This is a genomic window from Pseudomonas sp. PDM28, from assembly GCF_019219115.1.
Taxonomy (GTDB): domain Bacteria; phylum Pseudomonadota; class Gammaproteobacteria; order Pseudomonadales; family Pseudomonadaceae; genus Aquipseudomonas; species Aquipseudomonas laurylsulfatiphila.
In genome coordinates this window covers 572,083-687,425 of the sequence record NZ_JAHUWG010000001.1, presented here as the reverse complement: position 1 = coordinate 687,425, position 115,343 = coordinate 572,083, and the positions used below count along the sequence as shown (strand labels likewise).

General features: G+C 60.1%; 96 protein-coding genes, 1 tRNA gene and 1 pseudogene (1 of these 98 running past the window's edge). 53 read left to right on the top strand and 45 right to left on the bottom strand.

Going from position 1 to position 115,343, the window contains the following annotated elements; genetic code table 11:
* From rpsU to KW841_RS03125, 5 genes are all read left to right on the top strand, one after another.
* Window positions 1-215, top strand: the 3' portion of a protein-coding gene (rpsU, locus tag KW841_RS03145; protein ID WP_002551877.1) for a 30S ribosomal protein S21. It extends 1 nt beyond the left edge of the window; only the last 215 of its 216 coding nucleotides appear in the window; its start codon straddles the left edge of the window (only 2 of its three bases are visible, at window positions 1-2); its stop codon occupies window positions 213-215.
* A 480-nt stretch (window positions 216-695) separates the two neighbouring features.
* Complete coding sequence (gene dnaG / locus KW841_RS03140) at window positions 696-2,663, top strand: DNA primase (RefSeq protein WP_007980233.1); 1,968 nt, start codon at window positions 696-698, stop codon at window positions 2,661-2,663.
* Window positions 2,664-2,730: 67 nt separating this feature from the next.
* A complete protein-coding gene (gene rpoD / locus KW841_RS03135) occupies window positions 2,731-4,578 on the top strand; it encodes an RNA polymerase sigma factor RpoD (protein WP_007980239.1) in 1,848 nt (615 codons plus the stop codon).
* Between the two features lie 123 nt (window positions 4,579-4,701).
* Window positions 4,702-8,448 (top strand): bifunctional diguanylate cyclase/phosphodiesterase, encoded by a 3,747-nt coding sequence (locus KW841_RS03130; protein ID WP_218473445.1) that lies wholly within the window; start codon window positions 4,702-4,704, stop codon window positions 8,446-8,448.
* Window positions 8,449-8,463: 15 nt separating this feature from the next.
* Window positions 8,464-8,540, top strand: a tRNA-Ile gene (locus KW841_RS03125).
* Between the two features lie 72 nt (window positions 8,541-8,612).
* Here KW841_RS03125 and KW841_RS03120 read toward each other — a convergent pair.
* Both KW841_RS03120 and KW841_RS03115 read right to left on the bottom strand, forming a co-directional pair.
* Complete coding sequence (locus KW841_RS03120; RefSeq protein ID WP_116582255.1) at window positions 8,613-8,918, bottom strand: XRE family transcriptional regulator; 306 nt, start codon at window positions 8,916-8,918, stop codon at window positions 8,613-8,615.
* Window positions 8,911-9,276: a type II toxin-antitoxin system RelE/ParE family toxin gene (locus KW841_RS03115; RefSeq protein ID WP_116582256.1), complete on the bottom strand. Its 366-nt coding sequence runs from the start codon at window positions 9,274-9,276 to the stop codon at window positions 8,911-8,913. The genes KW841_RS03120 and KW841_RS03115 overlap by 8 nt, the downstream gene beginning before the upstream one ends.
* Window positions 9,277-9,738: 462 nt before the next feature.
* Here KW841_RS03115 and KW841_RS03110 point away from each other — a divergent pair, with 462 nt between their 5' ends.
* Window positions 9,739-10,038, top strand: a complete 300-nt coding sequence (locus KW841_RS03110; RefSeq protein ID WP_218473443.1) for a DUF3077 domain-containing protein — start codon at window positions 9,739-9,741, stop codon at window positions 10,036-10,038.
* A gap of 86 nt (window positions 10,039-10,124) precedes the next feature.
* Here KW841_RS03110 and KW841_RS03105 read toward each other — a convergent pair whose 3' ends face one another.
* Together KW841_RS03105 and KW841_RS03100 are read right to left on the bottom strand one after the other, a co-directional pair.
* On the bottom strand, window positions 10,125-10,757 hold the full coding sequence (locus tag KW841_RS03105) for a peptidase M41 (RefSeq protein ID WP_218473508.1): 633 nt from the start codon (window positions 10,755-10,757) through the stop codon (window positions 10,125-10,127).
* A gap of 184 nt (window positions 10,758-10,941) precedes the next feature.
* The gene (locus KW841_RS03100) at window positions 10,942-13,296 is read right to left on the bottom strand and encodes a glucose/quinate/shikimate family membrane-bound PQQ-dependent dehydrogenase (RefSeq protein WP_218473440.1); all 2,355 of its coding nucleotides are present in this window, start codon (window positions 13,294-13,296) and stop codon (window positions 10,942-10,944) included.
* A 185-nt stretch (window positions 13,297-13,481) separates the two neighbouring features.
* Between KW841_RS03100 and KW841_RS03095 the strand changes: the two genes are divergently transcribed.
* From KW841_RS03095 to KW841_RS03050, 10 genes are all read left to right on the top strand, one after another.
* Entirely contained in the window at window positions 13,482-13,943 is a 462-nt protein-coding gene (locus tag KW841_RS03095; protein ID WP_007980298.1) for an Lrp/AsnC family transcriptional regulator, read from the top strand.
* A gap of 221 nt (window positions 13,944-14,164) precedes the next feature.
* Window positions 14,165-15,847, top strand: a complete 1,683-nt coding sequence (locus KW841_RS03090; RefSeq protein ID WP_007980300.1) for an NAD(P)/FAD-dependent oxidoreductase — start codon at window positions 14,165-14,167, stop codon at window positions 15,845-15,847.
* Between the two features lie 12 nt (window positions 15,848-15,859).
* On the top strand, window positions 15,860-16,654 hold the full coding sequence (locus KW841_RS03085; RefSeq protein ID WP_217836530.1) for a carbon-nitrogen hydrolase family protein: 795 nt from the start codon (window positions 15,860-15,862) through the stop codon (window positions 16,652-16,654).
* A 38-nt stretch (window positions 16,655-16,692) separates the two neighbouring features.
* Complete coding sequence (gene pqqF / locus KW841_RS03080; protein WP_218473438.1) at window positions 16,693-19,122, top strand: pyrroloquinoline quinone biosynthesis protein PqqF; 2,430 nt, start codon at window positions 16,693-16,695, stop codon at window positions 19,120-19,122.
* A 157-nt stretch (window positions 19,123-19,279) separates the two neighbouring features.
* Window positions 19,280-19,354: a pyrroloquinoline quinone precursor peptide PqqA gene (pqqA, locus tag KW841_RS03075; protein ID WP_003444522.1), complete on the top strand. Its 75-nt coding sequence runs from the start codon at window positions 19,280-19,282 to the stop codon at window positions 19,352-19,354.
* A gap of 81 nt (window positions 19,355-19,435) precedes the next feature.
* Window positions 19,436-20,347 (top strand): pyrroloquinoline quinone biosynthesis protein PqqB, encoded by a 912-nt coding sequence (pqqB, locus tag KW841_RS03070; RefSeq protein WP_104450014.1) that lies wholly within the window; start codon window positions 19,436-19,438, stop codon window positions 20,345-20,347.
* Between the two features lie 136 nt (window positions 20,348-20,483).
* Window positions 20,484-21,236: a pyrroloquinoline-quinone synthase PqqC gene (pqqC, locus tag KW841_RS03065; protein WP_218473436.1), complete on the top strand. Its 753-nt coding sequence runs from the start codon at window positions 20,484-20,486 to the stop codon at window positions 21,234-21,236.
* A complete protein-coding gene (gene pqqD, locus KW841_RS03060; RefSeq protein ID WP_008051583.1) occupies window positions 21,233-21,508 on the top strand; it encodes a pyrroloquinoline quinone biosynthesis peptide chaperone PqqD in 276 nt (91 codons plus the stop codon). Before pqqC ends, pqqD begins: the two co-directional genes overlap by 4 nt.
* A complete protein-coding gene (gene pqqE, locus KW841_RS03055; protein WP_218473434.1) occupies window positions 21,480-22,652 on the top strand; it encodes a pyrroloquinoline quinone biosynthesis protein PqqE in 1,173 nt (390 codons plus the stop codon). Before pqqD ends, pqqE begins: the two co-directional genes overlap by 29 nt.
* On the top strand, window positions 22,618-24,444 hold the full coding sequence (locus KW841_RS03050) for a S9 family peptidase (protein ID WP_218473432.1): 1,827 nt from the start codon (window positions 22,618-22,620) through the stop codon (window positions 24,442-24,444). Before pqqE ends, KW841_RS03050 begins: the two co-directional genes overlap by 35 nt.
* Before the next feature lie 128 nt (window positions 24,445-24,572).
* On the opposite strand, the gene KW841_RS03045 is transcribed toward KW841_RS03050, so the two are convergent.
* From KW841_RS03045 to KW841_RS03030, 4 genes are all read right to left on the bottom strand, one after another.
* Window positions 24,573-24,731 carry a YqaE/Pmp3 family membrane protein gene (locus tag KW841_RS03045; protein ID WP_003228885.1) on the bottom strand — a complete coding sequence of 53 codons (159 nt, stop codon included), beginning with the start codon at window positions 24,729-24,731 and terminating at the stop codon, window positions 24,573-24,575.
* Window positions 24,732-24,815: 84 nt separating this feature from the next.
* Window positions 24,816-25,136 (bottom strand): DNA-binding transcriptional regulator, encoded by a 321-nt coding sequence (locus KW841_RS03040; RefSeq protein WP_218473429.1) that lies wholly within the window; start codon window positions 25,134-25,136, stop codon window positions 24,816-24,818.
* A complete protein-coding gene (locus KW841_RS03035) occupies window positions 25,129-25,485 on the bottom strand; it encodes a type II toxin-antitoxin system RelE/ParE family toxin (RefSeq protein ID WP_218473506.1) in 357 nt (118 codons plus the stop codon). The genes KW841_RS03040 and KW841_RS03035 overlap by 8 nt, the downstream gene beginning before the upstream one ends.
* 252 nt (window positions 25,486-25,737) lie before the next feature.
* Window positions 25,738-27,021 carry an aspartate aminotransferase family protein gene (locus KW841_RS03030; RefSeq protein ID WP_218473427.1) on the bottom strand — a complete coding sequence of 428 codons (1,284 nt, stop codon included), beginning with the start codon at window positions 27,019-27,021 and terminating at the stop codon, window positions 25,738-25,740.
* 169 nt (window positions 27,022-27,190) lie between these two features.
* Between KW841_RS03030 and KW841_RS03025 the strand changes: the two genes are divergently transcribed.
* On the top strand, window positions 27,191-28,120 hold the full coding sequence (locus KW841_RS03025) for a LysR family transcriptional regulator (RefSeq protein WP_218473426.1): 930 nt from the start codon (window positions 27,191-27,193) through the stop codon (window positions 28,118-28,120).
* Between the two features lie 228 nt (window positions 28,121-28,348).
* Here KW841_RS03025 and KW841_RS03020 read toward each other — a convergent pair whose 3' ends face one another.
* The 10 genes from KW841_RS03020 to bioB all read right to left on the bottom strand — a co-directional run bounded on the left by KW841_RS03020 (window position 28,349) and on the right by bioB (window position 40,791).
* Window positions 28,349-30,127 (bottom strand): acyl-CoA dehydrogenase C-terminal domain-containing protein, encoded by a 1,779-nt coding sequence (locus tag KW841_RS03020; RefSeq protein WP_218473425.1) that lies wholly within the window; start codon window positions 30,125-30,127, stop codon window positions 28,349-28,351.
* A gap of 175 nt (window positions 30,128-30,302) precedes the next feature.
* Entirely contained in the window at window positions 30,303-32,099 is a 1,797-nt protein-coding gene (locus KW841_RS03015) for an acyl-CoA dehydrogenase C-terminal domain-containing protein (protein WP_218473424.1), read from the bottom strand.
* Between the two features lie 85 nt (window positions 32,100-32,184).
* Window positions 32,185-33,477 (bottom strand): GGDEF domain-containing protein, encoded by a 1,293-nt coding sequence (locus KW841_RS03010; RefSeq protein WP_218473423.1) that lies wholly within the window; start codon window positions 33,475-33,477, stop codon window positions 32,185-32,187.
* 198 nt (window positions 33,478-33,675) lie between these two features.
* Window positions 33,676-35,481: a phenylacyl-CoA dehydrogenase gene (locus tag KW841_RS03005; RefSeq protein WP_007980335.1), complete on the bottom strand. Its 1,806-nt coding sequence runs from the start codon at window positions 35,479-35,481 to the stop codon at window positions 33,676-33,678.
* Window positions 35,482-35,758: 277 nt separating this feature from the next.
* Window positions 35,759-36,055, bottom strand: a complete 297-nt coding sequence (locus KW841_RS03000; RefSeq protein ID WP_218473422.1) for a pyrroloquinoline quinone biosynthesis protein PqqE — start codon at window positions 36,053-36,055, stop codon at window positions 35,759-35,761.
* Between the two features lie 122 nt (window positions 36,056-36,177).
* Window positions 36,178-36,858 (bottom strand): dethiobiotin synthase, encoded by a 681-nt coding sequence (bioD, locus tag KW841_RS02995; RefSeq protein WP_218473421.1) that lies wholly within the window; start codon window positions 36,856-36,858, stop codon window positions 36,178-36,180.
* Complete coding sequence (gene bioC, locus KW841_RS02990; RefSeq protein ID WP_218473420.1) at window positions 36,855-37,667, bottom strand: malonyl-ACP O-methyltransferase BioC; 813 nt, start codon at window positions 37,665-37,667, stop codon at window positions 36,855-36,857. The genes bioD and bioC overlap by 4 nt, the downstream gene beginning before the upstream one ends.
* Complete coding sequence (locus KW841_RS02985) at window positions 37,660-38,391, bottom strand: alpha/beta fold hydrolase (protein ID WP_218473419.1); 732 nt, start codon at window positions 38,389-38,391, stop codon at window positions 37,660-37,662. The genes bioC and KW841_RS02985 overlap by 8 nt, the downstream gene beginning before the upstream one ends.
* On the bottom strand, window positions 38,384-39,562 hold the full coding sequence (gene bioF / locus KW841_RS02980; protein ID WP_218473418.1) for an 8-amino-7-oxononanoate synthase: 1,179 nt from the start codon (window positions 39,560-39,562) through the stop codon (window positions 38,384-38,386). The genes KW841_RS02985 and bioF overlap by 8 nt, the downstream gene beginning before the upstream one ends.
* Window positions 39,563-39,735: 173 nt before the next feature.
* A complete protein-coding gene (gene bioB / locus KW841_RS02975) occupies window positions 39,736-40,791 on the bottom strand; it encodes a biotin synthase BioB (RefSeq protein ID WP_217836544.1) in 1,056 nt (351 codons plus the stop codon).
* A gap of 93 nt (window positions 40,792-40,884) precedes the next feature.
* On the opposite strand from bioB, the gene KW841_RS02970 reads away from it, so the two are divergent.
* The 5 genes from KW841_RS02970 to rarD all read left to right on the top strand — a co-directional run bounded on the left by KW841_RS02970 (window position 40,885) and on the right by rarD (window position 46,707).
* Entirely contained in the window at window positions 40,885-41,625 is a 741-nt protein-coding gene (locus KW841_RS02970) for a ComF family protein (protein ID WP_218473417.1), read from the top strand.
* Between the two features lie 62 nt (window positions 41,626-41,687).
* Entirely contained in the window at window positions 41,688-42,452 is a 765-nt protein-coding gene (locus tag KW841_RS02965) for a TOBE domain-containing protein (RefSeq protein WP_218473416.1), read from the top strand.
* Window positions 42,453-42,517: 65 nt separating this feature from the next.
* Complete coding sequence (locus KW841_RS02960; protein ID WP_218473415.1) at window positions 42,518-44,419, top strand: PhoX family phosphatase; 1,902 nt, start codon at window positions 42,518-42,520, stop codon at window positions 44,417-44,419.
* Window positions 44,420-44,628: 209 nt separating this feature from the next.
* The gene (locus KW841_RS02955) at window positions 44,629-45,603 is read left to right on the top strand and encodes a serine/threonine protein kinase (RefSeq protein WP_102670838.1); all 975 of its coding nucleotides are present in this window, start codon (window positions 44,629-44,631) and stop codon (window positions 45,601-45,603) included.
* A gap of 216 nt (window positions 45,604-45,819) precedes the next feature.
* Window positions 45,820-46,707: an EamA family transporter RarD gene (gene rarD, locus KW841_RS02950; protein WP_095964118.1), complete on the top strand. Its 888-nt coding sequence runs from the start codon at window positions 45,820-45,822 to the stop codon at window positions 46,705-46,707.
* A gap of 215 nt (window positions 46,708-46,922) precedes the next feature.
* On the opposite strand, the gene KW841_RS02945 is transcribed toward rarD, so the two are convergent.
* Complete coding sequence (locus KW841_RS02945; RefSeq protein ID WP_102700735.1) at window positions 46,923-47,441, bottom strand: glycine cleavage system protein R; 519 nt, start codon at window positions 47,439-47,441, stop codon at window positions 46,923-46,925.
* 545 nt (window positions 47,442-47,986) lie between these two features.
* On the opposite strand from KW841_RS02945, the gene KW841_RS02940 reads away from it, so the two are divergent.
* Window positions 47,987-50,164 carry a malate synthase G gene (locus tag KW841_RS02940; RefSeq protein WP_218473413.1) on the top strand — a complete coding sequence of 726 codons (2,178 nt, stop codon included), beginning with the start codon at window positions 47,987-47,989 and terminating at the stop codon, window positions 50,162-50,164.
* Between the two features lie 95 nt (window positions 50,165-50,259).
* Here the strand turns inward: KW841_RS02940 and KW841_RS02935 are convergent, their stop codons facing one another.
* On the bottom strand, window positions 50,260-50,706 hold the full coding sequence (locus KW841_RS02935) for a response regulator (RefSeq protein WP_218473412.1): 447 nt from the start codon (window positions 50,704-50,706) through the stop codon (window positions 50,260-50,262).
* Between the two features lie 253 nt (window positions 50,707-50,959).
* Here KW841_RS02935 and KW841_RS02930 point away from each other — a divergent pair, with 253 nt between their 5' ends.
* The 8 genes from KW841_RS02930 (at window position 50,960) to KW841_RS02895 (ending at window position 60,198) form a co-directional block, all read left to right on the top strand.
* A complete protein-coding gene (locus KW841_RS02930) occupies window positions 50,960-52,900 on the top strand; it encodes a putative nucleotidyltransferase substrate binding domain-containing protein (protein WP_218473411.1) in 1,941 nt (646 codons plus the stop codon).
* Window positions 52,897-53,604 carry a PolC-type DNA polymerase III gene (locus KW841_RS02925; protein ID WP_007980367.1) on the top strand — a complete coding sequence of 236 codons (708 nt, stop codon included), beginning with the start codon at window positions 52,897-52,899 and terminating at the stop codon, window positions 53,602-53,604. The genes KW841_RS02930 and KW841_RS02925 overlap by 4 nt, the downstream gene beginning before the upstream one ends.
* Window positions 53,605-53,798: 194 nt before the next feature.
* Entirely contained in the window at window positions 53,799-54,317 is a 519-nt protein-coding gene (locus KW841_RS02920; RefSeq protein WP_218473410.1) for an RNA polymerase sigma factor, read from the top strand.
* Complete coding sequence (locus tag KW841_RS02915) at window positions 54,314-55,288, top strand: FecR domain-containing protein (RefSeq protein WP_218473409.1); 975 nt, start codon at window positions 54,314-54,316, stop codon at window positions 55,286-55,288. Before KW841_RS02920 ends, KW841_RS02915 begins: the two co-directional genes overlap by 4 nt.
* A 286-nt stretch (window positions 55,289-55,574) precedes the next feature.
* Complete coding sequence (locus KW841_RS02910; protein WP_218473408.1) at window positions 55,575-58,010, top strand: TonB-dependent siderophore receptor; 2,436 nt, start codon at window positions 55,575-55,577, stop codon at window positions 58,008-58,010.
* Window positions 58,011-58,082: 72 nt separating this feature from the next.
* Entirely contained in the window at window positions 58,083-59,213 is a 1,131-nt protein-coding gene (locus KW841_RS02905) for a PepSY domain-containing protein (RefSeq protein ID WP_218473406.1), read from the top strand.
* Window positions 59,210-59,389: a hypothetical protein gene (locus tag KW841_RS02900; protein ID WP_218473404.1), complete on the top strand. Its 180-nt coding sequence runs from the start codon at window positions 59,210-59,212 to the stop codon at window positions 59,387-59,389. Before KW841_RS02905 ends, KW841_RS02900 begins: the two co-directional genes overlap by 4 nt.
* A 179-nt stretch (window positions 59,390-59,568) precedes the next feature.
* The gene (locus KW841_RS02895) at window positions 59,569-60,198 is read left to right on the top strand and encodes a glutathione S-transferase (protein ID WP_218473402.1); all 630 of its coding nucleotides are present in this window, start codon (window positions 59,569-59,571) and stop codon (window positions 60,196-60,198) included.
* Between the two features lie 100 nt (window positions 60,199-60,298).
* Here KW841_RS02895 and KW841_RS02890 read toward each other — a convergent pair whose 3' ends face one another.
* Window positions 60,299-63,091, bottom strand: coding sequence for an RHS repeat-associated core domain-containing protein (locus KW841_RS02890; RefSeq protein WP_218473400.1), 2,793 nt, complete (start codon window positions 63,089-63,091; stop codon window positions 60,299-60,301).
* Between the two features lie 118 nt (window positions 63,092-63,209).
* Window positions 63,210-63,716, bottom strand: a complete 507-nt coding sequence (locus KW841_RS02885; protein WP_218473399.1) for an ATP-dependent zinc protease — start codon at window positions 63,714-63,716, stop codon at window positions 63,210-63,212.
* 164 nt (window positions 63,717-63,880) lie between these two features.
* On the opposite strand from KW841_RS02885, the gene KW841_RS02880 reads away from it, so the two are divergent.
* A complete protein-coding gene (locus tag KW841_RS02880; protein WP_218473398.1) occupies window positions 63,881-64,768 on the top strand; it encodes an acyltransferase in 888 nt (295 codons plus the stop codon).
* Window position 64,769: 1 nt separating this feature from the next.
* Here KW841_RS02880 and KW841_RS02875 read toward each other — a convergent pair whose 3' ends face one another.
* A complete protein-coding gene (locus KW841_RS02875; RefSeq protein WP_218473397.1) occupies window positions 64,770-65,330 on the bottom strand; it encodes a DUF2780 domain-containing protein in 561 nt (186 codons plus the stop codon).
* 403 nt (window positions 65,331-65,733) lie between these two features.
* On the opposite strand from KW841_RS02875, the gene KW841_RS02870 reads away from it, so the two are divergent.
* Entirely contained in the window at window positions 65,734-66,222 is a 489-nt protein-coding gene (locus tag KW841_RS02870) for a hypothetical protein (RefSeq protein ID WP_218473396.1), read from the top strand.
* A 43-nt stretch (window positions 66,223-66,265) separates the two neighbouring features.
* Here the strand turns inward: KW841_RS02870 and fdhA are convergent, their stop codons facing one another.
* The 8 genes from fdhA to KW841_RS02830 form a co-directional block, all read right to left on the bottom strand.
* Window positions 66,266-67,465: a formaldehyde dehydrogenase, glutathione-independent gene (gene fdhA / locus KW841_RS02865; protein WP_218473394.1), complete on the bottom strand. Its 1,200-nt coding sequence runs from the start codon at window positions 67,463-67,465 to the stop codon at window positions 66,266-66,268.
* A 199-nt stretch (window positions 67,466-67,664) separates the two neighbouring features.
* Window positions 67,665-68,522 (bottom strand): formyltetrahydrofolate deformylase, encoded by an 858-nt coding sequence (purU, locus tag KW841_RS02860; protein WP_116582294.1) that lies wholly within the window; start codon window positions 68,520-68,522, stop codon window positions 67,665-67,667.
* Between the two features lie 156 nt (window positions 68,523-68,678).
* Window positions 68,679-69,311 (bottom strand): sarcosine oxidase subunit gamma, encoded by a 633-nt coding sequence (locus KW841_RS02855; RefSeq protein ID WP_102674521.1) that lies wholly within the window; start codon window positions 69,309-69,311, stop codon window positions 68,679-68,681.
* Window positions 69,312-69,441: 130 nt separating this feature from the next.
* Window positions 69,442-72,459 (bottom strand): sarcosine oxidase subunit alpha, encoded by a 3,018-nt coding sequence (locus tag KW841_RS02850; RefSeq protein ID WP_218473392.1) that lies wholly within the window; start codon window positions 72,457-72,459, stop codon window positions 69,442-69,444.
* The gene (locus tag KW841_RS02845) at window positions 72,456-72,785 is read right to left on the bottom strand and encodes a sarcosine oxidase subunit delta (protein ID WP_007980417.1); all 330 of its coding nucleotides are present in this window, start codon (window positions 72,783-72,785) and stop codon (window positions 72,456-72,458) included. Before KW841_RS02845 ends, KW841_RS02850 begins: the two co-directional genes overlap by 4 nt.
* Before the next feature lie 15 nt (window positions 72,786-72,800).
* A complete protein-coding gene (locus KW841_RS02840; RefSeq protein ID WP_007980419.1) occupies window positions 72,801-74,051 on the bottom strand; it encodes a sarcosine oxidase subunit beta in 1,251 nt (416 codons plus the stop codon).
* 23 nt (window positions 74,052-74,074) lie between these two features.
* Window positions 74,075-75,328: a serine hydroxymethyltransferase gene (glyA, locus tag KW841_RS02835; protein ID WP_007980421.1), complete on the bottom strand. Its 1,254-nt coding sequence runs from the start codon at window positions 75,326-75,328 to the stop codon at window positions 74,075-74,077.
* 283 nt (window positions 75,329-75,611) lie between these two features.
* Window positions 75,612-76,364, bottom strand: a complete 753-nt coding sequence (locus KW841_RS02830) for a TraX family protein (protein WP_218473390.1) — start codon at window positions 76,362-76,364, stop codon at window positions 75,612-75,614.
* A 132-nt stretch (window positions 76,365-76,496) separates the two neighbouring features.
* On the opposite strand from KW841_RS02830, the gene KW841_RS02825 reads away from it, so the two are divergent.
* Window positions 76,497-77,537 (top strand): low specificity L-threonine aldolase, encoded by a 1,041-nt coding sequence (locus KW841_RS02825; protein WP_218473389.1) that lies wholly within the window; start codon window positions 76,497-76,499, stop codon window positions 77,535-77,537.
* Between the two features lie 625 nt (window positions 77,538-78,162).
* Window positions 78,163-78,987, top strand: a complete 825-nt coding sequence (locus tag KW841_RS02820) for an NAD(P)-dependent oxidoreductase (protein WP_218473387.1) — start codon at window positions 78,163-78,165, stop codon at window positions 78,985-78,987.
* A gap of 125 nt (window positions 78,988-79,112) precedes the next feature.
* Here KW841_RS02820 and gbcB read toward each other — a convergent pair whose 3' ends face one another.
* A complete protein-coding gene (gene gbcB / locus KW841_RS02815) occupies window positions 79,113-80,213 on the bottom strand; it encodes a glycine-betaine demethylase subunit GbcB (protein ID WP_007975515.1) in 1,101 nt (366 codons plus the stop codon).
* 283 nt (window positions 80,214-80,496) lie between these two features.
* On the opposite strand from gbcB, the gene gbcA reads away from it, so the two are divergent.
* A complete protein-coding gene (gbcA, locus tag KW841_RS02810; protein WP_007975514.1) occupies window positions 80,497-81,792 on the top strand; it encodes a glycine-betaine demethylase subunit GbcA in 1,296 nt (431 codons plus the stop codon).
* Between the two features lie 10 nt (window positions 81,793-81,802).
* On the opposite strand, the pseudogene KW841_RS29970 reads toward gbcA, so the two are convergent.
* Window positions 81,803-81,919, bottom strand: a pseudogene (locus KW841_RS29970) (outer membrane lipoprotein carrier protein LolA); the annotation flags it as partial.
* Between the two features lie 119 nt (window positions 81,920-82,038).
* On the opposite strand from KW841_RS29970, the gene KW841_RS02805 reads away from it, so the two are divergent.
* Window positions 82,039-82,239 carry a hypothetical protein gene (locus KW841_RS02805; protein WP_218473385.1) on the top strand — a complete coding sequence of 67 codons (201 nt, stop codon included), beginning with the start codon at window positions 82,039-82,041 and terminating at the stop codon, window positions 82,237-82,239.
* Between the two features lie 326 nt (window positions 82,240-82,565).
* Here KW841_RS02805 and KW841_RS02800 read toward each other — a convergent pair whose 3' ends face one another.
* The 8 genes from KW841_RS02800 to KW841_RS02765 form a co-directional block, all read right to left on the bottom strand.
* Window positions 82,566-83,732 carry a retropepsin-like aspartic protease gene (locus KW841_RS02800; protein WP_218473504.1) on the bottom strand — a complete coding sequence of 389 codons (1,167 nt, stop codon included), beginning with the start codon at window positions 83,730-83,732 and terminating at the stop codon, window positions 82,566-82,568.
* Window positions 83,733-83,958: 226 nt separating this feature from the next.
* Window positions 83,959-84,525 carry a GNAT family N-acetyltransferase gene (locus tag KW841_RS02795; protein WP_218473383.1) on the bottom strand — a complete coding sequence of 189 codons (567 nt, stop codon included), beginning with the start codon at window positions 84,523-84,525 and terminating at the stop codon, window positions 83,959-83,961.
* Window positions 84,526-84,673: 148 nt separating this feature from the next.
* Window positions 84,674-85,444: an electron transfer flavoprotein subunit beta gene (locus KW841_RS02790; protein WP_218473380.1), complete on the bottom strand. Its 771-nt coding sequence runs from the start codon at window positions 85,442-85,444 to the stop codon at window positions 84,674-84,676.
* 15 nt (window positions 85,445-85,459) lie between these two features.
* Window positions 85,460-86,680: an electron transfer flavoprotein subunit alpha/FixB family protein gene (locus KW841_RS02785; RefSeq protein WP_095964139.1), complete on the bottom strand. Its 1,221-nt coding sequence runs from the start codon at window positions 86,678-86,680 to the stop codon at window positions 85,460-85,462.
* On the bottom strand, window positions 86,680-88,623 hold the full coding sequence (gene dgcB / locus KW841_RS02780; RefSeq protein WP_104450070.1) for a dimethylglycine demethylation protein DgcB: 1,944 nt from the start codon (window positions 88,621-88,623) through the stop codon (window positions 86,680-86,682). Before dgcB ends, KW841_RS02785 begins: the two co-directional genes overlap by 1 nt.
* Window positions 88,624-88,777: 154 nt before the next feature.
* Complete coding sequence (gene dgcA / locus KW841_RS02775; protein ID WP_218473376.1) at window positions 88,778-90,838, bottom strand: dimethylglycine demethylation protein DgcA; 2,061 nt, start codon at window positions 90,836-90,838, stop codon at window positions 88,778-88,780.
* A gap of 15 nt (window positions 90,839-90,853) precedes the next feature.
* Complete coding sequence (locus KW841_RS02770) at window positions 90,854-91,384, bottom strand: DUF5943 domain-containing protein (protein WP_007975505.1); 531 nt, start codon at window positions 91,382-91,384, stop codon at window positions 90,854-90,856.
* A gap of 78 nt (window positions 91,385-91,462) precedes the next feature.
* Window positions 91,463-92,440: a dipeptidase gene (locus tag KW841_RS02765; RefSeq protein ID WP_007975504.1), complete on the bottom strand. Its 978-nt coding sequence runs from the start codon at window positions 92,438-92,440 to the stop codon at window positions 91,463-91,465.
* A gap of 224 nt (window positions 92,441-92,664) precedes the next feature.
* Between KW841_RS02765 and KW841_RS02760 the strand changes: the two genes are divergently transcribed.
* The 5 genes from KW841_RS02760 to KW841_RS02740 all read left to right on the top strand — a co-directional run bounded on the left by KW841_RS02760 (window position 92,665) and on the right by KW841_RS02740 (window position 97,195).
* A complete protein-coding gene (locus KW841_RS02760) occupies window positions 92,665-93,066 on the top strand; it encodes a lysozyme inhibitor LprI family protein (protein WP_218473374.1) in 402 nt (133 codons plus the stop codon).
* Window positions 93,067-93,278: 212 nt separating this feature from the next.
* Window positions 93,279-93,533 carry a type II toxin-antitoxin system RelE/ParE family toxin gene (locus KW841_RS02755; protein ID WP_218473372.1) on the top strand — a complete coding sequence of 85 codons (255 nt, stop codon included), beginning with the start codon at window positions 93,279-93,281 and terminating at the stop codon, window positions 93,531-93,533.
* Window positions 93,517-93,840: a helix-turn-helix domain-containing protein gene (locus tag KW841_RS02750; protein ID WP_007975501.1), complete on the top strand. Its 324-nt coding sequence runs from the start codon at window positions 93,517-93,519 to the stop codon at window positions 93,838-93,840. Before KW841_RS02755 ends, KW841_RS02750 begins: the two co-directional genes overlap by 17 nt.
* A gap of 32 nt (window positions 93,841-93,872) precedes the next feature.
* A complete protein-coding gene (locus KW841_RS02745; protein WP_218473371.1) occupies window positions 93,873-94,289 on the top strand; it encodes a DUF3010 family protein in 417 nt (138 codons plus the stop codon).
* A gap of 161 nt (window positions 94,290-94,450) precedes the next feature.
* Window positions 94,451-97,195 carry an RHS repeat domain-containing protein gene (locus tag KW841_RS02740; protein WP_218473370.1) on the top strand — a complete coding sequence of 915 codons (2,745 nt, stop codon included), beginning with the start codon at window positions 94,451-94,453 and terminating at the stop codon, window positions 97,193-97,195.
* Here KW841_RS02740 and KW841_RS02735 read toward each other — a convergent pair.
* On the bottom strand, window positions 97,192-98,187 hold the full coding sequence (locus tag KW841_RS02735; RefSeq protein WP_218473369.1) for a GlxA family transcriptional regulator: 996 nt from the start codon (window positions 98,185-98,187) through the stop codon (window positions 97,192-97,194). The two genes, KW841_RS02740 and KW841_RS02735, sit on opposite strands and share 4 nt — an antisense overlap.
* A gap of 225 nt (window positions 98,188-98,412) precedes the next feature.
* Here KW841_RS02735 and KW841_RS02730 point away from each other — a divergent pair, with 225 nt between their 5' ends.
* The 6 genes from KW841_RS02730 to KW841_RS02705 all read left to right on the top strand — a co-directional run bounded on the left by KW841_RS02730 (window position 98,413) and on the right by KW841_RS02705 (window position 103,925).
* Window positions 98,413-99,357 carry a choline ABC transporter substrate-binding protein gene (locus KW841_RS02730; RefSeq protein WP_218473368.1) on the top strand — a complete coding sequence of 315 codons (945 nt, stop codon included), beginning with the start codon at window positions 98,413-98,415 and terminating at the stop codon, window positions 99,355-99,357.
* 95 nt (window positions 99,358-99,452) lie between these two features.
* Window positions 99,453-100,340: a 3-keto-5-aminohexanoate cleavage protein gene (locus KW841_RS02725; protein ID WP_218473367.1), complete on the top strand. Its 888-nt coding sequence runs from the start codon at window positions 99,453-99,455 to the stop codon at window positions 100,338-100,340.
* Window positions 100,341-100,480: 140 nt separating this feature from the next.
* Window positions 100,481-101,446 (top strand): L-carnitine dehydrogenase, encoded by a 966-nt coding sequence (locus tag KW841_RS02720; RefSeq protein WP_007975496.1) that lies wholly within the window; start codon window positions 100,481-100,483, stop codon window positions 101,444-101,446.
* Between the two features lie 164 nt (window positions 101,447-101,610).
* Window positions 101,611-102,087, top strand: coding sequence for a thioesterase family protein (locus KW841_RS02715; RefSeq protein WP_007975495.1), 477 nt, complete (start codon window positions 101,611-101,613; stop codon window positions 102,085-102,087).
* A gap of 13 nt (window positions 102,088-102,100) precedes the next feature.
* Window positions 102,101-103,264, top strand: a complete 1,164-nt coding sequence (locus KW841_RS02710) for a gamma-butyrobetaine dioxygenase (protein WP_218473366.1) — start codon at window positions 102,101-102,103, stop codon at window positions 103,262-103,264.
* Window positions 103,265-103,658: 394 nt separating this feature from the next.
* Window positions 103,659-103,925 carry a hypothetical protein gene (locus tag KW841_RS02705; protein ID WP_007995656.1) on the top strand — a complete coding sequence of 89 codons (267 nt, stop codon included), beginning with the start codon at window positions 103,659-103,661 and terminating at the stop codon, window positions 103,923-103,925.
* A 112-nt stretch (window positions 103,926-104,037) separates the two neighbouring features.
* Here the strand turns inward: KW841_RS02705 and KW841_RS02700 are convergent, their stop codons facing one another.
* Both KW841_RS02700 and KW841_RS02695 read right to left on the bottom strand, forming a co-directional pair.
* The gene (locus KW841_RS02700) at window positions 104,038-105,141 is read right to left on the bottom strand and encodes a GlxA family transcriptional regulator (RefSeq protein WP_007975492.1); all 1,104 of its coding nucleotides are present in this window, start codon (window positions 105,139-105,141) and stop codon (window positions 104,038-104,040) included.
* Window positions 105,142-105,681: 540 nt separating this feature from the next.
* Window positions 105,682-107,058, bottom strand: coding sequence for an L-serine ammonia-lyase (locus tag KW841_RS02695; RefSeq protein ID WP_007995657.1), 1,377 nt, complete (start codon window positions 107,056-107,058; stop codon window positions 105,682-105,684).
* A gap of 435 nt (window positions 107,059-107,493) precedes the next feature.
* Between KW841_RS02695 and KW841_RS02690 the strand changes: the two genes are divergently transcribed.
* From KW841_RS02690 to choV, 3 genes are all read left to right on the top strand, one after another.
* The gene (locus tag KW841_RS02690) at window positions 107,494-108,444 is read left to right on the top strand and encodes a choline ABC transporter substrate-binding protein (protein ID WP_102700685.1); all 951 of its coding nucleotides are present in this window, start codon (window positions 107,494-107,496) and stop codon (window positions 108,442-108,444) included.
* Between the two features lie 77 nt (window positions 108,445-108,521).
* A complete protein-coding gene (gene choW, locus KW841_RS02685) occupies window positions 108,522-109,367 on the top strand; it encodes a choline ABC transporter permease subunit (protein ID WP_007975489.1) in 846 nt (281 codons plus the stop codon).
* Window positions 109,364-110,542 carry a choline ABC transporter ATP-binding protein gene (choV, locus tag KW841_RS02680; protein WP_218473364.1) on the top strand — a complete coding sequence of 393 codons (1,179 nt, stop codon included), beginning with the start codon at window positions 109,364-109,366 and terminating at the stop codon, window positions 110,540-110,542. The genes choW and choV overlap by 4 nt, the downstream gene beginning before the upstream one ends.
* 255 nt (window positions 110,543-110,797) lie before the next feature.
* Here choV and KW841_RS02675 read toward each other — a convergent pair whose 3' ends face one another.
* The gene (locus tag KW841_RS02675) at window positions 110,798-112,738 is read right to left on the bottom strand and encodes a BCCT family transporter (protein ID WP_240629017.1); all 1,941 of its coding nucleotides are present in this window, start codon (window positions 112,736-112,738) and stop codon (window positions 110,798-110,800) included.
* 381 nt (window positions 112,739-113,119) lie between these two features.
* Here KW841_RS02675 and betI point away from each other — a divergent pair, with 381 nt between their 5' ends.
* Window positions 113,120-113,713, top strand: a complete 594-nt coding sequence (gene betI, locus KW841_RS02670; protein WP_007975486.1) for a transcriptional regulator BetI — start codon at window positions 113,120-113,122, stop codon at window positions 113,711-113,713.
* 60 nt (window positions 113,714-113,773) lie between these two features.
* Window positions 113,774-115,246, top strand: coding sequence for a betaine-aldehyde dehydrogenase (betB, locus tag KW841_RS02665; protein ID WP_218473362.1), 1,473 nt, complete (start codon window positions 113,774-113,776; stop codon window positions 115,244-115,246).
* Window positions 115,247-115,343 lie beyond the last annotated feature (97 nt).

Sequence of the window (115,343 nt, the reverse complement as noted above, 5' to 3'; positions counted from 1 at the left end):
TGCCAGCCGTCAAAGTAAAAGAGAACGAACCCTTCGACGTAGCTCTGCGTCGTTTCAAGCGCTCCTGCGAAAAAGCCGGTGTACTGGCTGAAGTTCGTAGCCGCGAATTTTACGAGAAGCCAACTTCTGAGCGTAAGCGCAAAGCAGCTGCTGCTGTTAAGCGTCACGCCAAGAAAGTTCAGCGCGAACAGCGCCGCGCCGTTCGTCTGTACTAATACACAGACGACCGTAGCAAGCTTCTGCCAAGCCCGGCCCTCAGCCGGGCTTATGGCATTTGCGTAAAACGCTTGATGCTTCACTGTCGAAGCCGCAGACGCGACCGAGACAAATCTGCTTCACCGCGTCAGACCTGGCTCTTTTGCCAGCGGTGCACGTCTTTTCTGACGAGCCTTTCAAGGCTACTGACGAGCACACCCACTGATTCCTCTCACGACGATCAGCCCAAGGCACCTGCTTGCGTGCCGAATGATGAGCTATCCGAGGCCTGTGATTGGCCGCAGCGGATTCAGCGCAACACATTCAAACAGTCGAATACTGATTGGCATTAACGTCAGTGGATTTTCGGCAGATACACTTCCCGACAGCGATTACGCAGACGACACTGGTCGAGCCGCACACTTTGCGCGCTTCAATCAATGCCCGCGTTCGGTCGCCGTACGTTTCGGGCTCCTTTCAGCGCAGATGACGAGAACGCCATGGCCGGGCTAATTCCCCAGAGCTTCATTGACGACCTTCTGAACCGCACCGACATCGTCGATGTGGTCAGCTCGCGCCTGCAATTGAAAAAGGCCGGCAAGAACCACACCGCCTGCTGCCCGTTCCACAAGGAAAAGACTCCGTCGTTCAGCGTCAGCCCCGACAAGCAGTTCTACTACTGCTTCGGCTGCGGCGCTGGCGGCAACGCCCTCGGCTTCATCATGGACCACGACAACCTGGATTTCGTCCAGGCGGTCGAAGAACTGGCCAAAGCCGCCGGCATGGAAATCCCCCGCGAAGAAAGCGGCCGCCCGCACAAACCGCGGCAGCCGACCGATTCGCCGCTGTATCCGCTGCTCAGCGCCGCTGCCGACTTTTATCGCCAGGCCTTGAAGAGCCATCCATCGCGCAAGGCCGCCGTGGATTACCTGAAAGGTCGCGGACTGACCGGCGAAATCGCCCGGGACTTCGGTCTGGGCTTTGCACCGCCTGGCTGGGACAACCTGTTCAAGCACTTGAGCAGCGATACCCTGCAACAAAAAGCCATGATCGATGCCGGCCTGCTGATCGAAAACGCCGAAAGCGGCAAACGTTACGACCGTTTCCGCGACCGAGTGATGTTCCCGATCCGCGACAGCCGCGGTCGCGTCATCGCCTTTGGCGGCCGGGTATTGGGCGACGACAAGCCGAAGTACCTCAACTCCCCGGAAACCCCGGTATTCCACAAGGGCCAGGAACTCTACGGCCTGTACGAAGCGCGCAAGACCAACCGCAACCTCGACGAGATCATCGTCGTCGAGGGCTACATGGACGTCATCGCCCTGGCCCAGCAAGGCCTGCGCAATGCCGTCGCGACCCTGGGTACCGCCACCAGCGAAGAGCACCTCAAGCGGCTGTTTCGCGTCGTGCCCAGCGTGCTGTTCTGCTTCGACGGCGATCAGGCCGGTCGCAATGCGGCATGGCGGGCACTGGAGGCGACACTTTCGAGCCTGCAGGACGGTCGTCGTGCACGTTTTCTGTTCCTGCCCGAGGGCGAAGATCCGGACACCCTGGTCCGCTCCGAAGGCACCGACGCCTTCCGCGCACGGATCAACCAGCATGCACAACCTCTGGCCGATTACTTTTTCCAGCAATTGACGGAAGAAGCCGACCCGCGCTCGCTCGAGGGCAAGGCCCACATGGCCACCCTCGCCGCACCGCTGATCGACAAAGTCCCTGGCGCCAACCTGCGCACCCTGATGCGTCAGCGTCTGAGCGAAATCACCGGCCTGAGCGGCGAAGCGGTGAGCCAACTGGCACAAAGCGCCCCGCAGGAAGCACCGCCGGCCTACGATCCGGGCATCGATTACGACGCGATGCCCGACTACAGCGACTATCATCAGCCGCAGGCACAGGACATGTATGTGCCGCAGCAGGAATGGACGCCAAAGAAACCCGGTGCAGGAGGCAAGAAATGGGACAAGAAACCGTGGGACAAGAATGGCAAACGGGGCGGTGATCGCGATCAACCCCGCGCGCCACGGGTGCCCGCCGCCGTAGAACCGCCGACCCTCGCCGCCTTGCGCACGCTGCTGCATCACCCGCAACTGGCCGAGAAAGTCGAGGATGCCGGGCACTTCGCCGCCGAGGATCACACCAACACACAATTGCTGGTGGCGCTGCTCGAGGCCGTGCAGAAGAATCCCAAGCTAAACTCAATTCAGCTGATTGCCCGCTGGCACGGCACAGAGCAGGGCCGCTTGCTCAAGGCCCTGGCGGAAAAGGAATGGCTGATTGATGGAGACAACCTTGAACAACAGTTTTTCGACACCATTACTAGCTTGTCAGCCCGCCAACGCGAGCGAAACCTGGAACAACTTCTTCGAAAAGCACGTCAAAGTGAATTGAGCACCGAAGAGAAAAACCAACTGCGCGACCTTTTAAGTCGCAATGTTTCCGCATCAAACCCGACCTCAACTGGCGCGTGAGGTCATAGCTCAGGTATAATCCTCGGCTTGTTTTTTGCCCGCCAAGACCTTCAGTGGATAGGGTGTTATGTCCGGAAAAGCGCAACAGCAGTCTCGTATCAAAGAGTTGATCACACTTGGTCGTGAGCAGGGCTACCTGACTTACGCGGAGGTCAACGACCACCTGCCGGAGGATATTTCAGATCCGGAACAGGTGGAAGACATCATCCGCATGATCAATGACATGGGGATCAACGTATTCGAGGTTGCGCCAGATAAGGATTCCCTTATGCTGGCCGACGCCGATACCGACGAAGCCGCAGCCGAAGAGGCCGCTGCAGCGTTGGCTGCGGTCGAGACCGACATTGGTCGCACTACCGACCCGGTGCGCATGTACATGCGCGAAATGGGTACGGTGGAGCTCCTCACGCGTGAAGGCGAAATTGAAATCGCCAAGCGTATTGAAGAGGGCATCCGTGAGGTGATGAGCGCCATCGCGCACTTCCCTGGCACGGTTGATCATATTCTCTCCGAGTACACCCGCGTCACCACCGAAGGTGGCCGCCTGTCCGACGTCCTGAGCGGTTATATCGACCCGGACGACGGCATCGCGCCGCCTGCGGCAGAAGTGCCGCCACCGATTGACGCGAAAGCCGTCAAGGCGGATGACGACACCGACGACGAAGACGGTGAAGCCTCGGATGACGAGGAAGAAGCCGAAAGCGGTCCGGATCCGATCATCGCCGCCCAGCGTTTTGGCGCTGTGGCCGATCAGATGGAAATCACCCGCAAGGCACTGAAAAAGCACGGTCGTCACAACAAGGCAGCGATTGCCGAGTTGCTGGCCCTGGCCGACCTGTTCATGCCGATCAAACTGGTACCGAAGCAATTCGAAGCCCTGGTCGAGCGTGTTCGCAGTGCCCTGGATCGCCTGCGTCAGCAAGAGCGTGCAATCATGCAGCTCTGCGTTCGTGATGCGCGCATGCCGCGTGCAGACTTCCTGCGCCAGTTCCCGGGCAACGAAGTCGACGAAAGCTGGAGTGATGCCCTGGCCAAAGGCAAAAGCAAATACGCTGAAGCCATTGGTCGTCTGCAGCCGGACATCGTCCGTTGCCAGCAGAAGCTGACCGCGCTGGAAACCGAAACCGGTTTGACCATCGCCGAGATCAAGGACATCAACCGTCGCATGTCGATCGGTGAGGCCAAGGCCCGCCGCGCGAAGAAAGAGATGGTTGAAGCCAACTTGCGTCTGGTGATCTCGATCGCCAAGAAGTACACCAACCGTGGCCTGCAATTCCTCGATCTGATCCAGGAAGGCAACATCGGCTTGATGAAAGCGGTAGACAAGTTCGAATACCGCCGCGGCTACAAGTTCTCGACTTATGCCACCTGGTGGATCCGTCAGGCGATCACTCGCTCGATCGCCGACCAGGCCCGCACCATCCGTATTCCGGTGCACATGATCGAGACGATCAACAAGCTCAACCGCATTTCCCGGCAGATGTTGCAGGAAATGGGTCGCGAACCGACCCCGGAAGAGCTGGGCGAACGCATGGAAATGCCTGAGGACAAGATCCGCAAGGTATTGAAGATCGCTAAAGAGCCGATCTCCATGGAAACGCCGATCGGTGATGACGAAGACTCCCATCTGGGTGACTTCATCGAAGACTCGACCATGCAGTCGCCAATCGATGTTGCAACCGTTGAGAGCCTGAAAGAAGCGACTCGCGAAGTGCTGTCCGGCCTCACTGCCCGTGAAGCCAAGGTACTGCGCATGCGCTTCGGTATCGACATGAATACCGACCACACCCTCGAAGAGGTTGGTAAGCAGTTTGACGTGACCCGTGAGCGGATTCGTCAGATCGAAGCCAAGGCGTTGCGCAAGCTGCGCCACCCGACGAGAAGCGAGCATCTACGCTCCTTCCTCGACGAGTAATCACAAAACCCCCGGCCCAGGCCGGGGGTTTTGTTTTATGGCAGATTAATATCTCCACACCCCCCCTGCGCCCTGTAGCCCGTCTACACTCGAAACATTCCCCAGAGCCATAACGAGACCGTTATGCCCAGACTGCCGACCGTGCTTTTTTTGCTGTCGCTGATGACCTGGACCGCAACGGCTGGCGCGCTGACTCTAACTGAGGATGAACGTAGCTGGCTGGCGGCTCACCCGGACTTGCGCCTGGGTGTCGATGCATCGTGGCCGCCCTTCGAGTTTCGCGACGATGAGGGCCGCTACCAGGGCCTTGCCGCGGATTACATCGAGGTCATTCGCCAAAGGCTGAAAACCCGACTCACGCCCATTGAGCCGGTGAGCTGGACCGCCGTCCTGGAACAAGCCAAAAAGGGCAAAATCGATCTGCTGCCGGGCATCATGTCGACCCCGGAACGCCAGAAATACCTGTCGTTCACCCGCCCCTATCTGGATTTTCCGATCGTCATCCTGGCCCATGTCAGGGGCGCCCAACCACACAACCTGCAAGACCTGTATGGCCTGAAAATCGCCGTGGTGGAAAACTATGCCCCCCACGAACTGCTGCGCACCCACAATCCCGACCTGAACCTGGTGGCGATGCCGAACGTCAGCTCGGCGTTACAGGCGCTGGCCACGGGTGCAGTGGATGCGGTGGTGGGCGATCTGGCGTCCAGCGTCTGGAGCCTGCGCCAACTCAAGCTCGATGGGCTGTATGTCAGCGGTGAAACCCCCTATCGCTATCAACTGGCCATGGCCGTACCCCGCAACAACGCAATTCTCGTCGGCATTCTCGACAAAGTCCTGGCGGACATGAGCCCCGCCGAAATCAGCGCCATTCAGGAGCATTGGGTCGGTAACGTCATTGATCATCGAACGTTCTGGAATGACCTGCTGGTGTATGGCCTGCCCGGATTGCTGCTGTTGACCCTGGTGCTGGCCGCGGTTATCCGCATCAACCGCCGCTTGAGTTCGGAAATCGCCCGCCGGGTCGATCTTGAACAGGAACTGCGCAGCAGCGAGTACCACTATCGCGGCCTGGTAGAGAGCCTGTCGGCCATCGCCTGGGAGGCAAGGGTCACCGACTACACCTACAGCTATGTATCGCCCCACGCCGAAGATCTTCTTGGCTATCCCCTCTCCCATTGGCTGATTCCGGGTTTCTGGCGCAACATCATTCACCCCGCCGACCTGATTCGTGCCCAGACTTTCTGCGATCACGAAGTGCTGGCCGGGCGCGATCACCGCCTCGATTACCGGGTGATCACCGCCGACGGGCGCTGCCTGTGGGTGCGCGACATCGTCAGCCTGATCGAGCATGGGCATGAGCCGGTGATGCGCGGATTGATGATCGACATCACCGACGCCAAGCGCACCGAAGAAGCGCTGCGCCTGTCGGAACAGAAATTCGCCTCCGTGTTCCAGCAATGCCCTGACATTCTGGTGATCGCACGCCTGAGCGACGGTTGCCTGCTGGAGGTCAACGAAGCGTTCGAAGAACAGATCGGCCTCAAGGCCGAGGACGTCATTGGACTGACCGCCACCGACCTGAACATCTGGGGGATTCCCGGCGTTGGGCCGGGTCTGTTGCAACGCTTGCAGGCCGGCAGTATCCGCAACCTGGAGATGCCCTTTCGTCGCAGCAACGGCCAGGTGTTCACCGGGCTGATCTCCGCCGAACCGTTCGACCTCGACATGACACCGGCGCTGGTGGTCGTGGTGCGGGACATCACCCAGCTCAAGGAAACCCAGCAACAACTGCAAACGTCCGAAGAGAAGTTCGCCAAGGCCTTCCATGCGTCCCCCGACGGCCTGCTGCTGTCGCGGCAAAGTGACGGCTTGCTGATGGAGGTCAACGAGGGTTTCAGTCGCATCACCGGATTCAACAGCGCCATGTCGGTGGATCGCTCGGTGCTGGACCTGGGGATCTGGGTCAATCTCAATGAACGCAAACAAATGCTCGACCTGCTACATCGGGACGGTTTTGTCCGCGACTTCAGTTGCCATATCCGCCGCAGCGACGGACAGATCCGCCTTTGTGAAGTGTCCAGCCGTCCGCTGCCGATCGGCGATGACGACTGCATGCTGACCATCGCCCGGGACATCACCGAGCGGCACCTGATGCAGGAAAAACTGCAACAAGCCGCGACCGTGTTCGAAAGCACCGCCGAAGGCGTGTTGATCACCGATACCCAACAGCACATCAGTGCGGTCAACCGTGCCTTCACCGAAATCACCGGTTACAGCGAAAGCGAAGCGCTGGGCCACACGCCACGACTGCTCGCTTCGGGCTTGCATGACAGCGCGTTCTACGCGGCCATGTGGCATCAATTGACTGCCGAAGGTCATTGGCAGGGCGAGATTTCCAATCGGCGCAAAAATGGCGAGCTGTACCCGAGCTGGCTGACCATCAGCGCCGTGCGCAACCGTGACAAGTTCATCACCCACTTTGTCGCGGTATTCGCCGACATCTCCAGCCTCAAGCATGCCCAGGCCAAGCTCGACTACCAGGCGCACCACGACCCTCTGACCGGCCTGCCGAACCGCACGCTGTTCGAAAGCCGCTTGCTGACGGCACTCAACAACCAGCAGGAAAACGGCGGCCAGGGCGCCGTGCTGTTCCTCGACCTTGACCGCTTCAAGCACATCAACGACAGCCTCGGCCACCCGGTGGGCGACCTGCTGCTCAAGGGTATTGCCGCACGCCTCAAGGAGCAGTTGCGTGACATCGACACCGTGGCACGCCTGGGCGGTGACGAGTTCATTATCCTGCTGCCGGGCCTGCAACAATCCAGTGATGCCGACAACATCGCCACCAAGCTGCTCAATTGTTTCGCCGCGCCGTTCCAGGCCGGCGAACACGAGTTTTTCATCAGCTCCAGCATCGGCACCAGCCTCTATCCCAAGGATGGCTGCGACGTTGCCACGCTGATCAAGAACGCCGACGCGGCGATGTACCGCTCCAAGGCCAAGGGCCGCAACCGCGTCGAAAGCTACACCCGCGACCTCACCGCCCAGGCCAGCGAACGCGTGGCGCTGGAACACGAACTGCGCCGCGCCATCGAGCGCAACGAATTGCATCTGTGCTACCAACCGAAAATCAGCCTCGACGACTACAGCCTGGTCGGCGCCGAAGCCCTGATCCGCTGGCGCCACCCGACCTTTGGCGACGTGCCGCGAGAACACTTCATCCCGCTGGCTGAAGAAAACGGCATGATCCTGCAAATCGGCGACTGGGTCCTGGAAACCGCCTGCCGGCAGATGGCCGAATGGCACCGCCTGTACGAAAGCCCCGGCCCGCTGTCGGTCAACCTTGCCGGCGCCCAATTGCGCCAACCCAACCTGCTGGGTCGTATCGAGCAGTTACTCAAGGACAACGGCCTCAACCCCGGATTCCTGCAACTGGAAATCACCGAAAACTTCATCATGAGCCAGGCCGAAGAAGCGCTGGCGGTGCTGCATCAACTCAAACATCTGGGCGTGCAACTGGCCATCGATGACTTCGGCACCGGCTACTCGTCCCTGAGCTACCTCAAGCGCCTGCCGCTGGACATCCTCAAGATCGACCAGTCCTTCGTCCGCGGCCTGCCGGACGATCCCCACGATGCGGCGATCGTACGCGCCATCATCGCCCTCGGACGCAGCATGCAATTCACCGTGATTGCCGAAGGCGTCGAGACCCAGGCGCAACAGCAATTCCTCGCCGCCGAGGGTTGCGAACAGATCCAGGGCTACATCGTCAGCCTGCCCTTGCCCGCCGAAGAATTCGCCGCGACATTTCTTCGTACAACCGTAATGGCTTTTTCGGATAGCACAGCCGCGAAACCGTCGCTATAATCCGCGACCTACTGAGGGCCTATAGCTCAGTTGGTTAGAGCAGAGGACTCATAATCCTTTGGTCCACGGTTCAAGTCCGTGTGGGCCCACCAAACAAGAAAGCCGCGCATTGCGCGGCTTTTTCGTGTCTGACAGATCGGTTTTTGCAGAGACGTTTTATCGCCTCAATGGGCAAAGTTCTCGATCTTTACCTGTCCGTCGGGAAAGGTTGCGATGATTTCCAGCTCGCCGCCCATGGCGCGGATGTAATTGCGCAACGTGCTGATGTACATGTCGGTTCGTCGCTCCATCCTGGAAATTGCCGCCTGATTGACATGTAGCGCCTTGGCCAAGGTCTCCTGGCTCAGCTCCTGGGCCTTACGCAACTCGTGCAGAGGCATTTCTTTAAGATGCTGTTGGAACTGCCGCTCTGCGTCAGCGCGAGATTCCGGCGTCATTCGAGCTTGGAGCTCAGCAAATTTCTTAGCCATCGTTGCGGCCCTCATTACGCAGTGTTTCCAAATGTTCGTCATACAAGTTATCCGCCAGCGGGACATGCTCGTCGTACCAGCGGTCTTGACCGGTTTTGTCCCCGCCGATCAACAGTAGAGCGCATCGACGAGGATCAAACGCATACAACACACGATAAGGCCTTCCCGCGTGCTGGACCCGCAGTTCTCGCAGATTGCCATGTCGCGAGCCTTTGATGTCGCTGCTATGGGGAAAACGCAGGCCTGGCCCAAAGAGCTCCAGCAGATCGACGCTGGCCGAGACAGAAGCCTGTTCCTTTGCATCCAGCCCCTCCCACCAGCCTCCAAATTGATCGGTGTACTCAACATCCCAGCCCATACAATATGCCACCCAAGGAATATGACCTCAAGGGAATAACTCTATGGGTTTGAGCGGCCGTCCGACCACCCCCTGTTTCTTGCTGAATTGTTAATGACAGTTTCCAGCCACGCCTGAACGTTGAGTCCTGGACACACTTGCTTGATCAAAATATCGGATGACGCCTTAGGACCTTGTAGGCAAACTCCGAATCTTGCTTTTGGGCACTTTGCCGCCTTGTTGCGCTTTTCTTTGACGGGATAGTCTCCGGACGTCGCTGAGCATTCAGCGATCGGGCTTGGAAACCCGACGAAATTAGACGCAACAGATTGCCCACCTCAATTTCGAGTTATGGCGGCTGTGCGTGGGACGTCCCTGGGCGTGCCGGTTTCCTAGTTTCCCGGTTTTCCAACCTGCGCACAGCTGCCACCCATTCGCTTGGAAACGAATGTGACAGTTCCTTAAAAAATTAGGAGTTTGAACATGAGCATATCCGCACCTTCAGAACTAAAAACCGTCGGCTTAACCCCCTTCCTGTATCTCTCGGATCAACCACTGTTCCACGTCTGTCGCAACGTTCCCATCGCCGACGCCCTGGCCCAAGCCTCCGACCTGCTCTACCTCGCCAAGTCCCTGACCGTGGACGCTGCCTACACCCAAGGCTCCGACCGCCACGCCTGGGCCGCGCACTACCTGACAACGATGAGCAAAGCAGTGATTGATGATGTGGTGAAGGTGCTGACGCGCAGACCTGCTCAAACGAGAGCGCAAGCAGATCAATAGAATAAACAGAGCCTGAAAATTCCCAAAAAGGGACCGAGCGTTCCCTTTTTGGGACTGATAGGACCGGGCTCTTCAGTCCAAACACATCACGAAGGTATGGCCTTCACCTCCCGCAGCCGCTCCAGCATCGGCCCGGTGAACACCACCTCATACGTATCCGCCGCCCGCCCCCATTGCTCCACAAGAGCCATCCCGTCCACCAGCGCCGCAGCCAATTCGGCAATCGTCTCGGCCTGATCCTCGATGATTTTTTGCGTCCGACCCCACACCCGATCCGTCATCGCTTTAAGCTCCGCCGTTATTCGCTTACCCGATGCTGGATCGGTATCCGGGTAGACGATGTTACGCAGCAGATGCTGAAGCTCCCTGATTTTTGCGTAGTCCTGCTCCGCCCCCTGCTCGCCTTTGAGGATGGCGGTGGCTTTGGGCTTATCGACGCGTTTTGCGGCTGACGGTTTTGAAGGGAGTGTCTGCGCCATGGCGCCAGCCAGGAGCACCATCATCCGGGCTTCCAGATGTTCCTTCATGGCTTCTATCGACAAAATGGGGCGCACCAGCGTAATGGAGGCCCCACCCTGGTGGCGCAAATCCCTGGTCACGGTCAGGGTCACGCCACCCGTTTCAAAGCCCAGGGCCCGGGCCACCACGTAGTGCCCCATTTCGTGATGGGCGATCTGCAATGCGCGGTCGCGTACAGCGGCAGGCAGGTTCGTCGTCATGTCCATTGCCTCGGATCCTTCGTTCTCGCATTCGACTACGAGTGACGGTCGCTGTCCATCCTGTTGCCCCGCACAATCATGTAGGAGCGAGCTTGCTCGCGATGAACTTGAACGCGCCGCGGCCATTCAGACAGCACGCGTTATCGTTAACGTCCATCGCGAGCAGGCTCGCTCCTACATCACCTTATTTGGGCAAAGCGTAGGCAATCACATAATCCCCACGATCCGTCGACTGACGCGCACCGCCCACCGTCAGCAGGATGTACTGCCTGCCGGTTTTTGGTGATACGTAGGTCATCGGCCCGGACTGGCTGCCCACCGGCAAGCGCGACTTCCAGATTTCATTGCCGTTGCCGGTGTCGAAGGCGCGCAGGTAGAAGTCCTGGGTGCCGGCGAAGAACAGCAGGCCCGACTGGGTGGCGAGCGATGCGCCGAGGGTCGGCATGCCGATCGGGATCGGCAGGTGCATGCGGATGCCCAGCGGGCCGGTGTCCTGTACGGTGCCGACCGGGACTTGCCACATCAGTTTGTGGGTCTTGAGGTCGATGGCGGACATGGTGCCGAACGGAGGTTTCTGGCACGGAATGCCAACCGCCGAGAGGAAACGTTCGCGCATGGCGCCGAACGGTGTGCCTTCCTGCGGCACCACGCCCATTTCGATGCCGCTGGCTCCGGCTTTGATCTTGTCGCGCGGGATCATGTAGTTGGCCAGGCCCAGGCGCATGTCGTTGACGAACATGTAGCTGGTGTTCGGATCGACCGAGACGCTGCCCCAGTTCATGCCGCCCAACGAGCCCGGGAATTGCAGGGCGCGGTCCATGCCCGGTGGGGTGTAGACGCCTTCGTGGCGCATGCCTTTGAACTGGATGCGGCACATCAACTGGTCAAACGGCGTGGCGCCCCACATGTCGGATTCGGTCAGGGTCTTGTTGCCGATTGAAGGCATGTCGACCGAGAACGGTTGGGTTGGCGAATAGCGTTCGCCGGGAACCTTGCCTTGTGGCACCGGGCGTTCTTCGACGCGGGCAATCGGTACGCCGGTTTCGCGGTTGAGCAGGAAAATCTCGCCCTGTTTGGTGACTTGCGCCAGGGCTGGCTGGGTGCCGCCCTTGTCGTCCGGCACGTCGTACAGCAGCGGTTGTGCCGGCAGGTCGAAGTCCCACAGGTCGTGGTGAGTGGTCTGGAAGTGCCAGCGCACCTGACCGGTTTTCACGTCGATGGCGACGATGGACGAGCTCCACTTGTCGTCGAACTCGGTGCGTTGACCGCCAAAGAAGTCTGGCGTTGCGTTGCCGGTCGGCAGGTAGACCAGACCGAGTTTGGCGTCGTAGGACATGGCCGACCACACGTTCGGCGTGCCACGGGTGTAAGTCTCACCGGCCGGCGGACGTTTAGTGGTGTTCGGATTGCCCGGATCCCACGCCCACACCAGTTCACCGCTACGCACGTCGTAGGCACGCACCACGCCCGGCGGTTCGCCGGTGGAGTAGTTGTCGGCCACGCGGCCACCGACGATCACCACGTCCCCTGCGACCAATGGGGTCGAGGTTTGCTGGTAGTAACCGGGCTTCACTTCGCCCATGTCGGTGGTCAGGTCGACGGTGCCTTTGTAGCCGAACTCTTCGCAGGGCTTGCCGGTGTCGGCATTGATGGCAATCAGACGGGCATCGCCGGTCGGCAGAAACAGACGTTTCGTACAGGCGGTCGGCTGATTGTCCGAAGACGCCGGGGTTTCGGAGTAGCCCAGGCCACGGCATCGCTGCCAGTTGGGTGCGGTGCCTTGCGGGTCGAACTTCCAGCGCTGGGCGCCGGTGTCGGCATCCAGGGCGAAGACTTTGCCGTAGGCGGTGCAGGTGTAGACCGTGTCACCGATCTGCAGCGGGGTGTTCTGGTCTTCGGCACCGGCACCGGTGCTTTGCGGGATGTCGCCGGTGCGGAAGGTCCAGGCGACCTGCAACTTGTCGATATTGCCCTTGTTGATCTGGTCCAGCGCGGCAAAGCGGTTGCCGGCGGTGGTGTTGCCCCAGTGCGCCCAGTCTTTCTGCTCAGTGCCTGGCGCGACCGGCGTGACCGCAGGTTCAACGGAGGCCTTGACCACGTGGGTCGGCACGAACATGTAGGCCATCGTCGCTACAACGCCCACACCCAGAATGCCGGCCAGACCGTAGGCGCCACGCCCGCCGGTCGCGCCCGAAGCGCGGACCAGGGTCGGATAGATCAGCGCGACGACCAGCCCGATCACGGCGAAGGTCAGCACCCGCGAGACCAGCGGCCAGTATTCAAGACCGGCATCCCATACCGCCCAGATCGCGGTGAGGACCAGCGCCACACCATACAGCCAGGCGCCCAGCGGCTTGCGACGGGCAATCAACAGGCCGGACACCAGCATCGCCAGGCCCATCAGCAGGAAATACCAGCTGCCACCCAGCGCAATCAGATAGCCGCCGCCACCCGCCAGACCGAGCCCGATCAGTGCAATCAGCACACCCAGCCCCGCCAGCAACCATTTGCTGCCGGCGGCAGCCCCAGAATTGTTCATGTCGGACATTTTCCCCATTTGTGACAAGGGCGGAATAATGTACTAACTGGTTACTTATGGCAATTTGTCGCAGGCAGAAATGTCATGAACGGTACGGAGGCCAGATCAGGGATCCGTCGCGAGCGTCGTACAGAATCTGCCTGTAACATGCTTGCGCACTGATCCATGCCGCTGGAGATAAGCCTTTGCCTGACACTCGCCCGCCCGTTCTCGACGAAATCGACCGCCAGTTGATTGCAGCCCTGCAGATCAACGCCCGTGAGAGCGTGGCCATGCTCGCCCGGCAACTGGGCATCGCCCGCACCACTGTCACCTCGCGCCTGGCGCGGCTGGAAAAGGCCAAAGTGATCACTGGCTACGGCGTGCGCCTCGGGCAGCGGGTGGTGGATGGCGGGTTGCAGGCGTATGTCGGGATCACGGTGCAACCGCGTTCCGGCAAGGAGGTGTTGCGCCGCCTGAGCGCGATGGCGCAGGTACAGCAGTTGTGTGCGGTGAGTGGCGAATTTGATTATGTGGCGTGGTTGCGCACTGATTCGCCGGAGCAGTTGGATCAGTTGCTGGATCAGATTGGCAGTGTGGATGGGGTGGAGAAGACCACGACGTCGATCATCTTGAGCAGCAAGATTGATCGGGGGCAGCCGGTTTGAGTTTGTGCCGATGGTTTGGTGGTGTCTGGTCGGGCCTCTTCGCGGGCAAGCCCGCTCCCACAATGGGCAGTGTGTACATCGATATCGTCATATCGACCAATAAAATAGCAAAACGACGACACTTTGCGTCTTATTAACGTGTTCTGTGCTCTCTAGAATGGCTGGCATCTTTTCCTATACTCAGATGCGCATTCCGCGTCGGGTCGCCAGCAAGGTCAGCCATGAACAAGAACAATCGCCATCCTGCAGACGGTAAAAAACCAATCACCATTTTCGGCCCGGACTTTCCCTTCGCCTTCGACGACTGGATCGAACACCCGGCTGGCCTGGGCAGTATTCCCGAGCACAATCACGGTGCTGAAGTGGCGATTGTCGGCGGCGGGATTGCCGGTCTGGTGGCCGCGTATGAGCTGATGAAGCTGGGGCTGAAGCCGGTCGTCTATGAAGCCTCGAAAATGGGTGGCCGTCTGCGTTCCCAGGCGTTCAACGGCGCCGAAGGCATCGTGGCCGAGCTGGGTGGCATGCGCTTCCCGGTGTCGTCCACCGCGTTCTATCACTACGTCGACAAGCTCGGCCTGGAAACCAAACCGTTCCCCAACCCGCTGACGCCTGCGTCGGGCAGCACGGTCATCGACCTCGAAGGCCAGACCCATTACGCACAGAAGCTGTCGGACCTTCCTGCGCTGTTCCAGGAAGTGGCTGACGCCTGGGCCGATGCCCTGGAAGCCGGTTCGCAGTTCTCCGATATCCAGCAAGCCATTCGCGACCGTGACGTGCCACGCCTCAAGGAGCTGTGGAACACCCTGGTGCCGCTGTGGGACGACCGCACCTTCTATGACTTCGTCGCCACGTCCAAAGCCTTTGCCAAGCTGTCGTTCCATCACCGCGAAGTGTTCGGCCAGGTCGGTTTCGGCACCGGCGGCTGGGACTCTGACTTCCCGAATTCGATGCTGGAAATCTTCCGCGTGGTGATGACCAACTGCGACGATCACCAGCACCTGGTGGTCGGCGGCGTGGAACAGGTGCCACAAGGCATCTGGCGCCATGTGCCGGAGCGTTGCGCGCACTGGCCGGCCGGTACCAGTCTCAGCTCCCTGCACAGCGGCGCGCCGCGCACCGGCGTGAAGAAGATTGCCCACGCACCGGGCGGCCGTTTCGCCGTCACCGACAACTGGGGCGACACCCGCGAATACGCCGCCGTGTTGACCACGTGCCAGAGCTGGCTGCTGACCACCCAGATCGAATGCGACGAAACCCTGTTCTCGCAAAAGATGTGGATGGCCCTGGACCGCACCCGCTACATGCAATCGTCGAAAACCTTCGTGATGGTCGACCGCCCGTTCTGGAAGGACAAGGATCCGGAAACCGGCCGCGACCTGATGAGCATGACCCTCACCGATCGCCTGACCCGTGGCACCTACCTTTTCGACAACGGCGACGACAAGCCAGGGGTGATTTGCCTGTCGTACTCGTGGATGAGCGACGCGCTGAAAATGCTCCCGCACCCGGTGGAAAAACGCGTGAAACTGGCGCTGGATGCACTGAAGAAGATCTACCCGAAAGTCGACATTGCCGCACGGATCATCGGCGACCCGATCACAGTGTCCTGGGAAGCCGACCCGCATTTCCTCGGTGCGTTCAAAGGCGCACTGCCCGGTCACTACCGCTACAACCAGCGCATGTACGCGCACTTCATGCAGGACGACATGCCGGCAGAACAGCGCGGGATATTCATCGCTGGCGACGACGTCTCGTGGACGCCAGCCTGGGTTGAAGGCGCAGTACAGACCTCGCTCAACGCGGTGTGGGGCATCATGAAACACTTTGGCGGTGCAACTCACGCCGAGAATCCGGGTCCAGGAGATGTATTCAACGAGATCGGACCGATCGCCCTGCCCGAGTAAGAGGAATCCGAAATGCGCGTAGCCCTTTACCAATGTCCACCGTTGCCGCTGGATGTCGCCGGCAACCTGCAACGCCTGCAACAACTGGCGCTGGAGGCAAAAGGCGCGGACCTGCTGGTGCTGCCGGAGATGTTCCTGACCGGCTACAACATCGGCGTCGATGCCGTCAGCGTGTTGGCGGAGGTGTACAACGGTGAGTCGGCTCAGCAGATCGCACGCATTGCCAAGGCAACCGGGATTGCCATCTTGTATGGCTATCCCGAGCGCACCGAGGATGGGCAGATCTACAACGCCGTGCAGTTGATCGATGCCAATGGCGAGCGCGTGTGCAACTACCGCAAGACGCACTTGTTCGGCGACCTCGATCACTCGATGTTCAGTGCAGGTTCCGATGAGTTTCCCATCGTTGAGCTCAACGGCTGGAAGCTCGGTTTCCTGATCTGCTACGACCTGGAGTTTCCGGAAAATGCCCGACGCCTGGCCCTGGGCGGCGCCGAGCTGATTCTGGTGCCGACCGCGAACATGATTCCGTTCGATTTCGTCGCCGATGTCACCGTGCGTTCCCGCGCCTTCGAAAACCAATGCTATGTGGCTTACGCCAACTACTGTGGCCATGAAGGCGACATCCACTATTGCGGCCAGAGCAGCATTGCTGCGCCGGATGGCAGCCGTATCGCTCAGGCGGGACTGGATGAATCGCTGATTGTCGGTGAGCTGGATCGACAGTTGATGGTCGATTCCCGTGCCGCCAATCGCTACCTGATCGATCGCCGTCCCGAGCTTTACGGCGAGCTGAACAAGTCCTAATCCGCTAGCATTGGCACTTCACTGTTCTGGAAGTGCCCATGCCCGCGCTGAATCACCCTCGCCCCCACACTGAAACCCTGGCCAACGGCTTGCGGGTGACGCTGCGTCATGCCCCGAATCTGAAGCGTTGCGCAGCAGCGTTGCGGGTCGCCGCGGGCAGCCATGATGTGCCGCTGGCGTGGCCCGGCCTGGCGCACTTTCTTGAGCATCTGCTGTTTCTGGGCACTGAGCGTTTTCCTGCCGGGCAAGGGTTGATGGCCTACGTCCAGAGTCATGGCGGCCAGATAAACGCGCGAACCAGCGAGCGCACCACGGACTACTTTTTCGAACTGTCACCCCAGGCATTTGCCGGTGGACTAGAGCGTCTGTCAGACATGCTCGCCCATCCGCGTATGAATCCGGACGATCAGCAGCGGGAACGGGAAGTACTACAGGCGGAATTTGTCGCCTGGTCGCAGGATGCGGCGGCGCAGCAGCAATTTGCGCTGTTCGACGGACTGTCAGAAGCACATCCGCTTCGCGGTTTTCATGCCGGCAATCGCGCCACCCTGGCTGTAGAGCAGCCCGAGTTTCAGCAGGCCCTGCAGGATTTTTATCAGCGGTTTTACCAGACCGGGCAGATGACGTTGAGCCTGGCCGGCCCGCAAAGCCTCGAAGAGCTTAGGACGCTGGCAGAAGCCTTTGATAACGTCATCGCCAAGGGAGAAAGCATTGAGCAACAGGCTCCTGTGCCACTGATGTCGAGCTCAGAAAGAAGTTATCAACAGGCAGAAGAACGGCGACTGGATTGGCTGTTCGCCCTCGAATCGCTGCCCGAGTCTTGCGCCGAGGCGCTGGCATTCTTGTGCTACTGGCTGAATTCGGCAAAACCCGGTGGCTTGTTGGCGGACCTGCGCGAGCGCGGGCTGGCCGATCACCTGAAAGCCGAGCCGTTGTACCAATTCGCAGGACAAGCCTTGCTGCATATCGAGTTCACTTTGCCGGCCAATGGGTTGCCGACAGGGATTCACGAACGCCTTATGGACTGGCTGAGCTTTTTTGCCCAGCAAGACTGGACCCCGTTGCGCGAAGAATACGCAACCCTGCACCAGCGCCAGCAACAGGTCAGCAGTGCCTTGCAATTGGCCCGGCTGGACAGCGAACAACGCGAAGTCGGGTTATCCGGTCAAGGTGTTACAGCGCTCAAGCAAATCCTCAATCAAATCGGCGCTGTGGATAACTTCAGCGGCCCATGGCAGTTGCCCGCACCCAACCCGTTCCTGCGCACCGAAACACCCGCGTCCAACGCCGGACTGATTCGTGGCCAGACCAGCGCCCACCGCGGCCTGCGTACCTTTGCCCAGGATCGCTCGCGCAGCCGTCGTGAACGGTCGCCGATGCAATTCAGCCAGGCCTTGCCGGACAACAGCGCGGAGGGTGCGATTTATCTGCGCTGGCGTCTGGACTCAAGTCCCGCCAGCGCCCTTCAATCACGCCTGGAAAATAACCTGCAAGCGCTGTGCGAAGACGCGCGTCAGGCCGGTGTGGATGTTTCCTTCAGTGCCTCGGGCAACGAATGGCTGCTGAGAATGACCGGACTGCAGGAGCCGATGCCCACCGTTCTGGAGCATGCGCTGAAAGAGCTGACACAACCTGACGCTGCAGTCTCACAAGCCGCGCCGGAGAGCGTCGCGCTGATGCCCATTCGACAGCTGCTCAAGGTATTGCCCGATCACTGCCTTGCGCACACCGCGAACACGGACGATGCGCAGCAACTCTGGTCGAGTGCACGCTGGGATGGCCTGGCGATTGGCCTGTCCGCCCAGACTCAAGCGGCCATGGGCCTGGCCTTGAGCCGTATACCTGGCACACCGGACAATCAACTGACCCCGCCGCCAACCCTCCCGTCACAACGTCTGTGGAGCGCCATCGACAGCGATTCCAGCGAGCACGCACTGCTGCTGTTTTGCCCTGTCGCGACCGGGGAATTGGCCGACGAAGCCGCGTGGCGTCTGCTTGCGCACTTCTGTCAGACACCGTTCTACCAGCGCCTGCGAGTGGAGTTGCAACTGGGCTATGCGGTGTTCAGCGCCCTGCGCCAGATTCACGGGACAACCGGATTACTGTTCGGTGTGCAATCACCGAACGTAGCGCCGGCAGATCTGCTGCAACACATCGAGCAGTTCCTCAGCGGTTTGCCAATGTTGATCAATGCCCTCGATGACAACGGGTTCATCGCCGGGCGCCAGACCTTGGCCGAGCAATTTTCCCAGGCTGCCTTGCCCACTGCCCAGGCTGCGGAATTGCTTTGGCAGGGCAAGCTGGGCGGCCGCTCGTCGGATTATCTGACGCAATTGCCCGAAGCCATTTTGCAAATTGACCGGGTCGCTCTACTGGCGGCGGCCCGACGCCTGAATCAGGCCGAGGGCGGCTGGCGCTGCCTGGCCAGTTCCACCAGCCCAGGTACGCCATGGCAAGCGGCAAAATGATCATTACCGGGGCGGTAAGGAGCTTTCTCAAAGTTTCACGGGCAATTTCTTTGAAATTTTGAGTAACATAGCAACCTAACTATTTGGAACATCTCTGACCTGAGGTGGACTAAACCTATAGATAGCGCTGTCCCACCTACCTGAAGGAGTTCAATTGATGGCCTGGACCAAACCTGCCTACACCGACCTGCGTATTGGCTTTGAAGTCACCATGTACTTCGCAAGCCGCTAATCTCTGCTTTGGCAGATGTGCAGCACAACGCCTCGGTTATCCGAGGCGTTTTATTTTCAGCGTTGAAATGATGGAGCGTCCATGTTTGTCCAGATTCTAGGTTCCGCCGCCGGCGGCGGCTTCCCCCAGTGGAACTGCAACTGCGTGAACTGCGCAGGCTTTCGCGACGGCAGCCTGCGGGCCAAGGCGCGGACGCAGTCGTCCATCGCGATTTCCGATGACGGCGTGAACTGGGTGCTGTGCAACACCTCCCCGGACATCCGCGCCCAACTCCAGGGTTTCGCCCCGATGCAGCCGGGCCGCGCCCTGCGTGATACCGGCATCGGCGCGATCATCCTGATGGACAGCCAGATCGACCACACCACCGGCCTGCTTATGCTGCGTGAGGGTTGCCCGCATCAGGTCTGGTGCACCGACATGGTTCACGAAGACCTGAGCAGCGGATTTCCGCTGTTCAACATGCTGACACACTGGAACGGCGGGCTGAACTGGAACCGCATCGAACTCGATCAAAGCTTCACCATTCCCGCCTGCCCGAACCTGCGCTTCACCCCGTTGCCGCTGCGCAGTGCCGCACCGCCCTACTCGCCGCACCGCTTCGACCCGCATCCGGGCGACAACATCGGCCTGATCGTCGAGGACCTCAACACTGGCGGCAAACTGTTCTACGCACCGGGTCTGGGCAAGGTGGACGCCGCGCTGCTGGAGATCATGGCCGGCAGCGATTGTTTGCTGGTCGACGGCACGCTGTGGGATGACGATGAAATGCAGCGTCGTGGCGTAGGCACCCGCACCGGTCGGGAGATGGGCCACCTGGCGCAAAACGGCCCCGGCGGCATGCTCGAAGTGCTGGAGCAACTGCCCACCCAGCGCAAGGTGCTTATCCACATCAACAACACCAATCCGATTCTCGATGAAGATTCGCCCGAGCGCGCGGAGCTGGATCGGCGCCAGGTTGAAGTGGCGTATGACGGCATGAGTATTGTGCTGTAGCTGAGGGCCCCTTCGCTGGCAAGCCAGCTCCCACAATGTTCTGTGGCGCACATAAAACCTGTGGGAGCTGGCTTGCCAGCGATGATGTCCGACCAGACACCAAAGATTTCAACGGTTGTTCCCCCGGAGAACCCCGATGACCGACACCCCGATGTCCCCCGCCGAATTCGAAGCGGCCCTGCGCGCCAAGGGCGCCTACTACCACATCCATCACCCCTACCACGTGGCGATGTACGAAGGTCGGGCGACCCGCGAGCAGATCCAGGGCTGGGTCGCCAACCGTTTCTACTATCAGGTGAACATTCCCCTGAAAGACGCGGCCATTCTGGCGAATTGCCCTGACCGCGAGATCCGCCGCGAGTGGATTCAGCGCCTGCTCGACCACGACGGCGCGCCCGGTGAGGACGGCGGCATCGAAGCCTGGCTGCGACTGGGCCAGGCCGTCGGCCTCGACCCGGACCAGTTGCGTTCCCAGGAGCTGGTACTGCCCGGCGTGCGCTTCGCCGTGGACGCCTACGTCAACTTCGCCCGCCGCGCCAGCTGGCAGGAGGCAGCCAGCAGCTCGCTGACCGAACTGTTCGCCCCGCAAATCCACCAATCGCGCCTGGACAGCTGGCCGCAGCATTACCCATGGATCGACCCGGCCGGATACGAGTATTTCCGCACACGCCTGGGTCAGGCACGGCGTGATGTCGAGCACGGTCTGGCAATCACGCTGCAGCACTACACCACCAGTGAAGGCCAGGAGCGCATGCTGGAAATTCTCCAGTTCAAACTGGACATTCTTTGGAGCATGCTCGATGCCATGAGCATGGCCTACGAACTGAAACGCCCGCCGTATCACAGCGTGACCGGAGAACGGGTCTGGCACAAAGGAATCACCTTATGAGTTTCGATCGCAGCAAGACCCCGACCTGGCGTCCCGGCTACCGTTTCCAGTACGAACCGGCGCAGAAAGGCCACGTGCTGCTGTACCCGGAAGGCATGATCAAGCTCAACGAAAGTGCCGCACTGATCGGTGGCTTGATTGACGGTGAACGGGATGTCGCGGCGATCATCGCCGAACTCGACCAACAGTTCCCCGGGGTACCCGAACTCGGTGACGACATCGAGCAATTCATGGAGGTAGCCCGTGCGCAGCACTGGATCGAACTTGCCTGATTCATCAGTGCAAGTGCCGCCCAAACCTGAAGTCGGCCTGCCGCTGTGGCTGCTCGCCGAGCTGACCTATCGCTGCCCGCTGCAATGCCCTTACTGCTCCAATCCGCTGGATTTCGCCGAACAGGGCAAAGAGCTCAGCACCGAACAGTGGATCAAGGTATTCCGTGAAGCGCGGGAAATGGGCGCCGCGCAACTGGGCTTTTCCGGTGGTGAGCCGCTGGTGCGCCAGGATCTCGCCGAGCTGATTACCGAAGCCCGCCAATTGGGTTACTACACCAACCTGATCACCTCCGGCATCGGCCTCACCGAGCAGAAAATCAGCGATTTCAAGAAGGCCGGCCTCGATCACATCCAGATCAGTTTCCAGGCCAGCGACGAGCAGGTGAACAATCTGCTGGCCGGCTCGAAAAAGGCCTTTGCACAAAAACTGGAAATGGCCCGGGCGGTGAAGGCCCATGGTTATCCGATGGTGCTGAACTTCGTCACCCATCGGCACAACATCGACCAGATCGACCGCATCATCGAGCTGTGCATCGCACTGGAAGCGGACTTCGTCGAGCTCGCCACGTGCCAGTTCTACGGTTGGGCGCAACTCAATCGCGTCGGGCTATTGCCGACCCGGGAGCAACTGGTGCGCGCCGAACGCATCACCAATGAATACCGCGCCAAACTGGAAGCCGAAGGGCATCCGTGCAAGCTGATTTTCGTCACCCCGGACTATTACGAAGAACGCCCGAAAGCCTGCATGAACGGCTGGGGCAGTATTTTTCTGACAGTCACGCCGGACGGAACCGCCCTGCCCTGTCACGGCGCCCGACAGCTGCCGGTGCAGTTTCCCAACGTACGCGACCACAGCATGCAGCACATCTGGTACGACTCGTTCGGCTTCAATCGCTTTCGCGGCTACGACTGGATGCCCGAGCCGTGCCGCTCCTGTGACGAGAAAGAAAAAGACTTCGGCGGCTGCCGCTGCCAGGCGTTCATGCTCACCGGTGATGCCAGCAACGCCGACCCGGTGTGCAGCAAGTCGCCACAACACGGCGTGATCCTCAAGGCTCGCGAAGAAGCCGAACACGCGACCCAGACCATCGACCAACTGGCCTTTCGCAATGAACGAAACTCACGCCTCATCGCCAAAAGCTGAACCGTTCAGCGCGGCCAAAGCCGTGGCTGCCGGTATCGATTTTGCCGAACTGCAGGTCGGGCCAAACGGCCTGTTCTGGAACGAGTACCGCCCCGAAGACGCGGCGTGCCGGATCTGGCATTGGCGTGAAGGCACAGCGAAATGCCTGACGCCGCCGGGGTTCAGCGTGCGCAGTCGGGTGTACGAATATGGCGGTGGAGCCTTTTGTCTGACGGGCGACGGCATCGTTTTCGTTAACGAAGCCGACCAGCAGTTGTATCGGCAATCACTGCAAGACGAAGCACCCGAAAAACTGACGTCCGGTGCGTGCCGCTTTGGCGACCTGCAGTTCGCCAACGGGCAGCTGCTGGCGGTCGAGGAGCATCGCGACCAACACCGACTGGTGGCGATCGATCTGGTGGATGGCGCACGCCACCTGCTGGCCGAAGGTACTGATTTCTACGCGGCACCGACGCTGAGCCCCGATGCCCGGCGCCTGGCCTGGATCGAATGGAGTCGCCCGGATCAGCCATGGACAGCGACCCGCTTGATGGTTGCCGAACGCCTCGCCCATGGCGGGTTTGCCGAGGCGCGTTGTGTGGCGGGCGACGGTGCTCAAGAGTCTGTGCAACAGCCACGGTTTGATGCCGATGGTCGCTTGTACTGCCTGACGGATCGAGGTGGTTACTGGCAGCCATGGGTGGAATCCGGGAAAGGCCTGAGCCCATTGCCAAGTACCAACGCCGACCATGGCCCGGCACCCTGGCAACTCGGCGGCAGTACCTGGTTGCCGCTGGGCAACGACAGTTATCTGGCCAGTTGGACCGAAGGCGGGTTTGGCCGTTTAGGCATAGGCGGCAACTCCTGCGCCGACTTCACCGGCGACTACAGCCGCTTCCGCCATCTCGCGATGGATGGGCAGTTCATTTATTGCATTGCAGCGTCGCCCGTCAGTTCGACCGCCGTCATCGCCATAGACCGTCAGAGCCGGCAAGTGAAGGTGCTGGCTGGCGGCATCGCACCACTTCCTCCCGAACGGATCAGCCGCCCGCAGACCTTGCGCTACCCCAGTGGCTCAGGCGAAGCCCACGGTTTCTTCTACCCGGCAATGACCGGCGCGGCGAAACCGCCACTGGTGGTGTTCATCCATGGCGGCCCGACGTCGGCCTGCTACCCGATGCTCGATCCGCGCATCCAGTTCTGGACACAGCGGGGCTTCGCCGTGGCCGACCTCAACTATCGCGGCAGCAGCGGTTATGGCCGGGCCTATCGTCAGGCGCTTCATTTGAGCTGGGGTGATGTGGATGTCGAAGACGCTTGCGCGGTGGTCAGTTACCTCAACGAACGCAGCCTGATCGCCGGCGACAAGGCCTTCATTCGCGGCGGCAGCGCCGGTGGCTACACAACGCTTTGCGCCCTGGCGTTTCACAATGTGTTCTGTGCCGGAGCCAGTCTGTATGGCGTCAGTGACCCGGTAGCGCTGGGGCGCGCGACCCATAAATTCGAAAGCGACTATCTGGACTGGTTGATCGGCGATCCTCTGCTGGACGCCGAACGCTACGCCGCCCGCACTCCGCTGCTGCATGCCAGCAACATCCGCGTGCCGATGATCTTCTTTCAGGGAGAACTGGATGCCGTGGTCGTCCCGCAACAGACCCGCGACATGGTCGCGGCGCTGCGGGACAACGGCATTGCGGTCGAAGCGCATTACTACGCGGAAGAACGCCATGGCTTTCGCAAGGCCGGCAATCAAGCCCATGCGCTGGAGCAGGAGTGGTTGTTTTATCGGCGGGTGATGGATTCAGTGGACTGAAGGCGTGCTCATTGCCGAAACCGTGGCGCCCCTTCGCGGGCAAGCCCGCTCCCACAGGATTTGTGCACGCCACAGAACCTGTGGGAGCGGGCTTGCCCGCGAAAGCGGTCGACCTGCCGCCGCGAAATTCAGCGCTTGGCGATGATGTACACCGCATGCACGATCCCCGGAATGTAACCGCACAACGTCAGCAGAATGTTCAGCCAGAACGCTCCGCCGAATCCTACTTGCAAAAAAACACCAAGCGGCGGCAACAGGATGGCGATGATGATGCGAATAAAGTCCATGGGGGCAGCTCCTGATTGGGGTGGCCTCGTTCGAGCCCTACAGCTAATCGACCTGTGCCGTTTGTCAGGGTTCAGCCCGATTCCTCAGGCCAGTATTTCCAGACCGTGTTTCTGCACGATACTCAGCAACTTCAACGCCATGCCACTGGGGTGCTTATCCCCTGCTTCCCATTGCTTGACCGTGGAAGCGCTGGTGTTCAGGTAGCGCGCAAACACCGGTTGGCTGACATTGTTGCGTTCGCGCAATGCCTTGATCTCCTCAGCGGGAATCGCATTCGGCACCGTTGCAAGACAAGACTCATCGAATTCACGCATGGTCGCCTTGCTGATTGCACCGATGGCGTACAAGGCACTGGCAGACTCATGTATCGACTCAAACGCTTCACTTTTGAATTTCTTACTCATCAGGTATCTCCACAAACTCCTTCGTATCCAGCAAATACTGGACTTGCCTCTCTGTCAGGCTTTCGTAGGTCTTTGCCATTCTCCGAAATCCGATCAGTTCGGCCTGATTGATATTGCTCTGATCTTTCTTCGCATACAGGAACTGATAGATCCAATAAGCACCTCCCTTGGCCAGGATAATCGAGCGATGACGGTTGGCATTCAAACGCTTCTTCCAGACCCCGTCACCCAGATTGTCAGCCTGGCCATTGAGCATTTCGGTGAATGCCTCCCGGAGTTCGTCATCACCGATCCAGGCCTTGGCGGCCTGCATCGCAAAACGTTTGGTCTTGAACAGCCTCGGAGACATAGGTATCCCTTCCGCAAAAACATACCACTCAGTGGTATGGAATTCAAAGCCAACGCCAAAACAAAGTTCAATCGCTGGCACCGGCACTCCCTGCCGATGCACGCTAGAAAGCCATTGATGAGCTAACCGCTCAAGCCGAAATTGCCTTTGGCAAAAACCAGCCACAAAAAAACGCCCCACACCAAAAATGTCAGGCGTGGGGCGTGCGTATTACCGCGAGACGGTTCGGGAATGTGTGCAGGGCGCGTCTGATCAGACGGCAATCCCTTTGCGGCACTGCAATTGCGCGGTGCGTACTCGGGAGAAGGCGCGCGCCAGGCGCAGGAGCATTTCATCGATGTTGGCGTTGCTGACATTCAGCGCAGGGGTAAAGCGCAGGCAGTCGGGTTGCGGGGCGTTGAGCAACAGGCCTTCGTAGAGCGCGGCCTTGACTACCGCGTCAGCGGAATCGTCCGACAGCGTCAGCCCCCACAGCAGCCCTTGTCCGCGCAACTCGCCGTGATCATATCGATGGGCCAAACGCCCCAAGCCTTCACGCAGGTGCTGACCGGTTTCTGCGACGTGCTTGAGGAAAGCCTTGTCCTGCACCGTATCGAGCACCGAAAGTCCCGCCGCGGTCATCAGTGCATTGCCATGATGGGTACCGGTCATCTCGCCGGGTTCGAAGCAGCAGGCCTTGCCCCGCGCCAGCAGCGCGGCCAATGGCACGCCGCCGCCCAGGCCCTTGCCGAGCACGACGATATCCGCCGTTACCCCGCAGGACTGTTCCGCGAGCAAGGTGCCACAACGGCCGATGCCGGTTTGCACTTCGTCGAAGATCAGCAAAATGCCGAGTTCACGGCACAGGCGTTCGACGCCCTTGAGGTAATGCGCAGTGGCCGGGATCACACCGGCTTCGCTCTGGATCGGTTCGAGCATGATCGCAACGGTCCGTTCATCCACGGCCGCATGCAATGCCGGAAGGTCATTGAACGGGACATGGCTGAAGCCCGGCAGTTGCGGCTCGAATCGGTTGGCTAATGTCGAACTGTCCGACGCCGACATCGTCGCCAGGCTACGGCCATGGTTACCGTTGTTGGCCACAATGATTCGCGACGCACCGCCGCGATGCTGTTGACCCCATTTGCGCGCCAGTTTTATCGCCGCCTCACAGGCTTCGCTGCCGGTATTGAGCAGGTAGGCCTGATCACTGCCCGTGCTGGCACACAGATGCTCGGCAAGTCTGAGCATGCCGCGGTTATGCAGGCCGAAACCCGGATTGATCAGCGCTTGAGCCTGGGCAGCGATGGCGTTGACCAGTACCGAAGGACTGTGGCCAAGGCTATTGGCCCCGCCGCCCTGGGAAAAATCCAGGTACGCACGGTCATCGCTGTCCCACAACCATGAACCCTGGCCACGCACAAACACCTGTTTCGGCCGCTCGACACCGGGCATCAAGTACTCGCTGGAAAGACTGTTGTCTTTGGAAGGCAGGGAGGCGTCCATGACCAGATCATCAAGACTGGGAGGACTCCGGCGCAAACTGAACAGATTCATGCGAAAAAACCTCTTTTGAGGTTTTTTGCCTTACCTATGTAAACACCATCGAAGCAAAGGGTATTCATCGCGCTCTGTGGCCCTGTAAGCCCTGTGAATGCGGTTAGACTAGGCTCAGGCAAGGCATTCAGCCATTTCGATTTCCCAGCATTTTCGATAAGTAATACTTATGGATTTCAAGCAACTGCGTTATTTCGTCGCGGTCTATGAAGAAGGCCATGTGGGCCGGGCCGCCGAGCGCCTGTCGATCTCCCAGCCGGCGCTGTCCCAGCAAATCCGCCACCTCGAGCAAAACCTCGATGTGAGCCTGTTCGAACGTAACAGCAAACGCCTGTTGCCGACCCTCGCGGCCCACACGCTGTACAACCACGCCCTGCCTTTGCTCGATGGCCTGCAACGGGCACGCGAAGCGCTCGGCAACTTCAAGGGGCAGGCGCTGCGCACCCTGGCCATCGGTGTATTGCAGACGGTGCATACCAGCCTCGTTCCACAGATGCTCGAACGCGTGCGCAAGGCGCAGCCGCATCTTGTCGTGCAGATCTACGAACTGACCGGACTGGAAATCGAGCGGCGACTGCTCAACGGTTCTCTGGATATCGGTATCGGCTATCTGCCGCCCCGCCAGCCTGGTCTGCATGGCGTGATGCTGTACGAAGATGAACTGACCCTGGTCATCCCGGCAGAGCACCCGCTGCGTGAATTCAAGAAAGTGTCCATGAGCCAGGCCGCCGAGCTGCCGATGTTGCTGCTGGGCGAGGAGTTTCAAATCCGGCAGATCTGGCAAACCCAACTGGCGAACCTCGGACGTCGCCCACAGGTGCAAGCCGAACTGAACAACATGGCCGGCATCCTCGACAGCCTGCCGCACACACGCCTGGCGACGGTGCTGCCCGGACGCTCGCAAAAGACCCATGGCAACCACGAATTGCTGTGGAAACCCCTGAGCGAACCACGAGTACCCCTGAAAGTCGGGTTGGTGTGTCGGGATGTGCAACGGCAGCAGGCCTCGCTGGCCTTGCTGCGGACATTGCTGGAAGAAGTAATCAATGGCCCCGCTGAACGCTTGAACAGCGCGCAGGCTCTGGACGGGCTGAGCTAGGAAACTTTTCTTCGGGCAAAAGAAAACCCCGCCGAAGCGGGGCTTTGCAGACTGTTTCCCTGACATCCATTTCACTCCGCCATCCTGGCAGAATCCTACGTGTCCCTGTTGTTGCTTTGCGCTTCCTGCGCTACGTCCATGAGAAGTAGATTAGCTGTGGATCCAATTTGCATCTATGGGAGAACAGCAGCACGTTATGTAAGAGAATGCTTACAAACCATTACGTCATCAGAATTGTCCTGCATCCAGCAGGAACAACGATTCGCTACCGGCCTTGACCGACGCACTCAACGAGTGAATCCGCGGCAACAGACGGGCGAAATAGAACCGTGCGGTGCCCAGTTTGCTGGCGTAGAAATCGTCTTGCGCCTCCTTGCCCAAAGCGGCCTTGGCCATCAGGGCCCACATGTAGGCATACGCCACGTAGCCGAAAACCTGCAGATACTCGACCGATGCCGCGCCGATTTCGTTCGGATTGCTCTTCGCCCGATCCAGCAACCACGCGGTCAGTTCGTCGAGGGTGGTGACGGCGTCGTTGAGCGGCTTGGTGAACTCCGCCAGGTCAGCGCTGGCCGTTGCGGTGAAGTGACGAATCTCGTCGGCGAACAGGTTGTAGAACGCCCCACCGCTGCCGACGATCTTGCGCCCCACCAGGTCCAGCGCCTGAATGCCGTTGGTGCCTTCATAGATCTGGGTGATGCGCACGTCACGCACCAGTTGCTCCTGGCCCCACTCACGGATGTAACCGTGGCCGCCGAACACCTGCTGGCCGTGAACGGTGGTTTCCAGACCGAGATCGGTCAGGAACGCCTTCGCCACCGGGGTCAGCAAGGCCACCAGGTCTTCCGCACGCTTGCGGGTGGCGGCATCTTCGCTGAACTTGGCGGTGTCCAGTTGCATGGCCACGTAAGTAGAGAACGCACGGCCACCCTCGTTCGAGGCTTTCATGGTCAGCAGCATGCGACGCACGTCCGGGTGGACGATGATCGGGTCAGCCACTTTGTCCTTGTTCTGCGCGCCCGTCGGCGAACGGCTTTGCAGACGGTCACGGGCGTATTCCACGGCGTTCTGGTACGAGCGCTCGCCCGTGGCCAGGCCCTGGATACCGACACCCAGGCGCTCGTAGTTCATCATGGTGAACATCGCCGCCAGGCCTTTGTTCGGTTCGCCGACCAGGTAACCCACGGCCTCATCGAAGTTCATCACGCAGGTCGCGGACGCCTGGATGCCCATCTTGTGTTCGATCGACCCGCAGTTCGCCGGGTTGCGCGCGCCCAGGCTGCCATCGGCATTGACCATGAACTTCGGCACCAGGAACAGCGAAATGCCTTTCGGCCCCGCCGGTGCATCCGGCAACTTGGCCAGCACCAGGTGGATGATGTTTTCGGTGAGGTCGTGTTCGCCACCGGTGATGAAGATCTTGGTGCCGCTGACCTTGTAGGAACCGTCGGCCTGAGGCTCGGCCTTGGTGCGAATGATCCCCAGGTCAGTACCGGCGTGTGGCTCGGTCAGGCACATGGAACCGGCCCAGATGCCAGCGTACATGTTCGGCAGGTACGCGGCTTTCAGCTCTTCGCTGGCGTGGGCGTTGATCGACAGGCAGGCACCGGCGGTCAGCATCGGATACAGGCCGAACGACAGGCTGGCGGAGTTGACCATTTCTTCGACCTGGGCCGAAACGGCTTTGGGCATGCCCATGCCGCCGTAGGTCGGATCACCACCGACACCGACCCAACCGCCTTCCGCGTAGGTCTGATAGGCCTGCGGGAAGCCCGCCGGCGTGGTGACGGCACCGTCTGCCCAGTGGCAACCTTCCTCGTCCGCGGCACGGCTCAGCGGTGCAATGCTTTTGCTGGTGACTTTGCCGGCTTCTTCCAGGATGGCTTCGACCGTTTCCGCATCGACGGTCTCGGCCAGCGCAGGCAGTTCGGCCCAGAGTTTGGCGACCTCGAAAACTTCATTGAGGACGAAGCGCATATCGCGCAGGGGCGCTTTGTAGTCAGCCATGGCAAACCTCGCAAGATCTATACAGGTGATTCACAGGAAGAGTGGTTTCGTTGGGTCGGAGTGTACCCCAACAACTTTTAAGACACATAGGGTCAGCTCATGACTGTTTTGTTATTTTTGGTCATCAACAAAAAAGCCCGCACAAGGCGAGCTTCTTTGTAACGGAATTACATGACTAAAGCGCAAACATCTCGGCCGGCAGTTGCATCAGACATTCGCTCCCCGCTTCGATGGCCGCCCGATGAGCGGTGGTGCGTGGCAACAGACGCTTGAAGTAAAACTCGCTGGTCGCCAGCTTGCCCCTGCAGAAGCCGGCATCACCGCTGCCAGCCTCGAGCTGCGCCTGAGCCACCAGCGCCATGCGCAACCACAGGTAGCCAAGGATGATGTAACCGCTGTACATCAGGTAATCCACCGATGCGGCACCGACTTCGTCCGGGTTTTTCATCGCCGCCATGCCGACCCTGGTGGTCAACTCACCCCACTGTTGGTTCAGTTGATTGAGCTGCGCCACATACCCGGCCAGTTGTGGATGTTCGGCGTTCGCCGCGCAGAACTTGTGGACGATTTTGGTGAACCCGCGCAACAGCTTGCCCTGGCTGCCGAGTACCTTGCGCCCGAGCAAGTCCAGCGCCTGAATGCCGTTGGTGCCCTCATAGATCGGTGCGATCCGGCAGTCGCGTACCAGTTGCTCCATACCCCATTCACGAATGAACCCGTGGCCGCCAAACACTTGCATGCCATGGTTGGTCACTTCCAGGCCGGTGTCGGTCATGAAGGCTTTGCATATTGGCGTGAGGAACGCCAGCAGGTCTTCGGCATCCTGGCGCGCCGTTTCGTCCGGGCTCAGGTGTGCAATGTCCAGTAACTGTGCGGTGAAGTAGGTCAGCGCGCGGTTGCCTTCGTTGAAGGCTTTCATCGTCAGTAACATCCGCCGCACATCAGGGTGCACGATGATGGGGTCGGCGGCTTTTTCCGGTGCTTTCGGACCAGTCAGCGAGCGCATCTGCAATCGGTCGTTGGCGTATTTGATCGCGCCCTGAAAGCTCGCCTCGCCCAGACACAGACCTTGCATGCCCGTGCCCAACCGCGCGTGGTTCATCATGGTGAACATGCAGTTGAGGCCCTTGTTTGGCTCGCCGATCAAAAACCCCTTGGCCTCGTCGAAGTTCAGCACGCAGGTGGCCGAGGCCTTGATGCCCATCTTGTGTTCGATCGAGCCGCAGGACACATCGTTGCGCTCACCCGCTTCGCCCATCGCGTCGGGCAGGAACTTGGGCACGATAAACAGCGAAATACCCTTGGTCCCGGCCGGTGCGTCCGGCAATTTGGCGAGCACCAGGTGAATGATGTTGGCGCTCATGTCGTGCTCGCCCGCAGAGATGAAGATCTTGCTGCCGGAGATCGCATAGCTGCCATCGGCCGCTGGCACCGCACGGGTCTTGATGATGCCCAGGTCGGTGCCGCAATGGGCTTCTGTCAGACACATGGTGCCGGTCCATTGGCCAGCGGTGAGTTTCTTCAAATAGGTCTGCTTCTGCGCCTCGGTGCCGTGGGCGTGGATCGCCGACATCGCGCCGTGGGTCAGGCCGGGGTACATGCCCCACGAGGTGTTGCTGGAACCCACCATCTCGCTGATGACCAGGCCCAGAGAGATCGGCAGCCCTTGGCCGCCGTAGACCGGGTCCGCCGCCAGGCCATGCCAGCCGCCCTCGACATATTGGGCGAAGGCCTGCTTGAAGCCCGTGGGCGTAGTGACCACGCCGTTGTCGAAATGACAGCCTTCTTCATCTCCGCTGCGGTTGAGCGGGGACAGCACGTTTTCGCAGAACTTCGCGCCTTCTTCGAGGATCGCATTGACCATGTCCGGGCTGGCATCGGTGGCCCCCAGCGCGGCGTAGCTACTGTGAAAATCGAAGACGTGGTCGATCAGAAAGCGCATGTCGCGCAAGGGAGCTTTGTACTCGGGCATGGTCATTCTCCGTCGGCAGTTTTTTCCAACCTACTGCCGCCGACACTACGCCACAATCAATGTCCAGTCGCTGAATGCGCGATCATCACTCAACCGTAGCGGCGTCCATGCGTACGGCGCCGCGGCGGTTCTGCCCGAACGCCATCACGCAGTTACGCCCGGCGCCCTTGGCGCTGTAGAGCGCCTGGTCAGCGGATTTGAGCACCTCTTCCGGGGTGCGCTGATCGATCCGTTCGGCAACGCCGATACTGACCGTCACCGACACACTCGATGCGCCGGAACCGGCACGCCGCTGACGCCCCTGATTGTCGTCCTGCGGGCGGTTTTCCTGATTGCGCAGCTGAATGTTGTAAGTGGCGATGGACTCGCGGATGACTTCCAGGTGCGGCATGCACTCTTCGAGGGTCTTGCCTGCAAACACCAGGGCAAATTCCTCACCGCCATAGCGATACGCCTTACCGCCACCGCCGATTTTCGACAGCTTGCTGGCCACCAGCCGCAGTACCTGGTCACCGACATCGTGACCGTGGGTATCGTTGAACTTCTTGAAGTGGTCGACGTCGCTCATGGCCAACACGTAGTTGCGCCCCAGCCGTTGCATGCGCTCATTCAGCGCACGGCGGCCCGGGAGCCCGGTCAGTTCGTCGCGGAAGGCCATTTGATAGGCTTCGTGGGCGACGGCGGCGGCGATCATCAGCATCACCTGGCTGCACATGATGTTCAGCGTGAACGGCAAGATGAAGGTCTTCGGCAGCATCCAGAACAACCCGAGCAATCCCACCAGTTGCGCGGCATGCAGCGGTCGCGGGTTGCGCCAGTATTGCCAGGTCAGCAGCACAAACACGGCAATGAACACCGGATAGGACAACTGGATCAGACTCATCCAGGCACCATGCAGCGCGGGCCAACGAATCTCCGACAACCAGATCAGCAACGCGTGTGGATAACTTTGCTCAAGCCCCAGCGCCACGCTGCCGACCGCCAGCAAGACTGCAAATCGCGCCACCATGTCCTGGAACAGATGGGTGCGTTCCTGCCACGCCGCGAACACCCCATACAACAATGGCAGCAGCAGGCAACACAAGTGAAAGACCACGGCGGCATCGTCTCGCACCTTGCCGTTGTCGCGGTAATAGTCGGTCTGGGTGTCGAGCAGGAAGTAGGCGATGTACACCGTGACCATCAGAAACAGTTCACGCTGGCGTCGGTACACTGCGCAATAGGCGCCACCGAGCAACAACACCAGGGTGGGCAGCACGTTGAACAGCGAGGTGAAAAAGACGTTCAGATCCTTGATGTACGCAGCCGCAAGCCCCGCCAGCAACAGCAGTAATGACGGCAGGAAATGACTGAAACGTACAGCAGATGAGCGCGGCAAGGGTAAAGCTCCGACCCGTCAGATCAATAGATGGCAATGTGCCAACTACTGTAACGGCAGAATGCCCGAGTTGCTGAGTGAATTACTGAGGTATTTTTCAGAGGGCGTTACAAACATTCATTCCACGGGCAACCCTTAAAGCAAAAAAAGCCGCTGATCCCGAAGGAGCAGCGGCTTTTTCAAGTACTTCGTTGAGGCTTAGTAGCCCAGGTCGAAGTTCTCTTCTTTCATGTCCATCAGGTTGTTGGCGCCCGACAGCATGGTTGCGACGTGAGTGCGGGTACGCGGCAGGATGCGCTGGAAGTAGAAGCGCGCAGTCTGCAGCTTGGCGGTGTAGAACGCCTCTTCGGACGTGCCGGCAGCCAGTTTCTCGGCAGCCAGACGCGCCATGTCAGCCCAGAAGTAGGCCAGGCAGGCGTAACCGGAGTACATCAGGTAGTCCACGGAGGCCGCGCCGACTTCTTCGCGATCTTTCATGGCGGCCATACCGACCTTCATGGTCAGCTCGCCCCATTCCTTGTTCAGTGCAGCCAGCGGCGCGACGAACTCTTGAACCGCTTCGTTGCCTTCGTTGGTCTGGCAGAACTTGTGGACGATCTTGGTGAAGCCTTTCAGAGCCTCGCCCTGGGTCATCAACACTTTGCGGCCCAGCAGGTCGAGTGCCTGGATACCGGTGGTGCCTTCGTACAGCATCGAGATGCGGCTGTCGCGAACGTTCTGCTCCATGCCCCACTCGGCGATGAAGCCGTGGCCGCCGTAGATCTGCACACCGTGGTTGGCTGCTTCAAAACCGACTTCGGTCATGAAGGCCTTGGCGATTGGCGTCATGAACGCCAGCAATGCGTCGGCTTTCTTCTTCTCTTCTTCGTCCACGCCGTATTTGACGATATCGACCTGCTTGGCGGTGAAGTAAACCATCGCGCGGTTGCCTTCGGCGAACGCCTTCATGGTCAACAGCATGCGACGCACATCAGGGTGCACGATGATCGGGTCAGCGGCTTTGTCCGGCGCTTTCGGGCCAGTCAGCGAACGCATTTGCAGACGGTCGCGAGCGTATTTCAGGCCGCCCTGGAAACCGACTTCAGCGTGGGCCAGGCCTTGCAGCGCGGTACCCAGGCGAGCGGTGTTCATGAAGGTGAACATGCAGTTCAGGCCTTTGTTCGCCGGGCCGATCAGGAAACCGGTGGCGCCGTCGAAGTTCATCACGCAGGTAGCGTTGCCGTGGATGCCCATCTTGTGTTCCAGGGAACCGCAAGACACGGCGTTACGCGTGCCAACCGAGCCATCGGCGTTCGGCAGGAACTTCGGCACGATGAACAGGGAGATGCCTTTGGTGCCAGCCGGTGCATCCGGCAGGCGGGCCAGTACGATGTGGACGATGTTGTCGGCCATGTCGTGTTCACCGGCCGAGATGAAGATCTTGGTGCCGGAGACTTTGTAGGAACCGTCGGCCTGAGGCTCGGCCTTGGTGCGCAGCATGCCCAGGTCGGTGCCGCAGTGCGGCTCGGTCAGGCACATGGTGCCGGTCCATTCGCCGGAAACCAGCTTGGTCAGGTAAGCCTCTTGCTGCTCAGGGGTGCCGTGCTCGGAGATGGTGTTCATCGCACCGTGCGACAGGCCCGGGTACATGCCCCACGACCAGTTGGACTCGCCGACCATTTCACTGATGGCCAGGCCCAGGGATTCCGGCAGGCCTTGGCCGCCGTGCTCGACGTCGTGAGCCAGGCTCGGCCAGCCGCCTTCAACGAATTGCTTGTAGGCTTCCTTGAAGCCAGTCGGCGTCTTAACGCCGGACTCGCTCCAGGTGCAGCCTTCGAGGTCGCCCACACGGTTCAGCGGAGCCAGTACCTGCTCACAAAACTTGGCGCCTTCCTCAAGAATGGCGTCAACCATGTCCGGCGTTGCGTCGGCACAAGCCGGAAGGCTCTGATAGTGCGCTTCGTAGCCGAGCAGTTCGTCACGAACGAAGCGAATATCACGCAAGGGGGCCTTGTAGTCAGGCATAGCGATAAACCTCTGCTGATGTAACCGGGAATGAACGACCGCATGGATTTGTTGTTGCGATCAAACAGTTGTTTGAAACATACGTTTACGCCGAAATCTTGTCAAGCGTCGATCTTTTGCCGTTCGTCATCGCAGGTTTGGACACACAGGCACACGGCAACGCAGCCGCGCTTTCAAAGCAGCCCGCCACACTGAAAAGATTAGTTGAGCAAGAAAGACTTACGCAGAAAAACGCCGCGAACAGGCGCGGCGTCGAGGGTGCGGTATCAGCGAAGAATCAAGCGTAGGTATCGATCAACGTTCCGAGCACTTCATCGGAGGCCTTGGCGATTTTTACGCCCAACTCCGCCTGAATCTTGCCTTGGGCCATTTCGACCACGTTGCTGGCCAGATCCGATTGCTGGCTACGATCAACCGATCGCAGACGATCGACCTGCGCCTCGGAGGACTGGCTGGTGACCGAACGCTCGAGGGTGGTGTTGGCGATCTGCCCGGCGGCTTGATCGACTCGGTTCTGCCCTGTCTGAAGGGTGCTCAGACCGGCATAAAAAGCGGTGCTTCCTGAGATTTCCATGGGAGAACTCGTCCTTTCAAAGGATCAACAATGACCATTGAAGCAGAGTGGCTGGCAAAACACCCGTCAAAAACACCAATGGCACAGTGCCTTGTCATAGGCAAAGCCCGCATTGCCAAACCTCAGTCCAACAGGTCCAGTTGCAAGTGCTCGGCCACGGACTCTGCCGTCACGGCCTTGAGTTTTGGCACACGCCCCAGGCACGGCGCGGGGAGGCGCTCGGCCAGGGTGGCGAGGTTTTCTTCCAGCCGCGAGGTCTTCGGGTCGATGATGTTGGCCACCCATCCCGCCAGTTGCAAGCCATCCCGGGCGATCGCTTCGGCGGTCAACAAGGCATGGCTGATACACCCCAGGCGCACGCCGACCACCAGGATCACCGGGAGCCTCAATGCAATGGCGAGGTCCGACAGATTGTCCTGATCCGCCAAGGGTACGCGCCAGCCACCAGCGCCTTCGATCAGGGTGAAGTCCGCCTGCAGCCCCAGAATCTGCCGCATCGGCGCCAGCAACGACTGCACCGTCAACGCCACGCCCGCCTCCCGTGCCGCCAGATGGGGAGCAATGGCCGGTTCGAAGGCCATCGGATTGACCTGTGCGTAGGTCAGCGGCAGCGAACACTCCGCCAGCAAGGCCAGCGCATCGGCGTTGCGCAAGCCTTTGGGCGTCACATCGCACCCGGAAGCGACCGGCTTGCCCGCCGCCGTGCTCAGCCCCGCCGAACGCGCCGCATGCAGCAGCCCCGCAGCGACCGTGGTTTTACCGACATCCGTATCCGTGCCGGTGATGAAATAGGCTGCGCTCATAAGGGTTTCTCCAAAATGGCGTACACCACTTGATAAGTCGCCGGCAGGCCTCGGGCCTGACGAAACTGCTCATAAGCCTCGATCAAACCCAGAATCCGCGCCCGGCCGGTCAAGCCACCCGGTCGACCGGGATTAAGATTGTGCGCACCCAGTGCCTTGAGCTCATGGGTCAGGCTGCGCACATCCGGGTAATGCAGCACATGCGCCTGGTTTTGCAGACTGACGACCCGCAAACCACTGGCAGCGCACAAATGTTGATACACGCCAAACTCCCGGAAGCGATTGACGTGCACCATGCCATCGACTTGTCGCCAGCTGTCGCGCAATTCAAACAACGTCCCTGTACAAAGACTAGCAAACGCAAAAATGCCACCTGGCTTCAGCACTCGATAAGCCTCACTGAGCACCGAGTCGAAGTCCGCACACCATTGCACCGCCAGGCTGGAGAAGATCAGGTCGCAGGTCGAGTCCTGCAGTGGCAAACGCTCGGCATCGCCGGCCACGAAATGCGTGGCACCGCCCAACGGTCGGGCGTGGTTGAGCATGCCTTCGGCGATGTCCAGCGCCACACCGTGACTGCCCGCAAACCGCTCACCCAAGGCACGACTGAAATGCCCGGTGCCGCAGCCCAGGTCCAGCCAGCGCTGCGGTACAAAGTCCTGCGCCAAGCGCCCGAGCAATTGGCTGCCCACATCACGCTGCAACTCGGCCACGCTGTCGTAGCTTTGCGCCGCGCGGGAGAAAGATGCAGCGACCTGGCGTTTGTCGGGCAAGCCGCCGGGCAGGTTGGGAAGAGATAAATCAGTCATCGCCGGACTCATGCAAAAAGGCCTGGATCGCCCCCGCCACACCGTGGGGATCTTCCAGAAGAAACGCGTGGCCGGCCTGCTCAATCAGACCGATTTCTATATCCGGCAGCAACGCCAGTAAATCGCCCGCCGCCTCCGCCGGCACCAACCCGTCGAGGCCGGCGAACAGATGCAGTTGCGGACCGCGGAACGATTGCAGTGCCTGTCGCGTATCCAGTTGCGCAAGCACTTGCAGACCGCTCAGCAGCACTGGCGCGGCCGTGCTCGGTGCGCCGGCGAGCAACAGCCGCGACAATCCGCGCGGGTCTTCGGCGCCTTGGGCACAGAGCAGTGAAAAGCGTTTCAAGGTCGCGCGCGGATCGGCTGCACATCCCGCCAGAAACGCATCGAAGGTTTCCCCGGACATGGCGGCCGACCAGTGTTCATGCGCGACAAAAGACGCGTTGCTGGCCAGCGTGAACACGCCGCAGCAGCGATCGCCACGCCGGGCCGCCAGTTCGCAGGCGAGCATGCCACCCAATGACCAGCCGCCCAGCCAGGCGTCTTGCGGCAACGTCGCATCAAGCTCATCGAGCCACTCTTGAAGATCGCTCGACTCCAGGTCGGGCAACGGCTCGATCTCGACGCGCAAGTGCTCGTCCAGGCCGCGCAAAGCCGCCGCCAAAGGCTCCAGCGGTGAAACGCCGAGGCCCCAGCCGGGCAGCAGAATCAAACGATCACGCATGGCTTGGCTCCGGCTGCAGTTGTTGAAAACAATCGGCCAGTCCGTTTAACAATAGCTGCACCTGGGCCTCGCTGTGGGCTGCCGTCAGCGTGACCCGCAGTCGGGCGCTGCCAGCGGGTACGGTCGGCGGGCGAATCGCGGTCACCATCAACCCGCGCTCGCGCAGCATTTGCGATAGACGCACCGCGCGCCCGGCATCACCGACCATGATCGGCTGGATCGGTGTGAAGCTGTCCATGAGTTCCAGGCCGATCTGCTCGGCACCCTGGCGGAACTGGCGGATCAGCGTCTGCAAATGCTCGCGGCGCCAGTGTTCGCTGCGCAGCAGTTCCAGGCTTTTCAACGTGGCGCAGGCCAGCGCCGGTGGCTGGCTGGTGGTGTAGATGTAAGGCCGGGCGAACTGGATCAGACTTTCGATCAGCTCTTCGCTGCCGGCCACAAAGGCGCCCGCCGTACCGAAGGCTTTGCCGAGGGTGCCGACCAGCACCGGAACCTCTTCCTGGCTCAAGCCAAAATGCTCGACGATGCCGCCACCATTGGCGCCCAGCGGTCCAAAGCCATGGGCATCGTCGACCATCAACCAGGCGCCTTTGGCCTTGGCCTCTCGGGCCAGTGCCGGCAAGTCGGCGATATCGCCGTCCATGCTGAACACGCCGTCGGTGACCACCAGGGTATTGCCGGTGGCTTTTTCCAGACGTTTGGCCAGGCTCACCGGGTCGTTGTGCAAGTAGCGATTGAACCGCGCGCCGGACAACAGCCCCGCGTCGAGCAGCGACGCATGATTGAGCCGGTCTTCGAGTACCGTATCACCCTGCCCCACCAGCGCCGTGACCGCACCGAGGTTGGCCATGTAACCGGTGGTGAACAGCAGCGCGCGCGGGCGACCGGTCAGGTCGGCCAAGGCTTCTTCCAGGGCATGGTGCGGGGCACTATGGCCGATGACCAGATGTGAAGCGCCGCCGCCCACCCCCCACTTCGAAGCGCCGGCACGCCAGGCTTCGATCACTTGTGGATGATTGGCCAACCCCAGGTAGTCATTGTTACAGAACGCCAGCAACGGCTGGCCATCAACCACCACTTGCGGCCCCTGCGGACTTTCGAGCAGCGGACGCTGGCGGTAGAGATTTTCGGCACGACGGGCAGCAAGGCGTGCGGCGAGATCGAAAGACATGCAGGCCTCGAAGTTCAGATCACAGAAATCAAAATGAATGCGATCCCTGTGGGAGCGAGCTTGCTCGCGATGGCGGCGTCACATTCAACATTGATGTCGACGGACCTGACGCTATCGCGAGCAAGCTCGCTCCCACAGGGGTTTTGCATTCATTCAGTGGACGCAGTGGTTGCTCAAACCGCCGCGTTATAGAACTGCTCGCTGCTCTTCTGCTCCACCAGCGCCTGCTCGATCGCCGCCTGATGCACTTCATCGGCGTGCTCTTCGCGGGCTTCCGGCAGAATCCCCAGGCGCCCGAACAGTTGCATGTCCTTGTCGGCCTGCGGGTTGGCGGTGGTCAGCAGTTTCTCGCCGTAGAAAATCGAGTTCGCACCGGCGAAGAACGCCAGAGCCTGCATCTGTTCGTTCATGGCTTCGCGGCCGGCGGACAGGCGCACGTGGGATTGCGGCATCAGGATGCGCGCGACCGCGAGCATGCGGATGAAATCGAACGGGTCGACGTCGTCGGCATTTTCCAGCGGCGTACCGGCGACTTTCACCAGCATGTTGATCGGCACCGACTCCGGATGCTCCGGCAGGTTGGCCAGCTGGATCAGCAGGTTGGCGCGGTCGTCCAGCGACTCGCCCATGCCGAGGATGCCGCCGGAGCAGATCTTCATTCCCGACTCACGTACGTAGGCCAGGGTTTGCAGGCGCTCGCTGTAGGTGCGGGTGGTGATGATGCTGCCGTAGAACTCCGGCGATGTATCGAGGTTGTGGTTGTAGTAGTCGAGGCCGGCCTTGGCCAGCGCCTCGGTCTGCTCCTGATCCAGGCGGCCGAGGGTCATGCAGGTTTCCAGGCCCAGGGCTTTCACGCCTTCAACCATCTTCAGTACATACGGCATGTCCTTGGCCGACGGGTGCTTCCACGCCGCGCCCATGCAGAAGCGGGTCGAGCCGATGGCCTTGGCGCGCGCGGCCTCTTCGAGGACCTTCTGCACTTCCATCAGTTTTTCTTTTTCCAGGCCGGTGTTGTAGTGACCGGACTGCGGACAATATTTGCAATCTTCCGGGCAGGCGCCGGTCTTGATCGACAACAGGGTCGACACCTGGACGCGGTTGGCGTCGAAATGCGCACGGTGCACCGTCTGCGCCTGGAACAGCAAGTCATTGAATGGCTGAACGAAGAGTGCTTTGACTTCGGCCAAAGTCCAGTCATGACGCAGGGTTGCAGTGGTGCTGGCGCTCATGGGCGTTTCCTTTGAATTATGCTTTGGCATGCGGCTGGGTCATGGAATGTCACAGCCGCCTCACAGATGTTTCGGCATATTTAAGGAAGAGTGATGCGCTGTCAACCACAGAACAAAGGACTGGTTTACATCTGGTCAAAAAACAATCAATCATGCCTTTTGTGCGATGAACCCACCGACGGCATCGCCCCGGTCTGCACGGCCTGCGAAACCGAGTTGCCCTGGCTTGGCACTCACTGCCGAACCTGCGCCCTGCCGCTGCCGGCCGCGGGCCTGACCTGCGGCCATTGCCTGAAGCAGCCACCGGCCTTCGAACAGGTGATTGCCCCCTGGACCTACAGCTTTCCGGTTGACAGTCTGATCACCCGTTTCAAACACAACGCAAAGTGGCCGTTTGGCCGCTTGCTCGCCGAACTTCTCGTTCAATACCTGCAACATCGCTTCGAAGACGATCTGCAGCGACCCGATGCGCTGATTCCGGTACCGCTGGCCACCCGGCGCCTGCGCCAGCGCGGGTTCAACCAGGCGGCGATGCTTGCCCACTGGTTGAGTGACGCTCTGGACATTCCGTGCGACGAACGGTTGCTGTTGCGAACTCAGGACACCGATGCCCAACAGGCCTTGAATGCCCAAGCGCGCCGCAAGAATTTGCGCAACGCTTTTAGCCTGATACCCGGAGCCGCCGTCAAAGGCCGGCACCTGGCCCTGATCGACGACGTCCTCACCACCGGTGCCACGGCCCAGGCCCTGGCCTGGTTGTTGATCGACGCCGGTGCAGCGCGGGTCGACGTCTATTGCCTGGCCCGCACGCCCAAGCCCGGCGAGACACCCTGACTTGACTCGCGCGTACCAAGCCGCCAACGTCCCCCCATCGCCACCACCCAAAGCGACTTGCCATGTCTTTGCCCACCTTGTTGTCCCAGCACATTGTCCGCCGTCCGCAGCGCATCGCCCTGCTGCAGCACATCGCCGAACAAGGCTCGATCACCCGTGCGGCAAAAAGTGCGGGCCTGAGCTACAAGGCTGCCTGGGATGCCATCGATGAGCTGAACAACCTGGCGCAGAAGCCGTTGGTGGAGCGGATTGTCGGCGGCAAGGGTGGCGGCGGTGCCCGCCTCTCCAAAGAAGGCGAGCGGGTGCTGCGGCTGTACCAGAAGCTGCAAGCCTTGCAGGCCCAGGTGCTGGAAGCCGCTGAAGATGCCAGCGACCTCGACCTGCTCGGGCGTTTGATGCTGCGCACCAGCGCGCGCAATCAGTTGCACGGCAAGGTGGTGGCGATCGAGTCCCAGGGACGCAACGACCTGATTCGCCTCGAAGTCGCCGAAGGCTTGATCGTCGACGCGCAAATCACCCACGACAGCACCGAGCGCCTGGAATTGCAGATCGGCACCGAAGTCGTGGCCTTGATCAAGGCCGGTTGGCTCGATGTGCTGGAGATCGATTCAGCCGAAACGCCGGGACACAATTGCCTGAAAGGCATCATCGAGAAGATTCTCGACGCCGACGATGGCCCCAGCGAAGTGCGCATCACCCTGCCTAACGGCCTGACCCTGTGCGCGCTGGACGAACCGACGCATCTGCAGGCATTGGGGCTGACCTGCGGCAAACCCGTGCGTGTGGAGTTTTCGCCATCGAAGGTTCTGCTGGGTACGCCGCTTTAAGCAAACTGCAACAAAAGGTTCATTACTCATCATTAAGGTGTCTGCAAAACCGCAGGGAGCCTGAAATGAGCCTATTAGAAGAAAACCAATCCACCGACCTCGAAACCATGGTCGGCCTCAGTCGTCGCCGCTTCATCAGCGCAGGTGCCCTGTGCGGCGCGGCGATGTTCCTCGGCGGCAACCTGCTGAGCCGCAGTGTGATGGCCGCCAGCGTCAGCGCCGGTAACAGCCAGTTGCTGGGCTTTGACAGCATTGCCGCCGCCACCAGCGACGCCATCACCCTGCCACCGGGCTACAAGTCCTCGGTGCTGATCAGTTGGGGCCAGCCCCTGCACAAGGACGGCCCGGCGTTCGACCCGAGCGGCAACGGCAGCGCCGAGCATCAGGAAGTCCAGTTCGGCGATAACAACGATGGTATGAGCCTGTTCGAATTTCCGGGCGAAAAAGACCGCGCGCTGATGGCGATCAACAACGAATACACCAACTACCGCTACCTCTACGCCCACGGCGGCATGCCGCAATCGGCGGAAGACGTGCGCAAGGCGCTGGCCTGCGAAGGCGTGTCGGTGATTGAAGTGCAGCGCAAGAACGGCCAATGGCAATTCGTCCAGGGCTCACGCTACAACCGCCGCATTCACGGCAATGCGCCGATCAGCCTGAGCGGTCCGGCCGCCGGTCACGCACTGCTGAAGACCAGCGCCGATCCCCACGGCAAGAACGTCCTCGGCACCTTCCAGAACTGTGCCAACGGCAAGACGCCGTGGGGCACCTATCTGACCTGTGAAGAAAACTTCACCGACTGCTTCGGCAGCAGCAACGCCGAGCAGAAATTCGACCCGGCTCAAAAACGCTACGGCGCGGTGGTGACCAGCAAAGAGATCAACTGGCACCCACACGACGAGCGCTTCGACCTGGCCAAGAACCCCAACGAGCTCAACCGTCACGGCTGGGTGGTGGAAATCGATCCGTTCGATCCGCAGTCGACGCCGGTCAAACGCACCGCCCTGGGCCGCTTCAAACACGAAAACGCCGCCCTGGCCGAAACCGGCGATGGCCATGCCGTGGTGTACATGGGCGACGATGAGCGCGGCGAGTTCATCTACAAATTCGTCAGCCGCGACAAGATCGACCACAAGAACCCCAAGGCCAACCGCGACATTCTCGATCACGGCACCCTCTATGTGGCGCGTTTCGATGCCGGGGACGGCAACGCCGATCACCCGAAAGGCCAGGGTGAATGGATCGAACTGACCCACGGCAAAAACGGTATCGACGCCAGCAGCGGTTTTGCCGATCAGGCTGAGGTGCTGATCCACGCCCGTCTCGCCGCCAGTGTGGTGAAAGCCACGCGCATGGACCGCCCGGAATGGATCGTGGTCAGCCCCAAGGACGGCCAGGTCTACTGCACGTTGACCAACAACGCCAAACGCGGCGAAGACGGACAACCGGTGGGCGGACCGAACCCGCGGGAGAAGAACGTCTACGGCCAGATCCTGCGCTGGCGCACCGAGCGCGACGATCACGCCTCACACACCTTTGCCTGGGACCTGTTTGTGGTGGCCGGCAACCCGGCCGCACATGCCGGGACGCCAAAGGCCGGCTCGTCGAACATCACGCCGCAGAACATGTTCAACAGCCCGGACGGTTTGGGCTTCGACAAGGCCGGCCGCTTGTGGATCCTGACCGACGGCGATGTGAGCAACACCGGTGACTTTGCCGGCATGGGCAACAACCAGATGCTCTGCGCTGATCCGGCGACCGGCGAGATTCGCCGCTTCATGGTCGGGCCGGTGGGCTGCGAGGTGACCGGGATCAGCTTCTCGCCGGACCAGAAAACACTGTTTGTCGGGATCCAGCACCCGGGTGAAAACGGTGGTTCGACCTTCCCCGAGCATCTGCCCAATGGCAAGCCGCGCTCTTCGGTGATGGCGATCAGCCGGGAAGATGGCGGGATCGTCGGCGCCTGATTCGGCCTCTTCGCGGGCAAGCCCGCTCCCACATTGGATTGTCGGTGCGCATGCGATCGGCGGCACACCGAAGATCTCCTGTGGGAGCGGGCTTGCCCGCGAAGGCGTCAGCCCGGACACCACACTTCTCAAGCCCAACCACTAAAACCGCGCCGTCTGCGCTACCATGCCTGGCCGGACGCAGCAGCCTGCTGCGCGCAGGAGTCAGCATGGCCCACCCGTTTGAAACCCTTACGCCAGACCTCGTGCTCGATGCCGTCGAAAGCATCGGCTTTCTCAGCGACGCGCGCATCCTGGCGCTCAACAGCTACGAGAACCGCGTCTACCAAGTCGGCATCGAAGACGCCGAGCCACTGATCGCCAAGTTCTACCGGCCACAACGCTGGTCCAACGAAGCGATTCTGGAAGAACACCAGTTCACCGCCGAACTCGCCGACTGCGAGGTGCCGGTCGTGGCGCCGTTGATCCACAACGGTGAAACCCTGCACGAACACAACGGTTTCCGTTTTACCCTGTTCCCCCGCCGCGGCGGCCGCGCACCGGAGCCGGGCAACCTCGATCAACTGTATCGCCTGGGCCAGTTGCTCGGACGCCTGCACGCGGTCGGCTCGACCCGGCCGTTCGAGCACCGTGAAGCGCTGGCGGTGAAAAACTTCGGCCATGACTCGCTGGCCACGTTGCTCGACGGCAACTTCATCCCCCGCAGCTTGCTGCCGGCCTACGAGTCGGTGGCCCGCGATCTGCTCAAGCGTGTGGAAGATGCCTACAGCAACACGCCGCACCAGAACATCCGCATGCACGGTGACTGCCACCCCGGCAACATGATGTGCCGCGACGAGATGTTCCATATCGTCGACCTCGACGACTGCCGCATGGGCCCGGCGGTACAGGACATCTGGATGATGCTCGCCGGCGATCGCCAGGATTGCCTGAGCCAGTTGTCGGAACTGATGGATGGCTACAACGAATTCCACGACTTCGACCCGCGCGAACTGGCGCTGATCGAACCCTTGCGCGCCCTGCGTCTGTTGCACTACAGCGCGTGGCTCGCTCGTCGCTGGGACGATCCGGCGTTCCCCCGCAGCTTTCCGTGGTTCGGCACCGAGCGTTACTGGGGTGATCAGGTGTTGGCTCTGCGCGAACAACTGGCAGCGCTCCAGGAAGAGCCACTAAAACTCTTCTGACCCACCCTGCCCCCCTGTAGGAGCGAGCCTGCTCGCGAAGAACGCAAGGGCAACGCGTTTATCCAGACAGCACGCGTTATCGTTGACGTCCATCGCGAGCAGGCTCGCTCCTACAGGTACCGATGTTCACAAATGACCTACCTATTCAGGCAGGACATTCGCAGACGAATCTCCTTACAATCCTCTCTTTGTTAGCTGCCTAAGCAAGGATTCTGCATGCAAGCCGCCAACCCGCGTCGCGGGTACATTCTGGGCCTGAGTGCCTACATCATCTGGGGACTTTTCCCCCTCTACTTCAAAGCCATCGCCAGCGTGCCCGCCGTGGAAATCATCATCCACCGGGTGTTGTGGTCGGCGCTGTTCGGCGCATTGTTGCTGATGGTATGGAAGCATCCCGGCTGGTGGCGTGAGCTGCGGGAGAACCCGCGACGCCTGGCGATCCTGGCCCTGAGCGGTGCGCTGATCGCGGCCAACTGGCTGACCTACGTCTGGTCGGTAAACAACGGCCGCATGCTGGAGGCCAGCCTCGGTTACTACATCAACCCCTTGGTGAACGTGTTGCTGGGCATGCTGATCCTTGGCGAACGACTACGGCGCATGCAGTGGATTGCCGTCGGTCTGGCGGCTGTGGGTGTGGCACAACAGGTCTGGCAAGTCGGCAGCCTGCCGTGGGTGTCCCTGGTGCTGGCACTGACCTTCGGATTCTACGGGCTGATTCGCAAGCAGGCGCCGGTCAAGGCACTACCGGGGCTGGTGGTGGAAACCTGGATGCTGGTGCCGATTGCCATTGCCTGGTTGCTGTTCAACCCGACCGCCCACAGCGCTCAGGCCGAGTTCTGGACCACGTCAGAAGCCTGGTGGCTGGTGGCAGCCGGACCGGTCACGCTGGTGCCGCTGGTCTGCTTCAACGCGGCTGCGCGGCATTTGCCCTACACGACACTGGGCTTTCTCCAGTACCTGGCGCCGACATTGGTGCTGCTGCAAGCGGTGTTGCTGTTTGGCGAGCACCTGTCGTCCAGCACCCTGGTAGCGTTCATGTTCATCTGGGCCGGTCTGGCGGTTTACAGCGTGGATGCGTGGCTCAGTTTGCGTCGCCGCAGCTGATCAAAAAACACACAAACCTCTACAGGCCACGAGTTCCGTGGCCTGCACCATTCCTTCCCAAGGTTATCCACAGCGTGATCCCCGCCGATTGTGCGCAAGTGGCTGAAACTGCTGGTTTTTTGATCAGATCCTGAAGAACCCCGGTCCGCGTGGCCTGGCGGGGTGTCTCTACAGGTTATCCACAGGCCGGTGCACGTTTTACTTGGATAACCTGATCAGGGCTCACTGCGCAGCACCAGTTCGACCATCAGATCGTCGGCCAGGGTTTCCAGGCGCGATTGCAGGACGTCCAGCGACAGCGTCAGCGGAACGGCAAGAATCGCTTCGGCATGGAACAACGGCTCGCTGCTCATCGGTGCCGGGCGCACTTCGGTAACCAACCGTTCCAGACTCACCCCCTGCTCGTTCAACAAGCGTGTGATGTCACGCACGATCCCCGGGCGATCATTGCCCACCAGTTCCATCGCGATCGGCTTCCAGGTGCAGGATTGTTCGATGCTGCTTTCGGCGATCAATACGCGAATGCCCTGGGTGGACAAGCCTTGGAGGGCATCGACCAATTCGTCATAGGCCTCGGCCGGCACCCCCACCCGCAGAATGCCGGCGAATTGTCCGGCCATGCGCGACATACGGCTTTCCAGCCAGTTGCCGCCGTGCTCGGCAATGCATTGGGCAATGCGCTCGACTTGCCCGGGTTTGTCCGGGGCGAAAACGGTGAGTACGAGGTGGTCCATGGCGCAGCCCTCTGGTCATGATTTTTGTTGCAGAGAACCAAGTATAGGCAAGGGTTGAACCTGCGCTGACAGGTCAGGCGCCTTCGCGAGCAGGCTCGCTCCCACACGGTTGTGCAGGCTTTTGTGGGAGCGGGCTTGCTCGCGAATGGATGCACCGCCGACCTGACCGATCAAACAAATCGTGTACAACTTTTGATATTTAACTGGAACAATCTACTGCTTTTTTGAGAACATCCTGTTTCGCGCCGTGACCGCAATGCGTCATGGGGTCGCAGAACGACGTGATTAGTCTAATTTTCACAACCGCAATTCATCATGTAGTATGCCGCAGCGCGCACTACATAACGTTGGATCGATGTCTGCCGCCGGCACGTTCGCAACCCTGAAAGCCCTGTCAGCAAGGCCCCAAGCCGTTGATTGGTCCCAACCCAGCCGCCCGTCATGGGCATGTACTGGCAGAGGGGTTTGTGGTTTAAATGGCCAAAGGCTTCATTGTTAAATTGAAGAGCTGAAAAGCGAAATAGCTGAGCAGAGTGAGGCAAGCAATGACTGAACACGTTCAAGTCGGTGGCCTGCAGGTCGCCAAAGTCCTGTTCGACTTCGTGAACAACGAAGCCATTCCCGGTACCGGCCTCACCGCCGATAAGTTCTGGGCCGGTGCCGACAAGGTCATCCATGACCTGGCGCCGAAGAACAAAGCCCTACTCGCCAAACGCGATGATTTCCAGGCTCGTATCGATGGCTGGCACCAACAGCGTGCCGGTCAGGCGCACGACGCCGTGGCCTATAAAGCCTTCCTGCAAGACATCGGTTATCTGCTGCCAGAAGCGGCCGATTTCCAGGCAACGACGCAAAACGTCGATGACGAAATCGCCCGCATGGCCGGCCCGCAGCTCGTGGTGCCGGTCATGAACGCCCGCTTTGCGCTCAACGCCTCGAACGCCCGCTGGGGCTCGCTGTACGACGCGCTCTACGGCACCGACGCCATCAGCGAAGCCAACGGTGCGGAAAAAGGCAAAGGCTACAACAAGGTGCGCGGTGACAAAGTCATCGCCTTCGCCCGTGCCTTCCTCGACGAAGCGGCGCCATTGGCGGCCGGCTCCCACGTCGATTCCACCGGCTACAAGATCGTCGACGGCAAACTGGTGGTCGCCCTTAAAGGCGGCAGCAACACCGGCCTGCGCAACGACGCCCAGCTGATCGGCTTCCAGGGCGATGCCGCTGCACCGACCGCGATCTTGCTGAAAAACAACGGTCTGCATTTCGAAATCCAGGTCGACGCCAGCACCCCGGTCGGCCAGACCGACGCGGCCGGCGTCAAAGACATCCTGATGGAAGCCGCACTGACCACCATCATGGACTGCGAAGACTCGGTTGCCGCCGTCGACGCCGATGACAAAGTGGTGATCTACCGCAACTGGCTCGGCCTGATGAAGGGCGATCTGTCGGAAGACGTCGCCAAGGGCGGTCAGACCTTTACCCGCACCATGAACGCCGACCGCACCTACACCGCAGTCGATGGCAGTGAACTGAGCCTGCACGGTCGTTCGTTGCTGTTCGTGCGCAACGTTGGCCACCTGATGACCATCGACGCGATCCTCGACAAAGAGGGCAACGAAGTGCCGGAAGGCATTCTCGATGGCCTGGTGACCTGCCTGTCGGCGATCCACAACCTCAACGGCAACAGCTCGCGCAAGAACAGCCGCACCGGCTCGGTCTATATCGTGAAGCCGAAGATGCACGGCCCTGAAGAAGCCGCGTTCACCAACGAGCTGTTCGGTCGTATCGAAGACGTGCTGGGCCTGCCACGCAACACCTTGAAAGTCGGGATCATGGACGAGGAGCGTCGTACCACGATCAACCTCAAGGCCTGCATCAAGGCGGCGAGCGAGCGTGTGGTGTTCATCAACACCGGTTTCCTCGACCGCACCGGCGATGAAATCCACACCTCCATGGAAGCCGGCCCGATGGTGCGCAAGGCGGACATGAAGGCGGAAAAATGGATCGGCGCCTACGAGAACTCCAACGTCGATATCGGTCTGAGCACCGGCCTGCAAGGTCGCGCGCAAATCGGTAAAGGCATGTGGGCCATGCCGGACCTGATGGCAGCGATGCTCGAACAGAAAATCGCTCACCCGCTGGCCGGTGCCAACACCGCTTGGGTACCTTCGCCGACTGCCGCTGCACTGCACGCACTGCACTACCACAAGGTCGACGTGTTCGCCCGTCAGGCCGAACTGGCCAAACGTGCCCATGCTTCGGTAGACGACATCCTGACCATCCCGCTGGCGGTGAACCCGCAGTGGACCGCCGAACAGATCAAGAACGAACTGGACAACAATAGCCAGGGCATTCTCGGTTACGTCGTGCGCTGGATCGACCAGGGCGTCGGTTGTTCGAAAGTGCCGGACATCAATGATGTCGGCCTGATGGAAGACCGTGCCACGCTGCGTATTTCCAGCCAGCACATCGCCAACTGGCTGCGCCATGGCGTCGTCACCGAAGAGCAGGTCATGGAAAGCCTCAAGCGCATGGCGCCGGTGGTTGACCGTCAGAACGCCGGCGACGCGCTGTACCGTCCGCTGGCCCCGAACTTCGACAGCAACATCGCCTTCCAGGCAGCGGTCGAACTGGTGGTCGAAGGTACCAAACAGCCGAACGGCTACACCGAGCCGGTCCTGCACCGTCGTCGTCGCGAGTTCAAGGCCGTCAATGGCCTGTAACTGAGCGTCTGCGCCGGACATGAAAAAGCCCTGATCGAAAGATCAGGGCTTTTTTGTTTGCATGATTTGTTGCTCTTTGTGGGCGCGGGCTTGGACTAAGGCTCAATCCCAAGCTCATGCTTGACCAACTCCAGCAGCTTGTCGGCATCAATCGGCTTGAGCAGAAAGTCCACCACATTCAAATGCATCGCGGCGATCGCATCTTTTACGTCGGCATCGCCCGAGACGATGATGACCGGCAACGCCGCCCGTACCGACTCGCGCACCTGTCGGATCAGGTCCAGCCCGTCGACATGCCCCATGCGCAGGTCGGTAATCACCAGTCCGATCGAAGGTTTCTCCTCCAGCATCTTGAGTGCCGCTTCGCCACTGGCCGCGCTCAGGCAGCGAATACCGTCCAGTGCCAGGATCTCTGACAGCAACTCCCGGGCATCTTTATCGTCGTCGACGATCAGCACCCGTTGCGGTGGCAGGTCAGGTTCCAGCATGACTGCACTCAGCGCTTCGCGCTCGGCGTCGCTCAAAATATCGTGGTCGGACATGGCTTTCTCTACATATTCAATACAATTCCCTAGCACAGTGGTGAGACATCGCTAAGCAGACCATCAATGTGCACCTCGTCGGAAAATTTTCCAATAGGGCAGAAGAGAGGTTTTTCGCACGTTTGCGTAGGATTCCTCCGACATTTCAGGACGCTAACAGCCTACCTAGACTTACGTCCAATGGGCACCCCGGCCACAGGGGTCGACCATGTCCTGGTCATCCGACTACAACAATTCAAAAAAGACTGCGGTAATGGTTATGAGTAAAGCGGACGCCTTCACACAGGCAGGGAAAACCGCGGTGTTGCAGAACATCCAGGGTACATTGCAATTCCTTCAGCGCTTCCCGCCTTTCAACCAGATGGAGCACGCGCACCTGGCGTATCTGGTCGAGCAATGTCAGCTGCGTTTCTACGCCCCCGGCGAGAGCATCATCAAACCCGCCGACGGCCCGGTCGAGCACTTCTATATCGTCAAGCAAGGCCGAGTCGTGGGTGAGCGTCCGGATACGGCAAAAGGTGGCTCCGAAACAGTCTTCGAGATCACCACCGGCGAATGTTTTCCCCTCGCGGCGTTGCTGGGTGAACGGGCGACCCGCACCGAGCACCTCGCCGGCGAAGACACCTTTTGCCTGCAGCTGAACAAGCCGGCGTTCATCCGCCTGTTTTCGCTATCGGACACCTTCCGCAACTTCGCCCTGCGCTGCGTCAGCAGCCTGCTGGATCAGGTCAACCAGCAAGTGCAGCAAAAAGCCGTGGAAACCCTCGGCACCCAATATTCGCTCAATACCCGACTGGGTGAATTGGCCATGCGCCACCCGGTGTCATGCGCCCCGCATACACCCTTGCGCGAAGCCGTGACATTGATGCACGAACAACAGGTCGGCAGCATCGTGGTGGTCGATGAACTCAAGGTGCCACTGGGGATTTTCACCCTGCGCGACCTGCGTCAGACCGTGGCCAACGGCAGCAGTGATTTCAACGAAGCCATCGAAGGGCACATGACCCGGGCACCGTTTTTCCTGTCGCCGGATCACAGTGCATTCGACGCGGCGATTGCCATGACCGAGCGTCACATCGCCCATGTCTGCCTGGTCAAGGACCAACGCTTGTGCGGCGTGGTTTCCGAGCGCGATCTGTTTTCCCTGCAACGGGTCGACCTGGTGCACCTGGCGCGCACCATCCGCAACGCGCAGAAGGTGGAAAACCTCGTGGCGCTGCGGGGCGAAATCGGCCAACTGGTCGAGCGCATGCTGGCCCATGGCGCGTCTTCGACGCAGATCACCCACATCATTACCCTGCTCAACGATCACACCGTATGCCGGGTGATCGAACTGACCCTCGCCGAAAAAGGCGATCCCGGCGTGCCATTCAGTTGGCTGTGCTTCGGCAGTGAAGGCCGTCGCGAGCAGACCCTGCACACCGATCAGGACAACGGCATTCTGTTCGAAGCCAGGGATGCAGCCCATGCCGCCGAGATTCGCGGCAAGTTGTTGCCCATCGCCCAGCAGATCAACCAGAGCCTGGCGCTGTGCGGCTTCACCTTGTGCAAGGGCAATATCATGGCCGGCAACCCCGAGCTGTGCCTGTCCCGGGCCGAATGGGCGCGGCGCTTTGCGGCGTTCATCCGCGAGGCCAACCCGGAGAACCTGCTGGGTTCGAGCATCTATTTCGATCTGCGCGTGGTCTGGGGCAGCGAGCAAGGCTGCGAGCAGTTGCGTCGGGGCATTCTCGATCAGGTCGGTGACAACCGTTTGTTCCAGCGCATGATGGCCGAAAATGCGCTGCGCAATCGCCCGCCCGTAGGGCGTTTGCGCGAGTTCGTGTTGACGCGCAAAAATGGCGAGAAGGCCACCCTGGATTTGAAAGTTCAGGGGCTGACCCCATTTGTCGACGGCGCCCGACTGCTGGCCCTGGCCCATGGCATAGAGGCCAATAACACGCTGGAGCGTTTTCGCCAATTGGTCGCCAAAGAGGTCATCGACCCCCTGGACGGCGCCGCGTACGAAGAGGCCTATCACTTCATCCAGCAAACCCGCATGCAGCAACATCAATTGCAGACCCGGGAGAATTTTCCCTACTCGAACCGGGTCGATCCCGACAGCCTCAATCACCTGGACCGGCGCATCCTGCGTGAGTCCCTGCGTCAGGCCCAACGCCTGCAGAGCAGCCTGACCTTGCGGTATCAGTTATGAGCCTGTTTTCCTGGCTGCGCCCGCCAAGTCCCACCCTGCCCGCCGACCTGCAACATCGTCTGGAACGCTTGCCGGCCGCTGCCGCCCTGGGCGAATGCAGCCTGCGTGAACAGCGCTGGGTGGTACTCGATCTGGAAACCACCGGGCTGAACCTGAACAAGGACCATGTGTTGTCGATTGGGGCGGTAGCGATCGAGGATGGGGCCATCGATTTTCGCCAGCAGTTCGAACGCACCTTGCAATATCCGCAAGTAAAACTCGGCCCCAGTGTGCTGATCCACGGCATTGGCCCCAGCGCCATTGCGGCGGGCAGCGATCCAGCAGAAGCGCTGGTGGACTTGATGGAGTACCTCGGTGACAGTCCGGTACTGGCCTTCCACGCGCCGTTTGACCAGCACATGCTCGGCCGTGCGCTGAAAGATCACCTGGGTTTCAAGTTGCAGCATCCGTTTCTGGACGTGGCGGACATTGCACCGCTGCTATGCCCCCAGGCGCACTTTCGCGAGGCCGGGCTGGACGACTGGATCGACTGGTTCAAGCTCGAAGTCTTCGAACGCCACCACGCCAGTGCCGACGCCCTGGCCACCGCTGAACTGGCGCTGATCCTGTTCAGCCGCGCACGGCAGCAGCAGATTCATAGCCCGTTGAATTTGCAACAGCGATTGAGTCAGTGGAAGCGGCGGCAACAAGCGCCGTCCTTCTAGTCTTCGGCGCCTGCTCTGGCCTCATCGCGGGCAAGCCCGCTCCCACAGGAGTACCGAAACCCCTGTGGGAGTGGGCTTGCCCGCGATGAACGATGACGCGCTCTCCCGACCAACGCCGATTGCGGACCTCCCGCGCCTCTGCCACAATCGCGAACAATTCTCGTTAGTTAATACTTCCCAAGCGGTGATGCGGCGTGTCGTCAGTCCCAAGCCCTCAAATTGAGCTCGTCGGTGCGTTATATCGCGACCATCGCGGTTGGCTATTGGCCTGGCTTCGACGCAATGTCGCCTGCCCACAGCGGGCCGAAGACCTGAGCCAGGACACGTTCGTGCGCTTGCTGGGCCGCGAGGAACTGAAGGAACCACGCGAACCGCGGGCATTCCTGGTGGCCATCGCCAAGGGCCTGCTGTTCGATTATTTCCGTCGCGCCGCGCTGGAGCAGGCTTACCTCACCGAGCTGATGCTGATTCCCGAAGCTGAACAACCTTCGGCGGAAGAGCAGCAGATGATCCTCGAAGACCTGAAAAACATCGACCGTTTGCTCGGCCAGCTTTCCACCAAGGCCCGGGCGGCGTTCCTCTACAACCGTCTCGACGGTCTTGGCCACGCAGAAATCGCCGAGCGCCTGGGGGTATCGGTGCCGCGGGTGCGCCAGTACCTGGCCCAGGGCATTCGCCAATGCTACATCGCGCTGTACGGTGAGCCGACATGAACCCGCTCGGTTCCAAACCGGTATCGGCCAACGTGCTGGACGCAGCGATTGCCTGGCAATTGTCCATGGATGGCGCCAACCCCGTAGAGCGCGAAGAATTCGCCAAGTGGCACGCTGCCCACGAAGAGCACGCCCGCGCCTGGCGCCAGTTGGGCATGCTCGACCAACGCTTCAGCGCAGCCAGTGGCCCGGCCCGCACAGCCCTGCTGCAATCGCGCGAAGGCATCCGCCGACGGGTGCGCAAACTCGGCAATGGCGTGGCGAGCGTGGTGGCCGTGATCGGCCTGGCGTTATTTGCCGGGCCACGTTACCTGCCGATCGATTACTGGCTGGCCGACCAGCGCACCGCTGTTGGCGAGCAGCGCACCCTGCGCCTGGCGGATGGCACGCTGGTCAATCTCAACACCCACAGTGCCCTGGATGTGCGCTTCGATGAGAAGCAGCGGCGCATCGTGCTTCAGGAAGGCGAAATCCTGGTTGAAACCGGTCATGGCGATCCCCGGCCGTTCATCGTCGAAACCCGTGACGGCAGCATGCGCGCGCTGGGTACGCGGTTTCTGGTCAAGCGTGAAGAAGAAGGCACACGCCTGAGTGTATTGCAGTCGGCGGTGGCGGTTCACCCCGAGTCCAGCCCGGATGAACAGATTCTGCGCGAAGGTCAGCAAGTGTTGATCCGCAATAACGGCCTGGGTCCGGTTCTGGCCGTCAACTTCGGCGCGGATGCCTGGACCCGCGGCATGCTGGTGGTGGACAACACGCGGCTGGAAGATCTGGTGCATGAAATCGGTCGCTATCGAACCGGTCACACAGGCGTCGCGCCGGAAGTGGCCGACCTGCGCATCACTGGCAGTTTCCCGCTGCGTGACACCGACCTGGCGCTCAATGCCCTGCTGCCGACCCTGCCGGTGCAGATCGAACAGCACACGCAATGGTGGGTGAAGGTAGTCGCCAAGGCCGAAACAAAGCCCTGAACCCGCACACAGAACCCTGTGGCGAGGGGGCTTGTCGGATCGCCGCACCGCCCCGTTGGGTCGCGAAGCGGCCCCCTGCATTTTCCTGACAGGCGGTGTTCGCTGACTTTACGCCTGCTTCGCAGCCGAACGGGGGCGAGCCCCCTCGCCACAGAGGCGCACGCCTGAAACCCTTCAGTGCTTATTGAATAACTGAATAGAAATTATTTTCATCCAGCCCTATCACTTTCTGATTCTCGTTCGGCACACAGGCAATTGAGAAATGTTTCCATTCAGGAGCCGCTGTATGTCCCGTTCGCTGAACACCCTGTTGCGCCCCAGTTTGCTGGCGGTCGCCGTTGCTCTTTGCACCCCTTTGGCCAGCAGCCAACTGGTCGCCGCTGAACAGGCGTCGAGCGTTCGCGCCTACAACCTGCCAGCCGCACCACTGGCCAGCACCCTGAACCAGATCGCCAGCCAGGCGGGCCTGGCCTTGTCGTTGAACCCCTCCCTGGCGGCAGGCAAAACCTCGGCGCCCGTCAACGGCCAGTTCGACGCCGCCAGCGCCCTGCGCGAGGCCCTGCGTGGCAGCGGGCTGCAACTGGAGCAAAGCAGTGCCGGCACCTACAGCCTGGTGGCCGTGCCCGAGGGCGTGATGGATCTGCCGGCAACCAGCGTGATTGGCGTGGAAGACGCTGAAAGCGCCTGGGGCCCGGTGCAAGGTTACGTGGCCAAGCGCACCGCCGCCGGCACCAAGACCGATACCGCGCTGGTCGAGGTACCGCGCTCGATTTCGGTCGTCACTCGCCAGCAGATGGACGACCGCAACGCGCATACCCTTGACGCCGCCGTGCGCTACCTGCCGGGCATCACCGCCAGCAGCTACGGCAGCGACACCCGCGCTGACTGGCTGCGCGTGCGTGGTTTCGAGCCGACTCAATTCCTCGACGGCCTGCCCCTGCCAAAAGGCGTCTACGCCAACCCGAAACAGGAAACCTGGAACCTCGACCGCCTGGCCTTGCTGCGCGGCCCGGCCTCGTCCGTGTACGGCCAGACCCCGCCAGGCGGCCTGCTGGACATGGTCAGCCGTCGCCCGAGCACCGAAGCCAGCAGCGAAATCCAGCTGCAGTACGGCAGCGACAACCATCGCCAGATCAACTTCGCCAGCACCGGCAAGATCGACGACGAAGGCCGGTTTCTCTATGGCGTGAGCGGCGTGGTGCGTGACGGCGGCACCCAGATCGACCATATCGATGACAAGCGCTACAACATTGCGCCAAGCCTGACCTGGAACATCGACGAAGACACCCGCTTCACCCTGCTGACGCAGTTCACCCGTGACGATACCGGCGTTACCAGCCAGTTCTATCCGATTCAGGGCACCAAGATCGACATGCCGTTCGGCAAGATCTCGCACCACAAGAACCTCGGTGATCCGGACTACGATTTCTACGACCGCACCTATTACGCACTGGGTTATGCCTTCGAGCATCGCTTGAACGATGTCTGGCAGTTCCGCCAGAACCTGCGCTACACCAAGTCGGACCTGTCGTTCCAGACGGTGACCGTCAACAGCTACTTTCCCTCCATCGGATTTGTCGTGGACGATGAAGGCAACACCGGGCGCGGCACGACCAATGTCGACGAAGACATCAGCCAGTTCGCCGTGGACAACAACCTCCAGGCCGACTTCGCCACCGGCGACATCAATCACACGCTGTTGATCGGCCTGGACCACCAGCGCAGCAACACCAACTACACCTCGATCTTTGGCACCGCACCGGCCATCAACGTCAACGATCCGGTCTATGGCTTGCCGATCACCCGTCCACCACGCTCCTCGGCGTTTTATGACTATGACCAGAAGACCTACCAGACCGGTCTGTACGTCCAGGATCAAATGGCCCTCGATCAATGGCGCCTGACCCTCGGCGGTCGTGAAGACTGGGTCCATACCGGCACCAAATTCTTCAACAAGGGCGATGCCACCAACACTCAGCGCGACAAGAACTTCAGCGGCAACGCGGCGATCAGCTATGTGTTCGACTCGGGCTTCGTGCCTTACTTGTCCTACGCCGAATCGTTCCAGCCGGCCAGCAATGCCGTCGCCTCGCCGACCGATTCGTTCAAGCCGACCGAGGGCAAGCAGTGGGAACTGGGTATCAAGTACCAGCCACCGGGCAGCAACACACTACTGACGGCCGCTGTGTATGACCTGACCCAGAAAAACGTTGCCGTCACCAACAATGTGGGCAACGTGACGGTCACCAGTCAGACCGGCGAAGTGAGAGTCAAAGGCCTGGAGCTGGAAGCCGTTTCCGACGTGACCGAAAACCTCAAGGTCACCGCTGCCTACACCTTGGCCAAGTCCGAAGTGCAAGATGGCGCATTCAAGGGCAATCGCCTGCAACTGATGCCTAACCAGCAAGCATCAGTATGGGGCGACTACACCTGGCACAACGGCGTGCTCGACGGCTTCGGCATCGGCGCCGGCGCGCGCTACACCGGCAACACTTACGGTGACGAGGCCAACACCTGGCTGGGCAAGGCCGACGCCTACACGGTGTTCGACGCCGCGGTACACTACGACCTCGGCCGCCTGGACAACAGCCTCAAGGGCGCTTCGCTGGCCGTTAACGCCACCAACCTGTTCGACAAGGACTACATCTCGACTTGTGACAGCTTCTACTGCTACTACGGCGACCAGCGCAGTGTCGTCGCCAGTGCAACGTACAAGTGGTAACAGTTTGAGCTGACACGCCCTATGACCAAGCCGTCCCCAGAGGACGGCTTTGGTTTTTCTGAAGGCTATGAAATGAAAAGTAAAACAATTCGCCGCTGGTCCGCTGTTCATACCTGGACCAGCCTGATTTGTACGGTGTTCCTGTTGCTGCTGGCACTGACCGGCCTGCCGTTGATCTTCCATCACGAGATCGACCATCTCCTCGGTGATGCGGCCGAGCTGAAGCAGATGCCGGCAGACACCCCGCGGCTTGATTTGCAGCAGCTGGTAGCGGCGGCTGAAAAGCATCGTCCTGGCGAAGTCATGCAGTATTTCGGCTTCGAGGACGACGAGCCCAATGCCGCGATTGCGATCATGGCCCCCACCGCCGGTACCGAACCCAATTCGTCCCATACCTTCATGCTCGACGCCCGTACCGGCGAGGCCCTGGAGATGCCGTCGGCCAACGGTGGTTTCATGATGGTCATGCTGCGCCTGCACGTGGACATGTTTGCCGGCTTGCCGGGCAAACTGCTGTTGGCGTTCATGGGGATTCTGTTCGTGGTGGCGATCGTCTCCGGCACCGTCTTGTACCTGCCATTCATGCGCCGCCTGAAGTTCGCCACCGTGCGCCAGGACAAATCCACCCGCCTGCGCTGGCTCGACCTGCACAACCTGATCGGCGTCGTGACCTTGACCTGGGCCCTGGTGGTCGGCGTGACCGGCGTGATCAGTGCCTGCGCCGACCTGATCATTGCCGCCTGGCGCAACGACAGCCTGAGCGCGATGGTCGCGCCGTACCGCGATGCGCCACCGCTGACGCAACTGGCGCCGGCCACCCGGTTGCTCGACATCGCCAAGGACGACGCGCCGGGCATGCAGCCGGACTTCATCGCCTTCCCCGGCACGCGATTTTCCAGCGAGCACCATTACGCGGTGTTCATGAAAGGCAGCACGCACCTGACCTCGCACCTGCTGACACCGGTACTGATCGACGCCAGCACCCTGCAAGTCACCGCCGTGGCCGAGCGGCCCTGGTACATGGATGCCATGGGCATGTCGCAACCACTGCACTTCGGTGACTACGGCGGCATGCCGATGCAAATCCTCTGGGCGACCCTGGATGTGCTGACCATCATTGTGCTCGGCAGCGGAGTCTACCTGTGGGTGGTGCGGCGCAAGGCTGTCAGGCCTGTGCTGGAAAAAGCGGAGAGCGTGGCATGAAGCCCCGGCAGTCGAACTTCTGGAAAGTCTTTGCCATTCCCACCGTCATCGCGGTGCTCAGCGCGGCAGGGCTGTTTGCCGCGTTGCTCGGGGATGGTGTGTGGGATTCACTGAGCTGGCTGGGGCTGGGCATCCCGGCTGTGCTGGCCCTGCGCGGCCTCCTGCAACGCCGCTGACCCCCTGTAGGAGCGAGCTTGCTCGCGATGGACTTGAGAAAGCCGCTGGGCGTCAGGTTCCCCGCGTTATCGTTAACGTCCATCGCGAGCAAGCTCGCTCCTACAAGGGTATTTGCCATCTTGAGCAATCGCCCCAACACGCTATGCTGCCCGACTCTGCCACCGATCGAGACGCTGCCATGTCCGCCCCGAGCATGACCCTCTACCACAACCCGCTCTCTCCCTTCGTTCGCAAAGTCATGGTGCTGCTGCACGAAACCGGTCAACAGGACCGCGTGGCGCTGCAGACCAGCGTCCTCACCCCGGTTACCCCGGATCCGGCCCTGATCGACGACAACCCTCTGAGCAAAATCCCGGCCCTGCGCCTGGCCGACGGCAATGTCATCCATGACAGCCGGGTCATTCTCGACTACCTCGATCAGCAACACGTCGGGAACCCGCTGATCCCACGCGAAGGCTCGGCCCGCTGGCGGCGCCTGACCCTCGCCTCACTTGCCGACGGGATCATGGACGCGGCCGTGCTGGTGCGCTACGAAGTCGCCCTGCGTGCCCCGGAAAAACACTGGGACGAATGGCTCGACGGCCAGCGCGACAAGATCCGCCGCGCCCTGGCCCTGCTGGAAAAAGACGCGATTGCCGAGCTGGCCTGCCACTTCGACGTGGCCGCGATCAGCGTGGCCTGTGCACTGGGTTACCTGGACCTGCGCCACCCGGATCTGGATTGGCGCACGGCGAATCCGCAACTGGCGGCGTGGTACTTCGAGGTGAGCCAGCGGCCTTCGATGATTGCGACGATGCCGAAGGTTTAAAACGTCTGTACCAATGCACCCAACTTTTTGTGCCTGAACCTTAAAGCCACTCATAGCTCCGACACAAATAAGGGGTTGTGAAGTGGCTGCACGGCAACAATTAATTAAACGAATTAGATGCCGATCTTGAAGACAAATAATTGTGCAACGCACTCCGACCAATTGAAATCGCCGCCACAGCGGCAGTATCCGTATTTGCCAAAATCATTTTCTCTCTAAACGCTCCGCCACTTACAATCCCCGACCCAATAACCTTCCGATCTGCAATTCCAAATACAAACTCCAACCTATCATCGCTAATCTTACCACCCCTTATATCAACCGATACCTCATCCAAACTTCTACTTGCAGCAACAACCAGCTCTTTTATTTTTTTATTTTGCTTTTCAACACTGTAACTATCAGAAAAATATGATGTCCCACCAAACGGATCGATATGATAATAAAAATCCACAGAATTTACGGCCAAATGAGATACCTCATGTATAAGAACTCTAGCCATAGAAGCGGCATTCATTTGCGTTCGAAAAAAATCAGGCGTTATAAAAATTCGTTTTTCCTTGTCCCCCCTACGAACAAAGGCAATTTCATGCTTAGGGTTGATCGGCGCTATAAAAACGATCTGCTCACCTAGCTCATCACCCTCAAAATAGCTACCTAATAACTCCTGTGACTTTTTAAAATCATTCACCAGGTTCTCTGCTGGCACATCCATCCACTTATAGATTTTACGCATTCTCCGATGGGCTTTATCCTCCCCATCATCAGTATCCAATGCAATAATTGCTTCAGTAACTATTTCAACGGCAAGATGTAATGCATTATCAAACGCATTTATATGGTGTTTCTTGAACTGATCACGACCACGAGCAATAATAAAATAACTTTTTTCGAGACTTAGTTCGTGTTCATCTCCCTCACCACTGTACAACCCCACTATATCTCGTCGACCAACCGGGCTACCCCCCACCATACAATACAAATTCAGCCCATCAACTAGCCCGGCCGGATCGGGATTAACCCACCGTTGCAACCAAGGTGCGTAATACCTGAAGCCGTAATAATACAACCCTGTCACATCTCTTTCTTTCCCAGAATAACGAACGCATTTGTATTTAGCCTCAACTTGCGAACGCCCCATCCACCACGCTGTACCACCGTAGGCGTAATAACTTTCATAACTAATTAGATTGCCGAGGCGATCGAGCTCCAGTGTGCTACTGCCCAAATGATCATCCAGGCTGTAACGCACCTGATCCTCATCGATCCCATCCGGTTGCCCTTGCTCCCAATGCAGAAGCCGGACACTGCTGCGTCCCGACTGGACATTGATCACATGCAGGATTTCACCGGGGCTATCCGCCCCTTCAATACGAATCTCCAAGCCTGGCAAATAACGAACTTCCGACTTCCGCGTCATATTCGAAGTTAAAGCACAGCGAACTTTGCGCACCCGCATACCGGCGCCGTCATACAGATAACGCTCACTATCGTTTCGACCGTCATCGCGCGAAACCAGAACGACTTCACCCAGTTGATTGCGGGCCGTCCAGCGCATCGGTTGCCCCGGCGCCAAAAACCTCAGATTGCCGTTGCTATCGAAACCCGCATCGAAGTCCGGCTCCTGCCCTTCGACCCGAGTCAGCCCGCGATTGCTGTTCTGAGCAATGCCCATCAAATGCGTTGGTTTGTTGCTGTGATGCTGTTCGATCAGGTTTCCGCCTGCGTCATAACACCAACTCTGGGTGTAGTTCTGTAGTCGAGCAGGATCCGCAGGTGAGATGAGGTCGGGCAGCGCTGGGCCGTTGACTGCTGAAGCGACTTCACGCCCCGTAGCCCTGACCAACTGATAGAGCGAGTCGTACCAATAACGACTGATCGGTACGATACGTTGATTGGCGAACCAACTGACGGGCTGGGAAGCATCGGTCAAGCAAAGGATGTTGCCCACCGGGTCATAGTCGTAACGCAAGTCTTGCAAGTTCCGCTCGCCTTTACATGCAAGCAGATGCCGCAGTCGGCCATCACCGGAATCGTAGACGCTGGTGCTGATGACACCATTGCCCGAGAGCTCGCGCTCAACTTGACCGGAAGCGTTATAGGCCATACCGCCGACTAATAAGTGCTCAGGCTTACCGGACACTTTCAGCCAGACACTTTGCAATTGCCCTTGAACGCTGTAGGCATAACGCCGGGTATGGCCTGCTGCATCCACCTGTTCAAGTACGCTGCCCGTTGCATCGTATTGCCAGCGGCTGGTGTAAGCTTTGTCTTCACCCTGTTCAAGCAAGGCACTTTGTTGGCTCTCGGTGGCAGGCCAACCTGGGTGATCCACCTCTGTCAGAAAACGCCGCATCTCTGTGATCGGCGCACCACTCAGGTTGTAGTCAGCCACCACACGTGCACCGGCGGTGTCCACATGACGAATCAACCGACCGCATTGATTCCGAGCACTTGTCTCAGCGGTCGCCGTCCCGTAGTAAAAACGCTCAACACACCGATTGTTCTCTTCGACACCCAGCGGACGACTCATCGAGTCATATTCAAAGCGCGCCGTATTGCCCTCCCCGTCCCAGCTTTGCTTTACCTGCCGTGCCTCGTCCTGTAATACCAGCCGCCAACCAGCATCCACGCTTGTCGTGAGTAAGGGCTGCCCGGTCAAGCCGTGAGTGCGAATGGTCGAAGCGACAGGCGTCAGACCGGAACCCAAGCGCGCATCCCAGTTAGCCACTGATCTACCCGCGGCATCGAAAGTCTCGCGACTGGTCCGCGTCTCTGGAAAGGATTCATTACTGGATGCTCGGCAATAAGCAACAGACGCCACCGGCAATCCACGAGCGTCAACTACCGCCAACTTCGGTGTATGGCGGTGCACAGCGTGGGTGGTTTCCATGTGCAAACCCTCAAGGCGCAATCACATGAGGTTAGACGAACACACTGAGCTTCACATGGAGCCCCTCCCGTACTTCGTCACTCACTTGCCGCATGCCCCAAGCCTCACACCCCATCAATCAGCAATCGGGCTTGTCCGCGGTAAACCGCCGTGCCGGGTTCACCGCCGCACCGAACTCGCGCAACGCCTTGGCGCCGATCAGCAACGGATAGTTGAAGCTGCTGCGGTCTGTCAGGTTGACCTCGACCGTGCGCTTGACGTGCCCCAGGCACAGCTCCAGATCGACCACCGGACGCTTGGTCGGCGCGACGACTTCGCTGTCCTCCTCGTCCTCTTCGGAGCGGGTCTTGATCTTGCTGATGCGCGCGACCTTGTGTTCGTAAACCTGGTTGCCCGCATCCTTGGTGGCCAGGCGGAAACGCACCCAGTCTTCGCCGTCACGCTTGAAGGTTTCGATGTCCTTGGCCGACAGCGACGCGGTCAGGGCGCCGGTGTCCATTTTCGCCTTGAGGACCTGCCCGCCGATTTCCGGCAGGGCGATGTATTCGTAACGCCCGTACAGGGTCGGCTCGGCGGCCATGACCGGCAAAGCGATGAGGGAAAGCACTGCAAGGAGGGATTTCACGTAATGGGCTTCCATAAGAGTGAACTGCCGGATTTTAGACCGTTGTTCGCTTGATCGTTCCCCCAAGGTTACCGACCCGGAGGTGAAACATTCGTCACCCCCGATTTGGCCTGTCGCCCGAAGCTGCTTATCATGGCGCGCCCAACCGCTTCCACGAGTGACTTATGCGCCGCCTGCTCACCGGCTGTTTCGTGACCCTGCTTCTTCTGCTCAACACCTTGGTCCTGATCGGACCATTGCTGGTGTTTGCCCTGCTCAAGCTGATCCTGCCCGGCCGCTTGCGCGATTTCGCTTCCTGGGCCGTGATGTGGATCGCCGAAACCTGGTCGGAATTCGACAAGCTGATTTTCCGCGTCTGCATCCCCACCCAATGGGACATTCGTGGCGGTGAAGATCTGCGCCGCGATACCTCGTATCTGGTGATCAGCAACCATCAATCCTGGGTCGACATCCCGGCGCTGATCCAGACGCTGAACCGGCGCACGCCGTTCTTCAAATTCTTCCTCAAGAAAGAACTGATCTGGGTGCCCTTCCTGGGCCTGGCGTGGTGGGCGCTGGACTACCCGTTCATGAAGCGCTACAGCAAGGCGTTCCTGGCCAAACACCCGGAGCTGGCGGGCAAGGACCTGGAGATCACCAAAAAGGCCTGCGAGCTGTTCAAGCGCCAGCCGGTGACAGTGGTCAACTATCTGGAAGGTACGCGTTTCACCGCAGCGAAAAGCGCTCAACAGCAGTCGCCGTTCACTCACCTGCTCAAGCCCAAGGCTGGCGGCGTGGCATTCGTGCTGGCGGCAATGGGCGAGCAGCTGGACGCCGTTCTCGATGTGACGGTGGTTTATCCGCAGCAGAAGATTCCGGGGTTCTGGGACCTGATCAGCGGCAATGTGCCAAGGGTCATCATCGACATCACGACCCGCGAACTCGACCCGGCGCTGTGGCAGGGCGATTACGAAAACGATCCGGTATTTCGCGAGAAGATCCAGAACTGGGTCAACCAGCTCTGGATCGAGAAGGACCTGCGCATCGACGCCTTGCGCGCCGAGCGCTACTGAATCAGCTACCGGTGCCGGTGCCGGCGCCCCAGATGTTGCCCAGGCTGCTCAGCAACGTACCGCCGACGCCCTGCTGACCAAGGTACTGCAAGAGCACCGGGGTAAACAGGCCGATCATGCCGGTGTCCATGCCCAGGGCACTGAAGGCGTTGTTCAGGTCGTTGGTGTCCTTGACGTTGCCCAGGGCGTTATCCAGGCCTGCCGCTTTGCCGCTGGAGCCGAGCAGACCCGCCAGCGCGCCCAACTCACCGCCGCCCGAGAGCATGTCGATGCCAGGCACGCTTTTGGCCAATTGCGAGTAGTCGGTCGAACTCAACTGGTTCTTCGCCAGGCCCAGCATCGCCCCGGCGCCGCCGATGGCTTGCTCTGGGGTGATGTCCAATTCACTGAGGGTGCTCAGCAAATCGGCAGTCTGCGGCGTCGGTGCGGCGGTCGCGGTCGCGTCATCGCCCTTCATGCCGGCAATGACATTGGCTGCATCGCTCAGGTTGAACTGTGCAAAGGCCGGACTGGCAGCCAGGGTCAGGAGTGATGCCAGTGCAAAACCGCGTGAAATCTTCATTCAGACATCCTCGATGAACACCGCCCGGCAATGGGCGGCGAAAAACTGTGCATTGGACTGACTCTCTCAAGGATTGTTCCCGGCCCTGCGAGCTTGTCGCAGACTCTGTAGGAGCTGCCGAAGGCTGCGATCTTTTGATCCTGGCGTGAAGATCAAGATCAAAGGATCGCAGCCTGGAACTGTGGGCGATACCGGCGGATGGCAAGCCGACGGGCCCAGTCCTTTATCAAGGTCCATTGGCTTCGCTTCGACGCGAACACAGCGCGCCTTGTGCCTTTCCTTTCCCTGACCTTCACGCTGGCCGTCATATCGAAACGACAGATAAACCTATCAATACTGAGAGTACACGTCGCATTTACCCTCCTCCAACATGACGACTCCAATCTATGTAAAGGAGTACACCATGATGCGCAAGACACTCACGGCAAGCGCCGTATTACTGTCGGTATTCACAGCTAACGCCATGGCGGCAACTGCTATGTGTCCGGCGACCGCCAGTATCGAACAAAAGAAAGAGGAGCCAGGCTACAGCTATTCCGCCCCCGGGCCGAATGGCCGCGTCTGGGTAGGCGAAAACCCCTATACCGATGAGGGAGATCTGAAAACCTTCGTGTTCGACGGAGCGTTCTACCGGACCGTCAGTTCCGAAGGGAATATGGATGTGGTTTCGTGTGATTACGTTGGAGACGACTTGTACGCGGGTGCCAGAATGACGCTGTACTCCTTCAGAGAGTGGGCACCCGTCAAAGGTACAAAATGGGAGGCCCAGCCAACTGCAGAAAAAACCGGAACCTTCAATAAGGCAAACTCCGTTGAGCTCTGCAATTCAAAGCTCGAAAAAGAATGTGCATTTAACTACCGAGTCCTGGCCATGCCACCAGCAGGCCACTGAACAAAAAAAGGGCGACCTCAGTCGCCCTTTTTTTACCCGACGCTTACGCCGCGCTGAACATCTTGTGCGGATCGATCACAAACTTCTTCGGCACGCCCGCATCAAACTCGCCATAACCCTGCGGAGCCTGATCCAGGCTGATCACCTGAACGCCCACCACTTCGGCGATGTTGATACGGTCCCACATGATCGCTTGCATGAGCGCGCGGTTGTACTTCATTACCGGGGTCTGGCCGGTGTGGAAGCTGTGGGACTTGGCCCAACCCAAGCCGAAACGGATGCTCAGGCTGCCCAATTTCGCGGCAGCGTCGACAGCGCCCGGGTCTTCGGTCACGTAGAGGCCCGGAATGCCGATCTTGCCGGCCACACGCACCACGCCCATCAGCGAGTTGAGCACGGTAGCCGGGGCTTCGTGTTTCACACCGTCATGGCCATGGCCACGGGCTTCGAAGCCGACGGCGTCGATGGCGCAATCCACTTCCGGTTCGCCCAGCAGTGCGGCGATCTGTTCGTGCAGCGGCGTGTCCAGGGACAGGTCGGCGATCTCGAAGCCTTGGGCCTTGGCATGCGCCAAGCGAACGGTGTTGACGTCACCGATGATCACCACCGCCGCACCCAACAGGCGAGCCGAAGCAGCCGCCGCCAGACCGACCGGACCGGCACCAGCGATGTACACAGTGCTGCCCGGGCCAACGCCGGCAGTCACGGCGCCGTGATAGCCGGTCGGCAGGATGTCGGAGAGGCAGGTCAGGTCACGGATTTTTTCCATGGCCCGGTCGCGATCCGGCAATTTCAGCAGGTTGAAGTCGGCGTACGGCACCATGGCGTATTCCGCCTGGCCACCGGTCCAGTCACCCATGTCGACATAACCGTAAGCACCGCCCGGGCGGGCCGGGTTGACGCTCAGGCACACGCCGGTGTGCATTTCCTTGCAGGAACGGCAGCGCCCGCAAGCCACGTTGAAGGGTACGGACACCAGGTCGCCGATTTTCAGGTTCTCGACGTCGCTGCCCTTCTCGATCACTTCGCCGGTGATTTCGTGGCCCAACACAAGGCCGGTTTGCGCCGTGGTACGCCCGCGCACCATGTGCTGGTCGGAACCACAGATGTTGGTGGAAACCACTTTGAGAATGACCCCGTGCTCGATCTTGCGACCGCGCGGGTCCTGCATTTTCGGATAGTCAATCTTCTGTACTTCGACCTTGCCAGCGCCGAGATACACCACACCACGATTGCCAGACATGCTTTCACCTCGCTGTTGTTTTTATGGAACCGCGTCGCCCAGGCAGGCAGCGCGTTAAATGCTCGGGTATAGATGCTGTTTCTTGTGTTGCTTGTGAGGGCCTCATCGCGGGCAAGCCCGCTCCCACAGTGGAACGGGGGACACAAGATCTGTGAACAACACAAAACCCTGTGGGAGCTGGCTTGCCAGCGATAGTTATCTAAAGAACGACCGTGCGATTGGCGTTCAAAAACACTCTTCTTTCGATGTGATAACCCACCGCCCGCGCCAGCGTCAGCCCTTCGATATCCCGCCCCTTGGCGATCAGATCTTCCGGGTAATGGCTGTGGTCCACTGCCTCGACGCCCTGGGCAATGATCGGGCCTTCATCAAGATCGTTGTTGATGTAATGCGCCGTGGCGCCCACCAGTTTCACCCCCTTGTTGTATGCCTGGTGATAGGGCTTGGCGCCCTTGAAACCCGGCAGCAGGGAGTGGTGGATGTTGATTGCCTTGCCATCGAGCTTGCGGCACAACTCTGGCGACAGCACTTGCATGTAGCGCGCAAGGATCACCAGCTCGGCACCGGACTCTTCGATCACCTGCCACACCTGACGCTCTTGCGACGGCTTGTCGTTCGGGTCCAGCGGGAAGTGGTAGTACGGAATCTGGTGCCAGTCAGCCAGCGGCTTGAGATCCGGGTGGTTGGAGACCACTGCGGCCACGTCCATCGACAATTGGCCGATGCGCTGGCGATAAAGCAAATCGTTGAGGCAGTGATCGGCCTTGGAGACCATAATCACCACTTTCGGCCGATAGTTCGGTTCAGTCAGTTCAAAGGTCATGCCGAAGGCTTCACCGCGTGAAGCGAGCCCCGCGCGGAATGATTGCTCGTCGAAACCGTCGGGTTGACGGAATTCCACACGAATGAAGAAACGGCCCGATAGCCGGTCATCGAAAGAGTGGTGCTCGGTGACGTAGCAGCCCTGCTCGAACAGAAAGCGGGTCACCGCGTCCACGGTGCCGAGGACGCTGGGGCAGTCGGCGGTCAGAATCCATGTGTCTGGGGCGCGGCTCATGGTGCGGTGACTCCTGTGAGATCTGTAAACAAAGCACCCATCTGTGGGAGCGAGCCTGCTCGCGATGGACGTCAACGATGACGCGTACTTCCTGATTTAACGCGTCGCTCTCAAGTCCATCGCGAGCAGGCTCGCTCCCACAGAGGAAGGTGGTGATCAGGCTTGCACGCTCAGCCCGTATTCGGCAGAAGCATCCTGCAACCACAGCCACCAGTAATCGGAGAAACTGCGACGAATCAGCAGTTCCCAGGTGTCTTCGGCGGTGTGACGGATCATCAGCTGCGACTTGGCGAACACCGTGCCGACGGCTTTGCCCACCGGGAAGTTGTTCGGGTGCACGTCGTAGCTGGTGGACTTCATCAGCACCTGGCGCACGTTCGGGCCGCTCAGTTCGAGGAGTTGCTGACCGCCGCTGACGTTGACGATTGCAATGTGCAGATCGCCCAGTGCTTCGCGCAGTTTCTGCTCGGCGGCGAACTCTTCACCGGTCGGCACGATCAGCAGCCACTCATCCGGCCCCATCCACTGCAGGCTGGTTTCGCCTTTGACGATGACGCTCAGTGCGCCCGGCAACTCGATGCCCAGGGCCTTGTGCACACCGGCGGCGAACGCGGCATCGTGGCCGTCGCCACGAATGGTCAGGTGGCCGAGGAGTTTTTTCTCACGCACGGTCACGCCGGCGTTCTTGCGACCCTTGCCCACCAGGCTGGCGAGGTCGGCATGATGCAACGACGACTCGGCCTTGGCCCCGGAGGTTGGGCGTTGTTGGTAAACATTGGCTGCGGTCATAAAGCACCTTTCCTGAATTCGTAATCCCTGTGGGAGCGGGCTTGCCCGCGATAGCGATTCGTCAGTCACAGTTGTGTTATCTGGTCTGACGCCATCGCGGGCAAGCCACGCTCCCACAGGTACTGTGGTGTCACACGTTCTGGCGTTCGCCTTTCGGATCGAAGAACACCGAAGAAACGATTTCCGCCTCGATCACGCTGCCGTCGGCCAGCGGTGCGAACACTCGCTCGCCCATCCGCTGCAACCCGCCCTTGACCACGCCCATGGCAAACGAATAGCCCAGGGAGTTGTGCAGGTAACTGGAAGTCACGTGACCCACCATGGTCATCGGGATGGCTTGCTTGGTGTTGAACACCAGTTGCGCACCTTCCGGCAGCCATTTGTTCGGATCGATAGGCTTCAGGCCAACCAGCTGTTTGCGCTGATCACGCACGCAGTCTTCACGGTTCATGCCACGCCAGCCGATCCACGAGAACGGTTTGGTGCGACCGACACACCAGCCCATGTTCAGGTCGTCCGGGGTCATCGAGCTGTCAGTGTCCTGACCGACGATGATGAAGCCCTTCTCGGCCCGCAGTACGTGCATGGTTTCAGTGCCGTACGGCGTCAGGTTGTACTTCTTGCCGGCGTCGACGATTTTTTCCAGCACGCCCATTGCGTAGTCGGCTTGCACGTTGACTTCGTACGACAGTTCACCGGTAAACGAAATCCGGAACACTCGCGCCGGCACTCCGCCGACCAAACCTTCTTTCCAGGTCATGAACGGGAAGGCTTCGCTGCTCAAGTCGATGTCGGTGACTTCGCTGAGCAGCTTGCGGCTGTTCGGCCCGGACAGGGTCATGGTTGCCCAGTGGTCGGTGACGGAGGTGAAGTACACCTTCATGTCCGGCCATTCGGTCTGGTGGTACAACTCCAGCCACTGCAGCACGCGTGCCGCGCCGCCGGTGGTGGTGGTCATGACGAAATGGTTGTCGGCCAGGCAGGCCGTCACGCCGTCGTCGAACACCATGCCGTCTTCTTTGCACATCAGGCCGTAACGCGCCTTGCCCACGTCGAGCTTGGTCCAGGCGTTGGTGTAGACGCGGTTGAGGAACTCGCGCGCATCCGGGCCCTGGATATCGATCTTGCCCAGGGTCGAAGCATCCAGCAGGCCGACGCTGTCGCGCACGGCTTTGCATTCGCGCTTGACCGCGGCATGCAGGTCTTCACCGGATTTCGGGAAGTACCACGGACGTTTCCACTGGCCAACGTCTTCGAACTCGGCGCCGTTTTTCAGGTGCCATTGATGCAGCGCGGTGTAGCGTACCGGCTCGAAGATGTGCCCACAGTGACGACCGGCCACGGCGCCGAAAGTCACCGGCGTGTAGTTCGGACGGAACATGGTGGTGCCCATCTGCGGGATGGTCACGTTCAGCGAACGGGCGGCGATGGCCAGGCCGTTGACGTTGCCGAGCTTGCCCTGATCGGTACCGAAGCCCAGTGCGGTGTAGCGCTTGACGTGCTCGACCGACTCGAAGCCCTCGCGGGTCGCCAGTTCGATGGCGGCAGCGGTGACGTCGTTTTGCAGATCGACGAATTGCTTCGGCGCCCGTGCGGTGTTCTTTTCATGGGGTACCTGGAACAGCGCCAGGGTCGGCTCTTCGAGACGGCTCAGGGCTTTTGGCAACACACCTTCAATCGTCTGGAACCCGGCTTCGGCAGCGGCGCGGGCGCCACCTTCAAAACCGTCAGCCAGAGAATCGCCAAGACCGTAGACACCGTTGATGCCACCGACGCATACGCGTTTCTGCGGTGCTTCACCCGGTACGAAACCGAGGATGTCTTCGCGCCAGATCGGCTTGCCACCCAGGTGCGAAGCCAGGTGAACCACCGGGCTGTAACCACCGGAACTGGCCACCACATCGCAATCAAGCCATTCGCCAGGACTGGTCACGGCGTGGGCCTTGACGTCGATGGCGGCCACACGGGCAGCGGTCACGCGCTTGCTGCCACGGGCCTCGATCACGGCGCTGCCGGTGAGAATGCGGATGCCTTTGGCACGCGCCTCTTCCACCAGCGCACCACGCGGGTTACTGCGGGCGTCGGCGATGGCCACCACTTGCAGGCTGGCATCGAGCCAATCCAGGGCAACGCGGTAGGCGTGGTCGTTGTTGGTCGACAGCACCAGCTTCTTGCCCGGTGCCACGCCGTAACGACGCACGTAGGTCGAGATGGCGCCGGCGAGCATGTTGCCCGGCACGTCGTTGTTGCCGTAGACCAGTGGGCGCTCGTGAGCGCCGGTCGCCAGCACCACACGCTTGGCACGGACCCGGTGGATGCGCTGACGCACCTGGCCAATCGGTGCGCGGTCGCCGAGGTGATCGGTCAGGCGCTCGTGAATGGTCAGGAAGTTGTGGTCGTGATAGCCATTGACGGTGGCGCGCGGCAACAGCAGCACGTCCGGGGTGTTCTTCAGTTCGTCGATGACACTGGCAACCCACTCGGTCGCAGGCTTGCCGTCGAGGCTTTCGCGGGAGTCGAGCAGGCTGCCGCCGAACTCTTCCTGTTCGTCAGCCAGAATCACACGGGCACCGCTGCGCGCAGCCGCCAGTGCAGCCGCCAGGCCAGCAGGGCCAGCGCCCACGATCAGCACGTCGCAGTGCTGGTTCATGTAGTCGTAGGTGTCCGGATCGTTCTCGGTCGGCGAGCGGCCAAGACCGGCAGCCTTACGAATGTACTTCTCGTAAGTCATCCAGAACGATTGCGGGTACATGAAGGTTTTGTAGTAGAAACCCGGCGGCATCAGCTTTCCGCCGACCTTGCCGAGAATCCCCATCATGTCGTTGTTCACGCTCGGCCAGCCGTTGGTGCTGGTGGCGACCAGGCCTTGATACAGCGCCTGTTGCGTGGCGCGCACGTTCGGGATCTGCGTGGCTTCGGTGGCGCCGATCTGCAGCACTGCGTTCGGCTCTTCGGCACCGGCGGCGAAGATGCCGCGCGGACGGGAATACTTGAAGCTGCGACCGATGATGTCGACGCCGTTGGCCAGCAGTGCAGCGGCCAGGGAGTCGCCTTCGAAGCCTTTGTAGTTCTGGCCGTTGAAGGTGAAGCTCAAGACTTTGTTGCGGTCGATCCGTCCGCCGTTGGACAGGCGATTGATCTGGCTCATACCTTCTCTCCCAGAGCCGTGCTGGCCGCTTTCGGGCTATCGGTCTTGTCGGTGAATTGTGGCTTGGTGCCGATCTTGTAGGTCTCGAGAATCTCGTAGGTCACGGTGTCGCGGGTGACGTTGAAGTACTGACGGCAACCGGCGACGTGATCCCATAGCTCGTGGTGCAGACCGCGCGGGTTGTCGCGGAAGAACATGTAGTCGCCCCACTCCTCGTCGGTGCAGCTGTTCGGATCCAGTGGGCGCGGGATGTGCGCCTGGCCGGATGCATGGAATTCCTCTTCGGAGCGCAGTTCGCCGCAGTGAGGACAGAAGATATGCAACATAGGAAATTTCTCCTGTTAGTGGGCGACGGCAGCAGCGCCGTGTTCGTCAATTAGCGCACCGTTGTGGAAACGGTCGATGGAGAACGGTGCAGCCAACGGGTGCATTTCGCCCTTGGCCAGGCTTGCGGCAAACACGTTGCCCGAGCCAGGTGTGGCCTTGAAGCCACCGGTGCCCCAACCGCAGTTGAAGAACATGTTCGGTACCGGGGTTTTCGAAATGATCGGGCAGGCATCCGGCGTGGTGTCGACGATGCCGCCCCACTGACGGTTCATGCGCACGCGGGACAACACCGGGAACATCTCGACGATGGCCTGGATGGTGTGTTCGATCACCGGGTACGAACCACGCTGGCCGTAGCCGTTGTAGCCGTCGATACCGGCGCCGATCACCAGGTCGCCCTTGTCGGACTGGCTGATGTAGCCGTGCACGGCGTTGGACATGATCACGCTGTCGATAATCGGCTTGATCGGCTCGGACACCAGCGCTTGCAGCGGGTGGGATTCGATTGGCAGGCGGAAACCGGCGAGCTTGGCCATGTGCCCGGAGTTACCGGCAGTCACCACGCCGACGCGCTTGGCGCCGATGAAGCCCTTGTTGGTTTCCACGCCGATGCACACGCCGTTTTCCTTGCGGAAACCGATCACTTCGGTCTGCTGGATCAGGTCTACGCCAAGGGCGTCGGCGGCCCGGGCAAAGCCCCAGGCCACGGCATCGTGACGGGCCACGCCGCCGCGACGCTGGACGGTTGCGCCCATCACCGGGTAGCGAGTGTTTTTCGAGCAGTCGAGGTACGGGATCTCGTCGGCAACCTGTTTGGCATCCAGCAGTTCGCCGTCCACGCCGTTGAGGCGGTTGGCGCTGACCCGACGCTCGGAATCACGGATGTCCTGCAGGGTGTGGCACAGGTTGTAGACACCGCGCTGGGAGAACATCACGTTGTAGTTCAGGTCCTGGGACAGGCCTTCCCACAGCTTCATCGCGTGTTCGTACAGGTGGGCCGATTCGTCCCACAGGTAGTTGGAGCGCACGATGGTGGTGTTGCGCGCGGTGTTACCGCCGCCCAGCCAGCCTTTCTCGACCACGGCCACGTTGGTGATGCCGTGCTCCTTGGCCAGGTAGTAAGCCGTGGCCAGGCCATGCCCGCCACCGCCGACGATGACCACGTCGTAGACCTTTTTCGGGGTCGGCGTGCGCCACATGCGCTGCCAGTTTTCATGGTGGCTGAGAGAGTGTTTGAAGAGGCCGAAGCCCGAGTAGCGTTGCATAGTCATTTACTCCAAAACCGCACTCAGCGATAAACCGGGAAGTCCGCGCACAGGGCTGCCACTTGCTCGGCGACATTGGCTTCGACATCGGCATCGCCGAGGTTGTCGAGGATGTCGCAGATCCAGCCAGCCAGCGTGACGCACTGGGCCACCTTGAAGCCGCGCGTGGTCACCGCCGGGGTGCCGATGCGCAGGCCGGAGGTCACGAACGGCGACTGTGGATCGTTCGGCACAGCATTCTTGTTCACAGTGATATGGGCGCGACCGAGGGCGGCATCCGCGTCCTTGCCGGTCAGGCCCTGACGGATCAGGCTGACCAGGAACAGGTGGTTGTCGGTACCGCCGGACACTACATCGTAGCCGCGTTTGATAAACACGCCGGCCATGGCCTGGGCGTTGTCGATCACTTGTTGCTGGTAAGCCTTGAAGCCAGGCTCCAGCGCTTCCTTGAAGCACACCGCCTTACCGGCGATCACGTGCATCAGCGGGCCGCCCTGGGCACCCGGGAAAACTGCCGCGTTGAGCTTCTTCTCGATTTCTTCGTTGGCCTTGCACAGGATCAGGCCACCACGCGGACCGCGCAGGGTCTTGTGGGTGGTGGTGGTGACCACGTCGGCATAAGGCAGCGGGTTCGGGTACAGACCGGCAGCGACCAGACCGGCAACGTGGGCCATGTCGACGAACAGCAGCGCACCGACCTTGTCGGCGATCTGGCGGAAGCGCGGGAAGTCGAGGGTCTTGGAGTAGGCCGAGAAACCGGCAACGATCATCTTCGGCTTGCACTCGACGGCCAGGCGCTCGACTTCGTCGTAGTCGATCAGACCGGTCTTGGTGTCGATGCCGTACTGCACGGCGTTGTACAGCTTGCCCGAGGACGACACTTTGGCGCCGTGGGTCAGGTGACCGCCGTGGGCCAGGCTCATGCCGAGGATGGTGTCGCCGGCTTGCAGCAGGGCCAGGTACACGGCGCTGTTGGCCGAGGAACCGGAGTGCGGCTGGACGTTGGCGTAATCGGCGCCGAACAGTTGCTTGGCGCGCTCGATGGCCAGCGCCTCGACCTTGTCGACGTGCTCGCAGCCACCGTAGTAGCGCTTGCCCGGGTAACCTTCGGCGTATTTGTTGGTCAGGCCGCTGCCCTGGGCCTGCATCACGCGCTTGCTGGTGTAGTTCTCCGACGCGATCAGCTCGATGTGATCTTCCTGACGTTGCTCCTCGGCATTCATCGCCGCCAGCAGTGCATCGTCGTAACCCTGGATCTGGTCTTGCTTGCTGAACATCGCGTCTCTCCCAGCGGCGGCGGTGCGCCATTCGTCTCGGTGAGGCACTGGCTTTTCGGCAGTGCCCTTTGGTAGCGATGGTATGACTGGCTTGGAGTCGTCAAATGCCTACGGGCGCCACGCAAAGGTGCGTTTACGACATGGGAAGAAATGGCAGGCCAAACACGACCGTCGATCCAGCGCAGATCCCCTGTGGGAGCGAGCTTGCTCGCGATAGCGGCATCACATTCAACATTGATGTCGACTGACCCGCCGCCATCGCGAGCAAGCTCGCTCCCACAGGTCAGGCGATAGCCTGTCGCACTGCGAGCAACACCAGGAAATGCAGGGGATAGAGCGCATACGCCCAGCGGCGCATCGGGGGTGGTTTTACGTCATGGACGTGTCGCAACAAGAACAGTCCGAGCCATGGCGCAATCAGACAAGCGGCGATGGCCGGAATGGCCGCGTGGTTGCCCAGCCGTGCCGCGTGATACAGCACCTGCCATTGATTGGCCGCCACACAGACCACCCCGGCCAACAGCCCGAAATACCAAGGTCGTCGAAACACCAGCAGCATCACCCACGGCAACAACACGCCAAAGAAACCGAACATCAATCGCTCTGAGAAAATACCCGCCAGCACCAATGCGCCACCTGCCAGCAGTCGCGATGCAAGCGCCGGTTGCTGCCAGCCACGAACGACCAGCAAGCCCAGGGCAAGGGTGGGCAGCACGTTCAAGGTGTCGGGATGGGGAATGAACATCCGGTAAGGAATTTCACTCACCGCGCTAAACAGCAGCAACCAACCCAGATAACGCCATTGGCCACCGGTCGTCGTAGTCCGCTCGCGCGCCAGATTGGCCGCCATCGCCAGGCAGAACCACGGAAACGCCAGGCGCCCCGGCACATACAACCAATCGGCGGAAAAACCGACATATCGCAGGTGATCGAGCACCATGCTCAGCAGCGCCAGCCACTTGAGCAGATCCAGTGCCCCATCGCGCGGCTTTAAGTGCATGGCCTTGTGCATGATCTCCTGCGTTGTCACGTGCATAATTGCCCTTCGACACTGTATTTTCCCCACAGCGACATCCTGTGCGCTCCACCTGACGATCTTGGGTAAAGTGCGCACCCTCATTGACCACGGGACGCTTCACCATAGGCATCTCGACCACGGAAGCAGGCCATGACCGACAAGAGCCAACAATTCGCCAGCGACAACTATTCCGGCATCTGCCCTGAAGCCTGGGCGGCCATGGAACAGGCCAACCACGGCCACCAGCGCGCCTACGGTGACGACGAATGGACCGCCCGCGCGTCCGACGATTTCCGCAAACTGTTTGAAACCGACTGTGAGGTGTTTTTCGCCTTCAACGGCACCGCCGCCAACTCGCTCGCGCTGTCCTCCCTGTGCCAGAGTTACCACAGCGTGATCTGCTCGGAAACCGCTCACGTCGAAACCGACGAATGCGGCGCCCCGGAATTTTTCTCCAACGGCTCCAAGCTGCTGATCGCCCGCACTGAAAACGGCAAGCTGACCCCGGAATCGATCCGCGAGGTCGCGCTCAAGCGCCAGGATATCCACTACCCGAAACCTCGCGTGGTGACCCTGACCCAGGCTACCGAAGTCGGCAGCGTCTACACCCCGGACGAAATCCGCGCCATCAGCGCCACCTGCAAGGAGCTGGGCCTGAACCTGCACATGGACGGCGCACGCTTCTCCAACGCTTGCGCATTCCTCGGCTGTTCCCCGGCCGACCTGACCTGGAAGGCCGGCGTCGACGTGCTGTGCTTCGGCGGCACCAAGAACGGCATGGCAGTGGGCGAGGCGATTCTGTTCTTCAACCACAAACTCGCCGAAGACTTCGATTACCGCTGCAAACAGGCCGGGCAGCTTGCTTCAAAGATGCGCTTCCTGTCGGCACCCTGGGTCGGCATCCTGGAAAACGACGCCTGGCTCAAATACGCCAACCACGCCAACCGCTGCGCGCAATTGCTGGCCGAACTGGTCAGCGACATTCCTGGCGTGGAGCTGATGTTCCCGGTGCAGGCCAACGGCGTGTTCCTGCAACTCTCGGAGCCGGCCATCGCCGCCCTGACCGCCAGGGGCTGGCGTTTCTACACCTTCATCGGCAACGGCGGCGCACGCTTCATGTGCTCGTGGGATACCGAAGAAGCGCGCGTGCGTGAATTGGCGAAAGACATTCGTGAAGTGATGAGCACCTGAAATCGCTACAGCCAGCGGCGGGCGCTACAGAGTTTCGCCTGCCGCTTGTCGGCTCTGGTATTTCTTACAGTTCCAGATCTGAATATCGCCAGTGTAGGTTTTGCCGACCTGAAAATGATTCTTCGCAGTATTTCAGGAACTATGGCCTGTCGAACATTCGATAGGAAAACCGAGTTCCAGAGAGCGCAATCCAAATGAAAGATCAAACCTTGGTCCAACTCCTGAAAAGCGACTCCAAAAGCCCTTCCGCTCCCGTTTTAGTCAGTTGGGAGGAACTTCACAAATTTGCCAAGACCGGCGACACCGTTAAAATTGGGTTTAACGAGTTCCTGATCAGGCACAAAGAATTCGCGGGGGATGAAACTCGAGGGTTCGAAATAACGCTGTGGAGCTGAAGAAAAACTGATGGCTCCGACAGCCCACATCAGCGATTGATAACGACTTGATTTACACCCTTATCCTTTGTGACGGGGTGCTTTGCACCTCGTCACAAAGGCCTCCACTTGCCACAGTCGCTGTGGATTGAAACCTCCAGAAACCATCCCTCAAACCGACGCCTGCAAGACTTCGTCTACATTGTCTGTCGAGCCGATCAGCTCACATAACAACAATCAGGAGCGTCAACATGTCTTTGCAAGGCAAAACCCTGTTCATCACCGGCGCCAGTCGCGGCATCGGCCGCGAGATCGCGCTGCGGGCCGCACGCGATGGGGCCAACATTGTGATCGCAGCCAAAAGCGCCGAACCCCATGCCAAGCTGCCGGGGACGATTTTCAGCGTGGCCGAGGAAGTGCAAGCCGCAGGCGGCAAGGCGCTGGCTTTGCAGGTGGATGTACGTGAAGAGGATGCCGTACGAGAGGCGCTGGCCCGGGCCAATGAACATTTCGGCGGTATCGACGCACTGATCAACAACGCCGGGGCGATCAAGCTGACTGGGGTTCAGCACATCGAACTCAAGCGCTTCGACCTGATGCACCAGATCAACACCCGTGCCGTATTGCTGTGCAGCCAGGCTGCGTTGCCGTACCTGAAGAAGTCCGGTGGCCACATCCTCAACCTGTCTCCGCCGCTGAACCTGGCCACCAAGTGGTTCGCCCAATATAGCCCCTATACCGTCACCAAGTACGGCATGAGCATGCTGACCCTGGGCATGAGTGAGGAATTCAGGAATTACGGCATCAGCGTCAACTCGCTGTGGCCACAGACGATGATTGCCACCGCGGCCATCGAGTTTCAGTTGGGGTCGAAGGAATCGTTCAAGCATGCGCGAACGCCTGCGATCATGGCGGATGCGGCGCATGTGATTTTGAGCTGCACAAACCGCAGCCTGACCGGGCGGTTGTTGATTGATGAGGAAATTCTGCGGGAGAGCGGCATTACCGAGTTCGAACACTACCGGTTCGCGCCCGACAGCAGCGACAAGCTGATGACAGATCTGTTTATTGACTAAAACCCTCCCCTGTAGGAGCGAGCCTGCTCGCGATGAACCTGAGAACGCCGCGGGGCGCCAGGTTGCCAGCGTCACCGTTGACGTCCATCGCGAGCAGGCTCGCTCCTACAGGGGATTCGCGGCTGTCAGAATTCGATCCGCACGTCGCCCTTCGGCACGCTGCAGCACGACAGGATGAACCCTTCGGCTTCGTCTTCCTCGGTGATCCCGCCGTTGTGTTCCATCTCCACTTCGCCACCCAGCTTCAACACCTTGCAGGTGCCGCAGATGCCCATGCCGCACGCTTTCGGAATCATCAGGCCAACCTTGGCCGCCGCCGCATGCACGGTCTCGCCCGGGGCCACGCGGATGCTCTTGCCGGAGGCGGTGAACTCCACCTGATGCAGGTCCGCCGCATCGACTTCCGGTGCCTCGGCCGCTTGCTCTGCATGTTCTACCGCATCGGCGCGCGCCTCTGGCGGAGTCGCACCGAAGGATTCTTCGTGGTAACGCGACATGTCGAAACCTGCGCCTTCCAGCAAGCGCTTGACCGCGTTCATATAGGGTGTCGGGCCGCAGCAGAATACTTCGCGCTCAAGGAAGTCAGGCGCCATCAATTCAAGCATTCTGTGGTTCAGGTAACCGCGATAACCGGCCCAGGGCTCACCCATGCCGTGCTTCTCGCAGATCAGGTGCAGGTTGAAGTTTTCGATCCGCGACGCCATGTGCTCCAGCTCGCGGTGGTAAATGATGTCTTTAGGCGAACGGGCGCTGTGGATAAACACCATGTCGACATTGCCATTGGTGTCGTAGAACCAGCGCGCCATGGACATGACCGGCGTGATACCAACGCCGCCGCTGAGGTAGAGCACCTTCGGCGCGGTGAAGTCCATGGCATTGAACAGCCCGACCGGGCCGTGCACCGCCAGCTCCTGGCCTTCGTGCAGGGTGTCGTGCAGCCAGTTCGAGACCTTGCCGCCCGGCACACGCTTGATGGTCACCGAAAAGCTGTAGGGTACCGACGGCGAACTGGAAATGGTGTACGAACGCATGATCGGCTGGCCTTCGATTTCCAGCTCCAGGGTGACGAATTGCCCCGGTTTGAAGAAGAACAGGATCGGCTGGTCGGCCATGAAGCAAAAGGTGCGCACATCCCAGGTTTCCTGGATGACTTTGACGCAACGGACAATGTGTCGACCATTGGCCCAGGTCTGGGTGGTTACCGGATTCAGGAAGCTGTTGGACATGCTGATCTCCACGGCCGACTGTCGGCCTTCATGTTGGCGATTCTGCGTATAGCGCGGATCACCCATTTACCTATCTGCGACATTGACATGCTTATCGCGACCAGCCCCCAACGACCGGGGCTTGCGCGTCGGGAACAGATTGCACCATGTCGCCCATGGATAAGGTTCTGGCCAGCGCCGGCCCCACACTCGCCCCATACCAAGACACAACCATTACACCTTGCGTAGCAACCCTGATTAGCCACTTTCGCCGGCCACACAGAATGGCCTTGAGGATTAAACGATGGACGTCACTACTACCCTGAGCCTGGGCGATCCGCTGGAACCCGCACGCAAGGCCACCGCGCAAATGCTGCAGGAGCGCGAGCGCACGTTCTCGCTGCCGCAGCCGTTTTACTCCGACGAGCGCCTGTTTGATATCGACATGCAGGAAATCTTTCAGAAAGAGTGGTTGATCGCCGGCATGACCTGCGAGATCCCCACCAAGGGCAACTACCTGACCCTGCAGGTCGGCAAGAACCCGATCATCGTGATCCGTGGCGCCGAAGGCGTGGTGCACGCGTTCCATAACGTCTGCCGCCACCGTGGCTCACGCCTGTGCACCAGCGACAAGGGCAAGGTCGCCAAGCTGGTTTGCCACTACCACCAATGGACCTACGAGCTCGACGGGCGCCTGCTGTTCGCCGGCACCGAAATGGGCGCCGACTTCGACATGAATCAGTACGGCCTCAAACCGGTGAACGTGAAGACTGCCGGCGGCTACATCTTCATCAGCCTGGCGGAGAACCCGCCAGCCATCGATGACTTCCTGTCGACGCTCAACCACTACATGGAACCGTACGACATGGAAAACACCAAGGTGGCGGTGCAAACCACCTTGATGGAAAAGGCCAACTGGAAGCTGGTGCTAGAGAACAACCGCGAGTGCTACCACTGCAACGCTTCGCACCCGGAACTGCTGAAAACCCTGCTGGAATGGGACGACGTCACCGACCCGCGCGCCGACCAGGCGTTCAAGGACCACGTGGCCGCCTCCGCCGCCGCCTGGGAAGCCGAGAAGATCCCGTACGCCCACGCCAGCTTCGGCCTGCGCAACCGCATCGTGCGCATGCCGCTGCTCAAGGGCACCGTGTCGATGACCATGGACGGCAAACAGGGCTGCGCCAAGCTGATGGGCCGCATCAAGAACCCGGACCTGGGCTCGATGCGCATCCTGCACCTGCCGCACTCCTGGAACCACTGCATGGGCGACCACATCATCGTGTTCACCGTGTGGCCGATCAGCGCCCAGGAAACCATGGTCACCACCAAGTGGATCGTGCACAAGGACGCGGTCGAAGGCGTGGACTACGACGTGGAGCGCATGCGCCAGGTCTGGGACGCCACCAACGACCAGGACCGTCGCCTGGCCGAAGAGAACCAGCGCGGCATCAACTCCACCGCGTACCAGCCTGGCCCGTACTCCAAGACCTATGAATTCGGTGTGGTGAACTTCGTCGACTGGTACAGCGAGCGTCTGCTGAGCAACCTGGGGGCCGAGCCTGCGCCGTACCTCAAAGGCGTTCCGGTCCAAGGCTAAATCCACTCCCTGTAGGAGCGAGCTTGCTCGCGATGAGCCTGAGAACGCCGCCGGGTGTCAGGTTGCCAACGTTATCGTTAACGTCCATCGCGAGCAGGCTCGCTCCTACAGGGGGCTTGCCCGTCATTCATAGAACTGTACGAAATATGACCTATCTCGTTCAGACCTATGCCCGCCGCACCTCCCAGCCTTCCGCAAACAAGTTATCCACATCTCCACCCACAGCTATTGGGGACAACTGTGGAAATGCTGGAAATTTTCTTCACGAAAACCAAAAAAAAACGTGACTTATCCAGTAGCCTGCTTCCAAGGGTGGACTGGTCGTTTTTTGATCTAAAGCCTGAAAGCTACGGCCTTAAAGGCGTTCAGCGGATGGCAAACACCTTATCCACAGAAGCGCCAACAGACTTTGGGGTTAACTTGGAAGGCTCTGTGGAAAACCGCTGAAACCTTGAAAAATCCAGCGTTTGCGTGAAAGCCGACAATGCAAAACCGCCTTTTGATCATTTTATGATCAGATAGCTGTAAACCGCTGTTTACAAGGCCTGCAGCCAATAGCAAACATCTTATCCACAGAAGCGCCAACAGAGATTGGGGGAAAGTCTGCGTTAACAGCAGCACTTATCCCCTTGAAAAAGCTTGGAAAAACCACGAACCAGGCTGGTTGTTTTTTGAACGACGCCCTGCAGGGCTTGATTTGTATGGGGTTCAGCGAGGGGCGAACATGTTATCCACAGAACCACCAACAGGGATTGTGGGTAAACTCCAGCGATTCAGACTTTATTGAAGCATGAGCGACCTGAGTTCAGGTCCAGGTTCAATTCAAAGTCCTTGAAGGCGCGCCAACCGAGCAATATCGACGGCACGTATTGCCCGCCCAGCAGCGACGGCGGGATGGTGAAGCCCGGGTAGTATTTGTAGCTGACCGCCATGATGTTGCCTTGCATGACCAATACGCCGTCGAAGCGTTGAAAGTGCCTGTTGTCGCCGGTGTAACCGTTCGAGCTTCCTGGTTTCAGTGCCTGCACGGCATTGACCTGCCTGCCAGGTGACGCGGCCGTCAGGTAGTCGACATTTCCCGTATCGATGATGGCCTGCGTTGTCCTGCGATCCAGCTGAGCGGCCACCACCAGCCGCTGGTTGAGATCCTGGCGGCTAAAGGCAATGAACGCATCACAGCGCCTGACAGGCGCAGGATTGAGTTCCAGGGCGCTTCTGGTGATTTTCAAGCGCCCCAATTTGCTGATCAGGTCCAGCCCCAACAAATTATCCCGGTCGCTGACAAACACCAGGACATTCCTGAACTCTCGGGTGCCGACTTTGAGTGACCTGAGAATGCCCAGCCTCGCAGCCAGGCCTTTTTCGCCATAAAACGTGCTGTAGCGATACTGAGCATCGGGCAACAACCTGATGCCCATCTGTTTCGCAGTGTCGATGTTGACCCGGGTTTGCGGTGCCCCCGTGTCTAGTACAAAACGCGCCGAGACACCGTTGGCCGCGCCGACATCGATAAATGGCAGCACTTCCTGCGCGATGTAAAAGTCGTTGGCATACGGATGCAGCGGCAGTACCTCATGCCGCACCGAACCGCTGACCGAGAAATTGCCAGTCGTCGCCAGGATAGCCAGTGATTTGTCGCCGAACATGGAGAACAGGGGTTTCAGATCGGTGCTGGCCTCTATCGCCCGAGCATGCCTGCTTTTGATCGCCAGATAGTATTCGGGGAGTTGGTTGGCGACCTTGGCCTCGAGCATTCTGGCCAGGACCGTTACCGAACAGTCGAGGTGCTTATCGGCATCCAGCACCTTGTCGCACTGTTGCCGCAACTGAGCCAGGGACGCGTTACGCCCCTGTTCGGTCTCGACCCACTGATAAAAGTCCTGATCGGCCAGGGGCGCTTTTGTCTGGGCGGCAGACATCAAGCCTGTGGATACCCACATGGCCGTAGCAAAGAGCGCCAAAAGAGCGAAAGTCTTCATATTCAAGCCAGTCATAAAACCGGGTTTTATGAGTCAGCGCTGAATGTCTGAAAACTCCCGAAAGCGTGCCGCACCCTTGATCAGCGCATAGAAAACTGTAGCTCACCGCCCTTGTCAGCATGGAGCCAGATAAATGATGCGTGGCGCTGTGGATAACTGTCGCGACTCGAACACCCCCCGAACCAGCTCAGGGTCTGTGCATAAGATAGACGTCACCTGCGACGCGGATCATGGGATGAGGGATGACCTGGCAGGTCTTGATGACCGCGAAGCCGTGTCGCTCGTAAAAACGCCGGGCGCCAGTGTTGGCGGCATAGTCGATCAGGCTCAGGCCATTGAGCCCGAGCCGGTCGGCACGTTCTTGGGCATGGGCGAGAAACTGCTTGCCCAGCCCCCGGTTACGCCAGCCTTCATGCAGGGCCAGGCTGGAGATATACAGGGTATCGGGCACTTCCATGTCGGCATAAGGCGCCAGCACCGGGTCGGTCGTCGGGACCGCCAGTGGATCTTGGCGCATCGCGTAACTGTGCATCATGCCAATGACCTGGCCATCGGCCTCGGCAATCAGGCAGTTCTGGTAGGAGAAATCGACGTCGTCCCGGGCATAGCGAATGGCACCGACGTCCAACAGATCCTGCCCGGGCTCTGCGATCTGACTCCAGATGTAATCTGAAGCGCCCTCGGATGAAATCTGGAACAACCGCGCAATCTCACGCGCATCGGCGCGCACTGCCGAACGAAATTCAACGGCCATTGTTCCCCCATGAATGTCGGTGAGATGAAGCTTTTCTGTGGGAGCGGGCTTGCTCGCGAAAGCGGTGGGCCAGGCGATATTCATGTCGACTGACACGCCCCCTTCGCAAGCAAGCCCGCTCCCACATTTGATCCAGGGTGACTATTTGTCAGCGGACCACACCCTCTTCAATCAGCAACTTGAGGATCGCTTCAGCCCCCGCTTGCGCCGTCACGCCCTTGAGCACCTGCCCGCCCCCACCACTGGCCTTGGCCGTCGCGGCTTTCATGCGGTCGGCGCCGCTCTTGGCCTTGATCACTTTCAGGCGCTTGGGCCGTGGCTTGGCCGGTTGCAGGCTGGCGACCGCAAGCAGTTCATCATCGACGACTTCAACGTCCTGCGCTTGCAGCACGCCGCGTCGGGCCGGGCCATATGCGCTCTGGCGAGGCTTGGGCGCGGCGTTGTCCACCGTTGCCAGAAACGGCAGGCGCACCTTCAACCGACGACGTTGACCGCGCGGCAAGGCTTGCAGCACCAGCGCCGAACCGCCATCGATGGACTCGACCTGTGCCAGCCCCACCACCAGCGGCCAGCCCAGGCTTTCGGCCAGCAGGAAAGGCAACATGCCCGAGCCTTCACCGGTTTCCGCCTGGCTGCCGGTCAATACCACCTGAGCACCGGCATCGCGCAGATACTCGGTCAGTGCCGGCAGCGCATCGGCACCCTCGGGTTGCTCAAGCACATGCAGCTGTTCGAGGCCCATGCCCAGGTAGGCGCGCAGCGCAGGCTCGGCGACATCGCCGGCATGCAGCACCTGCAAGTTATCCCCAGCCAGCTGCAGGCCCAGTTCCACCGCCCGCGCATCCTGTTCCGCACGACGCGGCCGACCGGACGTCGGGTGGGCGCCGATGGACACCAGGCTGATGATTTTCGTGCTCATAACCCTTTCCTTCCCTTAAGCCGCATCGCGCTTGGCGTCGTTGCGGTAAGCCTCTACCGCTTCGATCAAGGCTTGAAGAATCTCCGCACTCTCGCCGATCACCGAGAGGTCGGCACGCTTGATCATGTCGCAGCCAGGGTCGAGGTTGATCGCCACCACCTTGTCGCAGGCACCGATGCCCTGCAGGTGCTGGATCGCCCCGGAAATCCCCACGGCCACATAGACCCGTGCAGTCACCCAGGTACCGGATGCACCAACCTGACGATCGCGGGCCATGAAGCCATCGTCCACCGCCACCCGGGATGCGCCTTCGGTCGCGCCAAGGGCTTCGGCGGTCCTGTGGAAAAGTCCCCAGTCCTTGACCCCGTTGCCGCCGGAGAAAATGAACTCGGCCTCGGCCATCGGAATCGCCGCCGGGTCCACCGCCACAGCGCCCAGATCTTCGATCCGCGACAGGCTGCGCGCCACGGTTGTGGATAACTCCACCGGCAATGCTTCATGTCGGGTTTCACTCACCGGCTCGGCGCACTCGGCAGCCGCCAGAATCAAGCGCGCCAGCGGACGGGCAAGGTCTTGCAGACCAGCACCGGCGCGGCCGATGCACTCCTGATCCTTGACCTGCCAGACCCGTGTGGCCGGGCGTTCGCCCAGGGCGGCGGCAAAGCGCCGACCCAGTTCCCCGCCACCGGTGCGACTGTCCGGCAACAACCAGTGGCGCGGGCTGAACTGGTTATCCACAGCCCGCAGGCCCTGGACCCGTTGCTCCGGTGCATAACCGCTGAATGCTTCGCCTTCCAACACCAGCAGGCGGTCGACGCCCGCCGTGGCGAAAGCGCTTTCCTTGTGCTCACCGAACACCACGGCCAGCACTGCGCCGTCCTTGCCGGCCAGTTGATGGGCCAGGCCCAGCAGATCGCGGTCGTGACTGCTCAAGCGGCCACCGACCATGTCCGGCACCACGCTGATGTAAAACGCCGGTGCGGCCACCTGATGCAATGGCAATTGCACTTCAACCGCGGCTGAACGTTTAGTCGTCCCGCCCTGCTGGGCGCCGCTGCGGTCGATGCGCTTGATGCCATTGGGGCCGATAAAGCCAATGCCATGGGGATTCTTGCGGATGACACCGTTAGGCCCCATCCAGCTGTGCTGCGCCGGTTGCATGGCCGCGTGCAATGGATGCAGACGATTGCGGGCGATCCATTCGGCCCGCGGGTCGCGGCGGATAATATCGCTCATCAGTGGGCCTCCGCAGGTTCGCGCTTGACGGGTGTCTTGGCGGGCGCGGCGTCGTCGAGCAACGCGTCGGCCACCAGTTCGGCGATGTCCTTGATCAGCGGCCGGGGTTCGACCACGCCTTCAAGCATCGCGGTGCACTGTGGACAACCCACGGCCACCAGTTCGGCACCGGTTTCGCGGATGTCTTCCATGCGCATGTCAGGAATGCGTTGCTTGCCCGGAATGTCGGTGATCGGCGCACCACCACCACCGCCGCAGCAGCGGGAACGGAAACCGGAACGTTGCATCTCTTTCACTTCGATCCCGAGCGCGCGCAATACCTGGCGCGGCGCCTCGTACTCGCCGTTGTAGCGGCCGAGGTAGCACGGGTCGTGGTAAGTCACGCTGTCGCCTTTGTGCTGACCGAGGTTCAGCGCGCCAGCATCGATGATTTCCGCCATGTAGGTGCTGTGGTGCTGCACCAGGTAGTTGCCGTCGAAGGCGCCATATTCGTTCTTCAGCACATGGAAACTGTGCGGATCGCAGGTGACGATGCGGTTGAAGCTGTACTTGGCCAGGGTCTGGATGTTGCGCTTGGCCAGCAATTGGAACGTTGCTTCATCGCCCAGGCGTCGGGCCACGTCACCACTGTCGCGTTCTTCAAGGCCGAGTACCGCGAAATCGATTTTCGCCGCCTTCAGCACTTTGACGAAAGCCCGCAGGGTGCGCTGGTTGCGCATGTCGAAGGCGCCGTCGCCGACCCAGAACAGCACGTCGGTGGACTTCTTTTCGCTGAGCAGGTTGAGGTTCAAGTCCGCCGCCCAGTTCATCCGCCCGCCCGGCGCAAAGCCGCCCGGGTTGTCGGTGGCGATCAGGTTTTCCAGGACTTCGGCGCCCTTGTTCGGGGTCGCGCCCTTTTCCAGGGTCAGGTGACGACGCATGTCGACGATGGCATCGACGTGCTCGATCATCATCGGGCACTCCTCGACGCAGGCGCGGCAGGTGGTGCAGGACCACAGGGTCTCGGCGTCCACCAGACCGTTGACGATCGGTTGATGCGGATTGCCAGCGTGCTCGCCAATCGCTTTGCCGGGATATGGGCTGCCAGCGAATTTTGCATCGGTGCCACCGGCCAGGCCGACGACCATGTCCTGAATCAGTTTTTTCGGGTTCAGCGGCTGGCCGGCAGCGAAGGCCGGACACGCGGCTTCGCATTTACCGCACTGCACGCAGGCGTCGAAGCCGAGCAACTGGTTCCAGGTGAAATCCTTGGGTTTTTCCACGCCCAGTGGCGCACTCAGGTCGCTAAGATCCAGCGGCTTCAAACCGGTGGAACGGCCGCCACCAAAACGTTCGGCGCGGCGATGCCAGGCCAGGTGCAAAGCGCCGGCAAAGGCGTGCTTCATCGGCCCGCCCCAGGTCATGCCGAAGAACAGTTCCGACACACCCCACAACACGCCAACCCCGAGAATCGCTGCCAACAGCCAGCCGCCGAAATTCTCCGGCAGAATGCCCGCCACCGGCAGGGTCACCAGGAAGAACGAGGCCGAGAATGCCAGCAGGCTTTTCGGCAGGCGCATCCACGGGCCTTTCGACAGGCGCGCCGGCGGATTGCGCCGACGCAGATAAACGAAGATCGCGCCGACGAACATGACCGCCGTCATCAGCAGCAGCGCATAGCCGAGGAAACGGTTATGCAGGCCGAAACCGTGCACCAGAATCGCCAGTACGATGGACGCCACCGCACCGCCGGCCGTGGCGACGTGGGTGTTGGCGATGTATTTGTCCCGCGCCACCACATGGTGCAGGTCGACCATGTAGCGCTTGGGCATGGCGAACAGTCCACCGATCAGGTCGACTTTCGAAGCCCGGCCCCGGCGCCACATGGCCACCCGCCGCAACGCGCCCAGGACACCAAGGCCCAGGGCAGCGAACAACAGGATTGGAAGAAGGGTGTTCAACATGGTGAAGCTCCCACCAGAACATCTTGGAGAAACGCGGTCAGCGGTTCCTGTGGGAGCGGGCTTGCCCGCGAAAGCGGTGGGTCGGTCGACATCAATGTCGGCAGACAGATTGCATTCGCGGGCAAGCCCGCTCCCACAGGGTCAAGTGCAGCCTTTAGAAATCCTTGCACAACCGCAGCGCGTCATAGATCGCCGCGTGCACGTTACGCTGGGCCACGCAGTCGCCGATGCGGAACAGCAGGTAGCCGTCGCCGCTCTGTTCCAGGCAAGGTTGCGGCTTGATCGCGAACAAGGCTTCGACGTCGATCTGGCCTTTGTTGCGCGAGCCCTCCTTCAGCGCGTAGTAGATTTCTTCGTCCGGACGCACGCCGTTTTCCACGACCACCTGGTCAACCACCCGCTCCTCTTTGGCGCCGGTGTATTCGTTTTCCAGTACCGCCACCAGCTTGTCGCCTTCGCGGTAGACCTTCTCCAGCATCATGTCGCCGGTCATGATCACTTCTTTCGGGTACATGCTGCGGTAGTAAGTCGGGAACGATGTACCCCCGATGGCCACGCCCGGCTTGATGTCGTCGGTAACGATCTCGACCTGGCTGCCCTTGTCGGCGATGAAGTCGGCGGTCGACATGCCGGTGAATTCGCAAATGGTGTCGTAGACCAGCACGTTCTTGCCCGGTGCAACCTTGCCGTCGAGGATGTCCCAGCTGCTGACCACCAGGCCTTCAGCCGCGCCCCAGTGTTCGTTCTGCTCGATGAATGGATGACCGCCGACAGCCAGCACCACCACGTCCGGACGCAGGTCCATAATGGTTGGCGCGTCAGCCGCGGTACCCAGGCGCAGGTCGACTTTCAACCGTGCCAGTTCCAGTTGATACCAGCGGGTGATACCGGCGATCTGGTCCCGTTGCGGGGCTTTCGAGGCGGTGGTGATCTGCCCGCCGATGAATTCCTTTTTCTCGAGCAGGGTCACGTCGTGGCCACGCTCGGCGGCCACGCGGGCGGCCTCCATCCCGGCAGGACCGGCGCCGACCACCACCACCTTGCGTTTCACGCCAGTGGTTTTTTCGATGATGTGCGGCAGGCCCATGTATTCACGAGACGTCGCGGCGTTCTGAATGCACAGCACATCCAGGCCCTGGTACTGACGGTCGATGCAGTAGTTGGCACCGACGCATTGCTTGATCTGGTCGATCTGGCCCATCTTGATCTTGGCGATCAGGTGCGGGTCGGCGATGTGCGCGCGGGTCATGCCGACCATGTCGACGTAACCGCCTTCCAGGATACGCGTGGCCTGGTTCGGGTCCTTGATGTTCTGCGCGTGCAGCACGGGGACCTTGACCACTTCCTTGATGCCGGCAGCCAGATGCAGGAACGGCTCCGGTGGATAACTCATGTTCGGAATCACGTTGGCCAGGGTGTTGTGGGTGTCGCAACCCGAACCCACGACGCCGATGAAGTCGAGCATGCCGGTATCGTCGTAATACTTGGCGATCTGCTTCATGTCTTCGTGGGACAGGCCGTCCGGGTGGAACTCGTCACCACAGATGCGCATGCCCACGCAGAAATCGTCACCGACCTCGGCGCGTACGGCTTTCAAGACTTCCAGACCGAACTTCATCCGGCCTTCGAAGGTGCCGCCCCATTCGTCGGTACGCTTGTTGACCCGCGGGCTCCAGAACTGGTCGATCATGTGCTGGTGCACCGCCGACAGTTCAACACCGTCCAGGCCACCGGCCTTGGCACGGCGAGCTGCTTGAGCGTAGTTACCGATCACCCGCCAGATTTCTTCCGGCTCGATGGTTTTGCAAGTGGCACGGTGCACCGGCTCGCGCACACCCGACGGCGACATCAGCGTCGGCCAGTTGAAGCCGTCCCAACGCGAGCGACGGCCCATGTGGGTAATCTGGATCATGATCTTGGCGCCGTGCTTATGCATGGCATCGGCCAGATTCTGGAAGTGCGGAATGATGCGGTCGGTGGACAGGTTCACCGAACTCCACCATTCCTGCGGGCTGTCGATGGCCACCACGGACGAACCGCCGCAAATCGCCAGGCCGATCCCGCCCTTGGCTTTCTCTTCGTAATACTTGACGTACCGATCGGTGGTCATGCCGCCGTCGGTGGCATAAACCTCGGCGTGCGCGGTGCTGAGCACGCGGTTACGGATGGTCAGTTTGCCGATCTGGATCGGCTGGAACATTGCTTCGAAAGCCATGGCGGGTTCCTCGACTTACAACGGCTTGACGATGAACAAGCCGTCTTCGTGGCCCTCTTCGGAGCCACCGTAGACTTGCTCGGCCACGGTGCGGATCTTGCTGCCGCGAGCGGCGAGGATCTGGTCCATCGCGCCGGCAAACCAGCCAGTGAACATGTAGTCGACCTTGCGCCCGACCTTGCCGTACACATAGACGAACGCCGAGTGTTCGAGCTTGACGCTGGCGGTGCCTTTGTCGAGGTCGATGTCCTGGATCTTGAACAGGCCCCAGCCGCGCTGCGACAGGCGCTTCATGTAGTGCTCGAACACCGCGACGCCTTCCAGGCCATGGCATTCGGCTTCTTTTTCACACCAGTGCCAGGCGGACTTGTAGCCGGCCTTGTAGAGGATTTCGGCATAGGCTTCAGCGCCCAGCACTTCCTCGATGCCCATGTGGTTGTTGACGAAGAAATGCCGTGGCACGTACAGCATCGGCAGGGCGTCGGACGTCCAGACACCGGTCTCGCTGTCGACTTCGATTGGCAATTGCGGGGCGATCTTGGCCATGGAAACTTAACTCCAGAAAAATTTTGGTGTTGCCCCCGGCGCGGGCGGCCGGGGGAAAAGATTCAGAGGTGCAGTGGCTTACTCGCCCCAGACGTCCTTGAGGACGCTTACCCAGTTTTCGCCCATGATCTTGCGCACCACTCGCTCGGAGTGACCGCGCTTGAGCAGGGTTTCGGTCAGGTTCGGGAACTCGCCCACGGTGCGGATGCCCAGCGGGTTGATGATCTTGCCGAAGCTGGTCAGGCGGCGGGCGTAGCCCTTGTCGTGGGTCAGGTATTCGAAGAAATCCTGGCCATGGCCCTGGGTGAAGTCGGTGCCGATGCCGATGGCGTCTTCGCCGACGATGTTCATCACGTACTCGATGGCTTCGGCGTAGTCGTCGATGGTCGAGTCGATACCCTTGGCGAGGAATGGCGCGAACATGGTGACGCCGACAAAGCCGCCGTGGTCGGCAATGAACTTGAGTTCTTCATCGGACTTGTTGCGCGGGTGCTCCTTTAGCCCCGACGGCAGGCAGTGGGAGTAGCAGACCGGCTTTTTCGACTCGAGGATGACTTCTTCGGAAGTCTTGGAGCCGACGTGGGACAGATCGCACATCACGCCAACGCGGTTCATCTCGGCGACGATTTCGCGACCGAAGCCCGACAGGCCGCCATCACGCTCGTAGCAACCGGTGCCCACCAGGTTCTGGGTGTTGTAGCACATCTGCACGATGCCCACGCCGAGCTGCTTGAACACCTCGACATAGCCGATCTGGTCTTCATAGGCATGGGCGTTCTGGAAGCCGAAGAGGATGCCGGTCTTGCCCTGCTCCTTGGCCTTGCGGATGTCGGCGGTGGTACGCACCGGCATCACCAGGTCGCTGTTCTCGCGGATCAGCTTCTGGCTCGCGGCAATGTTGTTGACGGTGGCCTGAAAGCCCTCCCACACCGACACGGTGCAGTTGGCTGCGGTCAAACCGCCCTTGCGCATGTCTTCGAACAGTTCACGGTTCCACTTGGCAATAATCAGCCCGTCGATAACGATGCTGTCGGCGTGCAATTCGGCTGGGCTCATCAGGCTGTCCCCTTATTAGCGATTCATGCGCCGAATCGTCTGCCGGCGCTTTGGGGCCAGCATATGCCTCGGTGCCTCGGCGACCGGGTGCAAAAACGACAGGGGGTTTGCCGAAAGCGTCAATCCGCGACAAAGGGTCGTCTCCTGGCCTATTCAGCGACCTGTTCAAGGCCCTCGGCTTGGGCCAGAATTCGCTGCATCACTGGAATAGAGCGGCGACCTGAATGAAATCCATCCTTCTGGCTTTGGCACTGATTGCGACCGGCGTACACGCAGCGCAGGAGTCCGACGACAACCCGTGCGATAAAGTCGAAAACGACGTCCAGACCCTCGAGTGCTCGGCCTTCAGCAAAACCACCGCCGAAGACCTGCTCAAGGAAAACCTCCAGGGCCTGGCCGACCGCATGCAGTCGCAATACGGCAAAAACCCGTCGCAACTGGCCGACATCACCGCCAAGCTCAAGGCTGCCCAACAGCAATGGCTGAAGACCCGGGATGCCGACTGCGCCGTCGAAGCCTTTCCGGCCACGAGTGGCAGCAAGGCGTTCACCATTGCCCAGAACGACTGCATTGCGCGGATGAGTGATGAACGGTCGGAGTTTTTGGAGTCGATTGGGCAGGAATAGTCCTGAATATTCCGGTGAAAGCTGGAACTGCGTCCAGCTTTCAACAGCACTTACCCTTCTTCCTACAACACGTTCTGACCTTGCCTACACGCATTGCCTGGAAGCCCCAATCTGTGGGCTTTTCACGCAACATGCTGACAATCGTTGTTGATTGTGCACCTGAGAAATATAAGTAAATATTCGTAAATCTTATAAAAGACTTATATTCTTCAATGAACAGCATCCACTGGACTCGAAAGGCCGTTAAGCAACTCTTGAGATTGCATTCCGCTCACCAGATTCAGGTTCGTGATGCCATCACGGCGCTGGCAGACATGCCCGATGTAGGCAACGTCAAAGCACTGGTCGGTCATGACTACGCTTATCGGCTACGTGTCGGTAATTACCGGGTTATGTTCGACTGGGATGGCGCGATCAAAGTGCTCAGTATTCAAGAGGTTAAAAAACGCGATGAACGCACCTACTGACATCCAAATCATCAACGACGCCGAAGGCAATCCAGCCTTTGTTGTCATTCCCTATGCGCAATACGTGGCACAGAAAATCGAGCCCGACTTGATCCCCCACGAGGTGGTGAGCCGCATTGTCGATGGCGCTACCCCAATCCGCGCCTGGCGCGAACACTTGAACCTTACCCAGGATGAAGTGGCCAAACGAATGGGCATATCCCAGCCGGCATTTGCCCAACAGGAAACGGTCGCCAAGCCTCGCAAAGCCACCCGCGAAAAAATCGCCGCGGCGTTTGGTATCACCGCCACTCAACTTGAGCTGTAAGCTGCACGCTTCAGCCAGTAAAGGGATTCAACATGAAAGTCTGCGGCATCGAAATCAAAGGCAGCGAAGCGATCATCGCCGTGGCCACGCAGGACGGTCTGGCGCTGAGTCATGTCGCGCTCGCCACCAAGAAAATCGCCCTGGACGATGACGACGAAGCCGCCAACGTCAAAGTGTTCGCAGCCCAGGTCGCTTCGTTTGTGCGCGAGAACTCCATCGACCGTATCGCGATCAAGAAGCGCAGCAAGAAAGGTGAATTCGCCGGTGGACCGACCACGTTCAAGATCGAAGGGGTTTTCCAGTTGCTGGAGAATTGCGAAGTGACGCTGCTGTCCCCGCAGACCATCACGGCGCAGTGCAAGAAATTCAATGTCGAGCTGCCGGAAACGCTGAACAAATATCAGCATGAGGCCTATAAGGCAGCGTGTTCGGCGTTGGTGAAGAAGTAAGCTGATTCCAAAAGATCCAACCGGCGCCAGCCCCACAGGCGCCGTCTTGCACCATCCCCCACTGGTGCTCACAAACAGACATAAACGTGTCATTTCTGATAGTTAAAAAGCTCAAGGCCAGGCGCATACATTGGAACTTTCCATAAGCGCGCGACTATCACATGGCCAACTTCCTGCCGAACAACATTCACGACGCCACCCCAACCCTGATGGCACAGGACCCGCGCCGCCAGTCGATTCGTACCGTGACCTACTACCGTGCCCACCTGGAACAAACACCTGAACCGCGATTCAATCGCCAGGCTTACAACCCGAACGGGTACCTGAGCTCTGGGTGGGACCCACGTCTGTGGGCAACGCAGGGCCCGCCTAATCTGAGCATGGTGTACGGCCTCTCCGGCGACCCCTTACTGAACAGCAGTGTTGATGCCGGCTGGAAAGCAAGACTGCCGGGGGCCAGCGGCGAGCTTCGATTCGAGTGGGATGGTCGGAACAATCAACGTCAGATCGAGTACGACAACCTGTTACGCCCGATCGCCATCTCAGAGCAAGCTGTCAACGCTGCTTCTGCTACAACTGAGCGGATGTTCTATGCCGACAGCGGCGCCGAGTACAGTCCACATAATCAGTGCGGACGCCTTATTCGCCACGACGACACGGCTGGCTGCCTGCATCTCGAGGAATACAACCTCGCGGGCACTCGGTTAAGCGAATCCCGACAGTTCATGAACGAGCTGTCCACTGTCGATTGGCCAGAGCGCCTGACTGACCGCGACAGCAAACTCGAAACCGAAGGTGAAACCACCCAATGGCGTTTCAATGCCCTGGGCAATCTGGTGAGCCAAACCGATGCTCGGGACAACCAAAGGCTATTGGGCTACGACATCGCAGGCCAGCTCAGACAGGTAGCCCTCAAACGCAGGCATCTGCCGGACAAAACGCTACTGAGCAACAGGTGCTACAACGTCAGTGGTCAGATCGAGCATGAAACTGCCGGCAATGGTGTTACGACAACCCGCCGTTATGACAGTCAAAGCGATCGCCTGTTGCAACTCACCTCAAGCCGTTCAGGCCATGCTATCCAGGACCTTGCCTACACCTACGATCCTGTCGGTAATGTCACTCGGGTCCGGGATTCGGTCGCAGCGACACGCTACTTCAGGAACCAGCGTACTGACCCCACCAACCACTATCGATATGACACGCTTTATCAACTGATAGAGGCAAGCGGACGAGAATCCGTTGCCGCGAGCCAGGGTCCCTTAACGCGCCTGTCACAATCGACAGTGACAAGCAGCTACAAACAGACATTCTCATATGATCCCGCGGGAAACCTGCAAACCCTCATCCATGAAGGCCTTCGAGGTTACACCCGTGAGATGGTGAGCGAGCCTTCAAGTAACCGAAGCCTGCCTAAACCGCAGACAGGCGAGCCGGACTTTATCAAGAGCTTCGACAGTAACGGCAACTTGCTGATCCTGTCCCCGGGCGCACAAATCATGCACTGGGACAGTCGCAATCAACTCAGCGAAGTCATTCAAGTCACCCGACACGATGAACCGAATGACGATGAACTCTATCGATATGACGGCCACGGCCAGCGACTACGCAAGGTACTCCATCGCAAGACAAAATCTGCAACCTTGAGCAGCGAAGTGCGTTATCTGCCCGGGTTGGAGATCCATTACAACGGTCGCGAAGAAGTACGGTATGTCGTGAGTGCTGATGCCGACGGTTGCAACGCGCGGGTTTTGCATTGGCACGAAGACCCGCCCGAAGGCATTGCCAACGACCAGATTCGTTACGGCCTGGGCGATCATCTTGGATCCTGCACGCTGGAACTGGACGAAGATGCCGCGTTGATAAGCCAGGAGGGTTATTACGCCTTTGGCGGCACCGCCTGGTGGCTCGCCCGAAGTGAAACCGAGGCCAGCTACAAGACACTCCGATACTCCGGAAAGGAACGGGATGCCACCGGGCTTTACTACTACGGGCTTCGTTACTACGCACCCTGGCTACAGCGCTGGATCAACCCGGATCCGGCGGGTGACATTGATGGTTTGAACCGCTTCCGGATGGTTCAGAACAATCCGTTGCGCTTCAAGGACAGCCAGGGGCTTGCACCGGTTGAGCCCATGAATGAAATGGAACAGGAAATGATCGCCGCCGGGCAGGAAATACTTTATCGGCGGGCAGATGATTTACCGAAAGAACAGAGGCGTGAATTCGAGAGCGATTTCTCGGCCATGATCGACTTCACGAATAATGCGATTTTGTCCCTCAACGAACCAAAACTATCCAAAGAGACGCGAACAAAACTGAGAAATATCTACGGTCAAAGAAAGAGCAAACAATATCTGAGAATTGCTGCGAAGGCGGCCAAAGAAAAACTTGAAAGCATCCTTTCTGGCGCATTAGAGGATTATGTTAGCGGTGATCGCTTTGTCTTCACCGCGAACAACCCAAACTACCCTCGCGAACTGGCATTTTCAGACCCGTTAGAAACAAAAGCGAATATGGTTATTTACTTTAACGTCGAGGCGCGCGAACAATCAGCGATATACAGAGCAGGGACAATCTTTCACGAACTTAGCCATGTTCATGCAGAAACCCATGACTACTGGTATTTATTTTCCGCCTCCTCTCGTGAGCATACGGAAAGGGCCAGTGATGCAATCATGAAGGACGTCATTGAGCAATCCTTACGGATTGCGGAAAACACTCCAGACCTGCCAAAAATCGGAGACAGACAAAAAAGCTCCATACAAGAACATGTACGCCTAGCACAAGAAACGTACCCAACTTCGGAGCTCCAGGCATGGAATGCCCAAATAGCAATCACCACTCACAACGCTGACAGCCTTACCGCTCTAGCCCTCCAGTTCAAGTCCCGGCAGTTGCACTAAATAACTGGCGCCTCTGTGGGAGGAGGTTGCGGCACACCGGCACCTTGCCGGCCGCCAACACTATGCCGATCCTCCCGCGGGCACCGCTCATATTTCGCCCGATAACTGCGGGTGAAGTACGACGGCGATTCAAACCCGCAGGCAATGCTCACCTCCAGCACGCTCATGTCGGTCTGCCGCAGCAACTGCCGCGCTTTTTCCAAGCGTAACCGCAGATAGAAATTGCTCGGCGTGTCGTTCAGGTGCAACCGAAACAACCGCTCCAACTGCCGTCGCGTCACCTTGATCGATTCCGCCAGTTCCAGCGTGCTCAGGGGCGGTTCGCTGTGCTGCTCCATCTCACCGATCACCTGCACCAGCTTCTTGTTACTGATGCCGTAGCGCGTGGCGACTTCCATGCGTTGGTGGTCTTTGCGCGGGCGGATGCGGCCGAGCACGAATTGTTCGCTGACCTGGATCGCCAGTTCCGGGCCATGGGCCTGGGCGATCAAATCCAGCATCAGATCAATGGAAGCGGTGCCACCCGCGGAGGTGATGCGCCGGCGGTCGATCTCGAACAATTCCTGGGTGACGCTGAGCTGTGGATATGACTCCTTGAAGGCGTCGATGGCTTCCCAGTGCAGGGTCAGGCGATGGCCGTCGAGCAGGCCTGCCTCGGCGAGGATGAAGCTGCCGGTGTCGATGGCGCCGAGGGTCACGCCTTCGTTGTCCAGTCGGCGCAACCAATGCTCAAGTGCCGGGGTGGCGAATTTCAGCGGTTCGAAGCCGGCGACCACCAACAAGGTCGCGCCCTTCTTCAGCAGCTCCAGCGCCGCATCGGCGTTGACCGACATACCGTTACTGGCCAGCACCGCCCCCCCGTCCGCGCTCAACACATGCCAGCGATAAAGCTCGCCACGAAAGCGATTGGCGACCCGCAACGGCTCGATGGCCGAGATGAATCCGATGGCCGAGAAACCCGGCATCAACAAGAAGTAGTAATCCTGGGACATGGAGCGCACTCGCTTAGCAGGTAACAAGAGGCCGGGTAACGAGAGGGCGGGTAGCGTGAGGATGTTGATACGCCAGTTGCAAGCGGCTTTCAAGCGCACAGGTCGCTGCAGTGCAAGAGCTGGTCGCCGCAGTGCGCTTTCATCGGTGCTTTGCTGCGTAACTTGGCATCACCGGCGCATCAGACACCGGAACTCACAATAAACGAACTGCCGAGGAACCTGAGAATGAAACGACTGATCAGCAGCTGTGTTCTTGCACTCAGTGGTACCGCGTTACTGAGCGCCAGTGTTATGGCCGCCGAACCCGCCGCATGCCAGAACGTGCGCATGGGTGTAGTGAACTGGACCGACGTGATCGCCACCAGTGCCATGACCCAGGTATTGCTCGATGGCCTCGGCTACAGCACCAAACAAACCAGCGCCTCCCAGCAAATCATCTTCGCCGGGATCCGCGACCAGCGTCTGGACCTGTTCCTCGGCTACTGGAACCCGCTGATGACCCAGACCATCACCCCATTCGTCGATGCCAAACAGGTCAAGGTGCTTGAAGCGCCAAGCCTGCAAGACGCTCGCGCGACCCTCGCCGTGCCGACCTACCTCGCCGACAAGGGACTGAAAACCTTCGCTGACATCGCCAAATTCGAAAAAGAACTGGGCGGCAAGATCTACGGCATCGAGCCTGGCTCGGGCGCCAACACCCAGATCAAGGCGATGATCTCCAAGAACCAGTTCGGCCTCGGCAAGTTCCAGCTGGTCGAATCCAGCGAAGCTGGCATGCTCGCGGCGGTGGATCGCGCCGTGCGTCGCAACGAAGCCGTGGTGTTCTTCGGCTGGGCGCCGCACCCGATGAACGTCAACGTGAAAATGACCTACCTCACCGGCAGCGAAGACGCCCTCGGTCCGAACGAAGGCAAGGCCACCGTGTGGACCGTCACCGCGCCGACCTACGCCGAGCAATGCCCGAACATCGGTCGCTTGCTGAGCAACCTGACGTTCACCGCCGAAGACGAGAGCCGGATGATGCAACCACTGCTGGATCACAAGGACGCTCTCGAGTCGGCCAAACAATGGCTCAAGGATCACCCGCAGGACAAAAAACGCTGGCTTGAAGGCGTCACCACCTTCGATGGCAAACCGGCCGCTGAAAACCTGCAACTGACCAGTAAATAAACCCGAACCCACCACCGTCTCTCAGCCCCAAGGGGCTGCGAACGGGACCAGCACGCCTGGCCAAAACCAAAAACTCGCCTGTAAGGAACCGCCCAATGAACCACGACGTCATCATCACCTGCGCACTCACCGGTGCTGGCGACACGACCAGCAAGAGCCCACACGTGCCGGTCACCCCAAAACAGATCGCGGCTGCCGCCGTGGAGGCCGCCAAGGCCGGTGCCACCGTGGTTCACTGCCATGTTCGCGACCCGCAAACCGGCAAGTTCAGCCGTGATGTGGCGCTGTATCGCGAGGTGATGGAGCGTATCCGCGAGGCGGACGTGGACATCATCGTCAACCTCACTGCCGGCATGGGCGGCGACCTGGAAATCGGTGCCGGCGAAAGTCCGATGGAATTCGGCCCGAACACCGATCTGGTCGGCCCGCTGACCCGCCTGGCCCACGTCGAAGAACTGCTGCCGGAAATCTGCACCCTCGATTGCGGCACCCTGAACTTCGGTGACGGCGACACCATCTACGTCTCCACCCCGGCCCAGCTGCGCGCTGGCGCCAAACGCATTCAAGAGCTGGGCGTGAAGGCCGAGCTGGAAATTTTCGACACCGGTCACCTGTGGTTCGCCAAGCAGATGATCAAGGAAGGCTTGCTCGACAACCCGTTGTTCCAGCTGTGCCTGGGCATCCCGTGGGGCGCGCCGGCGGACACCACCACCATGAAGGCCATGGTCGACAACCTGCCCGCCGACGCGGTCTGGGCCGGCTTCGGTATCGGTCGCATGCAGATGCCGATGGCGGCGCAAGCGGTGTTGCTCGGCGGCAACGTGCGGGTCGGGCTGGAAGACAACCTGTGGCTGGACAAGGGCGTGCTGGCGACCAACGGCCAACTGGTCGAACGCGCCACGGAAATCCTCAGCCGCCTCGGCGCCCGCGTCCTCACTCCCGCTGAAGGCCGCAAGAAAATGGGCCTGACCCAGCGCGGTTAATAGAACTTACACCCAACCCTGTGGGAGCGGGCTTGCCCGCGAAAGCGGTGATTCTACCGCTGAAGATCCGTCGGATGTACCGGCCTCTTCGCGGGCAAGCCCGCTCCCACAGGGTTTTTTGAACTCTTTAGGACGTGACCATGAGCTTCATCACCGAAATCAAAACCTTCGCCGCCCTGGGCAGCGGTGTCATCGGCAGCGGCTGGGTGTCCCGCGCCCTCGCCCATGGCCTGGATGTAGTGGCCTGGGACCCGGCACCAGGCGCTGAAGCAGCCCTGCGCAAACGCGTCGCCAACGCCTGGGGCGCACTGGAGAAACAAGGCCTGGCGCCGGGTGCATCGCAGGACCGCCTGCGCTTTGTCGCGACCATCGAAGAATGCGTTCGCGACGCTGACTTCATCCAGGAAAGTGCCCCGGAACGCCTTGAGCTGAAACTGGAACTGCACAGCAAAATCAGCGCGGCAGCCAAGCCCAATGCGTTGATCGGCTCCAGCACCTCCGGCCTGTTGCCGAGCGAGTTCTACGAGAGCGCCACGCACCCGGAGCGCTGCGTGGTCGGTCACCCGTTCAACCCGGTTTACCTGCTGCCGCTGGTCGAAGTGGTCGGCGGTAAAAACACCGCGCCCGAGGCCGTGCAAGCGGCGATGAAAGTCTATGAGTCCCTGGGGATGCGCCCGTTGCACGTGCGCAAGGAAGTGCCGGGGTTCATCGCCGACCGCCTGCTCGAAGCGCTGTGGCGTGAGGCGCTGCACCTGGTCAACGACGGCGTGGCGACTACCGGTGAAATCGACGATGCGATCCGTTTCGGCGCAGGCTTGCGCTGGTCGTTCATGGGCACCTTCCTGACCTACACCCTGGCCGGTGGTGATGCCGGTATGCGTCACTTCATGGCGCAGTTCGGTCCGGCGTTGCAGTTGCCGTGGACCTACCTGCCGGCGCCGGAACTGACCGACAAACTGATCGACGATGTGGTCGACGGCACCAGCGATCAACTGGGCAAACACAGCATTTCGGCACTGGAGCGCTATCGTGATGACTGCCTGCTGGCAGTGCTGGAGGCGGTGAAGACCACCAAAGAGAAACATGGGATGGCCTTCAGCGAGTAAGCCCAGGCTGTGGGGCCAGCAGCACTGGCCCCATCGCGAGCAAGCTCGCTCCCACAGGGGATCTGCTGAGTGACATAGATTGTATTCACACTGCAAATCACTGTGGGAGCGAGCTTGCTCGCGATAGCGGCAGTCCAGTCACCACACAAATTGGATCAGAAACCATGCCCACCCTCACCACCTACCAAACCACCATTATCCCCGACTGGGTCGACTACAACGGCCACCTGCGCGACGCCTTCTACCTGCTGATTTTCAGCTACGCCACCGATGCCCTGATGGATCGCCTGGGCCTGGACAGCGACAGCCGGGAAGCCAGCGGCAACTCGTTGTTCACTCTCGAACTGCACCTCAACTACCTGCACGAAGTGAAGCTCGACGCCCAAGTCGAAGTGCACACCCAGATCATTGCCCACGATAGCAAACGCCTGCACCTCTATCACAGCCTGCATCGGGTCGGTGATGCCCAGGAGCTTGCAGGCAACGAACAGATGCTGCTGCACGTGGATCTCGCCGGACCGCGCTCGGCCCCGTTCAGCGAACAATCCTTGAATCGGCTGCAAGCCATCGTCGCCGAACAGGCGGACCTGCCAACGCCCGGGTACATTGGCCGAGTGATCGCATTACCCCCAAAAAAATAACAAGGAGATCGCCATGAACACCGCCGCTGCATTTGCCGACTTTCGTACCTATCCGTTGATCAGCGCACTGACTGGCGTGCAGACACTGGCGGACCGGATTCTGGTGAAGTGGGCCGACGATCGCGTCAGCCCTTTCCACCATCAATGGCTGCGGGATAACTGCCCGTGCCCGCAGTGCGTCTACACCGTGACCCGCGAGCAAGTGCTGGAAATCGTCGATGTGGCTCAAGACCTGATGCCTGATGCCGTACACATCGACACCGATGGTTGCCTGTCGGTGGATTGGCAGGATGGCCACGCCAGCCGCTTCGATCCCGGCTGGCTGCGCGCCCACGCCTATGACGATGAATCCCGCGCCGAACGCCTGGCACGCAAGCCCAAAGCCAGGCTCTGGCACAGCGATTTGCAGTTGCCGGTGTTCGAATATCAAGCCCTGATGAACGACCCGCAGGCGTTGCTGCAATGGTTGCTGGCGGTTCGTGATGTCGGCCTGACCCAGGTTCGTGGCGTGCCCACCGAGCCCGGTTCCCTGAAGCTGATCGCGCAACGGATTTCCTTCATCCGCGAAAGCAATTTCGGCGTGCTGTTCAACGTGCAATCAAAGGCCGATGCCGACAGCAACGCCTACACCGCCTTCAACCTGCCGCTGCACAGCGATTTGCCGACCCGGGAGTTGCAACCGGGGCTGCAATTTTTACATTGCCTGGTCAATGACGCCGAGGGCGGCGAAAGCATTTTTGTCGACGGTTTTGCCATCGCCGATGCGCTGCGTCGCGAAGACCCGGAGTCATTCAAAAGCCTTTGCGAAATCCCCGTGGAGTTTCGCAACAAGGACCGCCACAGCGACTACCGCTGCCTCGCGCCGATCATCGCCCTGGATACGTTGGGGCAGGTATCGGAAATCCGCATGGCGAACTTTCTGCGCGGGCCGTTCGACACCTCGGTGGAACAGATGCCCAAGCTCTATCACGCCTACGGGCGCTTTATCGCGATGACGCGCGAACCCCGGTTCCGCCTGATGCAGCGGCTCAATCCCGGTGAGCTGTGGTGCTTCGACAACCGCCGCACCTTGCACGCCCGCAACGCCTTCGACCCCGCCACCGGGGCGCGGCATTTCCAGGGTTGCTATGTCGACCGGGATGAGTTGTTGTCGCGGATTCTGGTGTTGCAACGCTAGACCGCGTCATCGTTCATCGCGGGCAAGCCACGCTCCCACAGGATCGAGGTCACCACAGGTTTGGTGAGCGACGCCCAAACCTGTGGGAGCGTGGCTTGCCCGCGATGGCGTCAGTACCGGCACCTCATATGTCCCTGATTCACAGACAAAAAAAGCCCCGATCAAGCCGTGACAGGATCGAGGCAGAGGGTACTGTTGAGGAGCCGCCGTGCGAGGGTGACCAAACCTTCGTGAAGCGAGCTGAGCCCAGTGTGCCCACTCCTGTGCACGGCAAGTTAGTCGAAAACGACCTGTTCATAGCCATTGCGGCCATTGCGACAATTCGCCCTTGCCGCTACTGCGTGGCCCTACCAGAATCGAGCCACGACACCGTTCCCTGAAGAAGGATTGCGTCATGATGCACGCCGATTTGATAGACCAGGAAGACCTGTTGGGCCAGCTCAAGTCGTTGGGATTCGAGGTGCCCACCGGCGCCACCGCCGAGCAGGCCTGCGAGTGTGCTGTACGGGGTTTGAACGATGTACGGGCTATGACCCTGCGGACCATGGTCAAGCAGATGTACACCAGCAGCGCGACGATCCTGCCAGCGGTGCGTCAGGCGATCGATAAGCAGTTGTTGCCAGCATTGGCGGAGTATCAGCAGAGCCACACAGGCCGATAAAAAACCTTCGCGGGCAAGCCCGCTCCCACAGGCTTTGAGTCAGAGCATTAATTTTGTGCTCGACACAAATCCCTGTGGGAGCGGGCTTGCCCGCGATTGAAGGCGCCTCGGTTTAAAGCCTTACGCTGGCAAACGTCGACTCATTACGCGCCTGGCTCAGCGCCGACAATGGCCCGGACAACGGCGACAGCACCAAGGCTTGCGGCAACGGCATCATCGCCACTTGCTGGGTAGTGTTGGAGCCTACACGCTCGTCACGCGGCGGAATGCCGAAGTATTCGCGGTAGCACTTGGAGAAGTGCGGCGTGGAAACAAAACCGCACACCGACGCCACTTCGATGATCGACATCGGCGTTTGCTTGAGCAGTTGCCGGGCGCGGATCAGGCGCAGCTTGAGGTAGTAACGCGACGGCGAGCAGTGCAGGTATTTCTGGAACAGGCGCTCGAGCTGGCGACGGGATACCGCGACATAGACGGCCAGTTCGTCGAGATCGATCGGCTCTTCGAGGTTGGCCTCCATCAGCGCAACGATTTCCTGCAGTTTTGGTTGATTCGTGCCGAGCATGTGCTTGAGCGGCACACGCTGGTGATCCTGCTCGTTGCGGATGCGCTCGTAGACGAACATTTCCGAAATGGCCGCCGACAGTTCACGGCCGTGATCGCGGCTGATCAGATGCAGCATCATGTCCAGCGGCGCGGTGCCGCCGGAGCTGGTGAAACGGTTACGGTCGAGGGTGAACAGGCGGGTGCTCATGGCCACCCGCGGGAAAGCTTCCTGCATGGCTGCCAGGCATTCCCAGTGCACGCTGCAATCAAAACCGTCGAGCAGGCCGGCACAGGCCAGGGCCCAACTGCCGGTGCACACCGCGCCAAGGCGGCGGGACTGGCGGGCCTGGCTTTGCAGCCATGACACGTGTTCACGGGTCACAGTCCGCTGGATACCGATACCGCCGCACACGATGACGGTGTCCATGGGCGGGGCTTTGTGCATGGAGGCGTCGGGGGTGATCTGCAGGCCGTCACTGGCCCAGACCTGGCCGCCGTCGACGGTGAGAGTGGTCCACCGATACAACTCGCGACCGGACAACTGGTTGGCCATGCGCAGGGGTTCCACTGCGGAGGCCAGAGAAATCAGCGTGAAATTGTCCAGCAGCAGAAAGCCGATGGATTGAGGCGCACGGTTCTGGGGTTGGGCCCCGGAGTTGAACGTCGTCATCGCGGTATCTCCTCACACAAAGCGGGTGATGGCCTCAGGCGGAGGCTCTTGTTATTGCCGGCGTTCTCGCGTGAGAGACGGGCTTTGTAATGACAGAGCAATTGCCGTGCCTAAATTTGAATGCGCGTTCAATAACTCCTAAAAACGACGTCGGAATGTGTCTATATATGTCTTGCAAGACGTGGGGATTTAAATGGCCATCAGGACTGGCAAGCGCCCCGGCTCACGAGCGGTGAGCAATTCGGTAGCACTTGTGGGAACGGCGTTGCGCCGCACTGGAGAGGAGTGTCACCGCAAGCACGGGTGACGAGTGGTCAAAGGCGGGTTGACGCCCGATCACTGACGAGGCGATTTATCTGTGAGCGACGCGCTAAAAGGTGGCGCGTTTTCGAGCGGGTGTTCACTTAACGCGCAATTTTGACTGGTCTGGCCCCATCGCTGGCAAGCCAGCTCCCACAGGGAGTTGTGGTGTGATCAAGATATCAGCTACACCGAAGAACCTGTGGGAGCTGGCTTGCCAGCGATGAATTCAGCGCGGTGTCAGCACTCCACAGCACTGACCGCCAACCCACCCCGCGATGTCTCCTTGTATTTGTCATGCATGTCGGCACCGGTATCGCGCATGGTGCGGATCACCCGATCCAGCGAAATAAAGTGCTGGCCATCGCCCCGCAACGCCATCTGCGCGGCATTGATCGCCTTCACCGCAGCAATCGCGTTGCGCTCGATGCACGGCACCTGGACCAGCCCACCCACTGGGTCGCAGGTCAGGCCGAGGTTGTGTTCCAGACCGATTTCCGCCGCGTTGCACAGTTGCTCTGGCGTGGCGCCAAGGATTTCCGCCAGCCCAGCGGCCGCCATGGCGCAGGCCGAACCGACTTCACCCTGGCAACCGACTTCGGCACCGGAGATCGAGGCGTTCTTCTTGCACAGGATGCCCACCGCCGCCGCACCGAGGAAGTAGTCGACGACATTGGCGTCGGTCACGGCCTCGCTGAACTTCATGAAGTAGTGCAGCACGGCCGGAATGATCCCCGCCGCGCCGTTGGTCGGTGCCGTGACCATGCGCCCGCCGGCGGCGTTTTCTTCGTTGACCGCCAGGGCGAACAGGTTGACCCATTCCATGGCGCTCAAGGTCGAGCCGATCACGTTGGGTTTGTTCAGTTCCTGCAGGCTGCGATGCAGCTTGGCAGCGCGGCGGCGCACGTTCAGCCCGCCGGGCAGGATGCCTTCGTGTTTCAAGCCCTGTTCGACGCAATCCTGCATGGCGCGCCAGAGCTTCATCAGGCCGCTGCGGATTTCCTCTTCGCTGCGCCAGACTTTCTCGTTGGCCATCATTAATTCCGCCACGCGCAGGTTGTGCTTCTTGCACAGCTGCAACAGCTCGGCGGCGCTGGAAAAGTCATAAGGAAGTACGGTGCGATCCAGGTCCACGACACCGCTGGAGGCTTGCGCCTCATCGACGACAAAACCGCCGCCGACCGAATAGTAGGTGTCGCGATGCAATTCACCGTCATCGCCTTCGACAATCAGGGTCATGGCGTTGGGGTGGAACGGCAGGTTTTCGTCGATCAGGCGCATGTCCCGAGCCCAGACGAACGGCACCGACAGGCGACCGTCGAGCAACAGCGTATGGGTTTCGCGCAGGGCCTGGATACGGATGCCGATTTGCGACGGATCGATCGCATCCGGCCACTCGCCCATCAGGCCCATGATCACCGCGTTGTCGCTGCCGTGGCCAATGCCCGTGGCCGACAACGAGCCAAACAGCTGGACTTCGACACGCCGCACCTGCTCCAGCAGCCCCCGCTCGCGCAAGCCCTGCACAAACAACGCCGCTGCCCGCATGGGCCCCACGGTGTGTGAACTGGAAGGGCCGATGCCGATTTTGAACAAGTCGAAAACACTGATAGCCATTACTGCCGAACTCCTGGATGGGCCCACTGCGCACGCAAAAGCGCACGGTGACGGAGCTGCTACGCTCAAGCTGCAATCCGCCGAGATGACCGCATCATCAAGCTTTTATCCAGTTGTTCGACGTCTCTAACCGACGCACTCATGCCCACCAACGCCGCGTGTCTTTTACGCCGTGTTTTCGCCGTTTTTTTGCGGTTCAGAGGGGAAAAAAGGGCTGAAAAAATCTGTAAACGACGTCACCGACACTGGATGCGACCATCCCTGTACTGGATACGACGCACCCTGTAGGCGTCAGATTTTCACTGGTACATGATCATATCGACTCGATTGCAAGGCGCCGTGGTAGAGCTGTCTCCAGAACGCCATCCAACCGCAACCTATAAGTGCGGTGGTCCAGTCGGAACACTGCCAAAAAAAACACCAAGGAGTCCATCCATGAAAGGTTCCCCGTCGTTGTTGTTGGCCGCCATGCTTAGTCTGCCGGTTCTGGCGCAAGCCGCAGAACCGGCGCAATGCAATACCGTAAACTTCTCCGATGTCGGCTGGACCGACATCACCGCCACCACCGCCACCACCAGCGTCGTGCTCAACGCCCTCGGCTACAAGACCAAGACCACCATGATTTCCGTGCCCGTGACCTACAAGTCGCTGGCCGACGGCAAGAACATGGACGTGTTCCTGGGGAACTGGATGCCGACCATGGAAAACGACATCAAGGCCTACCGCGATGCCGGCACCGTGGAAACCGTGCGCACCAACCTCAAGGGCGCCAAATACACCCTCGCCGTCCCTCAAGCGCTGTACGACAAAGGACTGCATGACTTCGCCGACATCGCCAAATTCAAGAAAGAACTCGATGGCAAGATCTACGGCATCGAGCCTGGCAACGACGGCAACCGCCTGATCCAGTCGATGATCGACAAGAACGCCTTCGGCCTCAAGGACGCGGGCTTCAAGGTCGTCGAGTCCAGCGAAGCCGGCATGCTGTCGCAGGTCGACCGCGCGCAGAAACGCGACACCGCCGTGGTCTTCCTCGGCTGGGCGCCGCACCCGATGAACAAGCGTTTCAAGATTCAATACCTGACCGGCGGCGACGATTTCTTCGGCCCCGACTTTGGCGCCGCCACTGTGGCGACCAACACCCGCAAGGGCTACGCCGAGGAATGCAGCAACGTCGGTCAGTTGCTGAAAAACCTGGAGTTCACGGTCGACATGGAAAGCGAACTGATGGGCAACATCCTGGACGACAAGATGAAGCCTGACGCGGCCGCCAAGGCCTGGCTGAAAAAGAATCCACAGGTGCTCGATACCTGGCTCGCTGGCGTGACCACCACTGACGGTAAACCTGGCCTGGAAGCCGTGAAAGCCAAGCTCGCACAGCCTTGAATTAGAGAGCATCGCTTATGCCGGACGGCTCACGCCGTCCGGGCTGTTTATTTCCTTGCATGCGGACGTTCACTACCATGCTGATTGATCAGAAAATCCCTTTAGGCCAGTACATCGCGGGCTTCGTTGAATGGCTGACGCAACACGGCGCCAGCACCTTCGACGCAATCGCCGTGACACTGGAAACGATGATCCACGGCGTGACGTTTGCGCTGACCTGGTTCAACCCGCTGGTACTGATCGGCCTGATCGCGCTACTGGCACACTTCATTCAACGCAAATGGGGCCTGACCGCGTTTGTCGTTGCCTCCTTTCTGCTGATCCTCAATCTGGGGTACTGGCAGGAAACCATGGAAACCCTCGCCCAGGTGTTGTTCGCCACCCTGGTCTGCGTGCTCATTGGCGTGCCCCTGGGCATCGTCGCCGCGCATAAGCCGATGTTCTATACTGTAATGCGTCCGGTACTCGATCTGATGCAGACCGTACCGACCTTCGTGTACCTCATTCCTACCCTGACCCTCTTCGGTCTGGGTGTGGTCCCGGGCCTGATTTCGACGGTGGTGTTCGCGATTGCCGCGCCCATCCGCCTGACCTACCTGGGTATCCGCGATGTTCCGGAAGAACTGATGGACGCCGGCAAGGCTTTTGGCTGCTCCCGGCGTCAGCTGCTCTCGCGAATCGAACTGCCCCACGCCATGCCAAGCATCGCGGCAGGCATCACCCAGTGCATCATGCTGTCGCTTTCGATGGTGGTGATCGCGGCACTGGTGGGCGCCGATGGTTTGGGCAAACCGGTGGTCAACGCACTGAACACTGCTGATATCGCCCTGGGCTTCGAAGCAGGCCTGGCGATCGTACTGCTGGCGATCATGCTCGACCGTATCTGCAAACAACCCGACGCCAAGGTAGGGGGTGACGCATGAGCATTATTCGCTTCGATAACGTTGACGTTATCTTCTCCAAAGATCCACGCGAGGCGCTCAAGCTGCTGGATCAGGGCATGACCCGCAACGAGATCCTGAAAAAGACCGGGCAGATCGTCGGTGTTGAAAAAGCCAGCCTGGATATCGAAAAAGGTGAAATCTGCGTACTGATGGGCCTGTCCGGCTCCGGCAAGTCCAGCCTGCTGCGCTGCATCAACGGCCTGAACACCGTCAGCCGTGGCAAGTTGTTCGTCGAGCACGAAGGCAAGCAGATCGACATCGCCTCCTGCACCCCGGCCGAACTGAAAATGATGCGCACCAAACGCATCGCGATGGTGTTCCAGAAGTTCGCCCTGATGCCTTGGCTGACCGTTCGCGAGAACATCAGCTTTGGCCTGGAAATGCAGGGTCGGCCCGAGAAGGAACGACGCAAACTGGTGGACGACAAGCTTGAGCTGGTGGGCCTGACCCAGTGGCGCAACAAGAAACCCAACGAGCTGTCCGGTGGTATGCAACAACGTGTGGGCCTGGCCCGTGCCCTGGCGATGGACGCCGACATCCTGCTGATGGACGAACCGTTCTCGGCACTCGACCCGCTGATCCGCCAGGGTCTGCAGGACGAACTGTTGGAACTGCAACGCAAGCTGAGCAAGACCATCGTGTTCGTAAGCCACGACCTCGACGAAGCCCTGAAACTGGGCAGCCGCATCGCGATCATGAAAGACGGCCGGATCATCCAGTACAGCAAGCCGGAAGAAATCGTCCTCAACCCGGCGGACGACTACGTGCGGACCTTCGTGGCCCACACCAACCCGCTGAACGTACTGTGCGGCCGCAGCCTGATGCGCACCCTGGACAACTGCAAACGCATCAACGGTTCGGTGTGCCTGGATCCAGGCGGTGATTCGTGGCTGGATCTGGCCGAAGGCAACACCATCAAGGGCGCTCGCCAGAACGGGTCTGTGCTGGACTTGCAGAACTGGATGCCGGGTCAGGCCGTTGAAGGCCTGGGTCGTCGACCCACCCTGGTGGACTCGAACATCGGAATGCGCGATGCGCTGCAGATTCGTTATCAGACCGGCAACAAGCTGGTGCTGCATGACAACAACAAGGTGGTGGGGATTCTGGGCGACAGCGAGCTGTATCACGCACTGCTCGGCAAGAACCTGGGGTAAGGCAACAGACACAAAAACGCCGCGAGAGAATCGCGGCGTTTTTGTTTATGGGGTATCGGGTAATGCAGCGTTGATGCTGATGACCCCTTCGCGGGTGAGCCCGCTCCCATATGTACGGTGAACAACCTGTGGGAGCGAGCTTGCTCGCGATGAGGGCTTAACATTCAACATGAGTGTTGACTGTCCCTCCGCTATCGCGAGCAAGCTCGCTCCCACAGGGATTGCGGTGCATTCCGTACACCGCAGACCCAAGCTTTAGCTGTAAACCCGGCCAAGCAGCTGCCGATGGCTTTCAAACTGATCGAGCACGTCACGGGTGATCTGATCTTGAGTGAACCCCATCAAGTCGTAGTCCTGGCTACCGTTATGCAGGTAAACCTCGGCGCGATAGAAACGCTGACGCGCCTCATCGGACTGTGCCGATTCAGTCGGCGTGGCCAGGTAACCATCCAGGCTGACTTCGTAGACAAAGGGGTTGCCCTCCTCCATCTCGACGCGCACGCCCATGCAACGCTTGGACTTGCCCAGCAGCGTCTGAACCTGCAGGCCTTGAGCACGCATTTGCGCCGTTGCATCTTCCAGCGCCGGGCTCACTTGCTTGTCCATGAAGCGCTGCACCACCGACTGGCTTGGCTGCAGGTCCAACTGGGTCAAACGCTCGCTGAAACCACGACGACCACGTGCAGCCAGCTCCGCTTGCTCCTGTTCGATCTGCACGTCCTGGCGCATGGCCTTGTGCAAGCCGAACATGAAGAACACCAGCACCACCGAGAACGGCAGGCCAGCCAGTACCACCATGGTTTGCATGGCTTCGAAGTTGCCAGCGAACAGCAGGCCGATGGTCACCAGAGTAATCACCGCCGACCAGAAGATCCGCAGCCAGTGTGGCGCGTCTTCATCGACGGTACCGCCCTTGCACGACAGGTTGGCCATCATCACCGCGCCGGAATCCGCCGGGGTCAGGAACAACACGAAACCGACGAAGATCGATACGCCGATTACCACCTTCGACGCCGGGTAATGCTCAAGCAACTGGTAGATCGCCATGGATGGCTGTTCCAGCGCCGTTTTTCCAAGCTCCACCGCCCCATGGTTCATCACCAGGTCCAGGGCCGAGTTACCGAAGATCGACAGCCACGCCAGGGTGAAGCCCAGTGGAATCAGCAGTACGCCAGCCACCAGTTCACGCACCGTGCGACCACGGGAAATACGTGCGATGAACATGCCCACGAATGGTGCCCAGGAAATCCACCAGGCCCAGTAGAACAGGGTCCACAGGCCCAACCAGCGGTCGGACTTCTCGGCGTCGCCTTCATACACATAGAGGTCGAAGGTCTTCAGCACCACGCCGTTCAGGTAGTCGCCGACGTTCTGCACGAAGCCGTTGAGCAGGTGCAGGGTCGGGCCGAACAGCAGGACGAAAATCAGCAGGCCGCTGAACAGCACGATGTTCAGGTTGGACAGACGACGGATGCCGTTTTCCACGCCTGACACAGCGGCGATGGTCGCCACGGTGCTCATCACGATGATCACGATCAGCAGATTGGTGTTGCTGTGCTCCATGCCGAACAGGTTTTCAAGGCCCGATGACACCTGCAGCGAACCAATCCCCAGGTTGGTCACCAGGCCCAGCAGGGTCACGAACATGCCGAAGCCGTCCACCGCATGACCGGCCGCGCCCTTGACCCAGCGCTCACCCACCAGCGGATACAGCGCCGAACGCAACGCCAGCGGCTGGTTATGACGGTAGGCAAAGTACGCCACCGCCAAACCGACCAGCGCGTAAATCGCCCAGCCGTGCAGGCCCCAATGCAGGAACGTCAGTTGTACTGCCTGACGTGCCGCGAGGTTACTGCCGGCCACGCCTTCCGGCGGGTTGAAGTAGTGGTCCAGCGGTTCGGACGCGCCGAAATACAACAACGAGATGCCGATGCCCGAGGAAAACAGCATCCCCGCCCAGGCGCCGTAGCTGAAATCCGGGGTGTCATCCTTGCTGCCCAGCTTGAGTTTGCCGTAGGACGAAAACGCCAGGCCGACGACGAAAATCAGATAGGCGGCAATCACCACCATGTAGTACCAGCCGAAGCTGCGGGACAACCAGGCTTGCGCCGTACCCAGCATTCTGCCGGCCTCTTGCGGGGCGATGATCAGAATGGCGGTCAACAACAGAATCAACGCGGTAGAGGTGTAGAACACCCAACCGTTGACCGACACCTTCTGCGGTGGGGTCTTTATTAGCGAGGCAGAACTCATGGCACAGATGCTCCGGGCAGTGCGAGAGAAGAACGCAAGGCAAACGAGTTACCCGACCAATCGGTTAGTGGGCAGCCGACCAGCGGGTGATATAAAGACACCCCGAAAAAAGCCCGAAACCCCTTGAGCGCCACGGCGCGTAGGTTTCGAGCAGATTCGGAAGTCATTTTTTCCGCCGCTACATGTAGGAAAAATCTGTAGGCAGCGACGATTTGTCGCAGATCTTATTCTTTGTTGATTGAACGTTCAATCAAAACAAAATAGACTGGCCCTCAAGCCGGTAGTCGTTTGACGTCTGCCGGAAGGCCTAAGGAGATGTGCAAGATGCCCAAGGTCGGTATGCAACCCATCCGTCGCCAGCAGTTGATCGAAGCCACATTGCTGGCGGTCGATCAGGTCGGAATGGGGGACGCCAGCATTGCGCTGATCGCCCGTTTGGCCGGTGTCTCGAATGGCATCATCAGTCATTACTTTCAGGACAAGAACGGCCTGATCGCTGCCACGGCGCAGTATCTGATGAGTGTCCTCAGCGAGAACGTCACCGCGCGCCGTCAGGCGCTGACAGATGCAAGCCCGCGGGCGCATCTGCAGGTGATCATCGAAGGCAACTTCGACGCCAGCCAGGTCAATGGCCCGGCAATGAAAACCTGGCTGGCCTTCTGGGCCACCAGCATGCACCACCCGTCTTTGCACAGGTTGCAGCGGATCAATGATCACCGTCTGTATTCCAACCTGTGCTGCCAGTTCCGTCGCGTACTGCCGCTCGACGATGCGCGCAGTGCAGCCCGTGGCCTGGCAGCCCTCATTGACGGTTTGTGGTTGCGCGGCGCGCTGTCGGGAGATGCTTTCGACACCGGGCAGGCGCACCAGATCGCTTACGAATACATGGATTTCCAACTGGCCAAGCAGGTGAGTTAGAGCACACAGAACGCTCAACCACCGGACCGCGCCAATCACTGATGCACTTGCGAGGACTTTATGGCCCGTTTCGAATTGCAAAAACTCTACATCGATGGCGCTTACTCTGACGCCAGCAGCGACGCCACTTTCGAAGCCATCAACCCGGCTAACGGTGAAGTCCTCGCAAAAGTACAACGTGCCACCTTCGATGACGTCGAGCGCGCCGTCGTCAGCGCCGAAAAGGGCCAGAAAATCTGGGCCGCCATGACCGCCATGGAGCGTTCGCGCATCCTGCGTCGCGCCGTGGAAATCCTGCGTGAGCGCAACGACGAACTGGCCGCCCTGGAAACCCTGGACACCGGCAAGGCGTACTCCGAAACCCGCTACGTCGACATCGTCACCGGCGCTGATGTGCTGGAGTACTACGCAGGCCTGGTTCCGGCCATCGAAGGCGAGCAGATTCCGCTGCGCACCACTTCGTTCGTCTACACCCGTCGCGAGCCGCTGGGCGTCGTGGCCGGTATCGGCGCGTGGAACTACCCGATCCAGATCGCCCTGTGGAAATCCGCGCCAGCCCTGGCGGCCGGTAACGCGATGATCTTCAAGCCAAGCGAAGTCACCTCGCTGACCACCCTGAAACTGGCCGAGATCTACACCGAAGCCGGCGTGCCAAACGGCGTGTTCAACGTCCTGACCGGCAGCGGCCGTGAAGTTGGCACCTGGCTGACCGAGCACCCGCGCATCGAGAAAGTCTCGTTCACCGGCGGCACCGACACCGGCAAGAAAGTCATGGCCAGCGCTTCGAGCTCTTCGCTCAAGGAAGTGACCATGGAACTGGGCGGCAAGTCGCCGCTGATCATCTGCGACGACGCCGACCTCGATCGCGCTGCCGACACCGCGATGATGGCCAACTTCTACAGCTCCGGTCAGGTGTGCACCAACGGCACACGCGTGTTCGTACCGGCCCACCTGAAAGCCGCTTTCGAAGCCAAGATCGTTGAGCGCGTTGCGCGCATCCGCGTCGGTAACCCTGAAGACGAAAACACCAACTTCGGCCCACTGGTCAGCTTCGCCCACATGGAAAACGTACTGGGCTACATCGCCAAGGGCAAGGAAGAAGGTGCCCGCGTACTGTGCGGCGGCGAGCGCCTGACCGACGGCGAATTCGCCAAAGGCGCCTTCGTGGCCCCGACCGTGTTCACCGACTGCACCGACGACATGACCATCGTTCGTGAAGAAATCTTTGGCCCGGTGATGGCGATCCTCACCTACGAAACCGAAGAAGAAGTGATCCGTCGCGCCAACGACACCGAATTCGGCCTGGCCGCCGGTATCGTCACCCGCGACCTGAACCGCGCTCACCGCGTGATCCATCAACTGGAAGCCGGTATCTGCTGGATCAACGCCTGGGGCGAGTCCGACGCGAAGATGCCGGTCGGCGGCTACAAGCAGTCGGGTGTCGGCCGTGAGAACGGCATCAGCTCGCTGAACAACTTCACCCGCATCAAATCGGTACAGGTCGAGCTGGGCGATTACGTCTCGGTGTTCTAAGACCCGAGTCCTGTATTGCCTGCGAGGGCCTCTTCGCGGGCAAGCCCGCTCCCACAGGTTTTGAGTCGTCCATCAAATCTGTGGCAGCTCCCAATCC

Bases quoted from the DNA above. Each gene is read 5' to 3' on its own strand.
- dnaG (WP_007980233.1), top strand. From the start codon at position 696: ATGGCCGGGCTAATTCCCCAGAGCTTCATTGACGACCTTCTGAACCGC.
- rpoD (WP_007980239.1), top strand. From the start codon at position 2,731: ATGTCCGGAAAAGCGCAACAGCAGTCTCGTATCAAAGAGTTGATCACA.
- KW841_RS03130 (WP_218473445.1), top strand. From the start codon at position 4,702: ATGCCCAGACTGCCGACCGTGCTTTTTTTGCTGTCGCTGATGACCTGG.
- KW841_RS03120 (WP_116582255.1), bottom strand. From the start codon at position 8,918: ATGGCTAAGAAATTTGCTGAGCTCCAAGCTCGAATGACGCCGGAATCT.
- KW841_RS03115 (WP_116582256.1), bottom strand. From the start codon at position 9,276: ATGGGCTGGGATGTTGAGTACACCGATCAATTTGGAGGCTGGTGGGAG.
- KW841_RS03110 (WP_218473443.1), top strand. From the start codon at position 9,739: ATGAGCATATCCGCACCTTCAGAACTAAAAACCGTCGGCTTAACCCCC.
- KW841_RS03105 (WP_218473508.1), bottom strand. From the start codon at position 10,757: ATGACGACGAACCTGCCTGCCGCTGTACGCGACCGCGCATTGCAGATC.
- KW841_RS03100 (WP_218473440.1), bottom strand. From the start codon at position 13,296: ATGAACAATTCTGGGGCTGCCGCCGGCAGCAAATGGTTGCTGGCGGGG.
- KW841_RS03090 (WP_007980300.1), top strand. From the start codon at position 14,165: ATGAACAAGAACAATCGCCATCCTGCAGACGGTAAAAAACCAATCACC.
- KW841_RS03085 (WP_217836530.1), top strand. From the start codon at position 15,860: ATGCGCGTAGCCCTTTACCAATGTCCACCGTTGCCGCTGGATGTCGCC.
- pqqF (WP_218473438.1), top strand. From the start codon at position 16,693: ATGCCCGCGCTGAATCACCCTCGCCCCCACACTGAAACCCTGGCCAAC.
- pqqB (WP_104450014.1), top strand. From the start codon at position 19,436: ATGTTTGTCCAGATTCTAGGTTCCGCCGCCGGCGGCGGCTTCCCCCAG.
- pqqC (WP_218473436.1), top strand. From the start codon at position 20,484: ATGACCGACACCCCGATGTCCCCCGCCGAATTCGAAGCGGCCCTGCGC.
- pqqD (WP_008051583.1), top strand. From the start codon at position 21,233: ATGAGTTTCGATCGCAGCAAGACCCCGACCTGGCGTCCCGGCTACCGT.
- KW841_RS03050 (WP_218473432.1), top strand. From the start codon at position 22,618: ATGAACGAAACTCACGCCTCATCGCCAAAAGCTGAACCGTTCAGCGCG.
- KW841_RS03045 (WP_003228885.1), bottom strand. From the start codon at position 24,731: ATGGACTTTATTCGCATCATCATCGCCATCCTGTTGCCGCCGCTTGGT.
- KW841_RS03040 (WP_218473429.1), bottom strand. From the start codon at position 25,136: ATGAGTAAGAAATTCAAAAGTGAAGCGTTTGAGTCGATACATGAGTCT.
- KW841_RS03035 (WP_218473506.1), bottom strand. From the start codon at position 25,485: ATGTCTCCGAGGCTGTTCAAGACCAAACGTTTTGCGATGCAGGCCGCC.
- KW841_RS03030 (WP_218473427.1), bottom strand. From the start codon at position 27,021: ATGAATCTGTTCAGTTTGCGCCGGAGTCCTCCCAGTCTTGATGATCTG.
- KW841_RS03025 (WP_218473426.1), top strand. From the start codon at position 27,191: ATGGATTTCAAGCAACTGCGTTATTTCGTCGCGGTCTATGAAGAAGGC.
- KW841_RS03020 (WP_218473425.1), bottom strand. From the start codon at position 30,127: ATGGCTGACTACAAAGCGCCCCTGCGCGATATGCGCTTCGTCCTCAAT.
- KW841_RS03015 (WP_218473424.1), bottom strand. From the start codon at position 32,099: ATGCCCGAGTACAAAGCTCCCTTGCGCGACATGCGCTTTCTGATCGAC.
- KW841_RS03005 (WP_007980335.1), bottom strand. From the start codon at position 35,481: ATGCCTGACTACAAGGCCCCCTTGCGTGATATTCGCTTCGTTCGTGAC.
- KW841_RS03000 (WP_218473422.1), bottom strand. From the start codon at position 36,055: ATGGAAATCTCAGGAAGCACCGCTTTTTATGCCGGTCTGAGCACCCTT.
- bioD (WP_218473421.1), bottom strand. From the start codon at position 36,858: ATGAGCGCAGCCTATTTCATCACCGGCACGGATACGGATGTCGGTAAA.
- bioC (WP_218473420.1), bottom strand. From the start codon at position 37,667: ATGACTGATTTATCTCTTCCCAACCTGCCCGGCGGCTTGCCCGACAAA.
- KW841_RS02985 (WP_218473419.1), bottom strand. From the start codon at position 38,391: ATGCGTGATCGTTTGATTCTGCTGCCCGGCTGGGGCCTCGGCGTTTCA.
- bioF (WP_218473418.1), bottom strand. From the start codon at position 39,562: ATGTCTTTCGATCTCGCCGCACGCCTTGCTGCCCGTCGTGCCGAAAAT.
- bioB (WP_217836544.1), bottom strand. From the start codon at position 40,791: ATGAGCGCCAGCACCACTGCAACCCTGCGTCATGACTGGACTTTGGCC.
- KW841_RS02970 (WP_218473417.1), top strand. From the start codon at position 40,885: ATGCGCTGTCAACCACAGAACAAAGGACTGGTTTACATCTGGTCAAAA.
- KW841_RS02965 (WP_218473416.1), top strand. From the start codon at position 41,688: ATGTCTTTGCCCACCTTGTTGTCCCAGCACATTGTCCGCCGTCCGCAG.
- KW841_RS02960 (WP_218473415.1), top strand. From the start codon at position 42,518: ATGAGCCTATTAGAAGAAAACCAATCCACCGACCTCGAAACCATGGTC.
- KW841_RS02955 (WP_102670838.1), top strand. From the start codon at position 44,629: ATGGCCCACCCGTTTGAAACCCTTACGCCAGACCTCGTGCTCGATGCC.
- rarD (WP_095964118.1), top strand. From the start codon at position 45,820: ATGCAAGCCGCCAACCCGCGTCGCGGGTACATTCTGGGCCTGAGTGCC.
- KW841_RS02945 (WP_102700735.1), bottom strand. From the start codon at position 47,441: ATGGACCACCTCGTACTCACCGTTTTCGCCCCGGACAAACCCGGGCAA.
- KW841_RS02940 (WP_218473413.1), top strand. From the start codon at position 47,987: ATGACTGAACACGTTCAAGTCGGTGGCCTGCAGGTCGCCAAAGTCCTG.
- KW841_RS02935 (WP_218473412.1), bottom strand. From the start codon at position 50,706: ATGTCCGACCACGATATTTTGAGCGACGCCGAGCGCGAAGCGCTGAGT.
- KW841_RS02930 (WP_218473411.1), top strand. From the start codon at position 50,960: ATGGTTATGAGTAAAGCGGACGCCTTCACACAGGCAGGGAAAACCGCG.
- KW841_RS02925 (WP_007980367.1), top strand. From the start codon at position 52,897: ATGAGCCTGTTTTCCTGGCTGCGCCCGCCAAGTCCCACCCTGCCCGCC.
- KW841_RS02915 (WP_218473409.1), top strand. From the start codon at position 54,314: ATGAACCCGCTCGGTTCCAAACCGGTATCGGCCAACGTGCTGGACGCA.
- KW841_RS02910 (WP_218473408.1), top strand. From the start codon at position 55,575: ATGTCCCGTTCGCTGAACACCCTGTTGCGCCCCAGTTTGCTGGCGGTC.
- KW841_RS02905 (WP_218473406.1), top strand. From the start codon at position 58,083: ATGAAAAGTAAAACAATTCGCCGCTGGTCCGCTGTTCATACCTGGACC.
- KW841_RS02900 (WP_218473404.1), top strand. From the start codon at position 59,210: ATGAAGCCCCGGCAGTCGAACTTCTGGAAAGTCTTTGCCATTCCCACC.
- KW841_RS02895 (WP_218473402.1), top strand. From the start codon at position 59,569: ATGTCCGCCCCGAGCATGACCCTCTACCACAACCCGCTCTCTCCCTTC.
- KW841_RS02890 (WP_218473400.1), bottom strand. From the start codon at position 63,091: ATGGAAACCACCCACGCTGTGCACCGCCATACACCGAAGTTGGCGGTA.
- KW841_RS02880 (WP_218473398.1), top strand. From the start codon at position 63,881: ATGCGCCGCCTGCTCACCGGCTGTTTCGTGACCCTGCTTCTTCTGCTC.
- KW841_RS02875 (WP_218473397.1), bottom strand. From the start codon at position 65,330: ATGAAGATTTCACGCGGTTTTGCACTGGCATCACTCCTGACCCTGGCT.
- KW841_RS02870 (WP_218473396.1), top strand. From the start codon at position 65,734: ATGATGCGCAAGACACTCACGGCAAGCGCCGTATTACTGTCGGTATTC.
- fdhA (WP_218473394.1), bottom strand. From the start codon at position 67,465: ATGTCTGGCAATCGTGGTGTGGTGTATCTCGGCGCTGGCAAGGTCGAA.
- purU (WP_116582294.1), bottom strand. From the start codon at position 68,522: ATGAGCCGCGCCCCAGACACATGGATTCTGACCGCCGACTGCCCCAGC.
- KW841_RS02855 (WP_102674521.1), bottom strand. From the start codon at position 69,311: ATGACCGCAGCCAATGTTTACCAACAACGCCCAACCTCCGGGGCCAAG.
- KW841_RS02850 (WP_218473392.1), bottom strand. From the start codon at position 72,459: ATGAGCCAGATCAATCGCCTGTCCAACGGCGGACGGATCGACCGCAAC.
- KW841_RS02845 (WP_007980417.1), bottom strand. From the start codon at position 72,785: ATGTTGCATATCTTCTGTCCTCACTGCGGCGAACTGCGCTCCGAAGAG.
- KW841_RS02840 (WP_007980419.1), bottom strand. From the start codon at position 74,051: ATGCAACGCTACTCGGGCTTCGGCCTCTTCAAACACTCTCTCAGCCAC.
- glyA (WP_007980421.1), bottom strand. From the start codon at position 75,328: ATGTTCAGCAAGCAAGACCAGATCCAGGGTTACGACGATGCACTGCTG.
- KW841_RS02830 (WP_218473390.1), bottom strand. From the start codon at position 76,364: ATGCACGTGACAACGCAGGAGATCATGCACAAGGCCATGCACTTAAAG.
- KW841_RS02825 (WP_218473389.1), top strand. From the start codon at position 76,497: ATGACCGACAAGAGCCAACAATTCGCCAGCGACAACTATTCCGGCATC.
- KW841_RS02820 (WP_218473387.1), top strand. From the start codon at position 78,163: ATGTCTTTGCAAGGCAAAACCCTGTTCATCACCGGCGCCAGTCGCGGC.
- gbcB (WP_007975515.1), bottom strand. From the start codon at position 80,213: ATGTCCAACAGCTTCCTGAATCCGGTAACCACCCAGACCTGGGCCAAT.
- gbcA (WP_007975514.1), top strand. From the start codon at position 80,497: ATGGACGTCACTACTACCCTGAGCCTGGGCGATCCGCTGGAACCCGCA.
- KW841_RS02805 (WP_218473385.1), top strand. From the start codon at position 82,039: ATGCTGGAAATTTTCTTCACGAAAACCAAAAAAAAACGTGACTTATCC.
- KW841_RS02800 (WP_218473504.1), bottom strand. From the start codon at position 83,732: ATGTGGGTATCCACAGGCTTGATGTCTGCCGCCCAGACAAAAGCGCCC.
- KW841_RS02795 (WP_218473383.1), bottom strand. From the start codon at position 84,525: ATGGCCGTTGAATTTCGTTCGGCAGTGCGCGCCGATGCGCGTGAGATT.
- KW841_RS02790 (WP_218473380.1), bottom strand. From the start codon at position 85,444: ATGAGCACGAAAATCATCAGCCTGGTGTCCATCGGCGCCCACCCGACG.
- KW841_RS02785 (WP_095964139.1), bottom strand. From the start codon at position 86,680: ATGAGCGATATTATCCGCCGCGACCCGCGGGCCGAATGGATCGCCCGC.
- dgcB (WP_104450070.1), bottom strand. From the start codon at position 88,623: ATGTTGAACACCCTTCTTCCAATCCTGTTGTTCGCTGCCCTGGGCCTT.
- dgcA (WP_218473376.1), bottom strand. From the start codon at position 90,838: ATGGCTTTCGAAGCAATGTTCCAGCCGATCCAGATCGGCAAACTGACC.
- KW841_RS02770 (WP_007975505.1), bottom strand. From the start codon at position 91,384: ATGGCCAAGATCGCCCCGCAATTGCCAATCGAAGTCGACAGCGAGACC.
- KW841_RS02765 (WP_007975504.1), bottom strand. From the start codon at position 92,440: ATGAGCCCAGCCGAATTGCACGCCGACAGCATCGTTATCGACGGGCTG.
- KW841_RS02760 (WP_218473374.1), top strand. From the start codon at position 92,665: ATGAAATCCATCCTTCTGGCTTTGGCACTGATTGCGACCGGCGTACAC.
- KW841_RS02755 (WP_218473372.1), top strand. From the start codon at position 93,279: ATGAACAGCATCCACTGGACTCGAAAGGCCGTTAAGCAACTCTTGAGA.
- KW841_RS02750 (WP_007975501.1), top strand. From the start codon at position 93,517: ATGAACGCACCTACTGACATCCAAATCATCAACGACGCCGAAGGCAAT.
- KW841_RS02745 (WP_218473371.1), top strand. From the start codon at position 93,873: ATGAAAGTCTGCGGCATCGAAATCAAAGGCAGCGAAGCGATCATCGCC.
- KW841_RS02740 (WP_218473370.1), top strand. From the start codon at position 94,451: ATGGCCAACTTCCTGCCGAACAACATTCACGACGCCACCCCAACCCTG.
- KW841_RS02735 (WP_218473369.1), bottom strand. From the start codon at position 98,187: ATGTCCCAGGATTACTACTTCTTGTTGATGCCGGGTTTCTCGGCCATC.
- KW841_RS02730 (WP_218473368.1), top strand. From the start codon at position 98,413: ATGAAACGACTGATCAGCAGCTGTGTTCTTGCACTCAGTGGTACCGCG.
- KW841_RS02725 (WP_218473367.1), top strand. From the start codon at position 99,453: ATGAACCACGACGTCATCATCACCTGCGCACTCACCGGTGCTGGCGAC.
- KW841_RS02720 (WP_007975496.1), top strand. From the start codon at position 100,481: ATGAGCTTCATCACCGAAATCAAAACCTTCGCCGCCCTGGGCAGCGGT.
- KW841_RS02715 (WP_007975495.1), top strand. From the start codon at position 101,611: ATGCCCACCCTCACCACCTACCAAACCACCATTATCCCCGACTGGGTC.
- KW841_RS02710 (WP_218473366.1), top strand. From the start codon at position 102,101: ATGAACACCGCCGCTGCATTTGCCGACTTTCGTACCTATCCGTTGATC.
- KW841_RS02705 (WP_007995656.1), top strand. From the start codon at position 103,659: ATGATGCACGCCGATTTGATAGACCAGGAAGACCTGTTGGGCCAGCTC.
- KW841_RS02700 (WP_007975492.1), bottom strand. From the start codon at position 105,141: ATGACGACGTTCAACTCCGGGGCCCAACCCCAGAACCGTGCGCCTCAA.
- KW841_RS02695 (WP_007995657.1), bottom strand. From the start codon at position 107,058: ATGGCTATCAGTGTTTTCGACTTGTTCAAAATCGGCATCGGCCCTTCC.
- KW841_RS02690 (WP_102700685.1), top strand. From the start codon at position 107,494: ATGAAAGGTTCCCCGTCGTTGTTGTTGGCCGCCATGCTTAGTCTGCCG.
- choW (WP_007975489.1), top strand. From the start codon at position 108,522: ATGCTGATTGATCAGAAAATCCCTTTAGGCCAGTACATCGCGGGCTTC.
- choV (WP_218473364.1), top strand. From the start codon at position 109,364: ATGAGCATTATTCGCTTCGATAACGTTGACGTTATCTTCTCCAAAGAT.
- betI (WP_007975486.1), top strand. From the start codon at position 113,120: ATGCCCAAGGTCGGTATGCAACCCATCCGTCGCCAGCAGTTGATCGAA.
- betB (WP_218473362.1), top strand. From the start codon at position 113,774: ATGGCCCGTTTCGAATTGCAAAAACTCTACATCGATGGCGCTTACTCT.